Annotated in this window: 80 protein-coding genes, 1 pseudogene and 2 riboswitches; of the genes and pseudogenes, 25 read left to right on the top strand and 56 right to left on the bottom strand. The window is 68.9% G+C overall.

The genetic code is table 11. The features are described 5' to 3' along the window. From ACIBHX_RS49480 to ACIBHX_RS49460, 5 genes are all read right to left on the bottom strand, one after another. Positions 1-591 (bottom strand): Clp protease N-terminal domain-containing protein (locus ACIBHX_RS49480; protein ID WP_397075640.1); only part of this gene is annotated, 591 nt, incomplete at its 3' end. A gap of 676 nt (positions 592-1,267) precedes the next feature. Beyond that, positions 1,268-1,600: an Lsr2 family protein gene (locus tag ACIBHX_RS49475; protein WP_397075632.1), complete on the bottom strand. Its 333-nt coding sequence runs from the start codon at positions 1,598-1,600 to the stop codon at positions 1,268-1,270. A gap of 507 nt (positions 1,601-2,107) precedes the next feature. Continuing rightward, the gene (locus tag ACIBHX_RS49470; protein ID WP_397075630.1) at positions 2,108-2,602 is read right to left on the bottom strand and encodes an RDD family protein; all 495 of its coding nucleotides are present in this window, start codon (positions 2,600-2,602) and stop codon (positions 2,108-2,110) included. Positions 2,603-2,702: 100 nt separating this feature from the next. Next, positions 2,703-3,899: an RDD family protein gene (locus ACIBHX_RS49465; protein WP_397075628.1), complete on the bottom strand. Its 1,197-nt coding sequence runs from the start codon at positions 3,897-3,899 to the stop codon at positions 2,703-2,705. 85 nt (positions 3,900-3,984) lie between these two features. Next, entirely contained in the window at positions 3,985-4,551 is a 567-nt protein-coding gene (locus ACIBHX_RS49460) for an amino-acid N-acetyltransferase (protein ID WP_397075626.1), read from the bottom strand. Between the two features lie 277 nt (positions 4,552-4,828). After that, positions 4,829-4,978, top strand: a riboswitch (cyclic di-AMP (ydaO/yuaA leader). 5 nt (positions 4,979-4,983) lie between these two features. Between ACIBHX_RS49460 and ACIBHX_RS49455 the strand changes: the two genes are divergently transcribed. Then, complete coding sequence (locus tag ACIBHX_RS49455) at positions 4,984-6,021, top strand: NlpC/P60 family protein (protein ID WP_397075624.1); 1,038 nt, start codon at positions 4,984-4,986, stop codon at positions 6,019-6,021. Between the two features lie 355 nt (positions 6,022-6,376). Here the strand turns inward: ACIBHX_RS49455 and ACIBHX_RS49450 are convergent, their stop codons facing one another. Beyond that, entirely contained in the window at positions 6,377-6,589 is a 213-nt protein-coding gene (locus ACIBHX_RS49450) for a LuxR C-terminal-related transcriptional regulator (RefSeq protein ID WP_397075622.1), read from the bottom strand. Between the two features lie 305 nt (positions 6,590-6,894). Between ACIBHX_RS49450 and ACIBHX_RS49445 the strand changes: the two genes are divergently transcribed. Then, positions 6,895-7,947: a cytochrome P450 gene (locus ACIBHX_RS49445; RefSeq protein ID WP_397075621.1), complete on the top strand. Its 1,053-nt coding sequence runs from the start codon at positions 6,895-6,897 to the stop codon at positions 7,945-7,947. Here the strand turns inward: ACIBHX_RS49445 and ACIBHX_RS49440 are convergent. Next, on the bottom strand, positions 7,929-8,318 hold the full coding sequence (locus ACIBHX_RS49440; protein ID WP_397075638.1) for a winged helix-turn-helix transcriptional regulator: 390 nt from the start codon (positions 8,316-8,318) through the stop codon (positions 7,929-7,931). The genes ACIBHX_RS49445 and ACIBHX_RS49440 overlap by 19 nt on opposite strands. A gap of 79 nt (positions 8,319-8,397) precedes the next feature. Here ACIBHX_RS49440 and ACIBHX_RS49435 point away from each other — a divergent pair, with 79 nt between their 5' ends. Beyond that, complete coding sequence (locus ACIBHX_RS49435) at positions 8,398-9,327, top strand: NADP-dependent oxidoreductase (RefSeq protein ID WP_397075619.1); 930 nt, start codon at positions 8,398-8,400, stop codon at positions 9,325-9,327. A 49-nt stretch (positions 9,328-9,376) separates the two neighbouring features. Here the strand turns inward: ACIBHX_RS49435 and lysX are convergent, their stop codons facing one another. Beyond that, positions 9,377-10,858: a bifunctional lysylphosphatidylglycerol synthetase/lysine--tRNA ligase LysX gene (gene lysX / locus ACIBHX_RS49430; protein ID WP_397075617.1), complete on the bottom strand. Its 1,482-nt coding sequence runs from the start codon at positions 10,856-10,858 to the stop codon at positions 9,377-9,379. Positions 10,859-11,005: 147 nt separating this feature from the next. On the opposite strand from lysX, the gene ACIBHX_RS49425 reads away from it, so the two are divergent. Beyond that, a complete protein-coding gene (locus ACIBHX_RS49425) occupies positions 11,006-11,485 on the top strand; it encodes a hypothetical protein (RefSeq protein ID WP_397075615.1) in 480 nt (159 codons plus the stop codon). 53 nt (positions 11,486-11,538) lie between these two features. Here ACIBHX_RS49425 and ACIBHX_RS49420 read toward each other — a convergent pair whose 3' ends face one another. The 6 genes from ACIBHX_RS49420 to ACIBHX_RS49395 form a co-directional block, all read right to left on the bottom strand. Then, positions 11,539-12,321, bottom strand: a complete 783-nt coding sequence (locus tag ACIBHX_RS49420; RefSeq protein WP_397075613.1) for a type III pantothenate kinase — start codon at positions 12,319-12,321, stop codon at positions 11,539-11,541. A 4-nt stretch (positions 12,322-12,325) separates the two neighbouring features. Then, a complete protein-coding gene (locus ACIBHX_RS49415; RefSeq protein WP_397075612.1) occupies positions 12,326-14,830 on the bottom strand; it encodes an L-aspartate oxidase in 2,505 nt (834 codons plus the stop codon). 72 nt (positions 14,831-14,902) lie between these two features. Beyond that, on the bottom strand, positions 14,903-15,412 hold the full coding sequence (locus ACIBHX_RS49410; protein ID WP_397075610.1) for a DUF6624 domain-containing protein: 510 nt from the start codon (positions 15,410-15,412) through the stop codon (positions 14,903-14,905). Then, positions 15,409-16,239, bottom strand: coding sequence for a pantoate--beta-alanine ligase (panC, locus tag ACIBHX_RS49405; protein WP_397075608.1), 831 nt, complete (start codon positions 16,237-16,239; stop codon positions 15,409-15,411). The genes ACIBHX_RS49410 and panC overlap by 4 nt, the downstream gene beginning before the upstream one ends. A gap of 119 nt (positions 16,240-16,358) precedes the next feature. After that, positions 16,359-17,249 (bottom strand): Rossmann-like and DUF2520 domain-containing protein, encoded by an 891-nt coding sequence (locus tag ACIBHX_RS49400; RefSeq protein ID WP_397075606.1) that lies wholly within the window; start codon positions 17,247-17,249, stop codon positions 16,359-16,361. Between the two features lie 495 nt (positions 17,250-17,744). Further along, positions 17,745-17,966, bottom strand: coding sequence for a chaplin family protein (locus ACIBHX_RS49395; protein ID WP_397075604.1), 222 nt, complete (start codon positions 17,964-17,966; stop codon positions 17,745-17,747). 142 nt (positions 17,967-18,108) lie between these two features. On the opposite strand from ACIBHX_RS49395, the gene ACIBHX_RS49390 reads away from it, so the two are divergent. Genes ACIBHX_RS49390 through ACIBHX_RS49380 form a run of 3 tightly spaced genes read left to right on the top strand, consistent with a single transcriptional unit; the run spans position 18,109 to position 20,867 of the window. Next, positions 18,109-19,071, top strand: a complete 963-nt coding sequence (locus ACIBHX_RS49390; RefSeq protein ID WP_397075602.1) for an SAM-dependent methyltransferase — start codon at positions 18,109-18,111, stop codon at positions 19,069-19,071. Between the two features lie 54 nt (positions 19,072-19,125). Further along, positions 19,126-19,506 (top strand): hypothetical protein, encoded by a 381-nt coding sequence (locus ACIBHX_RS49385; RefSeq protein ID WP_397075600.1) that lies wholly within the window; start codon positions 19,126-19,128, stop codon positions 19,504-19,506. Positions 19,507-19,538: 32 nt separating this feature from the next. Further along, the gene (locus ACIBHX_RS49380; protein ID WP_397075599.1) at positions 19,539-20,867 is read left to right on the top strand and encodes an FAD-binding oxidoreductase; all 1,329 of its coding nucleotides are present in this window, start codon (positions 19,539-19,541) and stop codon (positions 20,865-20,867) included. Here the strand turns inward: ACIBHX_RS49380 and ACIBHX_RS49375 are convergent. Both ACIBHX_RS49375 and ACIBHX_RS49370 read right to left on the bottom strand, forming a co-directional pair. Then, positions 20,857-22,035 (bottom strand): cytochrome P450, encoded by a 1,179-nt coding sequence (locus ACIBHX_RS49375; protein ID WP_397075597.1) that lies wholly within the window; start codon positions 22,033-22,035, stop codon positions 20,857-20,859. The genes ACIBHX_RS49380 and ACIBHX_RS49375 overlap by 11 nt on opposite strands. Continuing rightward, positions 22,032-22,766 (bottom strand): TerC family protein, encoded by a 735-nt coding sequence (locus ACIBHX_RS49370; protein WP_397075596.1) that lies wholly within the window; start codon positions 22,764-22,766, stop codon positions 22,032-22,034. Before ACIBHX_RS49370 ends, ACIBHX_RS49375 begins: the two co-directional genes overlap by 4 nt. Before the next feature lie 113 nt (positions 22,767-22,879). Further along, positions 22,880-22,995, top strand: a riboswitch (SAM riboswitch). Between the two features lie 51 nt (positions 22,996-23,046). Between ACIBHX_RS49370 and ACIBHX_RS49365 the strand changes: the two genes are divergently transcribed. Next, positions 23,047-24,324, top strand: coding sequence for an aminotransferase class V-fold PLP-dependent enzyme (locus tag ACIBHX_RS49365; protein WP_397075636.1), 1,278 nt, complete (start codon positions 23,047-23,049; stop codon positions 24,322-24,324). 1 nt (position 24,325) lies between these two features. Here the strand turns inward: ACIBHX_RS49365 and ACIBHX_RS49360 are convergent, their stop codons facing one another. Continuing rightward, entirely contained in the window at positions 24,326-25,051 is a 726-nt protein-coding gene (locus tag ACIBHX_RS49360; protein WP_397075594.1) for a DoxX family membrane protein, read from the bottom strand. A 123-nt stretch (positions 25,052-25,174) separates the two neighbouring features. On the opposite strand from ACIBHX_RS49360, the gene ACIBHX_RS49355 reads away from it, so the two are divergent. Together ACIBHX_RS49355 and ACIBHX_RS49350 are read left to right on the top strand one after the other, a co-directional pair. Next, on the top strand, positions 25,175-26,320 hold the full coding sequence (locus ACIBHX_RS49355) for an NADH-quinone oxidoreductase subunit D (protein ID WP_397075593.1): 1,146 nt from the start codon (positions 25,175-25,177) through the stop codon (positions 26,318-26,320). Further along, positions 26,317-27,429: an acyltransferase gene (locus ACIBHX_RS49350; RefSeq protein ID WP_397075591.1), complete on the top strand. Its 1,113-nt coding sequence runs from the start codon at positions 26,317-26,319 to the stop codon at positions 27,427-27,429. Before ACIBHX_RS49355 ends, ACIBHX_RS49350 begins: the two co-directional genes overlap by 4 nt. A gap of 17 nt (positions 27,430-27,446) precedes the next feature. On the opposite strand, the gene ACIBHX_RS49345 is transcribed toward ACIBHX_RS49350, so the two are convergent. The 11 genes from ACIBHX_RS49345 to dacB form a co-directional block, all read right to left on the bottom strand. Then, the gene (locus ACIBHX_RS49345) at positions 27,447-27,911 is read right to left on the bottom strand and encodes a DUF3180 domain-containing protein (RefSeq protein WP_397075589.1); all 465 of its coding nucleotides are present in this window, start codon (positions 27,909-27,911) and stop codon (positions 27,447-27,449) included. Further along, the gene (folK, locus tag ACIBHX_RS49340; protein WP_397075587.1) at positions 27,908-28,411 is read right to left on the bottom strand and encodes a 2-amino-4-hydroxy-6-hydroxymethyldihydropteridine diphosphokinase; all 504 of its coding nucleotides are present in this window, start codon (positions 28,409-28,411) and stop codon (positions 27,908-27,910) included. Before folK ends, ACIBHX_RS49345 begins: the two co-directional genes overlap by 4 nt. Next, on the bottom strand, positions 28,408-28,773 hold the full coding sequence (gene folB, locus ACIBHX_RS49335; RefSeq protein WP_397075586.1) for a dihydroneopterin aldolase: 366 nt from the start codon (positions 28,771-28,773) through the stop codon (positions 28,408-28,410). Before folB ends, folK begins: the two co-directional genes overlap by 4 nt. Next, positions 28,763-29,209, bottom strand: a complete 447-nt coding sequence (locus ACIBHX_RS49330) for a nuclear transport factor 2 family protein (RefSeq protein WP_397075584.1) — start codon at positions 29,207-29,209, stop codon at positions 28,763-28,765. Before ACIBHX_RS49330 ends, folB begins: the two co-directional genes overlap by 11 nt. Continuing rightward, a complete protein-coding gene (folP, locus tag ACIBHX_RS49325) occupies positions 29,206-30,012 on the bottom strand; it encodes a dihydropteroate synthase (protein ID WP_397075634.1) in 807 nt (268 codons plus the stop codon). Before folP ends, ACIBHX_RS49330 begins: the two co-directional genes overlap by 4 nt. A 523-nt stretch (positions 30,013-30,535) precedes the next feature. Continuing rightward, positions 30,536-31,114, bottom strand: a complete 579-nt coding sequence (gene folE, locus ACIBHX_RS49320) for a GTP cyclohydrolase I FolE (protein WP_397075583.1) — start codon at positions 31,112-31,114, stop codon at positions 30,536-30,538. After that, on the bottom strand, positions 31,111-33,105 hold the full coding sequence (gene ftsH, locus ACIBHX_RS49315; protein ID WP_397075581.1) for an ATP-dependent zinc metalloprotease FtsH: 1,995 nt from the start codon (positions 33,103-33,105) through the stop codon (positions 31,111-31,113). The genes folE and ftsH overlap by 4 nt, the downstream gene beginning before the upstream one ends. 213 nt (positions 33,106-33,318) lie before the next feature. Continuing rightward, on the bottom strand, positions 33,319-33,870 hold the full coding sequence (gene hpt / locus ACIBHX_RS49310) for a hypoxanthine phosphoribosyltransferase (protein WP_397075579.1): 552 nt from the start codon (positions 33,868-33,870) through the stop codon (positions 33,319-33,321). A gap of 10 nt (positions 33,871-33,880) precedes the next feature. Then, complete coding sequence (gene tilS, locus ACIBHX_RS49305; RefSeq protein ID WP_397075578.1) at positions 33,881-34,903, bottom strand: tRNA lysidine(34) synthetase TilS; 1,023 nt, start codon at positions 34,901-34,903, stop codon at positions 33,881-33,883. A gap of 20 nt (positions 34,904-34,923) precedes the next feature. Beyond that, positions 34,924-35,997 carry a zinc-dependent metalloprotease gene (locus ACIBHX_RS49300; protein WP_397075576.1) on the bottom strand — a complete coding sequence of 358 codons (1,074 nt, stop codon included), beginning with the start codon at positions 35,995-35,997 and terminating at the stop codon, positions 34,924-34,926. A 24-nt stretch (positions 35,998-36,021) separates the two neighbouring features. Beyond that, positions 36,022-37,431 carry a D-alanyl-D-alanine carboxypeptidase/D-alanyl-D-alanine-endopeptidase gene (dacB, locus tag ACIBHX_RS49295; RefSeq protein WP_397075574.1) on the bottom strand — a complete coding sequence of 470 codons (1,410 nt, stop codon included), beginning with the start codon at positions 37,429-37,431 and terminating at the stop codon, positions 36,022-36,024. 84 nt (positions 37,432-37,515) lie between these two features. Here dacB and ACIBHX_RS49290 point away from each other — a divergent pair, with 84 nt between their 5' ends. Further along, the gene (locus ACIBHX_RS49290) at positions 37,516-38,004 is read left to right on the top strand and encodes an inorganic diphosphatase (protein ID WP_397075573.1); all 489 of its coding nucleotides are present in this window, start codon (positions 37,516-37,518) and stop codon (positions 38,002-38,004) included. 9 nt (positions 38,005-38,013) lie between these two features. Here ACIBHX_RS49290 and ACIBHX_RS49285 read toward each other — a convergent pair whose 3' ends face one another. The 8 genes from ACIBHX_RS49285 to ACIBHX_RS49250 all read right to left on the bottom strand — a co-directional run bounded on the left by ACIBHX_RS49285 (position 38,014) and on the right by ACIBHX_RS49250 (position 45,173). Further along, positions 38,014-39,132, bottom strand: a complete 1,119-nt coding sequence (locus tag ACIBHX_RS49285; protein WP_397075571.1) for an NlpC/P60 family protein — start codon at positions 39,130-39,132, stop codon at positions 38,014-38,016. Positions 39,133-39,214: 82 nt separating this feature from the next. Next, entirely contained in the window at positions 39,215-39,871 is a 657-nt protein-coding gene (locus tag ACIBHX_RS49280; protein WP_397075570.1) for a hypothetical protein, read from the bottom strand. 6 nt (positions 39,872-39,877) lie between these two features. Next, complete coding sequence (locus tag ACIBHX_RS49275) at positions 39,878-41,362, bottom strand: RNA polymerase sigma factor (RefSeq protein ID WP_397075568.1); 1,485 nt, start codon at positions 41,360-41,362, stop codon at positions 39,878-39,880. A 200-nt stretch (positions 41,363-41,562) separates the two neighbouring features. After that, entirely contained in the window at positions 41,563-42,360 is a 798-nt protein-coding gene (locus ACIBHX_RS49270) for a hypothetical protein (RefSeq protein WP_397075567.1), read from the bottom strand. Between the two features lie 64 nt (positions 42,361-42,424). Then, entirely contained in the window at positions 42,425-44,035 is a 1,611-nt protein-coding gene (locus ACIBHX_RS49265) for an ABC-F family ATP-binding cassette domain-containing protein (protein WP_397075565.1), read from the bottom strand. 65 nt (positions 44,036-44,100) lie between these two features. Then, on the bottom strand, positions 44,101-44,547 hold the full coding sequence (locus ACIBHX_RS49260; protein ID WP_397075563.1) for a type II toxin-antitoxin system VapC family toxin: 447 nt from the start codon (positions 44,545-44,547) through the stop codon (positions 44,101-44,103). Continuing rightward, positions 44,540-44,752, bottom strand: a complete 213-nt coding sequence (locus tag ACIBHX_RS49255; protein ID WP_397075561.1) for a hypothetical protein — start codon at positions 44,750-44,752, stop codon at positions 44,540-44,542. Before ACIBHX_RS49255 ends, ACIBHX_RS49260 begins: the two co-directional genes overlap by 8 nt. Positions 44,753-44,891: 139 nt before the next feature. Beyond that, the gene (locus ACIBHX_RS49250) at positions 44,892-45,173 is read right to left on the bottom strand and encodes a hypothetical protein (protein WP_397075560.1); all 282 of its coding nucleotides are present in this window, start codon (positions 45,171-45,173) and stop codon (positions 44,892-44,894) included. Between the two features lie 23 nt (positions 45,174-45,196). On the opposite strand from ACIBHX_RS49250, the gene ACIBHX_RS49245 reads away from it, so the two are divergent. After that, positions 45,197-46,096 carry a hypothetical protein gene (locus ACIBHX_RS49245; protein ID WP_397075559.1) on the top strand — a complete coding sequence of 300 codons (900 nt, stop codon included), beginning with the start codon at positions 45,197-45,199 and terminating at the stop codon, positions 46,094-46,096. On the opposite strand, the gene ACIBHX_RS49240 is transcribed toward ACIBHX_RS49245, so the two are convergent. Beyond that, positions 46,029-46,808: a hypothetical protein gene (locus ACIBHX_RS49240; protein ID WP_397075557.1), complete on the bottom strand. Its 780-nt coding sequence runs from the start codon at positions 46,806-46,808 to the stop codon at positions 46,029-46,031. The two genes, ACIBHX_RS49245 and ACIBHX_RS49240, sit on opposite strands and share 68 nt — an antisense overlap. Before the next feature lie 88 nt (positions 46,809-46,896). On the opposite strand from ACIBHX_RS49240, the gene ACIBHX_RS49235 reads away from it, so the two are divergent. The 3 genes from ACIBHX_RS49235 to ACIBHX_RS49225 are packed head-to-tail and all read left to right on the top strand — an operon-like array spanning position 46,897 to position 49,840. Beyond that, positions 46,897-48,066 carry a DUF4185 domain-containing protein gene (locus tag ACIBHX_RS49235; protein WP_397075556.1) on the top strand — a complete coding sequence of 390 codons (1,170 nt, stop codon included), beginning with the start codon at positions 46,897-46,899 and terminating at the stop codon, positions 48,064-48,066. Positions 48,067-48,110: 44 nt separating this feature from the next. After that, entirely contained in the window at positions 48,111-49,073 is a 963-nt protein-coding gene (locus tag ACIBHX_RS49230) for a DUF4432 family protein (protein WP_397075554.1), read from the top strand. Next, on the top strand, positions 49,070-49,840 hold the full coding sequence (locus ACIBHX_RS49225; protein ID WP_397075552.1) for an SDR family NAD(P)-dependent oxidoreductase: 771 nt from the start codon (positions 49,070-49,072) through the stop codon (positions 49,838-49,840). Before ACIBHX_RS49230 ends, ACIBHX_RS49225 begins: the two co-directional genes overlap by 4 nt. Here ACIBHX_RS49225 and ACIBHX_RS49220 read toward each other — a convergent pair. From ACIBHX_RS49220 to ACIBHX_RS49180, 9 genes are read right to left on the bottom strand one after another with little or no spacing between them, the layout of a single operon-like run. Further along, entirely contained in the window at positions 49,837-50,442 is a 606-nt protein-coding gene (locus tag ACIBHX_RS49220; RefSeq protein ID WP_397075550.1) for a DJ-1/PfpI family protein, read from the bottom strand. The genes ACIBHX_RS49225 and ACIBHX_RS49220 overlap by 4 nt on opposite strands. A 2-nt stretch (positions 50,443-50,444) precedes the next feature. After that, positions 50,445-51,401 (bottom strand): GlxA family transcriptional regulator, encoded by a 957-nt coding sequence (locus ACIBHX_RS49215; RefSeq protein ID WP_397075548.1) that lies wholly within the window; start codon positions 51,399-51,401, stop codon positions 50,445-50,447. Between the two features lie 54 nt (positions 51,402-51,455). After that, entirely contained in the window at positions 51,456-52,895 is a 1,440-nt protein-coding gene (locus ACIBHX_RS49210) for a S10 family peptidase (protein WP_397075546.1), read from the bottom strand. A gap of 9 nt (positions 52,896-52,904) precedes the next feature. Then, a complete protein-coding gene (locus ACIBHX_RS49205; protein ID WP_397075544.1) occupies positions 52,905-54,137 on the bottom strand; it encodes an enolase C-terminal domain-like protein in 1,233 nt (410 codons plus the stop codon). After that, positions 54,124-57,114, bottom strand: coding sequence for a glycoside hydrolase family 38 C-terminal domain-containing protein (locus tag ACIBHX_RS49200; RefSeq protein ID WP_397075542.1), 2,991 nt, complete (start codon positions 57,112-57,114; stop codon positions 54,124-54,126). Before ACIBHX_RS49200 ends, ACIBHX_RS49205 begins: the two co-directional genes overlap by 14 nt. A gap of 1 nt (position 57,115) precedes the next feature. Further along, entirely contained in the window at positions 57,116-57,925 is an 810-nt protein-coding gene (locus tag ACIBHX_RS49195; RefSeq protein ID WP_397075540.1) for a carbohydrate ABC transporter permease, read from the bottom strand. Continuing rightward, positions 57,922-58,761: a carbohydrate ABC transporter permease gene (locus tag ACIBHX_RS49190; RefSeq protein WP_397075538.1), complete on the bottom strand. Its 840-nt coding sequence runs from the start codon at positions 58,759-58,761 to the stop codon at positions 57,922-57,924. Before ACIBHX_RS49190 ends, ACIBHX_RS49195 begins: the two co-directional genes overlap by 4 nt. Next, complete coding sequence (locus ACIBHX_RS49185; RefSeq protein ID WP_397075537.1) at positions 58,761-60,008, bottom strand: ABC transporter substrate-binding protein; 1,248 nt, start codon at positions 60,006-60,008, stop codon at positions 58,761-58,763. The genes ACIBHX_RS49190 and ACIBHX_RS49185 overlap by 1 nt, the downstream gene beginning before the upstream one ends. A gap of 30 nt (positions 60,009-60,038) precedes the next feature. Continuing rightward, on the bottom strand, positions 60,039-60,725 hold the full coding sequence (locus ACIBHX_RS49180) for a FadR/GntR family transcriptional regulator (RefSeq protein WP_397075535.1): 687 nt from the start codon (positions 60,723-60,725) through the stop codon (positions 60,039-60,041). A 47-nt stretch (positions 60,726-60,772) separates the two neighbouring features. On the opposite strand from ACIBHX_RS49180, the gene ACIBHX_RS49175 reads away from it, so the two are divergent. Further along, positions 60,773-61,858, top strand: a complete 1,086-nt coding sequence (locus ACIBHX_RS49175) for an alpha/beta hydrolase (RefSeq protein ID WP_397075533.1) — start codon at positions 60,773-60,775, stop codon at positions 61,856-61,858. On the opposite strand, the gene ACIBHX_RS49170 is transcribed toward ACIBHX_RS49175, so the two are convergent. From ACIBHX_RS49170 to ACIBHX_RS49155, 4 genes are all read right to left on the bottom strand, one after another. Continuing rightward, the gene (locus ACIBHX_RS49170; protein WP_397075531.1) at positions 61,855-62,904 is read right to left on the bottom strand and encodes a T3SS effector HopA1 family protein; all 1,050 of its coding nucleotides are present in this window, start codon (positions 62,902-62,904) and stop codon (positions 61,855-61,857) included. The genes ACIBHX_RS49175 and ACIBHX_RS49170 overlap by 4 nt on opposite strands. 13 nt (positions 62,905-62,917) lie before the next feature. Further along, positions 62,918-74,572, bottom strand: coding sequence for a hemopexin repeat-containing protein (locus ACIBHX_RS49165; protein ID WP_397075529.1), 11,655 nt, complete (start codon positions 74,570-74,572; stop codon positions 62,918-62,920). 116 nt (positions 74,573-74,688) lie between these two features. Then, complete coding sequence (locus tag ACIBHX_RS49160) at positions 74,689-75,213, bottom strand: DUF305 domain-containing protein (protein WP_397075527.1); 525 nt, start codon at positions 75,211-75,213, stop codon at positions 74,689-74,691. Between the two features lie 39 nt (positions 75,214-75,252). Beyond that, on the bottom strand, positions 75,253-76,152 hold the full coding sequence (locus ACIBHX_RS49155) for a phosphotransferase (RefSeq protein WP_397075525.1): 900 nt from the start codon (positions 76,150-76,152) through the stop codon (positions 75,253-75,255). A 99-nt stretch (positions 76,153-76,251) separates the two neighbouring features. Between ACIBHX_RS49155 and ACIBHX_RS49150 the strand changes: the two genes are divergently transcribed. Together ACIBHX_RS49150 and ACIBHX_RS49145 are read left to right on the top strand one after the other, a co-directional pair. Beyond that, a complete protein-coding gene (locus tag ACIBHX_RS49150) occupies positions 76,252-76,935 on the top strand; it encodes a class I SAM-dependent methyltransferase (RefSeq protein ID WP_397075523.1) in 684 nt (227 codons plus the stop codon). A 135-nt stretch (positions 76,936-77,070) separates the two neighbouring features. After that, entirely contained in the window at positions 77,071-78,036 is a 966-nt protein-coding gene (locus tag ACIBHX_RS49145) for an alpha/beta hydrolase (protein WP_397075521.1), read from the top strand. Between the two features lie 126 nt (positions 78,037-78,162). Here the strand turns inward: ACIBHX_RS49145 and ACIBHX_RS49140 are convergent, their stop codons facing one another. From ACIBHX_RS49140 to ACIBHX_RS49130, 3 genes are read right to left on the bottom strand one after another with little or no spacing between them, the layout of a single operon-like run. Then, a complete protein-coding gene (locus ACIBHX_RS49140; protein WP_397075519.1) occupies positions 78,163-78,315 on the bottom strand; it encodes a hypothetical protein in 153 nt (50 codons plus the stop codon). After that, positions 78,312-78,524 (bottom strand): hypothetical protein, encoded by a 213-nt coding sequence (locus ACIBHX_RS49135; RefSeq protein WP_397075517.1) that lies wholly within the window; start codon positions 78,522-78,524, stop codon positions 78,312-78,314. Before ACIBHX_RS49135 ends, ACIBHX_RS49140 begins: the two co-directional genes overlap by 4 nt. Beyond that, positions 78,521-79,294, bottom strand: coding sequence for a COG4280 domain-containing protein (locus ACIBHX_RS49130; protein WP_397075516.1), 774 nt, complete (start codon positions 79,292-79,294; stop codon positions 78,521-78,523). The genes ACIBHX_RS49135 and ACIBHX_RS49130 overlap by 4 nt, the downstream gene beginning before the upstream one ends. 87 nt (positions 79,295-79,381) lie before the next feature. Between ACIBHX_RS49130 and ACIBHX_RS49125 the strand changes: the two genes are divergently transcribed. Further along, complete coding sequence (locus ACIBHX_RS49125; protein ID WP_397075514.1) at positions 79,382-79,951, top strand: Chromate resistance protein ChrB; 570 nt, start codon at positions 79,382-79,384, stop codon at positions 79,949-79,951. Here the strand turns inward: ACIBHX_RS49125 and ACIBHX_RS49120 are convergent. Next, positions 79,948-80,193, bottom strand: coding sequence for a hypothetical protein (locus tag ACIBHX_RS49120; protein WP_397075513.1), 246 nt, complete (start codon positions 80,191-80,193; stop codon positions 79,948-79,950). The genes ACIBHX_RS49125 and ACIBHX_RS49120 overlap by 4 nt on opposite strands. A 117-nt stretch (positions 80,194-80,310) precedes the next feature. On the opposite strand from ACIBHX_RS49120, the gene ACIBHX_RS49115 reads away from it, so the two are divergent. From ACIBHX_RS49115 to ACIBHX_RS49095, 5 genes and pseudogenes are all read left to right on the top strand, one after another. Beyond that, positions 80,311-80,661, top strand: a complete 351-nt coding sequence (locus ACIBHX_RS49115; RefSeq protein ID WP_397075512.1) for a RidA family protein — start codon at positions 80,311-80,313, stop codon at positions 80,659-80,661. 83 nt (positions 80,662-80,744) lie between these two features. Further along, positions 80,745-80,894, top strand: a pseudogene (locus ACIBHX_RS49110) (pyridoxal-phosphate dependent enzyme); the annotation flags it as partial. 38 nt (positions 80,895-80,932) lie between these two features. Continuing rightward, positions 80,933-81,145 (top strand): amidohydrolase family protein, encoded by a 213-nt coding sequence (locus ACIBHX_RS49105; RefSeq protein WP_397075511.1) that lies wholly within the window; start codon positions 80,933-80,935, stop codon positions 81,143-81,145. A 129-nt stretch (positions 81,146-81,274) separates the two neighbouring features. Next, positions 81,275-82,675 (top strand): tetratricopeptide repeat protein, encoded by a 1,401-nt coding sequence (locus ACIBHX_RS49100; RefSeq protein ID WP_397075510.1) that lies wholly within the window; start codon positions 81,275-81,277, stop codon positions 82,673-82,675. Between the two features lie 35 nt (positions 82,676-82,710). Beyond that, positions 82,711-83,166 (top strand): hypothetical protein, encoded by a 456-nt coding sequence (locus tag ACIBHX_RS49095; protein ID WP_397075509.1) that lies wholly within the window; start codon positions 82,711-82,713, stop codon positions 83,164-83,166. 4 nt (positions 83,167-83,170) lie between these two features. Here the strand turns inward: ACIBHX_RS49095 and ACIBHX_RS49090 are convergent, their stop codons facing one another. Both ACIBHX_RS49090 and ACIBHX_RS49085 read right to left on the bottom strand, forming a co-directional pair. Continuing rightward, entirely contained in the window at positions 83,171-84,385 is a 1,215-nt protein-coding gene (locus tag ACIBHX_RS49090) for an MFS transporter (RefSeq protein WP_397075508.1), read from the bottom strand. Continuing rightward, positions 84,382-85,299, bottom strand: a complete 918-nt coding sequence (locus tag ACIBHX_RS49085; RefSeq protein WP_397075507.1) for an EamA family transporter — start codon at positions 85,297-85,299, stop codon at positions 84,382-84,384. Before ACIBHX_RS49085 ends, ACIBHX_RS49090 begins: the two co-directional genes overlap by 4 nt. Before the next feature lie 385 nt (positions 85,300-85,684). Here ACIBHX_RS49085 and ACIBHX_RS49080 point away from each other — a divergent pair, with 385 nt between their 5' ends. Further along, positions 85,685-86,191, top strand: a complete 507-nt coding sequence (locus ACIBHX_RS49080) for a MarR family winged helix-turn-helix transcriptional regulator (protein WP_397075506.1) — start codon at positions 85,685-85,687, stop codon at positions 86,189-86,191. Positions 86,192-86,282 lie beyond the last annotated feature (91 nt).

Genomic DNA, 86,282 nt, shown 5'->3' with positions numbered 1-86,282 from the left:
CATGACCCGCTCGATCTCCTTCTCGCGGCCGATGACCGGATCCAGCTTGCCCTCGCGGGCGGCCTGGGTCAGGTTGCGGCCGAACTGGTCGAGCACCAGGGAGGTAGACGGGGCCGTCTCCTGGGGACCGCCGGCCGCGGCCGGCTCCTTGCCCTGGTAGCCGTGGAGCAACTGGATGACCTGCTGCCGGACACGGTTGAGATCAGCTCCAAGCTTGACCAGCACCTGGGCCGCCACACCCTCACCCTCGCGGATGAGACCGAGCAGGATGTGCTCGGTGCCGATGTAGTTGTGACCCAGCTGCAAAGCCTCACGGAGCGACAGCTCAAGAACCTTCTTGGCCCGCGGGGTGAACGGAATGTGCCCCGACGGAGCCGACTGTCCCTGGCCGATGATCTCCTCGACCTGCTGACGCACACCCTCAAGGCTGATACCGAGGCTCTCCAGAGCCTTGGCCGCCACGCCTTCACCCTCATGGATCAAACCAAGAAGAATGTGCTCAGTGCCGATGTAGTTGTGGTTGAGCATCCTGGCCTCTTCTTGGGCCAAGACGACAACCCGCCTCGCTCGGTCGGTGAACCTCTCGAACATCTCGTCGCTCCTCACAGAGCGGTCAGTCAGGCCGGTAAATCCGGTCCCGTCCTCCCGCATGCTAGCCCTGGCTCGGCGAACCGTGCCCTCTGCCGCTGACACGCTCTATAGCAGAAGCGTTCCCCGAGAGCAGGGCGTTCACCCTCCATCCAACTACCGTTCGGGGGTGACGTGTTCCCGATACGCCGCAAGCGAACGATGTTTAGGACGCTCTGCGGAAGGCGGCTGGAATTAGGCGCCCGCGGATCAAGACGGATCCACCATCGGAGCGCGCAGAGGAGCCAGCCTCTACCCACCCCTCCCGGATGCCGCTTCCACTAAACATCCTATGGGCCGAGTCAAAGACAGCCAACTGACAGCACGACCCGCCACCGGGAAGCCCGTGCCCGCCGGGGATCGCGCGATGTTGCCGACAGACTGTCGCCAAATCCGGCCATCCGGTCAGGACGGTTACCAGAGCTGGGAGCGGGCCCACAGGAAATCCTTCGCCGTGGACCCCGTCACACAAAAACCGCGCGCCCCTGGACGAGTATGGGACGCGCGGGAAAAATGTCCTCGTTTGAGGAGGTCGGTGCGTCCAGCATTTGAGAAGCGCACCAAATGATCATGCGCTTATGGCGGCCGCCGGGGTTCTAGGCGGTCGGCATAAGCGCATGGTCGCCACATGATGACTGCGTCAGTGGGCCGCCTCGTACTTCTCCACCACCGTGGAGGCGATACGACCGCGCTCGCTGACCGGCAGGCCGTGGGCCTTGGCCCACTGCCTGATCTCGGAGCTCTTCTCCCGGCTCATGGACCGCTGACCACCACGCCGGCTGCGACGGGCGGAGACGGCGCCCGACTTGCGGGCGTGCTGCACGAAAGGCGACAGCGCGTCCCTCAGCTTCTTGGCGTTAAGGTCGCTGAGGTCAATCTCATAGGAGGAGCCGTCAATAGCGAAGCTGACCGTCTCATTGGCCTCGCCCCCATCGAGGTCATCGATGAGAATCTCCTGGATCTGCTTGGCCATCTACGCATTCCCTTCGGAGTATTGCTTCATTCGCCTGCCCAAACATATACCCGGAAAGGCCTTGAGACAATTCAACGCAACGGAGATTCGCTGAGCGGCGGCTCAGTTGTGCTTGTCCGCCGGCCCCCGGTCGTTTGGCCCCCGCCCCTGGAGGCTCCCGGCCGACCGGCTTCACTACGCCAATGGCTACGCCGCGACGGCCATCACGGGCGCCACAAAACGTCCGTAAGGCCTTGCATTCGTTCCTCGACTCCACTGGCACGGGGGTTTCGGGGAGCTTTATGCGCATGTAACGCGACGCTGCGCCAGCCGAGCCGGACGGCCCGCTGTCCATGCGGTGTTACCACCCGCACCCGAACCATAGCGGTGCGGCGACGATGCCGACACGCCGGGGGCACCAACCTCCGGGGACTCCGGATGCCCCATAGCCTAATGCCAGTCTCTCCAGCACCCTTACCGGATCATCAGAAAACTTTGCGAAAATCCGTCTTCGCAGGTACGCGGGCCTCAGCGGGGATCTTTGATGACCCGTGTTCCCGCCACCCGGTCATCCAGCCCGCGCTGGAACGGCTTGTCGATCAAGATACGCAGGCCGTTGTAGAACACGAAGATTCCTACCAGCAGATTCACCACGGGAATGCCCATGGCCATGGCCGGCCCCGGATACACCAGCGCTCGTTTCAGCAGCGCTCCTGAGCGAAGCTCGCCTTCGACGGGCACCACCCGAATCCGCATGATCGCCTGGCCGAAGGTCCGGCCGCGAGCGGAATGCGCGATCCAGTCATAGCCGGTATATGCCATCCCGGCGAGCAGCCATGCGAAGACACCGGACAGCCGGCCGCTGAAGGCCTCCAACAACCCGACAGATCGGAAGAGAGCCCAGAGCGCGATGAACAGAATGTAATAGAGGACCCCGAACACGAGCGCTTCAATGACGCGTGCGGCGAGCCGTTCCCACCATTCAGCGGGCACCGTGCCGGTCCACCGCGGCATCCCGGCCATGGCCCACCTCGCTCGATCGGGTGCCTCCTATTTTGCCGCCCCCGGCCGCACACAAAACAGAGGCCGGCACGCTGCCGGCCCCTGATTTGCGCGGAAAACGCTACTTGACCTTCACAACCACGGTGTTGGCCACCTTGTCGGCGAAGGTCTGCTGCATCGGCTTGTCCCACAGCTGGGAGGCACCCTGGAGGCCCACCACCAGCCACGCGAGCAGCCACCCGAGGAACGGGATGAGGTTGAGGATGTAGCCACCCCACGTCAGCGCCGCCCGCTTGAGGGCCACGTCGTTGGGAATTCCGCCGAGCGGCACGGGACCGCCCACCTGGGCGATCTTGATGCCCATGACCATCTTGCCCAGCGTCTGAGCCTTCATCTTGGTGAGGAAGAACTCGTAGCCGATGTAGAGCGCGGTCATGAGGACCGATGTGATGATCCCGACCGCGAAGGCGCTCATGCCGCCGCTCATGGTGCCCGTGCGCCAGTCGTAGCTGGCGAGCAACACGGCGGTGAAGATGGCGCCGATGATCAGGCCGATCACGACGAAGATGACGATGTCGATGATCCTGGCCACCAGGCGCTGCCACCACTCGGCCAGCGGCGCGGGCGCGCCGGGCGGCTGGACGCCGACCGGCTGGCCGTAACCGGGCTGACCGTAGGCCGGCTGGCCGTAGCCCTGCTGGGGCTGGCCGTAGCCGGGCTGGCCGTACTGCTGCTGACCCGGCTGGGCGTAGCCGGGCTGGCCGTACTGCTGCTGGCCGTAACCCGGCTGGTCACCGTAGCCAGGCTGCGACTGCGGCTGCTGGCCGTAGTCCGGCTGGGACTGGGGCTGCTGCCCGTACTGCGGGCCCGAAGGCTGCTGGCCGTACTGCGGGTCCGAGGGCTGCTGGCCGTACTGCTGCCCGTAACCCGGCTGCGATTGGGGCTGCTGCCCGTACTGCGGCTGGGAAGGCGGCTGCTGACCATACTGCTGGGACTGCGGCTGCTGCCCGTAACCGGGCTGCTGGCCGTACTGAGGCTGCTGCCCGTAGCCGGGCTGCTGCTGGCCGTACTGCGGTTGCTGGCCGTACTGCTGCTGCCCCTGCTGGGGCTGCTGGCCGTACTGCTGCTGCTGGCCATATCCGGGCTGCTGCCCGTAATTGGGCTGCTGGTTGTAGTCATCGGCCCGGTAACCCACGACCGTCACGTCCGGGTCGGGCTCGCCTTGGGGCCGGCCCACGTTCTGCTGGCCGTATTCGGGAGTCCCGGCAGCATTCTCGCCGGAATCGTCCTGTGGATACGGCGGCTGTCCGGTGCTCACCGTGTCACCTCGCTTCGAGTGCGCATGTGGCACATGCCTGTGTGGCCCAACGTATCGGCATAGGTATCAACAATCATCTTTCCCATTAGTCAAGGACCGAGTCACCCGGTGTCAAGTGGAGCAGCATCCTGGTGTTGCCCAGGGTGTTCGGCTTGACGTGTTCCAGATCAAGGAACTCGGCCACACCCTCGTCATACGAGGCCAGCAGTTCGGCGTAGACCTCGGGTGAGACCGGGGTGCCCTGGATCGGGCGGAAACCATGTCGGGCGAAGAAGTCGACCTCGAATGTGAGGCAGAAAACCCGGCGCAGACCGAGCTCCTTCGCGGTGTGGATCAAGGCCGAGACGATTCTGTGACCGACCCCCAGCCCGCGGAATTCCGGATCGACCGCCAGCGTGCGGATCTCGGCGAGATCCTCCCAGAGAACGTGCAGCGCGCCGCAGCCGACGATCTGCCCACCCCGCTCGGCCACCCAGAACTCCTGCACGTCCTCGTACAGGGTCACGGTGGCCTTCTCCAGCAGGCGTGGACCTGCACCGGCATAGGCGTCGACGAGTCGCCTGATCATCCTGACGTCGGGCGTGCGGGCACGCCGCACCGCGACCTCGGGGACCTCGGTTTCACTGACTGCCAGCTCGGCGGCCTGCTCCATGGGCGCTCAGCCTACCGATCCCATTACGGCTCATCCCTAACTCTTCCGTATACGAGTAGTAGTCACATGATGTGGCCATACGACCACGATCAGCCTTTCAACCTGGAATCCCATCAGGCGCGGTCAAAGCTGGGGCAAACAGGACGTAAAGTCGATCCTGCACGGCTGTCCGCGTGATCCCCTCGTGACCCTCCGGTTGCGAAACCTCTACGGACTTGGCAGTTCTGGTTGAGCACGAACCGCAGGTGCACTAGTGTCCACCGTCGATGTCACCCTTCTGGGTGACGCGCCCAATCCCCGCAAGGGGAGCCGGGGACCCACCGGTGGCCACGCGCCATCACCGGGGTGAATCCGAGCACCGCCGCTCGGTAGGGCTGCTCCGGCCCGAACCCGTCAGCTAACCCGGTAGGCGCCGCAGAAAGGAGCTGGTTGGTGAAGCGCACGCGCGACCGCGGGGGGAAGCAGGCGGGCAAGAATGCCCGCCCTCCGGAACGTCTCGCCCGCAGGCTCGCCGTCGTCGCCACCACCCTGACGGCCTTAGTGCTTGCCCTGCCCGTGACCTCCGCCACCGCCGCGCCCAAGCCCTCGCTGAAGGAACTGTCGGCCCAGGTGCAGGCGATGCACACACAGATCGAGACGCTGACCGAGCAGTACAACGGTCAGCGCGAGCGGCTGAAGACCGCCAAGAAGTCGGTCGAGATCGCCAAGAAGACGCTCGCCGACAGCAACGCCCAGCTCGAGTCCAAGCGCGCGATCGCCTCCGAGCTGGCCACGAACGAGTACATCTCCGGCGGCCTCGGCAAGGCCCTGGCCTTCGCCGGATCCACCGACCCCAACACCTTCCTCGACCGGGCGGCCACCACCTACGTCATCGAGGAGCAGCAGGGCGCTGCGGTCAACCAGATCACCCAGGCGATGGAAACCGCCCAGCGCGCCCGCGACAGCGCCAACGCCCGCATCACCGAGGTGCAGAAGCTCGTCACCGACCTCTCCGACAAGCGCGACAAGATCAGCAAGCTGGTCGCCAAGGTCGAGAGCAACCTCTACAAGCGCGCCATCGGCGAGGCCGGCCGCCCCGGCACCCGCGCGGTCAAGGTCAACCTGCCCGTCGTCGGCTCCGGCAAGGCCGCCGCGGCGGCCCGCTGGGCGCTCACCCAGCAGCTCAAGCCGTACGTCTGGGGCGCCGCAGGGCCGAGCACCTACGACTGCTCGGGCCTGGTCATGGCCGCCTACCAGACCGTCGGCATCTCACTGCCGCACTACACGGGCGACCAGTGGACGGCCGGACGGCACATCTCCCGCGAGGAGCTCCAGCCGGGCGACCTGGTCTTCTTCTACAGCGACCTGCACCACGTGGGCATCTACATCGGCGGCGGCATGATGGTCCACGCCCCCCAGACCGGCGACGTCGTCCGCATCGCCCCCCTCGGCAACCGCCCCTTCGCAGGCGCCGTCCGCATCGCCGACTAATTCCTCTCCAGCGTCCCGCCTGCGGTTCCCGTAAGGCGGGACTGCTTTTGTCCGGCGACCCCCGCCGCACGGGGTTTGTACTGTCGGCAGCTTTGTACGCCGGTGCGGTGCCCGAGTGCCACGATCACGGGGCGCCGTGGCGGCGAGGTGGGGGCGCCGACTCGCCGGAAGCGCCGGTCGCGGGTCCTCAGCCGAAGTACGGAGGGCGGCGGGTGGGGGCGGCTCGCCGTACAGGAAACAAGCCGTACAGGAAACAAGGGGTGGGGCGGCTTGCCGTACACGGAACAAGCAGGTGGGACGGCTCGCCGTACATCAAAAGAGCAGGGGAGGTGCGGGTGGAACGTGACAATGGGCGTCAAATGAGTTGGCGGCGGCATGCCCAGGCGACGGCTTCGATAGCGGTGGCTACGCCGATGCGGTCGCAGATGCAGCGGAGGCGGCGGCGGACCGTGCGGCCGCTGATGTCCAGGCGGCGGCCCACCCGATCGACCGTGACTCCAGTGGCGAGCTCCGCGAGGAGCGCGAGATCCGCATGGCTCAGCTCAACGCCTTCGGCGAGCACATCCATGGAGAGTCCTCTCGACAGCAGAACTCGGTGACCGGGCGAACCCGTTCGTCTCGCAGACGGTAAACGGATTCAGGAAAGGCCGTCAAGCGCGGAATTCACCGCACTTGACGATCTCTATTGACATGATCAGTTCTATATGAAGTACTCCGCATATGCCGCGACACTCAATGATCGAAAACAACGATCCATACAGTGCGCCGCAGCCGGAGATGACCCCCGCCGACGTGCTGGGGTTCGATCCGTTCGCCCCGGACTTCCTCCGCGCCCCATATACGAAATATCGGGAAATGCGTGATCATGGGGCATTGTTCCGGACTCGGGCTGGGCTGCTCGCGGCCACCTCCTACGAGCACTGCTCGACCCTGCTGCGCGACCCCCGGTTCGGGCACGGGTCCGACCCGCTGGGCAAGGGGGATCCGAGCCGCCCGGTGGAGTCGTTCCTGCTGATGGATCCGCCTGACCACACCCGGCTGCGCTCGCTGGTCAGCAGGGCGTTCACGCCGCGCATGGTGGAGCGGCTGCGGCCCAGGATCGAGGCGATCACCACCGAGCTGATCGAGGCGCTGCCCCGCGAGGCCGAGCTGGTGTCGGAGTTCGCCTACCCGCTGCCCGTGCTGGTGATCACGGAGATGCTGGGCGTCCCCGCCGAGGACCACGACCTGTTCCGCGGCTGGAGCGAGACGCTGGCGCGCAGCCTGGACCCGATGCTGACCAGCGAGCTTGCGAGCGAGACCGAGCGGGCCAGGATCGAGTTCCGCGACTACTTCCGCGCGCTGATCGCCGAGCGGCGCGCGCGGCCGGGCGAGGACCTGCTGAGCGCGCTGGCCCAGGTCGAGGAGCTGACCGAGGCGGAGCTGGTCGCCACCTGCGTGCTGCTGCTCGTGGCCGGCCACGAGACGACCGTCAACCTGATCGCCAACGGCGTGCTCAACCTGGCCAGGCACGGCGTGCTGAAGGAGGCCGCGATCCGGCCCAAGCAGGTGGTCGAGGAGGTGCTGCGGTACGACCCGCCGGTCCAGCTGACGCTGCGCTTCGCGCTGGAGGACGCGGAGCTCGGCGACACGGCGACGCCCGCGGGCACACCGGTGCTGGCCATCATCGGCGCGGCCAACAGGGATCCGGTGGCCTTCCCCGATCCTGACCGCTTCGACCTGGATCGGGAGCCGAGCAGGCATCTGGCGTTCGGGCTGGGGATCCACTTCTGCCTGGGCGCGACGCTGGCGCGGCTCGAGGGTGAGATCGCGCTGCGGGCCCTGGCTCTGACGGCTCCCGGGCTGGAACTGGTCGAGGCGGCCCCGCCGTACAAGGAGAACGTGGTGCTGCGCGGGCTGGCCGCGCTTCACGCGCGGCTGTCGTAGCACTCCCTGGCGGCCTCGACGTCGGCGATGTGCTCCTCGGCCCAGGACTTGATGGCCGCGACCAGCGGCAGCAGGCTCCTGCCGAGGTCGGTGAGCTCGTAGTCGACCCTGACGGGCACACTGGCCGTGATCGTGCGCTCGACCAGGCCGTCGCGCTCCAGGCCGCGCAGGGTCTGGGTGAGCATCTTCTGGCTGACCCCGGCGATGGTCCTGGCCAGGTCGCTGTAGCGGAGCGCGCCGCCGGCCAGGGCGCTGAGGATGAGGGTGACCCACTTGTCGCTGAGCGTGGTGAGCAGCTTCCTGGAGGGGCACTCGGCGATGTAGGCGTCGTAGGCCTGCTTGGCCTCGATGCGACGATCGGCCGCGGTCATCGTGGGCACGGATGCCTCCCTTACGCACTTCCAGGTGCCTACTTTCCAATAGAGAGTAGCCGATCCTACGGTTACCCACATGACGAACATGCGTGCGCTCATCGGTGGTTCCGGCTCTCCCCGCCTGGTCGAGGTACCAGTGCCGGAGGCGGGACCGCGGCAGGTGCGGATCAAGGTGGGGGCGGCCGGGGTCAACCCGTTCGACCTGGCGGTGGCGGCGGGCAAGCTGGCCGAGTACGGCCTGGCCCGTCCCCGGGAGTCCTACGGGCTCGGCTTCGACGCGGCGGGCACCGTGAACCAGGTGGGCCAGGGTGCGCCCTTCGAGGTGGGTGAGGCGGTCATCGGGCTGGCGGCCCGGCTGGAGCCGGCGACCAAGGCACAGGCCGAATACGTGGTGCTGGACGCCGACGCCGTCGCCAGGGCGCCGCGGAACGTCTCGGTCGAGGCGGCTTCCACGCTGCCGCTCAACTCACTGACGGCCTGGCAGGCGCTGGACGCCACCGGGCTGCGTCCCGGCCAGACCCTGCTGGTGACCGGTGCCGCGGGAGCGGTAGGCGGATTCCTGGTGGAGCTGGGGGTGGCGCGTGGGCTGCGCGTGGTGGCGTCCGCGGGATCCGGGGACGAGGAGCTGGTGCGCGGGCTCGGGGCCGAGTGGTTCGTGCCGCGCGAGGAGGACCTGGCGACCGGGGTCAGGCAGCGCGTCCCCGGCGGGGCGGACGCGGTCGTGGACGCCGCGATCACCCCGCAGGCGGCGCTCGACGCGGTCAGGGACGGCGGGACGTTCATCGCCCTGTCGGTCGGGGTCGCGCCGGTGGCCCTGCGCGGCACCACGGTGAAGACCGTCTTCTTCAGGTCCGAGCCTGCCCAGTTCGCCGAGATCGTCCGCCTCGTCGAGGCGGGCAGGCTGACGCCCCGGGTGGCTGCCACCTACCCGCTGGAGAAGGCGGCCGACGCCCACGCCCGCCTCGCGGCAGGGGGCCTGCGCGGCCGTCTGGTGCTGGTCCCCTGAGCATGGGTACGGCTCCCGCCGCAAAGGAGGGCGGGAGCCGTACGAAGCCTCATTGAGTCGGCTTGACCAGCGGGAACAGGATCGTGTCGCGGATGTTCCTGCCGGTGAAGGCCATGATCATCCGGTCGATTCCGACGCCGACCCCGCCCGTGGGCGGCATGGCGTACTCCAGGGCCTGCAGGAAGTCCTCGTCCAGCTGCATGGCCTCGAGGTCGCCGCCGGCGGCCAGCAGCGACTGCTCGACCAGGCGGCGGCGCTGCTCGACCGGGTCGATGAGCTCGGAGTAGGCGGTGCCGAGCTCGGTGCCGAAGCCGATCAGGTCCCACTTCTCGGTCAGCAGCGGGTTTTCGCGGTGCTGGCGGGTCAGCGGCGAGGTCTCCAGCGGGTAGTCCATGACGAACGTGGGCTGGATGAGCGTGTGCTCGACCAGCTCCTCGAACAGCTCCTGGACGAGCTTGCCCTGGCCCCACTTGGCATCCCAGTGGATCGCCCGGTCGTCGGCGAACTTCCTGACCCGCTCCAGAGGCGTCTCCGTGGTCACCTCTTCGCCGAGCGCCTCGGAGACGGCGCCGTAGAGCGTGATCCGCGGCCACTTCTCCAGCCCCAGATCCACCTCGGTGCCCTCGTGGTGCACGATCGAGGTGTCCAGCGCGGCCACGACCGCCTTCTGGTACATCCGCTGGGTCAGGTCGGCCATGTCGTTGTAGTCGAGGTAGGTGCCGTAGGCCTCGAGCATGGTGAACTCGGGGTTGTGCGTGGAGTCGGCGCCCTCGTTGCGGAAGTTGCGGTTGATCTCGAAGACCTTCTCGATCCCGCCCACCACGAGCCGCTTGAGGTACAGCTCGATGGCGATCCGCAGGTACAGCTCCATGTCGTAGGCGTTGATGTGCGTCTTGAACGGACGCGCCGCCGCGCCGCCGTGGATGGGCTGCAGCATCGGCGTCTCGACCTCGAGGTAGCCCTCCTCGTGCCAGAAGTCGCGCACCGCGCGCACGGTGGAGCTGCGCAGCCGGGCCATCTTGCGGGCCTCGTCGTTGACGATCAGGTCGACGTAGCGCTGGCGGACCCGGGCCTCCGGGTCGGTGAGCCCCACGTGCTTCTCCGGCAGCGGCCGCAGGCACTTGGAGGTGATCTGCCACCGGTCGGCCAGGATGGACAGCTCGCCGCGGCGGGAGGTGATCACCTCGCCCTCGATGCCCACGTGGTCGCCCAGGTCGACGTCGCGCTTCCAGGCGGCCAGCGACTCCTCGCCCACCTTGTCCAGCGAGATCATGACCTGCAGGTCGCCGGTGCCGTCGCGGAGCGTGGCGAAGCAGAGTTTGCCGCCGACCCGGTTGAGCATGACGCGGCCGGCCACGCCGACCTTGTCGCCGGTGGCCGTGTCAGGCTCGAGCTCCTGGTATTTCTCCCTGACCTCGGCGTTGGTCGCCGTGCGGGGGAAAGTGACCGGGTAGGGGTCGACGCCTTCGCTGCGGAGGCGGTCGAGCTTCTCCCTCCGGACGCGCAGTTGCTCGGGAAGTTCTTCGCTCACGAGAACAAAGGGTATTGGATTTGGCCAACTGCAAGGGCTCGTCGGTCCTCTGCAGGAGCGTTGCAAGACCCCCGTTTTACAAATTTCTCACGAGCTCCGGGGGGGATCGGCAGGGAGCCGGCCCAAGGGGGAGCTCAAGGAGAGATCATGTTCAAGAAGATCGCGACAGGTTTCCTCGCCGTCGCCGCCACCAGCGCTCTGGCCCTGTCGCTTCCTTCCGCGGCCTCCGCCAGCACGGCCTCGCACCCCTCCTACGACGACTACTCCGACTACTGGGGCCCCGACTACGCCCAGTACCACCTGGCCAAGGCCCAGGGCTACGTCAGCGTCAGCTACGACGACGACGAGTCGAACTCCGCCTACGTGCGTGGACGCCTGTGGGACCTGGACAACCGTAGCTACGACGAGGGCGGCAAGTGCGCGTACGTGAAGTTCCAGGCCGAGGACTTCGACAACGACTGGTCCACGGTCTACACCAAGAAGTACTGCGGCTACCCCGGCTACAAGAAGTTCAGCTTCTCGACCGACGACGTCTACAGCCTGCGCGTCAAGGTCTGCCAGGTCTCGCCCAGCGGCTACTACGTCAACAAGTGCGGCCCGTGGGACGAGATCTACTCCGCCGAGTAGCAGCACCCCGACCGACGCAAGCGGCCCCCTTACCCGAGCGGGGGCCGCTTGTTCTATGTCGCGTTCCTGTCGTAGATGAGCCGCAGGCCGATCAGCGTCAGCCACGGCTCGTGCACGTCGATCGAGCGGGACTCGCCCACCACCAGGCCCGCGTGCCCGCCGGTGGCCACCACGGTCACGTCGTCCGGATCGTCGGCCAGCTCCGCCGTCATCCGCTCGACGATGCCGTCCACCTGGCCGGCGAAACCGTAGATGATGCCCGCCTGGAGCGCCTCCACGGTGTTCTTGGCGATGACCGAGCGCGGCCTGACCAGCTCCACCTTGTGCAGCTGGGCGCCGGCCGCGGCCAGGGCGTCGACGGAGATCTCGATGCCGGGCGCGGTGACCGCTCCCACGTACTCCCCCTTGGCCGACACGGCGTCGAAGGAGGTGGCCGTGCCGAAGTCGACGATCACGCACGGCCCGCCGTACTGGTCGATGGCGGCCAGCGCGTTGACGATGCGGTCGGCGCCGACCTCCTTGGGGTTGTCCATCCTGACCGGCACGCCGGTCCTGATGCCCGGCTCGACGATCACCGCGGTCACGTCGCCGTAGTAGCGGCGGCACATCTCGCGCATCTCGTTCAGCACGGACGGGACGGTCGAGCAGATCGAGATCCCGGAGACGTCCGCGTTCTTCAGCAGGGGCGACTGCCCCAGCAGACCCTGGAGCACGACCGCGATCTCGTCGGCGGTACGGCGGGCGTCTGTGGCCAGCCGCCAGTGCTCGATGACCTCATCACCCTCGAACAGGCCGAGCACCGTGTGCGTGTTGCCGACGTCGATCGTGAGCAGCATCTACTTACCCCCGGAGGTCCAACGCGATGTCCAGTGCCGGCGCGGAGTGCGTGAGCGCTCCCACAGCAAGGTAGTCCACGCCAGTTTCCGCCACATCATGGGCCAATTCCAAGGTCAATCCGCCGCTCGCTTCCAGACGAGCCCGATTTTTCGTGATCTGTACGGCCAGCCGCAGATCCTCGACGGCGAAGTTGTCCAGCAGGACCTCCTCCGCTCCCTCGGCGAGCACCGCCTCGAGCTGGTCGATCCGGTCCACCTCCACCTCGATCGGCAGCGCCGGGTACCGATTTCGCACCGCGCGGAAGGCCTCGGCCACACCTCCGGCCGCGACCACGTGGTTGTCCTTGATCAGGGCGGCGTCCGACAGCGACATCCGGTGGTTGACCCCGCCGCCGCAGCGCACCGCGTACTTCTCCAGCTGCCGCAGCCCCGGAAGCGTCTTGCGGCTGTCGCGGATCCTGGCGCGTGTCCCGCTGACCGCCTCGACCCACCTGCTGGTCAGCGTCGCGATCCCGGACAGGTGCGTGAGCAGGTTCAGCGCCGTCCGCTCGGCGGTCAGCAGCGCGCGCGTCGGTCCCTCCACGCTCAGCAGCACGTCGCCCCTGCTGACCCGCTCGCCGTCCTTGACGCGTCGTTCCGTACGGCTCGCGCCGAGCCGGACCAGCACGGCCTCGGCCACCGCGAGCCCCGCCACGACGCCGTCGGCCCTGGCCACCACGTCTCCCTGGGCGTGCTGGTCCTCCGGGATCGTGGCCAGGCTCGTCACGTCGCCCGCCTCCTGCAAGTCCTCTGCAAGCGCCCGGTCGATCAGGTCCTCGACCATCGCGGGATCCAGTCCCGCGCCGGCCAGCTCCTGGGCCAGGCGCGGCGGCATCGCGTCGCCGTGCGGGGTGAACGTCATCCGCGGTCCCTCCTCGGTCAGGGTCACGTCCAGGTGCCCCAGCCACTCGTCATCGTTCCTGTCGGGGAAGTCCTGGCGCCAGTGGGAGCCCCGGGTCTCCAGGCGGGCCCTGGCCGTGCCGACCAGGACGGTGGCGACCGTGAGCAGGTTGGTGGCCTCCCACGACTCGGTGCACGGAGCCACCTGGACGGGGGTCCAGCGGGCGTCGAGCAGCGCCTTGGCGGTGCCGGCCAGCGACTCGCGGCTGCGCAGGACGCCGGCTCCCCTGCTCATGTGTCCCTGTATACGGGTCCGGATCCTGGGGTCGGCCAGGCCCTCCTGCTCGGTGCCGGTAACCGGGTCCGCCGGGGCTCGCCGTACCGCGTGGATGTCCTCGGCGATGCGCTCGGCGAAGACCAGGCCCTCCAGCAGCGAGTTGGAGGCCAGGCGGTTGGCGCCGTGCACGCCGGTGCAGGCGACCTCGCCGCAGGCGTACAGGCCCGCGACCGTGGTCCGGCCGCGCAGGTCGGTCCTGACGCCGCCGGAGGCGTAGTGCGCGGCGGGGGCGACGGGGATCGGCTGGGTGACCGGGTCGATGCCGTGCTCGCGGCAGATCGCGTAGATCGTCGGGAAGCGGGTGCGCCATCTGTCCTCGCCGAAGTGGCGGCCGTCGAGGTAGACGGGGCCCTGCTCCAGGCGGCGCATGATCTCCTTGGCGACCACGTCGCGCGGCGCCAGGTCGCCCAGCTCGTGCACGCCCTGCATGAACCGGTTGCCCTCGTGGTCGATCAGGAAGGCGCCCTCGCCCCTGACCGCCTCGGAGATCAGCGGCTGCTGGCCGGTCGAGTCCTGCCCCAGCCAGAGCACCGTCGGGTGGAACTGGACGAACTCCAGGTCCCTGACCACCGCGCCCGCCCTGAGCGCGAGTGCCACGCCGTCGCCGGTCGAGACGACCGGGTTGGTGGTGGCGGAGTACACCTGGCCCATGCCGCCGGTGGCCAGCACGACCGCCCTGGCGTGCACCGCGCCGACGCCGTCGCTGGCACCCTCGCCCATCACGTGCAGCGTGACGCCCGCCGCCCGGCCCTCGGCGTCCTTGAGCAGGTCGAGCACCAGGGCGTGCTCGATCACCTCGATCCCCTTGGCCTTGACGCTGTGGGCAAGCGCCCGCTGCACCTCGGCGCCGGTCGCGTCGCCGCCCGCGTGCACGATGCGGTTGCGCCGGTGACCGCCCTCCCTGCCCAGCTGCAGCTCGCCGTCCGGCGTGCGGTCGAACTGCGCGCCGCGCGCCATCAGCCTCCGCAGCGCTCCCGGGCCCTCGGTCACCAGCGTCCGTACGGCGCGCGTGTCGCACAGCCCGACTCCGGCGATCAAGGTGTCGTTGAGGTGCTCCTCTGGAGTGTCCTCCGGGTCGAGCACGGCGGCGATCCCGCCCTGTGCCCAGCGGGTGGAGCCGGACGACAGCACGTCCTTGGTGACGACCAGCACCTTGGCTCCGGGGTCGAGCTCGGTGTAGCGCAGGGCCACGGTCAGGCCTGCCACGCCGGATCCCACGACGACCACGTCGGTCTGACGGATCCAGCCGGGTTCCGGCGCCGTCAACCGCAGGGGAATCGCCGGTGCGCTCATGGGGGTCTCCTCATCGAGGCGATTTCGTCACTATGACGATAACGCCTCCCGCGCACCGGGATTCCCCGGGGGTCACCGTTCGCGATCGATGGACCTGAGCATCTCCTCGTACTCGGTGAAGGGACCCAGGCCCGCCTCGGCGCGGCGTTCGTCGAGCCTGCCGGGGTCCTCGATGGGCCAGGGGCGGAAGCCGTCGCCCTGGCCCTCGAACTGCGTGCCGTACAGCTGCGGCCTGCCCGCGTTCACCCGGACCCGATCCTCCAGGTAGGCGAGGTTGCCGCGGGAGGCCTCAGCCTGCTCGACCGCTCGCCCGAGCGCGCTGTGGAAGTCGCGCTGGAGTTGCGGCGAGGCGTCGGCGTGCTGGGCCAGGAGCCAGGCGGCCTGCGCGCCGTCCTCGCCCACCTGCGTGATCAGCGGCCAGCCGCGGCGCTCGACGACCTCGGCCAGCCATTCGGTGTTGTCCCTGTCGATCTCCAGCCAGCGCTCGAACTCGGCGTCGGTCATCGGGCCCAGTTGCTTGCGGACCTCCTGATCGAGCTCCATCCGGCGCAGCAGCTCGTCCCGTAACTCCGCATCCGTCATGTCCCGACATTACCCATCGGGATGTTGTCAATAAGGCGAGTTGTCCCTACCCTCGCCGCCACCGCGAGGATCGCAGGACCTGTGTAGGAGTCGGGGACCTCCTCGAACGTGCCCGGCTCCACCAGCGCCAGGTAGTCCAGGTCGATCGGGGCTTCCTGCAGTACGGCGAGCGCGGCCGCCCGGATCCCGGCGGGGCCCGTCTGGGACGCGCCTGCCCGCAGCGCCCTGGACAGCGCCAGGGCCGCCTCGCGCTGGTCCGGGGACAGGTAGCGGTTGCGGCTGGACAGGGCCAGCCCGTCGGGCTCGCGCACCGTGGCGCCCCCGACGACCTCGACCGGGACGTCCAGGTCCGCCACCATCCGGCGGATCAGGGCGAGCTGCTGGGCGTCCTTCTGACCGAAGTAGGCCACGTCCGGCTGGACCAGGTTGAACAGCTTGAGTACGACCGTGAGCATGCCGTCGAAGTGACCCGGGCGGCTCTCGCCCTCGACGATCGCGCCCATCCGGCCGGCGGCGACGCTCACCTGGCGGGCCGGGTCGTACATCTCCTCGACGGAGGGGGCGAACACCACGTCCACGCCCTCGGCGCGGCACGTGTCCAGGTCGGCGTCGAACGTCCGCGGGTAGCGGGAGAAGTCCTCGTTCGGGCCGAACTGGAGCGGGTTGACGAAGATGCTGACGACCACCTGGGCCGCGGCGGCGCGGGCCGAGCGGATCAGGGAGCGGTGGCCTTCGTGCAGCGCGCCCATGGTCGGCACCAGGGCGAGCCGGCCCTCGCCGCGGGCCTTGACCAGATCAGCACGGTTGCGGGCGACGATCAGTTCCATGTGAGACCTCCAAGGGTCCGGACTAAGGGAGTTCCGGCCCGATCAGGTCCATATGTTTCCCGAGACCACCCCCGGCAACCAATCCCCCGCCCTGGAACGCCTCGGTAAGGTCCGGAGGCCTACGTCCAGATGTTGCCGCCGAGGGCGTCGAGGAGGCGCTCGGCTTCCTCTGGCTTGAGCAGGCCGGCGGCCAGGGCGCGGTCGGCGGTCAGGCGGGCGAGCGCCACGTAGGCGTCGGCGGCCTCCGGCGCGGCCAGGATGAGCGCGTCGACGTGCTTGCGTACCGTGCCCGCGTCGCCGCGCACCACCGGGCCCGTCAGGCCGCCGATGCCCAAGCGGAGCACGTTGTCCAGCGCGGCGCCCAGCAGCGGGCCCAGCATCCGGCCCGGGTGCTCCACGCCGATGCGCTGCAGCAGGTCCTCCGACTCGGCGATCAGCGTGACCATGTGGTTGGCCGCGTTGGCCAGCGCCGCGTGGTAGAGCGCGCGGTCCTCGTCGGCGATCCAGACCGGCTCGCCGCCCATCTCCACCACCAGCGCCTCGGCGATCGGGCGCAGCGGCTCGGGCGAGGTCACGCCGAACGAGATGCCGGTGATCCTGTTCAGGTCGTCGTCGCGCCCCGTGAACGTCATCACCGGATGCAGCGCCAGCGGCAACGCGCCCTCGAGAGCGGCCGGCTCCAGCACCGCCAGGCCGTACGCGCCGCTGCAGTGAGCAAGCAGCTTGCCCCGTAGATCGGCGCCCGTCGCGACCAGCCCGGCCACCAGGTCGGGCAACGTGTCGTCGGGCACGGTCAGCAGGATCAGCTCCGCCGCCGCCACCACCTCGTCCGGCCTGGACGGCTGGACGCCCAGCCGCTCGACGGCCCACCTCTGCGACCTGTCGGAAACGCCGCTCGCGGCGACCACGCGGTGTCCTGCCTGGGCGAGCGCCGCGCCCAGTACCGAGCCCACTTTCCCGGCTCCCAGCACGCCGACGGCCAGCCGTGCCGGGCGATCACCTGCGTCCATGACGTCCCACCCCTGTCGACCGTATGGCACTGCCGACCAGCGTAACGGCCTCCCACCCCCACACCCCTCCACCGCACCCGGCGTTTGTGGTGATCTTGTACGGCGGGCCGCCGCCACCGGCCGCACGAGCGCAGGACAACGGACCATGGAGGGCAAGGAAGGGGGCGCGCGCAGGGAGCGCGAGGGGGCGAGGAAGATAGAGGGAGGTGAGGGAGCTGTGGGGATCTCCCGAGGGTGGCTGAGGGTTTTGCCAGGGGTTGAGATAGGACCAAATCGGACGAGGGCATACAAATGGTGCACCCCCTGTCGGAAGAGATGAAGAGAGGGGATCATCGAATAGAGGCGGGCGCCGAGCAGCCCAACTGCTACCCGACGCCCGCACTGAACGATGTGCGACCCCTGACATGAGGTGCACTTGGCCGGCCATCCGCCGACTGACCGGCCAGGATTAGGAGCTCGGATCGGTCACGTCTGACCGATCCGAGCTTCTTCTTGCTAGCGGTGCACGATGGCGGTGGCGCCACCCTTGCAACCGGCGATGGCCACGCCCAGGATCGCCACGGCGTTGCCGCAGACGTTGACCGGGATGGTGATGGGGGCGAACACCTGGTTGCCGGAGAGCACACCGCCCTGGCCACTGGTCGTGTCGGCGTAGGCAGGCGCGGCCAGGGAGAGCATGGCTAGGGATCCGGCCACGACGACAGCCTTCTTGAACACGTAGGGGCTCCTCTCGACTTGCGGACGACCGAACCGGGAGAGATCGTCCGGCGACTCTGCGTAACGCTAGCGCAAACCTGCGACATTGCGTAGTCAAACAATCACCCAGCGTTCCACCTCCAGGTCATGAGATAGTCCAGACATGTGGCTGAGCTGGCGTGTCGCCGTGGAGCGCGCCCTGTACGGCGAGGGCGGCTTCTACCTGCGCGAACGCCCCTCGGGCCACTTCCGCACCTCCGTCAGCGCCTCGGCCGCCTTCGCCGAGGCCGTGCTCGCCCTGCTGCTCGAGGTCGACGCCGAGCTGGGCTCGCCGGAGCAGCTGGACCTGGTGGACATCGGCGCGGGCGAGGGGGTCCTGGTCGGCCACGTGCTCGCCGCGGCGCCGCCGTACCTGCGCGAGCGGCTGAGCATCACGGCGGTGGACCTGTCCCCCAGGCCCGGCGGGCTGCCGGAGGCGATCACCTGGAGCGCCACGATCCCGTCCGGCATCGTGGGGCTGGCCATCGCGAACGAGTGGCTCGACAACGTCCCCGTCGACATCGCCGAGCTGACCGCCGACGGCCCCAGGCTCGTGCTGGTCGACACCGAGACCGGCGAGGAGCGCCTGGGCGACCCGGTGAGCGAGGCCGCCAGGCGGTGGCTGGAGCGGTGGTGGCCGCTGCGGCGGATCGGCGCGCGGGCCGAGATCGGGTGCTCGCGCGACGCGGCCTGGGCGGCGGTCCTGGCACGGCTGGCGCGGGGCCGAGCCGTGGCCATCGATTATGCACACCCTGTGGATAACCGGCCGCCCTGCGGGACGCTCACGGGATACCGAGACGGCGCCGTCGTGGCGCCCATCCCCGACGGTACCTGCGATATCACCGCGCACGTGGCACTCGACGCGTGCGCCGAGGCGGGCGCGAGGGCCGGCGCGATATCCACAGCCTTGTCCACACAGCGCGCGATGCTCAGGGCGCTGGGCATCACCGGCACACGCCCGTCCATCGAGCTGGCGACCACCGACCCGCGCGGCTATCTGAGGGCGCTGGCGCGCGCCACGGAGGAGGCCGAGCTCATCGACCCCTCCGGCCTGGGCGGCTTCGGCTGGCTGACCCAGCGGCGCTAGGCGTGGGGGTTTACCGGATAGCGAGCGGGAGCTCCAGGAGCTGAAATCAGGAGCATGAGAACCCGCCTCCTCCCGGGCCCGTGCGATCAGCTCGCGGAATGGTCGACCCAGACCGGCGTGCGGCTGGAGATCTGGGCGCTGCCCGAAGCCGACCTCCCCCTCTCCCTCGGCGACGCGCTGCGCGATCTGCTCGACGAGATCCTCGACCGCGTCGCACGTGCCGCCCACGTGCGCACGCTCTCAGTCGCGATCACGGCGAGCGCCAGCTCGGTACGGGTGACAGTGAGCCACGACGGATCCGGCGTCGCGCCGGGCCGGGAGGAGGCCAGTGGACCGTGGGGCAGGATGCGCTGCAACACCGTGATCGGCGCGGGCACCACCTACAGCGCCGAGATCCCGGTTGCGCGGAACCTGCTCAGGGAACGTTCTGCCTGATAAACGACACCGGACGCGGACGAGGGCGGGGCATGCACGGAACAGATGACGTCCGCGGATTGCTGCGGCCTGGCGACGAGGGCTACGACGCGCTCTGCCCGGCCTGGAACCTGGCCGTCACGCACCGCCCCGCCTACGTGGTCGCCGCAGAGTCGTCCGAGCACATCGCGCGGGCCGTGGCCTGGGCGGCCAGGAACGGCGTGCGCGTGCGGGTCCAGGCGACCGGCCACGGCGCGCTCCGGCCGGCCGGAGACGAGCTGCTCATCCTCACGGACCGGCTGACCGGCGTCAGCGTCGATCCCGAGACCGCCACGGCGCTGATCCAGCCGGGCACGAGGTGGAAGCAGGTCGCCGAGGCGGCCGCGCCGTACGGGCTCGCGCCGCTGTGCGGGACCTCGAGCAGTGTCGGCGCGGTGGGGTTCAGCCTGGGTGGCGGCCTGAGCTGGCTGTCGCGCAAGCACGGCCTGGCCAGTGACGCGATCGTCAAGGCCCAGCTCGTGACCGCCGGCGGCGAGCTGCGCTGGATCGACGACCGCACCGCGCCGGACCTGATGTGGGCGCTGCGCGGCGGCGGGCCGAACTTCGGCGTCGTCACCGCGCTGCGCGTGCGCCTGGTCCCCGCGGCCGAGGTGTACGGCGGGGCGTTGTACTGGCCGGTCGAGCAGATCAGGAACGTGCTGACCGGCTACCGGGAGTGGCTGGAGGGCGTCCCGGTGGAGGTCACGTCCTTGGCCGGGGTGCTGCATGTTCCCGACAACCCGGCGATGCCCGAGCACCTGCGGGGCCGCTCGTTCGCCCGGGTCTGCCTGGTCCACTGCGGCCCCGGCGCTCCCGACCTCGACCGGCTGCGGGCGATCCCGGGCCTGGTCGACGACACGACGGGACCGATGCCGTTCACCCGGATCGACGAGATCACCCAGGATCCGCGGGATCCGCTGCCGATCTCGATCAACGCGGAAGTGCTCACGGAGCTGTCCGACGGTGTGATCGACCACCTGGCCTCGATCGCGCCCCGAGGGGCGGAGCCGTACCTCATGCTGATGGTCAGGCACGTCGGCGGCGGCGACCACGCGGACAGCAGGGCCAGCGGGTCGGCCTACTGGTCGGGCGAGTTCGTGGTCGCGACGATCAGCATCGGCGCCGGCCAGGAGATCAGGGACTTCGGCAAGCGCCTGGCCGCGGGGCTGGGGCCGGCGGCCAACGGGCGCGTGCCGTTCAACTTCGTCGGCGAGCCCGGCGAGATGTGCAGGGTCTTCACCGCCGAGCACGAGCGGCGCCTGGCCGAGCTGAAGAGGCGCCACGACCCGGCCGCGATGTTCGGCGGCGACCGCCCGATCACTACCCCGTTCGCTACACCGTGACCTCGAGCGCCTCCAGGCCGCGGATGATGTAGCCCGGCTTCCACTCGGGCTCGCGCACGAGCTCCAGCTTGGGCGCCTTGGCGAGCAGCGCGCCGTACGACTCCATCAGCTCGATCCTGGCCAGCGGCGCGCCCAGGCAGAAGTGGATGCCCGCGCCGAAGGAGATGTGCGGGTTGTCCACCCGGCCGATGTCGAGCCTGTCGGGGTCGGGGAAGGCGTCCGGGTCGTGGTTGGCCGATCCGAACAGCAGCGCCACCTCGGATCCGCGCGGGATCCGGACGCCGTCGACCTCGATGTCCTCCAGCACCCAGCGCTCGAACAACTGCAGCGGCGTGTCGAAGCGCATCAGCTCCTCGATGGCCGTGGGCAGCAGGGAGTGGTCGGCGCGCAGCCTGGCCAGCTCGCCCGGGTTCCTGAACAGCGACCACCAGCCGTTGCCCGTGACGTTCACGGTGGCCTCGTGGCCGGCGTTGAGCAGCAGGATGCAGGTCCCGGCCAGCTCGTCCTCGGTGAGCTCGTCGATCTGGGCGAGCGCGGTGACCAGGTTGTCGCCGGTGAGGGTCCTGGCCAGGTCCTTGAGGTAGTCCATGAACTCGGTCGCCGCGCGGGCGGCCGTGTGCTGGGCCTCCAGCGAGGGGTTGAGTTCGTACATGCCGCAGATGTCGGCCGACCAGGGCCGCAGCAGATGCCGGTCGGACTCGGGCACGCCCAGCATCTCGGCGATGACCGTGACCGGCAGCGGCTCGGCCACCTCGGCGATCAGGTCGCCGCCGCCCTTCTCGACGAAGGCGTCGACCAGGCCGGCCACGATCGTCTGGACGCGGGGCCGCATGGACTCGACCATGCGGGGGGTGAACGCCTTGGACACCAGGCGGCGCAGCCTGGTGTGCTCAGGCGGCTCGACCTCCAGCATCCCGGCCCTGCTCATGCGCCAGAACGGCTCGAGGAAGTCCGGCGCGGGCTTCCTGCCGAACTCCTCGTGGGTGGCCACGTGCAGGTAGTCGCGGCCCAGCCGCCTGTCCCTGAGCAGCGCGTTGACGTCCGCGTGCCGGGGGATCAGCCACTGGTTGCTGGGTTCGAAGTAGTGGACGGCCCCTTCGCGCCTCAGCTCGGCGAGGCCGTCATAGGGCCATGCCACGAAATCCGGATTCCATGGATCAAAGCTCACGAATGCATCTTAGGTTCGGCTTTGTTGTGCCTGCTCCGCATCCGGATGTTCAGCAGCTCCACGACGAGCGAGAACGCCATCGCGAAGTAGATGTAGCCCTTGGAGACGTGCTGCCCCAGCCCCTCGGCGATGAGCACCACCCCGATCAGCACCAGGAAGGCCAGCGCCAGCATCTTGATACTCGGATGCCGGTCCACGAAGCGGGCGATCGGCCCGGAGGCGAACAGCATCACCACCACCGCCACGATCACCGCCGCGACCATCACGCCGAGCTTGTCGACCATGCCGACGGCGGTGATGACCGAGTCGAGCGAGAAGACGACGTCGAGCACCATGATCTGCAGGATCACCGAGGTGAACGAGGTGACCGCGCGGGCCTTGCCGTCCTGCTCCTTCAGCTCCATGCTGTGGCCGATCTCGGTGACGCTCTTGGCCAGCAGGAACAGACCGCCGAGCAGCAGGATCAGGTCCCGCCCCGAGATCTCCTGACCGAAGACCTCGAACAGCGGCGCTGTGAGTTTCACCACCCACGACAGCGCGAGCAGCAGGAGCAGCCGGCTGATGAGCGCCGCGCCCAGGCCCATGATGCGTGCCTTATCCCGCTGCGATTCGGGCAGTTTCCCGGCCAGGATGGAGATGAAGATGATGTTGTCGATGCCCAGCACGATCTCCAGGGCGACCAGGGTGAAGAACCCGATCCAGATTTGTGGGTCGGCAACCCAGTCCAACATCTGCACACCTCCACGCAGGCCAGGGACGGTTTCCTGGTACCAACGACACAGGCGGCGGAGAAGTTCGCGGGGTTGCGATCGACGGCCGGGTGTCGGTTATAGTTCCCCTCGTAGGTCATGAGTGCCAGCGACAAGCCCCGGCTAGCTGGCCGGCAACCCTCGCGTCCGCGGCGGGGTGCCCCGGGTGAAGACCTGGTCCGCCACGAAGTGTGGCGGGCAAGCGCGGGCTCCGTGGCTGCTTCCTGGGGTCCGATGACCCGAGGGACGTGCTGTGTCCACGCTGACGATCTTCAACTCCGTGCCCGCTCAGGCCGTCGCCGACGAGCCCGCCGGACTGGCCCGCTCGATCCCCGCCGTGCTCGGCGCCGACCTGGAGGTCCCGGTCAAGGGCGGCAAGCTGGTCTCCTACGCCAACCTCGACTACGCCGCCAGCGCCCCCTGTCTGGTGCCGGTCAGCGAGGCCGTCACCGCCGCGCTCCCGGCCTACTCCAGCGTGCACCGCGGCGCGGGCTACGCCTCCCAGCTCACCACCGCCCGATACGAGCAGGCCCGCCACACCGTCAGGGCCTTCGTGGGCGCCCGCCCCGACGACGCGGTCATCTTCACCCGCAACACCACCGACGCCACGAACCTGCTGGCCGGCTGCCTCCCCGAGGACACCACCGTGGTCGTCTTCGACACCGAGCACCACGCCTCGCTGCTGCCCTGGGCCCAGTCCGTACGGCTGGCGCCGCCCGCCTTCCCCGGCGCGGCGGTCCGCGCGGCCGACGAGGCCCTGGCCGCGATCGACGGCCCCAAGCTGCTCGTGGTGACCGCCGCCTCCAACGTCACCGGCGAGCTGTGGCCCATCGCCGCCCTCGCCCACATCGCGCACCGGCACGGCGCCCGCATCCTCGTCGACGCCGCCCAGCTGGTGCCGCACCGCAGGCTCAACCTGACCGCGCTGGACCTGGACTACGTCGCCTTCTCCGGCCACAAGCTCTACGCGCCCTTCGGCGCCGGGGTCCTGGTGGGCCGCCGCGACTGGCTCTCGGACGGCGAGCCGTACCTCAAGGGCGGCGGCGCGGTGAAGGCGGTCGACGAGACGACCGAGTGGCACGACGACCCCGAGCCGCGGCACGAGGCCGGCACGCCGAACGTGCTGGGCGCGATCGCGCTGGCCGCCGCGTGCGACGCGCTGACGGCCACCGGCTGGACCGAGCTGGTCCTCGAGGAGGAGCGGCTGATCTCGCGCCTGCGCGCCGGCCTGGCCTCGACCCCGGGCGTGCGCGAGCTGTCGCTGTGGGGCCCCGACCACCCGCGCGTGGGCATCGTGTCGTTCACCGTCGAGGGCTACTCGGCGCGCGAGGTGGCCGAGGCGCTGTCCGGCGACTACGGCATCGGCGTGCGCGACGGCAAGTTCTGCGCCCACCCGTTCGTCCGCCACCTGCTGGGCACCTCAGATGGCGGCTGCGAGGACGGTACGGCTTCCGCCGTGCGCGCCTCCATCGGCATCGGCACGACGCAGGAGCACGTGGACCGCCTCGTCGAGGCCGTCCGTGACCTCACCCGTCGATGAGCTAGGTGTTCTCCGGCCGGTTCTTGTCCGCGGCCAGGGCCTCGGCCCGCCTGTCCTCCTCGCTCATGCTCGAGCGCGGCCCACTCGGCTGTTGGGGTACGTCGGCCTGCGGGGCCGTGTCCCCGGCCTGAGCAGGCGTGGGCGCCTCTGAGGCGGGCGCCTCCGAAGCGGGCGCCTCGGATGCGGGTGCCTCTGGCCGGGGCATCGCAGCCGTGGGCGCCTCGGCCGTGGGCTGGGACGTGGGTGCCTCGGCGGTGGGCGGCGTCGTGACGGGCGCGTGGGCGGCCATCTCGCGTTCGGCCTCCTTGGCGGCGCCACGCCGCTTGTAGGAGGTGTTGATGATGCCGTCGATGCCGAACCGGCCGCCTCCCAGCGCCATGAACAGCAGCATGCTCGCCCCGAACGACGCGACCAGCTCCCAGCCGTTGTTGGTGACGAAGATGCCGTGCGTGGCGTGGACGAAGACGATCGCGCCGATCCACACGACCAGGAGGGCCAGCGCGGCCAGCCGTACCAGCAGACCGACGATCAGCAAGAAGCCCCCGACGATCTCCGCAAGCATGGTGTACGTGGCGGCGAGCTGGGGCAAGGGCATTCCGGTCGTGGCGAACAGCCGACCGAGGGGCGTGAACCCGATCTGCCAGTGCACCAGGCCGTGAGCCAGAAAGATCACGCCGAGCGTCACCCTCGCGATCAGTGCTGCGATGTCAAATGGAATCCGCTTCATGGTGTTTTCTCCCCCCGTTCCTCCTATTTCTCCCCTGTCCGATTCATGGGATGCGCCTGCATACCGTTCCTTGACCATCACCCGAGCTGGATCAACGCCTAGCGCGGTGGCAGCATGGGCTGTATGACGGAACGCGTGGTCGGGATAGGCGCCGGCGCCAAGGAGCTGGCCACCGAGGACATGATCCTCAACATCGGCCCGCAGCACCCGTCGACCCACGGCGTGCTGAGGCTCAGGATCACCCTCGACGGCGAACGGATCGCGGCGGCCGAGCCGATCATCGGCTACATGCACAGGGGCGCGGAGAAGCTCTTCGAGGTCCGCGACTACCGCCAGGTCATCATGCTGGCCAACCGGCACGACTGGCTGGCGGGCTTCGCCAACGAGCTGGGCGTGGTGCTGGCGGCCGAGCGCCTGCTGGGCATGGAGGTGCCCGTCAGGGCCGTGTGGGCGCGCACGCTGCTCGCCGAGCTCAACCGGGTGCTCAGCCACCTGATGTTCCTCGGCAGCTACCCGCTGGAGCTGGGCGCGATCACCCCCGTCTTCTACGCCTTCAACGAGCGCGAGCGCATCCAGGCCGTGATGGAGGAGATCTCCGGCGGCCGCATGCACTTCATGTTCAACCGCGTCGGCGGGCTGAAGGAGGACCTGCCCTACGGCTGGCTCGACCGGGTCACCGAGGCGGTCGCCGTGACCCGCCGCAAGATCCCCGACATCGAGAACCTCATTCTGAACAACGAGATCTTCCTGGCCCGCACCAGGGGCGTCGGCGTCCTGGACCAGGAGCAGATCCTGCAGTACGGCGTGAGCGGCCCGGTCGCCCGCGCCTCGGGGATCGACTTCGACCTGCGCCGCGACCAGCCGTACCTGGCCTATCCCGAGCTGCCCGTGAAGGTCGTCACCCGCAGCGCGGGCGACTGCCATTCCCGCTTCGAGGTGCTGTTCGACCAGCTGAAGATCTCCCTCGACCTGGCCGACGCCTGCGTGGACAAGCTCCGCTCGCTGCCGCCTGGGCCGATCAACCAGCGCCTGCCGAAGGTGCTCAAGGTGCCGGAAGGCCACACCTACGCCTGGACGGAGAACCCGCTCGGCATCAACGGCTACTACCTGGTCTCCAAGGGTGACAAGACACCGTGGCGGCTCAAGCTGCGCTCGGCCTCCTACAGCAACATCCAGGTGCTGCGCGAGGTGCTGCCGGGACACCTGGTCGCCGACATGATCGCCATCCTCGGCTCCATGTTCTTCGTCGTGGGTGACATCGACAAGTGAGAGACAAGTACGTCGACTGGCTCCGGGCCCTCAGCCTGATCGTGGTCGTGGTGTGGCACTGGGCCTTCACGATCCTGCAGTGGACCCCGTCGGGGCCCGAGCCGACCAGCCCGCTGGGCTTCACCTCGGGCCTGTGGATCCTGACCTGGCTGCTGCAGGTGCTGCCGCTGTTCTTCTACGTGGGCGGGCACGTCCACCTGCTGTCCTGGGAACGCGCACAGGCTCGCGGCCAGGGGCTCGGCGCGTTCGTGTGGCGGCGGATCAGGGCGCTGTCCATCCCCGCGCTCGGCCTGTCGGCCGTGTGGGTGGCCATCGGGGCGGTCGTGACCGCCGTGTTCCACGTCGACTGGATGTGGCGGGTCGTGCTGCTGGTGCTCAGCCCGCTGTGGTTCCTCGGCGTCTACCTGGTGCTGATCGCGCTGCTGCCGCTGGCGCTGTGGATGCACCGGCGCTTCGACGTGCTCGCCCTGATCTGGTTGGGCGGCGCCGCGCTGGTGGTCGACGTGCTCCGCTTCCGTTACGGCGTGGAGTGGGCGGGCTGGCTGAACATGATCATCGTGTGGGGGCTGGCGCACCAGGCCGGGTTCTTCTACGACCGGATCGTGATCCTGCCCCGCCGCTACGACGTGGGGATCCTGTGGACGGGCCTGTTCGCGCTGTTCGGACTGGTCTACTCGGGCATCTACCCGGGCTCGATGGTCGGCGTGCCCGGCGACAAGTGGTCCAACATGGCGCCGCCCACGTTCGTCATCGTGGCCCTGCTGATCTTCCAGATCGGGCTGGTCGAGGTGCTGCGCCCGTCGATGGAACGGGTGCTGGAACGTCCCGGCTGGAAGCGGGTCAACGAGACCATCAACCGCTACGCCCTGCCGCTGTTCCTCTTCCACACCACCGGCATGGCCATCGCCCTGGGCCTGGGCTGGTGGCTGCTCGGCACGCTCGGCGGCCAGGTCCCGCCGAACCTCACGTGGTGGCTGGAACGCCCGATCGCCATCCTCGGCCCGCTGATCTGCACCCTCCCGGTCGTCTACCTGTACGGCAGACGCACCAAACGCGCAGCACAACCGCAGAACAACCGACCTCATCCACGCGGCGACGCGGCCGGGTGAACGCACGAGCGACGCTCTCAGTCGTTACCTCGGGCTTTGAGGTCTTCCGGGCTCTTCGGGATCTTGCAGGCGTGCTCCAGGTAGAGGGCGGCGCAGATGAGGATCACGAACGCGGCGAACGAGCCGGCCGCGATGAAGAACTCGGCGCGCGGCACCTCACGGGTGAACAGCTGGACGTCAAAGATCGCGAAGCCCGCGAAGACCCCCGCGAAGACCGCGCCCACGTAGGCCGAGGCCTTGGCCAGGGCCGCCAGGCGGGCGACCGCGAGCGGCTCGACGGGCTTGGTGCCGGGCTTGCGAGCGATGCGCGCCTTGGTCATCCACCCGCTGTAGAACTCACCCACGGCAAGCAGCATCACCGTCGGGATCGCGGTCCACGGCAGCACCGGGAGTTCGGAGTAGAACTGCTTGACCACGATCCAGGTCAGCAGCGCGACGATGACGACGAGACCGACGAGGATCCCGGGTTTGGTGGGCCTCAATCCGGCACCTGCAGGGTCAGGTCGGAGCGCAGCCGTACCCCGCTCTGGTCGAGGCCGGCAAGCAGCACCGTCACCTCGCCATGACCGGGCACCACGCCGGAGGGATCCACCTGAGACCACGGCACCAGCACGAAGGCGCGCTCGTGCACGCGCGGATGCGGCAGCGTCAGGACCGGGTCGTCGCACACGGTGTCGCCCACCACGATCAGGTCGACGTCGAGCGTGCGCGGGCCCCAGCGCTCCTCGCGGACCCGCCCGAAGGCGGTCTCCACGCTCTGCGCGCGCTCGAGCAGCATGCGCGGCTGCAGCTTGGTCTCGGCGATCACGACGGCGTTCAGGTACGGACGCTGCCCCTCAGGACCGCCGACCGGGTCGGTCTCGTAGACGGGCGAGGCCGCCACGAACTCCAGCCCAGGCGCGTCGAACAACGCGTCCATGGCCCCCTGCAGGGTGTCGAAACGGTGCCCCTGGTTGCTGCCCAGCGCGAGGACGGCCTTCATACGCGGCTCCGTTCGATGGTCACGATCACGTCGTCGAACGGCAGCGGGATGGGCGCGGCCGGTTTGTGCACGCTGATCTCCACTCTCGAGACGAGCTCGTAGGCCAGGCAGACGTCGGCCAGGCGCTGGGCGAGCGTCTCGATCAGATCGACCGGCTCCCCCTCCACCACCTTGACCAGCTCCTGGGCCAGCTCGCCGTAATGCACGGTCTTGGCGAGGTCGTCGCCCGCCGCGGCGGGCGCGGTGTCGACGAACAGCGTCGCGTCCACCACGAACTCCTGGCCGAGCTCGCGTTCCGCGGCGAGCACGCCGTGGCGCCCACGGGCGCGCAGGCCCTTCAGGGTGATGCGATCAAGCCTCAAGCTCGCCTTCCTCCTCCTCGCCCTCCTCATCCTGCAGGACAGGCGATCCATGATGCATCCACAGCCGCCAGCCGTTGGCGGTGCGGATGTAGACGTTACTGGCCACCACCTTGCCGGCGGCGAAGCTGGCATCGCCCTCCTCGCCGGCCGTCAGGATGTTCTCCACGCAGGTCAGCACCGCCACGTCGCCGAGGACGGTGGTGCTGACGTCGGTGAGCACGAACTGGATGTAGGTCGTGTTCGCCATGATCAGCGCCCACGACCGCAGCACCTCCGAGCGGCCCGTCAGCAGGGCCCAGCCGGGATGCACGCAACTGACCTGGTCTTCGACACCGTCCTCGGCCCAGATCTCGGTCATCCTGTCGAGGTCGGCCTCCTCGATCGCCGTATAGAAAGACTGGTTGACCGTCTCGATCGCGGCCGTGTCGACGCTCATGCGTTAGCCCTCTTCCATGCGGCGGCCACGCGAACCGCGTCGGCGTTCGGCCTGACCGCGTGCACCCGCACGCACCAGGCCCCCGCCTGCGCGGCCAGAGCGGTCACGGCCACGGTGGCGTCGTCACGCTCGGCCGCGGGGCGCGGCGAGCCGTCTTCTGCGGGCAGCAGCGTGCCCAGGAACCTCTTGCGCGAGGCCCCGATCATCAGGGGATAGCCCAGCGCCAGCAGCTTGTCCATGCCCGCGAGCAGCGCCCAGTCGTGGCGGTGCGCCGGCTGCTTGGCGAAGCCCAGGCCCGGGTCGAGCACGATCTGGCTCTCGGTCACACCCGCGGCCAGCAGCGACTCCACCCGCCTGGCCAGCTCCTCGCGCACCTCGCTCACCACATCGGCGTAGACCGCAAGGGCGTCCATCGAGTCACTGTGGCCCCGCCAGTGCATCACCACGTACGGCACGCCCGTCGCGGCCACCAGGTCGGCCATGCCGGGGTCGGCCAGGCCGCCGCTCACGTCGTTCACCAGCTGCGCGCCCGCCTCTACCGTGGCCCTGGCGACCTCGGCGCGCATCGTGTCGACGGAGACCGTCACGCCCTCGGCGCTCAGCCCCCTGATCACCGGGACGACGCGGCGCAGCTCCTCCTCCAGGGACACCCTGGTCGCGCCGGGACGCGTCGACTCGCCGCCTACGTCGACCAGGTCGGCGCCCTCGGCGACCAGATCGAGGCCATGCCGGATCGCCGCTGCCTCGTCGAACCAGAGCCCTCCATCGGAGAAGGAGTCCGGCGTCACATTGACCACACCCATGACGAGGCACCGGTCCACATTCGGCCCCGGCACACCCATGCGCTCAAGCCTAGGCGGTGTCATGTAGCCGCTCATCCGCTGGCCCCCCACTTGCGATAACAAACCCGTAGAAATCAGCATGATCTTGTACGGCAAGCCACCGCCAACGGCCGCCCGCCGTCGTGTGCTGAGGGCCCGCACACGGCGCTTCCGGCGAGTCGATGACACTTGCCCGCCGCCACGGCGCCCAGAATCCACGTCCCACGGCCCTCGGCACCCCCAGTGGTTTACCAGGCGGCCCGAATCCCGAGGGCTTCCAGGGGGCCGGATCCCGGGTTTTCCAGGCGCCGGGTCGGCGGGGTGTGGGGCGGTGGAAGGCGGCGCCCTGTGCGGCGAGAAACCGGGGCCGTGGGAACGGGGTTCCGCGCATCGTAACGGCGCGAAACCCCGTATCACCGCAGGAGCGTCTCCCTGGACAGGGGCCAGCCGAAGTACGGCGACTGGCGAGGCGGCGGCTCGCCGTAAAACAGGAACCTGAAAAGATCTATCGGCCCAGGATGAGCGCCATCGCCTCGGCGCGGGTCTTGTCGCTGTGGCGGAAGTCGCCGCGGACCGCCGAGGTGACGGTCTTGGCGCCCGGCTTGCGGACCCCGCGCATGGTCATGCACAGGTGCTCGCACTCGATCACCACGATGACCCCGCGCGGCTCAAGCACGCGCATCAGGGCGTCGGCGATCTGCGACGTCATGCGCTCCTGCACCTGCGGCCGGCGGGCGAAGACGTCCACCAGGCGGGCCAGCTTGGACAGACCCGTGACCTGGCCCTTGTCGTTGGGAATGTAGCCGACGTGGGCCATGCCGTGGAACGGGACGAGGTGGTGCTCGCAGGTCGAGTAGACCTCGATGTCGCGCACCAGCACCATCTCGTCATGGTCGACGTCGAAGACCTTGGTCAGGACGTCTTCGGGGGTCTGACCGAGGCCGGAGAACTGCTCGGCGTAGGCGCGCGCCACGCGAGCGGGGGTGTCGAGCAGGCCGTCGCGGTCGGGATCCTCGCCGATGGCGTAGAGGATCTCCCGGACGGCCTTCTCGATCCGGCCAAGGTCAACGTCGTGCTGCTTCACGCACCGTCTCCGGACGGGATGGCGTCCTGGTGCCCCGCGGTCAGCGCGCCGTTGGCGGACTGCTCCTTGGGGGTCAGGATGGGCGGGCGGTCGGAGGGAAGCCGCTTGCCGTAACCCGCGTAGGACGGGCGGTGCTCCTTGACGACAACCGGGGCGAAGATGTCGAGCACCTGGTCGCGGGAGAGGGTCTCCTTGTCCATGAGGTGGAGCACCAGGTTGTCGAGCACGTCGCGGTACTCGACCAGGATGTCCCACGCCTGGTCGTGCGCCGTCTCGATCATCCGGCGGACCTCCTCGTCGATCGTCGAGGCGATCTTCTCGGAGTAGTCACGCTCGTGACCCATCTCGCGGCCCAGGAAGACCTCTGCGGTGCCCGAGCCGAACTTGCGGGCGCCGAGCTGCTCGCTCATGCCGTATTCGACCACCATCCGGCGGGCGACTGCCGTGGCCTTCTCGATGTCGTTGGAGGCGCCGGTGGTGGGCTCGTGGAAGACGAGCTCCTCCGCCGCGCGGCCGCCGAGCAGCATCGCGAGCTGGTCCATCATCTCCGACCTGGTGGCCAGGAACTTGTCCTCCATCGGCAGGGTCATGGTGTAACCCAGCGCGCGGCCGCGGGAGAGGATCGTGATCTTGTGCACGGGGTCGCTGTTGGGCAACGCGTGCGCCACGAGCGCGTGACCGCCCTCGTGGTAGGCGATCATCTTCTTCTCCTTGTCGGACATGACCCGCGACTTGCGCTCGGGCCCTGCCATGACGCGGTCGATCGACTCCTCGAGGAGGTCCATCGAGATCAGCTTCTGGTCGTTGCGCGCAGTGAGCAGCGCCGCCTCGTTGATCACGTTGGCCAGGTCGGCGCCCGTGAACCCGGGGGTACGGCGGGCGATGACGTCCAGGTCGACCTCCGGCGCGAACGGCTTGCCGCGCCCGTGGACGCGCAGGATGCCCTTGCGGCCCTCGAGGTCGGGACGGTCGACGGTGACCTGCCGGTCGAAGCGGCCCGGACGCAGCAGCGCCGGGTCGAGGATGTCGGGCCGGTTCGTCGCGGCGATGAGGATCACGCCGCCCTTGACGTCGAAGCCGTCCATCTCGACGAGCAGCTGGTTCAGCGTCTGCTCGCGCTCGTCGTGACCGCCGCCCAGGCCGGCGCCGCGGTGGCGGCCGACGGCGTCGATCTCGTCGATGAAGATGATCGCCGGGGCGTTCGCCTTGGCCTGCTCGAACAGGTCGCGCACTCGCGAGGCGCCGACACCGACGAACATCTCGACGAAGTCGGAACCGGAGATCGAGTAGAAGGGCACGCCCGCCTCACCCGCGACCGCGCGGGCGAGCAGGGTCTTGCCGGTGCCGGGCGGGCCGTACAGCAGCACGCCCTTGGGGATCTTGGCGCCGATGGCCTGGAACTTGGCCGGGGCCTGCAGGAACTCCTTGATCTCCTGGAGCTCCTCGATGGCCTCGTCCGCGCCTGCGACATCGGCGAACGTGGTCTTGGGGGTGTCCTTGGTGATCAGCTTCGCCTTGGACTTGCCGAAGTTCATCACCCGGCTGCCGCCGCCCTGCATCTGGTTCATGATGAACAGGAAGATCAGCACGATGATGACGATCGGCAGGAAGCTCACCAGGATGCTGACCAGGAAGTTCTCCTGCGGCACCTCGGTGGTGAAGCTCTTGGTCTTGTCCGACTGGACCTGAGCCTGCAGCTCGTCGGTGAGCTTGGCGCCGTAACCAGCGACCCAGTCGGACTGGATCAGCTTGGTCGGGGTGTCGCCAGGCTTGACCGATATCGGGTTCTTCAGCGTCAGCTCGATGCGTTGATCCTTGTCAACGATCTTCGCGCTGGTGAAGTTACCCGTCTGAATCTGGGCGAGGACCGTGGACGTGTCGGCCTGCTTGAAGTTGCCCCCGCCGCTCCACAGCTGGGTGACGAGCAGGAGCAGCACGACGATGCCCAGGATCCACAGCAGTGGCCCACGTGTAAATCGCTTGAGATCCATCCGATGCGGAACCCCTTGCGGGCCCGTCCCTTCCTGACCAAGGCCTGGAACCCCGGGAAACCCCGGGGCCGCGGCATCCGTCGCCGCGAGTTACTGACTACTCGAAGGGGGACACGGGGTCACCCTTCCAGTTGTCAGAAGGTACACCGGCATAGGGCTACACCGGCTCTTGCCCTACCAACGTACGTCAGGTTGCGCGATGTTCCCGTCCCCTTATTTGTAAACGTGTGGAGCCAGCGTTCCGATGAAGGGGAGATTCCGGTAACGCTCGGCGTAGTCGAGCCCGTAACCGATGACGAACTCGTTCGGGATGTCGAATCCGACGTACTTCACATCGATCGGCACCTTCACCGCGTCGGGCTTGCGCAGCGCGGCGCAGATCTCCAGCGAGGCGGGGTCACGCGACTTGAGGTTCTCAATGAGCCAGTGCAGTGTCAGCCCCGAGTCGATGATGTCCTCGACGATCAGCACGTGGCGGCCCATGATGTCGGTGTCGAGGTCCTTGAGCACCCGCACCACGCCCGACGACTTGGTGCCCGCGCCGTAGGACGACACGGCCATCCAGTCCATCTGGACACTCAGGTGCAGTGACTTGGCCAGGTCTGCCATGACCATGACCGCGCCCTTCAACACGCCCACCAGCAGCAGGTCCTTGCCCGCGTAGTCCTGGTCGATCTGAGCGGCCAGTTCCTTGATCTTGGCCTGGAGCTCGTCCTCGGGGATGAGGACCTTCTCCAGGTCCTGGCCCATGTCGGCTGCGTCCACCTGTGGTTCCTTACGCGATGGGACGGATGGCGAGTATCAGGGTGCCATACTGCCGTGTGGCGGCCAGCCCCCCGGGCAGGTCAACGGCCTTCTGCCCGTGCCAGTGGGTGACGAGCCGCTCCACGGCGGTCACGTGCGTGGCCGAAAGGGCTCCCGAGGGCGCTCCCGCGGCGATGGCCGCCCGGCGCAGCACTCTCTTCCTGACGGCCGTCGGTAGCCTCTCCAGCTCCGGTACGGCCAGCGTCACGGACCCGGAGATATCGCTAAGAGCGCAATTCTGGTACGCCGTATTTGCCCATTCGGCGAGGGCGTCGGCGTCCTCCCTGGCGAGTTTCGCGGTCCGCGCCAGCGCCTCGGCGACTCCGGGGCCGAGTTCGGTCTCCAGGACGGGCAGGATCGCGCGGCGGACCCGGACCCGGGTGAAGCGCGGGTCCTCGTTGTGCGGGTCGTTCCAGGGTTTCAGGTCGAGCGCCTCACAGGCGGTCTCGGTGGTTTTACGGGAAATTTCCAGAAATGGCCGCCGATAGAGCTCCCCGGTACGGCCGGCCGCAGCCGCCGGACCGCCGTGGCTCGCCATCCCGGACAGCGAGCGGAGGCCGCTGCCCCGGGCCAGCCCCAGGAGCACGGTCTCGGCCTGGTCGTTCAGCGTGTGCGCGAGCAGGACCACCTGGGCTCCGAGGCGTGCCGCCGCCTCGCCCAGGGCCGCGTATCTGGCGTCCCTGGCCGCGGCCTCTGGGCCGCCCTCGGTGCCCACCTCCACGGTGAGCACCTCGACGGGGTCCAGCCCCAGGCGTTCTCCCAGGGCCGCGACCTCGGCGGCCCGCTCGGCGGATCCCTCCTGCAGCCGGTGGTCGACGGTCAGCAGACCGCCGCGCAACCCGGCCCGGGGCGCGACGAAGGCCAGCGCGGCGGCCAGGGCGAGCGAGTCGGCGCCGCCGCTGCACGCGGCCAGCACCAGCGAGCCGACCGGCAGGCCGGACAGTGCCTCCCGCACGGCTCTGCGGACGTCGGCGACGGCTGGACGTGGTCCCACGGGACCTATTGTCCCGGGGTTCAGTCCTCCAGGGCAGGCGCTCCGGCCACGCGCCTGATCCAGGCGTCGGGGTCGGTGATCTCGGGGGTGGTGGGCAGCGTGTCGGGCGAGGTCCAGACCTTGTTGAAGCCGTCCATGCCGACCTTGCCGACCACGTGGCGGACGAACGCCGACCCTTCGGCGTACTGCTTCATCTTGATCTCGATGCCGAGCAGGCGCCTGACGGTCTTGTCCAGGCGGGAGCCGCCCTCGCGGCGCTGGGCGAACTTGGCGCGGATGTCGGCCACGGTGGGCACCACGGACGGGCCGACGGCGTCCATCACGAAGTCGCCGTGGCCCTCGACCAGGGTCATCACCGCGGTGAGGCGGTCGAGGATCTCCTTCTGGCCGGGCGACTGGATGGCGTCGATGAGGTTGCCCTCGCCGCCGCGGACCACGTCGGCCACGGTGTCGGCGGCGCTGCGCAGGCGCTCGAGCAGCGTGGGCAGATCCAGGTCGGAGGCGAGCAGGAACTCGGTCATCTGCGCGCGCACGTACTCGCGCAGCCAGGGGACGCCGGTGAACTGGACCCGGTGGGTCTCCTCGTGCAGGCACACCCAGAGCCGGAAGTCGCGCGAGTTGACGTTGAGCTCGCGCTCGGCGTTGACGATGTTGGGCGCGACCAGCGTCAGGCGGCCGATCGGCTCGCGGCCGGACGGGTCGGGCGGCAGGAACAGCTCGTACTGGCCGAGCACCCGGGAGGCCAGGAACGCCAGCACCGCGCCCACCTCGACGCCGGTGATGCGGGAGCCGACGGCGCTGACGATCGCGGGCGGCGGGGCGTCTCGCCCGATGCGCTGGGTGAGCGGCTCGAGCACGACGCGGAAGCCCTCCACGTTGGCCTTGATCCAGCCAGGGCGGTCCACGATGGTCGCCGGCTGCGGCGGCGTCTCAGTGTGGATCTTGGTGAACTCCCGCACGTGGCCTTCGGCCTCGCGGGAGAGCGCGCGGAGCTCGGTGACGGCCTGTCTGGCCTCCTCCCGGCTCACCTGAGGGCCGGAGCGCACCAGGCGCGTTCCGGTCGTGACGGCCAGATCCCAGTCGATCACCTGCATGCCATCCACCGTACGTGGTTCCGCTCAAGACCGCGCGACGATGGCGGCGAGCCTGTCCAGGACGGGTTCGGCGTTGAGCGGGACCTTGTCTGCCATGAAGGCGAAGGTGACCAGCCTGCCGTCCTTCGTGGTCGCCATTCCGGCCAGTGTGTTGACGTTGTTGAGGGTGCCCGTTTTGGCGCGCACCAAGCCCACCTGTGGCTTGGCGTCCTTCTCGATGAAGCGGCGGCCGTTGCCCAGGGTGCCGGAGAATCCCGCGACCGGCATGCCCGAGGCGACCGCGTGGAGCTCCGGGTGGGCGGACGAGCTGGCCAGGGCGATCACCCTGGCCAGGGAGTCGGCGCTGATGCGGTTGCGGGGCGACAGGCCGCTGCCGTCGTTGACCAGGACGCCCTTGGCCAGGCCGAGCCGCTTCAGCACCTGGGTCACCGCCTGGGCGCCGCCCTGGAAGGAGGCGGGCAGCCCTTCCTTGATGGCCACGTGCCGGGCCAGAGCCTCGGACAGGTCGTTGTCGCTGAAGGTCAGCGCGTGCTCCACCAGGGCGTAGAGCGGCGCGGAGTCGACCACGCCCAACTGCTCGGCCCCGGCTCCCGCTTTACCCGCATTTATCGTCCTGCTTACGGCGATGCCGTACTTTGCGAGCAATTTCGCGAATGAGGCGGCGGCGTAGGCCGGCGGGTTGGACACGCGTGGGCGGGATTGCGCGGGATTGGCCCGCCCTTCGTCGATGGCCAGGGCATAGACGGGGGCGACATTGCCGTCGGGGATGTAGCCGGGTTTCCAACCGGGGCCGATCGGCGACCCCGAATACAGCGAGGCGTCGTAGGAGAGCGTCACCTTGGTGAGGCCGCGGGCCTTCAGGGAGGCGGCGGTGCGCTGGGCCAGGGTGGCCAGCGAGGCGTTGCGCGGGTAGTACGCCCCGTTCTTGGCCGCGGGGCCGGCGAGGGTGGGGTCGCCGCCGCCGACCAGGACGATCGAGTTGCGGACCTTGCCCCGGACCACCCGCGTGGAGAAGCGGGCGTCGGGCCCCAGCGAGGACAGCGCCGCGGTGGTGGTCACCAGCTTGGTGGTCGAGGCGGGCGTGACGCCCGAGTCGGCGTTGGCGGCGAAGATCCGCTCGCCGGTCGCCGCGTCCAGCACGACGGCGCCCACGTGCTCGCCCAGCGCATGGTCACCCAGGGCGCCGGTGAGCTGTTGGGTCAAAGTACCCTTGGTCGGGAGAGGTCCGTCTTCTGACGACAGCTGGGCCAGTACAGGTCCCGCGGTGAACAGGGAGGCGGAGGGAGACGCCGTCGGCTCGGCCGGGTGGGAGGGCTCTCTCGTCAGCGCAGCCAGGCTGAAGTCGTTGCTCACCGCGTAAACGCCGGTGGCGATCGTCACGGTCTGCAGCAGGGCGAGAGTGGCCAGCATCACCCACCGCTCGCGCCGCGCCACTTCCCGCCCTCTTTCCTGCTAGTTCGCCTACGAGACATTAACGCCCTGCCGGGGGTTCCCGAGGGCCTGAGTGGAGGAACCGCGGTGGAGTTCGACGTTGTCGTTGAGATTCCCAAGGGACAACGGAACAAGTACGAAGTGGACCATGCGACCGGGAAGATCCGTCTGGACCGGCTGCTGTTCACCTCCACGCAGTACCCCGCCGACTACGGCTTCATCGAGAACACCCTCGGTGAGGACGGCGACCCCCTGGACGCGCTGGTGTTGCTGCAGGAGCCGACGTTCCCCGGCTGCTACATCACCTGCCGGGCCGTCGGCATGTTCCGCATGACCGACGAGAAGGGCGGAGACGACAAGGTTCTGTGCGTCCCGTCCACCGACCCGCGCATGGAGCACATCCGCGACATCCACCACGTGGCGGAGTTCGACCGGCTGGAGATCCAGCACTTCTTCGAGGTCTACAAGGACCTCGAGCCGGGCAAGTCCGTCGAGGGCGCCGACTGGGTGGGCCGGGTCGAGGCCGAGGCCGAGATCGAGCGGTCGTTCCAGCGTGCCAAGGAGTCGGAACACTAGCGGCGTCCACTAACTGGGTCTGGTGGCGCCGACAAGGTCGCGCCGCCACATGGAGGCGGTTTGCACCACGTCGCCCGTCTGCGGCGCGTTGACCATCAGACCACGGCCGACGTAGATGCCGACGTGGTGGATCGTTCCAGGGTCGCTGGTGATCTGCCCGTAGAACAGCAGGTCGCCGCGGCGCAGCTGGTCGAGCGGCACGTGGGGTCCGGACGTCCACTGGGTTCCCGTCCAGTGGTCGAGCTGGACCCCCGCCTGCTCCCACGCGCGCATCGTCAGGCCCGAGCAGTCGTAGCCCGACGGCCCCGCCGCAGCCCACACGTACGGCTTGCCGAGCTGGCCGAGCGCCCAGTTCGCGGCCACGTCGCCCATCGTGGAGCCCGCTGACAGCGGCACTCCCGTGGGGATGCTCTGCAGGGCCGCCGCGCGCCGCATCGCCAGCCGCTGGGCCTGGCCCTTGGCGGCGTCGACCTTCTTCTGCAGCGTCTTCTTGCTGGCGACCAGCTGCGTGGTCTGCGTGGTCTGGGTCTCGACGGCCTGCTGGGCGGCGAGCTTGGCCTTCCTGGCGCGCTCCGAGGCCGCCTGCTGGGCGTTGTAGGCGTCCTGCGTCTGCCGGCGCATGATCGAGGAGACCACCTGGGCGTCGCGCATGCGCTCGAGCACCCTGGCCCGCTCCTCGCCGAGCTCCTCGAGCACGCTGGCCCGGTGCAGGAACCCGTCGCTACTGCCCTCGTCGGACACCAGGGTCATGATCGGCCGCGTCATGTCGATCCCGCCGTAGCTCTGCGCGGCGATGGCGGCCACGGCCTGCCTGGCCTGGTCCAGCGCGGCGTCGGCGTTGACCAGCCTGGCCTTGGCCTGTTCGTAGGTCTTTCCGGCGGCCGCGAGCTTGACCAGCTCGCCGTTGTAGGCCTCGACCTGCTGCTCGGCCGTGGCCGCGAGATCCTCGAGCCGCGCCTGCGCCACCGCCAGCTTGGCGCTGGCCTGACTCAGCTCCTTGGTCCTGTCCCGTACGGTGGCCCGCGCCTTGGCCACGTCGCGTGATGACGGCGCCGGATCGGCGGCCGCCGGGGGGCACACGGCGACGACCAGGCACGCGGCGACGAGAAGACCCGCCCTGATGTGCATGGAGATCCCCCTTGGTGTGGTCACTCTATGCACACAGTTCCCAGCAGTCACGCCCCGCACACCTGAACCATACGCAACGTAATCATCGCAGGCGAAACAGGCGTTCGATCCAGGGACGGACGCCCATGACGGACGGTGTCGCACCACGGGGATAGGTGAAGACGGGGGTCTGGCTTCCGTACGCAGCGTGAAGTTCGGCGGCCTTGCACCAGTCGGTGCTCACCCGGGCCACCGCCCAGGCGGCCGCGATGGCGGGGCGGGCCTCCGGGTGGCGCTCGTAGGTCTGGAAGAGCGTCATCGTGGCGTCGGCCGCCACGTGGCCGTCGGCCGGGTAGGCGGTGCCGGCCAGGTAGGGGGCCGTCACCCGGCCGCCGTGGCGGGTGTCCAGCACCCAGGTCCAGTTGGCCAGCACCAGGCCGAGCACCGTGTCGGGCAGCGCGGCGGCCGCGCCGTACATGCGTTCCTGGCGGGCGCCGGTCAGGCGCTGGGCGGCCCACAGCCAGCCGTACTCGCCGGGCGGGTCCTCACCGGCCAGCCAGGACAGCACGGCCAGGCCGCGGGCGGTGCGCAGGCGGCAGAGCTCGAGCACGTCGCGGAGCATGCGCGGCCCCTGGTCGAGCCAGGTCGGCCAGGACACGCGGTGGCTCCTGGGCACCAGCTCGGTCAGTTCCCTGCGCAGCGGCAGCGGGCAGACCCGGCAGCCGAGGTGCGGGTCCTGGCGGACCTGGTAGGCCTGCACCTCCCATCAGCTCCCCGTGGGAGGCGGCGGGACGTCGGACGACGAGGCCTGTCCTGATGCCGGATCCTTGGTGGGCTCGCTCGCCGTCGGCGTCGCGGACGTCGGCGTGGGCGTCGGTGCCGGAGTGGTCGGGGGCGGCGCGGGAGCGGTCGGCGTGGGAGTCGTCCTGGGGGGCCGGGTGGGCCTGCCCGACGGCGGGCAGGGGGCGCCGGAGCGCCAGCCGCGATCGTGGTGATGCCCGGGCGGCCCCTGCTCGGGAGCCGTGGTGGGGTCGAGGCTGGGCGGCGGCGTCGGCTCACCGGCCGGCGGCGTCGTGGCACCCCTGGTCGGGCGGCCGGCGGAGTGCGTGGGCTGCGGGGCGGGGCCGTGGGTGGGGCCGATGTCGGGCGTGGTGAGCGTCATGGGTCCCACCGAGTGCCGCGCGCCGATCGGGTACGTGGCGGTGCTGTCGAGGATGGGCTCGACCGTCATCTGGTCGTCCTGCGGCTCCGGCTGCCAGGGCAGGCGGATGCCGGGGGGCTCGCCGGTGGCGGGGAAGGCGTCGGAGGCGATGCCGGTCAGCCCGCCCCGCTCGCCGCCGAAGTGGTTGAAGATCACCGCTATCGCCACCACGGCCGCGACCGCCGCAAGCGCGCCAGCCAGGGCCTGAGGCCATTTGCGTGGCTTCCGTTCGCCCGTAACGGGAAACCCGGCCGAGTCGAGCGTCCCCGTCCGCCTGGCCACGTAGCGCCGGTAGGGCACGAGCTCCGGGTCGATGAAGCAGCTCATCACCCGGACCCTGAGCACGTCGGGTAGGCCTGCCTGCGGCAGTAATTCGAACACCTTGGCCGCCGAGACCTGCCTGCTGCGGTGCGGTGAGCACGTCTCGCACCGCTGCACGTGCCTGACCAGGTGGTCGCGCATGTCCGGGGTCAGTTCCCCGGAGAAGCCCGACAGGATCCTGGCCCGGCGCGGGCAGTCGTAGGGGCCCTTCCTGGCCAGGATCTCCGCCGTGATCGCGTCCCGCAGCCGCTCCCTGGCCTCCTCCTGAGCCGCCTCGACCTGGCGCGGCGGTACCCCGAGGACCGCCGCGATCTCCGAGGTGGACAGGTCGTGCCTGGCGCCGAGCTCCAGCACCTCGCGGTCGGCGGGCGTCAGGCTCTGCGTGGCGTTCCACGCCATGACCCGCAGGTCGGCGTCGCCGGGATCGGCCGGCTTCGGCATCTCGGCCAGCGCCTCGCCCGCGTCCGGCGGCGAGGCCATCCGCCTGCGCAGGCATTCACCGCGTGCCAGCGCATACAACCATGGGCGCAGTCTGCCCGGATCCGACAGCGATCCCGCGTGCGCTTCCGCGGCTATCAACGTGTCGCGCAACGCCACCTGGGCGCTGTCGGTGCTCATGAGAAGGGACCAGCAATATCTGTAGATGCGCTCGGCGTGCGCGTCGTACAGCGCAGCGAGTGCACCAGGGTCGCGGGCGCGGAGTGCCTCGACCAGGACGCGGTCATTCATGTGACCGAAGGTAATGGATTAGTAACTAGTAGTTCTACCGATTCAGCGTGAATGACATCGGTTGTCTTCGGCGGGTCAGAAATGAAGCAAGAAGGCGCAGCCTCTCGCCCGATTTATCGTCATTTTTGATAAAGAGTTATTGAATGCGAATAGGTTTCGCTTTATCAGGAAGGCGCCGCGCCCCGGACGGGCGCGGCGTCTCACGGCTTATGGTCGCCGTCGGCCGACCGGTCGACCGCGAACGGCGCCGTCGTGGGCTTGACCGTGTGGACCGGCACCGCGCCGCCCAACGCCAGATCCTCGTACGGCCGGCCGGTCGAACCCCAGGTGCGCGCCGTGACGTCGGTCCTGGCCACCTTGACGTCCTTGGGCATGCCGTCCACGGTCAGGATGAAGCGCGGCGGGCTGCCGGCCTTCACGTCGTCCACGAACGTGCTGCCGCCGCCCAGCAGCTTGCCTGAGCTGTCATGCAACAGCGCGTTGACCACCAGGCTGCTGGCGGGCAGCTGGTAGGGGTTGGACACGTACCCCATGATCAGGTAGGAGCCGTCCTTCTGCCGCAGCGTCTGCACCCGTGAGACCGGGAACTGCTGGAACGCCGACGGGATGCGGGCCGCCTCGCGCCACTGCGCGGCACGGTACTGGATGGTCACCTGGGCCGGCTTCGCGGCGGCGGTGGCCTGGCCGGTGAAGGCCAGCGAGCCACCCGGCGGCACCGCGTCGAGCGGCTGGTCCATCCGGACCACTTCCGCCCCCTTGGCGTCCTTGCCGACGATCGTGGCGACCACGTGCTCGCCGAAGTGCCAGGGATTGGCGTTGCTGAGCACGCCCGCCCAGTTCACGGCGTACCCGTCGGACGACTTGACGATGTTGGAGACCTGCTCCTTGACGGCGAGCGGCTTGAGCTGCGTCGACTGCTGCGGCTCCTGGCTCGAGCACCCGGCGAGGCAGATCGCCCCGAGTGCGAGGAGGCTGACGGTTCGGCTACGCGGGATCACTTTGCCGTCATAGCCGCTCCATGGGTACGGCTGGCGCGGGACACGCGCCAGCCGTACCAACTCTTTAACGGGGACGGACCACCCGAGCCTCGTCCCAGACCGGTTCTGGGGATTCGTAGACCATGCCGTCGGAGCCGAACACCAGGAAGCGGTCGAAGTCGGCGGCGAACCAGCGGTCGTGCGTGACCGCCATGACAGTGCCCTCGAAGGCGTCCAGTCCGGCCTGCAGTGCCTCGGCGCTGGCCAGGTCGAGGTTGTCGGTCGGCTCGTCGAGCAGCAGCAGCGTGGCGCCCGACAGCTCGAGCAGCAGGATCTGCAGCCTGGCCTGCTGACCGCCCGACAGCGTCTCGAAGCGCTGCTCGGCCACCCGCCCCGCCAGCTCGTAGCGGGCCAGGATCTTCATGGCCTCGTTCTTGAGCCTGGCGTGCTCGGTCATCACGATCTCGACCGGCGTGCGGCTCCTGAGGTCCGGCCTGGCATGGGTCTGCGCGAACAGCCCCGGCACCACGCGCGCGCCCAGCTTCGCGACGCCGGTGTGCGCCACGGTCTCGCCCGACAGCAGGCGCAGGAAGTGGGACTTGCCCGATCCGTTCGAACCCAGGACCGCGACCCGCTCGCCGTACCAGATCTCGTTGGAGAAGGGCCGCATCAGGCCGGTCAGCTCCAGCTCCTCGCAGACGACGGCGCGCTTGCCGGTGCGGCCGCCCTTGAGGCGCATGCGGATGTTCTGCTCGCTGGGCGTCTCCTCCGGCGGGCCCGCCTCCTCGAACTTGCGCAGCCGCGTCTGGGCGGCGCGGTAGGCGGGGGCCATGCCGTCGTTGTACTTGGCCTTCTCACGCAGCATCAGGACCAAGGTCTTGAGCTTGGCGTGCTCCTCGTCCCAGCGCCTGCGCAGCTCGTCGAGCCGCTCGTTGCGGGCCCTGCGGGCCTCGGCGTACGTACCAAACCCGCCACCATGGATCCAGATATTTCCGGACTCGACGGTGATGATGCGATTCGCCGCGTTGGCGAGCAGCTGGCGGTCGTGGCTGACCAGCAGGACGGTCTTGGGCGTCTCGTTGAGCTGCTGCTCCAGCCACTCCTTACCCGGCACGTCCAGGTAGTTGTCCGGCTCGTCCAGCAGCAGCGTCTGGTCGGGCCCGCGCAGCAGCGCCTCGAGCACCAGCCGCTTCTGCTCGCCGCCGGACAGCGTCGACACCTCGCGGTACTTGCACCCGTCGTACGGCACGCCGAGCCCCGCGACGGTGCACGTGTCCCACAGCACCTCGATCTCGTAGCCGCCGGCGTCGGTGTAGTCGGTGATGGCCTGCGCGTAACGCATCTGCGTCTTCTCGTCGTCGCGCTCCATCATCGCCAGCTCGGCCTTGTCCAGCCGCTCCGCCGCCTGCCGCACCGCCGGGGGCGCGACGCTCAGCAGCAGGTCGTGCACGGTGCTCCCGTCACGCAGGCTCCCGATGAACTGCCGCATCACCCCCAGCCCGCCGGAGCTGGCCACGCTGCCATCAACGGGCTGCAGGTCCCCCGCGATCAGCCGCATCAGGGTGGTCTTCCCCGCCCCGTTGGGCCCGACCAGCGCAGCCTTCACGCCTTCGCCGATCCGGAAGGACACGTCGTTCAGCAGCGGCCGCCCATCGGGCAACACATACGTCAGATGTCCTACCTCGACGTGCCCCATCGCGATTCCCCTCCAAGGTCCTCGCGCAGGCTACATGGCGATTTCACGTCCGGGCATCCGGATTTTCAGTCCGCGCGCTCGGCCACACCTCGGAGAAGTTCGGTCTTCACGACTCCATCGACCGCCTTGCAGAGCTTGGCATCGGTCGTGAGCAACGGGATCGCTCTGTCGAGCGCCAGTTGGGCGAAAATCGCGTCGTACATGCGGAGCGTGAGCCGCACCGCCAGAGCGGCGGCTCTCTCGAGCCTGTCTGCGTCAACCTGGTGGACGCGAACCCCGAACTCATCGATGACCCGAACGGCCGCGATGAACTCCTCAGCCGTCAGGCGACCCGCGAGAAGCCCTTTCTTCCTCAGGACTCCCGCCACCTCGATGCGTGCGAAATCGGCCGTCTCCAGCCCGATCCGGTCCTCCAGGAACGCCTCTTGAACTTCTCGAGCGTGCTCGAAACCGGGTTGATCGACAAACCATCGCAGGAACACACCGGTATCGACGACGTAGGCGTCAGCCACGCGACCCGTCCCGAAGGCGATCCAGCTCTTCGTCCACGCCCGTCACTCCACGCATCCGTTCACGGATCCGTTCCAGAGTCAGCGTGGCTCCCTCACGGCGGCGTGACGCCGCGATGTTCTCGCGCACGAGCGCGAGCACCGGCGGCACCTGGTCTTCGGGCAGCTGGTCGACCAGGGAATGGAGCTCGTCACGCATCGCGCTCATACGCGCAGTCTACGATCCGGACCTGGTCGACAGCACCGCCAACGGCAACCACCAAATGTCATGGTCATGCCTTCCCGGGGCCGGACTTGCTATTCCTGCATGCTGCTATGCATCCAGGGACGTGTGCCTCACCGTGGACTCAGCCGTAGCGGCCCGCGCCGCTGGACAGGTCGGCGGAGTGGTGGGTGGTGGAGTGGGTGGCGAGGCCGGTGGCCTGGGTGTGGAGGGCCTGGGTGTGGGTGGTGAGGGTTTGCTGGAGTTCGGCGAGGACTGATTCGGCGAAGGTGCCGACTGTGGAGAGGTCGCCCCAGGCGTGGGTCGGCGAGGGGACGACGGCGGGTTCCAGGGTGGTGGCGGCGGCTGTCAGGGCGTCCCGGGCGGACGTCAGGTGGGTGTGGGAGACTGCGATCTCTTCCCGCATGGACCGACAGCTTAGGTGGGGCGATGGGCCTGGAGGTGCCTGCCGGCCTGCGGCCTGTGATGGAGCTGGCCGGGTGTCCGTGGCCCGACGTCGACGAGACCGTGCTGTGCGCCGCCGGGTGGCGGCTGGTGGCGCACGGGGAGCGGCGGGCCTCGGCGTACGCGGGAGCCGTCGAAGCCGTCGACCGGGCGCTGGCGGCCAACCAGGGGCGGGACGTGGAGGCGTTGCGGGGCGCCTGGGAGGAGTTCGCGGGGGCCCGGCGCGATGGGGTGTCGGCGTGCCGGGTGCTGGGGTTGGCGCTGATCGGCGCCGCCGCCCTGGTGCTGGCGTGGAAGGTGCTCACCATCGCGCAGTTGGTGGCCGCGGCCGTGGCTCTGGCGCTGGGGCTGATGGCGCGGCTGCCGGTGACGCGGCAGGCCGTACGGGCGGGGTTGAAGGCGCTCGCCGAGGCTCTCGACAGGGGCCCGGTCTCGTTCATACGGCAGGCCAGGACGCTGCTCAGGCGGCTTGACGGCCAGGCCGGAAAGCACGTCGCCGCGCGGCCCGATTACCTGGCTGTGGCGGCCGATCGGGCGACGCCCGTCGACGACCTGGTGGCGTCCGAGCTGCGGCGGCCAGGGACGGTCTGGCGGACCGACCGAGCGCCGGTCTTCCACGGATCCCGCACGGCGCCCGAGGCGATCCACGACCAGGGATTGCTGCCGTACCTGCCGGGCGAGCACGTCTACACCCACCGCTACATGGACGAGGCCGAGTCGTACTCCCGTGGCGCCTACGTCTACGAGGTCCACGTACCAGGAGGCTTCGCCAGACCCGACGGCACGGTCGTCTTCCCGGGCGGGGTGGACCGTCGCTTCATCCGGGGAGCCCACCGCCTGAGCGACGGCGAATTCCTCCCCAACCCACACTTCGACCCCCGATGACCACCAGGACCGCGGCGACCAGGTACGGCCAGCCGACCAGGCCCGCGGCCCCGCAGGTGGCGGGGATGCCGGAGGTGGCCAGGAGGACGGGGGTGGCGAAGGCTCGGGCGGCGAGGACGAGGGCGACCAGCCATCCGCCGGGAGCCACGGCCGCGACGGCCACCAGCGCGGGCCAGGTGGCGGTGGGGTCGACGTTCATCATCAGGTGGGCGTACCAGGCGGGGATCTGTCCGTCGCCGAGGCAGGTGATGAGGTGGTCCTCGCCGGGGTGCCAGGCGCACAGCGCGGCCGCGAACGTCCACGCCAGGGCGGCCATCCGCGGCACCGATGGGGACGCCTGCCGCCGGGTCGCGACCAGGAGGGAAAGGGCCAGCGCGTGGGCGGCGACGTTGTCCCAGCGGATCTGCGTGGGCGTGCCGCACATCGTGGTCTGCGGGAAGAGCAGCGGGACGAGGACGTCGAGCGCCAGCACCACGGCTGTCGCGCCGCAACCGAGCGCCACCAGCCGCCGCGGAACCCACAGCGCCAGCCCGGCGAGGACCGGCGGGAGCAGGGTGACCGCCCATGACAGGACCGTCCAGGCCGCGAGCGAGAGGCCGCTCGGCGCGGGAGGGGGTGCGTAGGCGAACCAGCCGCATTCCTGTACCAGGAGATTGCCGGTGACGACCACGGGGACGGCGGCCGACGCGACCGCGGCTAAGCGAAGCAGCACTCGGCGAATCCTAGGGGCGGGGGCCCTAGACAGTAAGTGATCTAATGACTAGAACTGTAGCGTTCACCCCCTCCCCCTAGGACGTGTGATGACGCGACTGCGGTCCGCCCTCGCTTCCCTGTCCATCGCGGTGCTCGGGCTGTCCGCCGTCCCGCACCAAGCGCTGGCCGCGCCCCCCAAGCCGGTCCCGTCCGTATCGGCGGCAACCACCCAGCAGGCGACGAGCCCGTCGAGTTGCGCGCCCACCTTCAAGGGCGCCCAGATCGACACGCGGCTGACGCAGCTGTTCACGAACTACGGCAATGACAACTCCCGCACAGACGACTGGACCGGCGCCGACGGCACGTACTCGCTGCGGCTGGCCAACGGCAAGGAGGTGTGGGTCTTCTCCGACACCTTCCTCGGCCAGGTGAACCCCGACGGTTCCCGCCCGCCGGTGGTCGAGGAGGGCGGCACGACCGTCTTCCTGAACAACACCTTCGCCGTCGAGCGGAACGGCAGGCTGTCCACCATCCACGGCGGCACGGCCGACAAGCCGGTGGCCGTGATGCCGCCGCGCGACGACAAGCACTGGTACTGGGCCGGCGACGCCACCGTGGCGGGCGGCCTGGTCGAGGTGACCTACCAGGAGTACGAGCGCTACGGCACCGGCCCGTGGGACTGGCGCTGGCACCGCAACGTGGTGGCCCGCTTCGCCCCCGGACTGCTCAGCCAGCCGGTCGACGTGACCGACCTGCCGTCGGGGGGCGGCGTGGCCTGGGCCAGCGCCATCCTCAAGGACGGCGGCTACACCTACGTCTACGGCGTGGAGGACCTGGGCTCGCCCAAGTACATGCACCTGGCCAGGATCCGCGGCCAGAGCCTGACGGGCACATGGGAGTTCCTCAAGGCCGACGGCACCTGGTCGCGCACCGAGACCGACTCGGCCCGGCTGATGAGCGGCGTGGCCAACGAGTACAGCGTCACCAAGGTCGGATCCGGATATGTCCTGATCACGCAGGACACGAGCGAGATCCTGAGCCCGCACATCGTGGCGTACTCCTCGTGCTCTCCCACCGGTCCGTTCACCGGCAAGCAGCTGATCTACACGACCCCGGAGACGGGCGGCAACATCTTCACCTACAACGCCCACGCACATCCCGAGATTTCGGGTAATGGCCTGGTTGTGTCCTACAACGTGAACAGCTTCGTCAACACCGACCACTACCACGACGTCTCGATCTACCGCCCCCGCTTCATCGACGTGAGCTTCGATTGAGGCGTAACTGGGGAGCGCGACTGCACCATGCCGTCATCGACGGCATGCGTGCGGTCGTGCTGGAAAACGACAAACTCCGCGTCACCGTCCTTCCCGAGAAGGGCGGTGACGTCGTCGAGTTCCTCCACAAACCCACCGACACCGACTTCGTCTGGCTCTCGCCCCAGGGCCTTCGCAACCCGCGCGACCACTTCCTGGGCGCCGCCGACGACGTGGCCCAGTTCATCGACCATTACGAGGGCGGCTGGCAGGAGATCTTCCCCAGCGGCGGCGCCCCGAGCGTCTACCGCGGTGCCCGCCTGGCGCAGCACGGCGAGGTCGCCGGGCTCCCCTGGGACTGTCAGGTGGTGTCCGACACCGAGGACGAGGTCGCCGTCCGGCTGACCGTGCGCACGCGACGCCTGCCGTACCGGGTGGAGAGGACCCTCAGGCTGGTGTACGGCGCGGCCGCGCTGGAGGTCGAAAGCCGCGCCACGAACGAGGCCGGCATCCCGCTGCACGCCATGTGGGGCCAGCACCTGGTGTACGGCAGGCCGTTCCTGCGCCCCGGTGCGACGATCAGGCTGCCCGACGGGATCCAGGTGATTCCCCACGATGTCGCGATAAATCCGCCCCAACGCCGCGTCCAGCAAGGCGGCCCGTGGCAGTGGCCGAAGGTGCCGACGCCGGAGGGCGGGCAGACGGATCTCAGCGTGGTCCCCGAGCAAGGGGCCCCCAGCGACGTGCTGTATCTCACCGGCTTCACCGAGGGCTGGTACGAGATCGCCACGGATATCGGGATGCGCGTGGAATGGGATGCGCGGGCCCTGCCGTACCTGTGGATGTGGCAGGAGGTGGGCGCGTCGCAGGAGTATCCGTGGTGGGGCAGGGTCTACACGATCGGGCTGGAGCCGTTCTCCAGCATGCCCACCAACGGGCTGGCCGAGGCGGTGGAGAACGGCACGGCGCTGCTCCTGCAGCCCCACGAGACGAAGACGATGACACTCAGGGCGGAGGTCCTGGTATGAGTGATTTCGCGGGGAAGGTGGCGCTGGTCACCGGCGGATCCACGGGCATCGGGCGGGCGGTCGTGGACCGGCTCGCCGACGGCGGAGCCAGGGTGGTCTTCTGCGGAGTCGACAAGGACGCGGCGCTCGACAGCGAGTACGTGACCGGCGTGGTGGCCGACGTACGCAGGCCCGACGAGATGCGCGGCCTGGTGGACCTGGCCGTGACCAGGTACGGCGGGCTGGACGTCGTGGTCACCGCGGCGGGCGTGCAGCGCTACGGCACGGTCGAGGACACCCCCGAGGACCTGTGGGACGAGGTCATGGACGTCAACCTCAAGGGCGTCTACCTGACCTGCAAGGCCGCCATCCCCGCGCTGCGCAGGCGGGGCGGCGGCTCCATCGTGATCGTCTCGTCGGTGCAGGCGTTCGCCTCGCAGACCAGCGTGGCCGCCTACAGCACGAGCAAGGCCGCGCTGAACGGCCTGACCAGGGCGATGGCGCTGGACCACGCCGCCGACGGCATCCGGGTCAACTCGGTGTGCCCGGGCTCGGTCGACACCCCGATGCTGCGCTGGGCGGCCGACCTGTGGAAGGGCGACCGCAGCCAGCAGGAAATGATCGACGAGTGGGGCCGGTCGCACCCGCTGGGCCGGGTGGCCAAGGCGAGCGAGGTGGCCGAGGTGGTGGCGTTCCTGGCCAGTGCCCGCTCGTCGTTCGTCACAGGCGCCGAGCACAAGGTGGACGGCGGCCTGCTGGCCCAGGTCCCCGTGGTGCTGCCCGACTAGCCGAGCAGCTTGAGCGCCTGGTCGGTGTAGGCGGGGTCCATCGGGAACGGCGGCTGCGGGTCGTACTCGATCGCCAGTTGTACGGCTCGCGCCGTCTCCTCGCCCGCCGCCGTGGCCAGCAGCGTGAGCGCCATGTCGATCCCGGCCGAGACCCCGGCGGCGGTCACGACCTTGTCCTGGACGACGACGCGCTCGCGGACGGGCTGCGCGCCGTAGGCGGCGAGCTGGTCGACGACGGCCCAGTGGCTGGTGGCCTGCCTGCCCTCGAGCACCCCCGCGGCGCCGAGCAGGAACGAGCCGCTGCAGACGGAGGTGGTCCAGCGCGTGTGCTCGTGTGCCGCGCGGATCCAGCCGATCAGCGCCTCGTCCTGGAGCGCCTCCATGGTCCCTGGGCCGCCGGGCACCAGCACCACGTCCGGCCTTGGCAGGTCGGCGAAGGCGGCGGTGGCCGTGAGCGTGAGCGTGCCCCGGTCGTCGGTGACGGGACCGGGTTCCCCGGCCACGAACGTGACCGTGGTGTCCGGCGCGTAGGCCAGCACGGTGTAGGGGCCGACCGCGTCCAGCGCGGTGAACTTCGGATACAGGGCTATGGCGACGTGCATGGTCAGTTCTCCTTGAATCGGCGCCGGTAGTCGCCCGGCGAGACACGCCAGTTCCGGCGGAAGACGCGGTAGAGGGTCTCGGGCCTGCCGAACCCGCATTCCCTGGCCACCCGGTCCAGCGGGTGGTCGGTGATCTCCAGCAGTCTGCGCGCGGCGTCGGCGCGGCTGCGCTCGACGTAGCGTCCCGGCGACAGCCCGGTCTGCTCGGTGAAGACGCGCGAGAAGTGCCGCTCGCTCATGCCGGCCCGCCGAGCCAGCGCGGGCACGCTCAGGTCGCCGTCGGGGTTGGCGTCGATGTAGGCCTGCAGCTCGCGCAGCGGCTCGTCGCGCGGCACGGCGGTGCTCATCGGCATGCTGAACTGGCTCTGCCCGCCCGGCCTGTGCAGGTAGACGACCAGCCCGCAGGCGGTGTCCCTGGCGATCTCGTGGCCGTGGTCCTCGGCGACCAGCGCGAGCGCCAGGTCGATGCCGGAGGTGACGCCAGCCGAGGTCCACACGTCGCCGTCCCTGACGTAGATCGAGTCCTCGTCGACCTGGACGTCCGGGTACCGCTCGCGCATGAGGCCCGAGGCCACCCAGTGCGTGGTCGCCCGCCGCCCGTCCAGCAGCCCGGCCTCGGCCAGGAACATCGACCCGCTGCACACCGAGGTGGTGCGCCTGGCCAGGCCGGCCAGCCGGCGGATCCCGCCGATCAGCGCGGGATCTTCCAGCAGGTCCATCGTGGTGATGCCGCCGGCGACGAGCAGCGTGTCGACGGGCCCGTCGATCTCGGCCAGCGGCGTGCCGACGGTGACGCTCACGCCGTTCTGCGCCCGTACGGCTCCCGCCGCCACGGCCGTCACCTCGACGTCGTACGGCTCGCGGGCCAGCATCCCCGCCAGCGCGAACACGTCGGCGGGCCCGGCCATGTCCAGCATCTGGAACCCGTCGTACACGACGATGACGACCCGTCTCCCCATGCTTTTCATGCTGGTCAGCCGGGGAAACGGCGTCAATGACACATGTATTGCAGATTACGCCACGTGTCGTACGAAGGCGGCCAGGTCGGCGGCCTGCCGCAGGCGGCTGGGCTCGTGCACGTACATCATGTGGCCGGCCTCGTAGTACTTGAACTCGATGTTGCCCGCCAGCGCCGCCGGGATCGGCAGGTGGGCGAAGGCGTGCTCGGCGGCGTAGTACGGGGTGGCGCCGTCGTGGTAGCCGGAGGCGACGTGGACCCGCAGGTGTGGGTTGTCGCGCATGGCCGCGGCCAGCTTGCCGGTGACGCTGATGTGGGAGCCCTCGAACTCCTTGAACGACCACGGGCTCACCCGCGAGGTGAGGATCTCGTAGGGCAGGTCGGAGTGGAAGTCCAGCTCGTCGTTCAGGTAGTGGTGCAGCGCCGCGCTGTAGGGCCCCATGATGGCGCTGATGCTGGGGTCGCGCTCGAAGCGCTCGCGGACGGCGTCGATGTCCCAGCCGGTGAAGCGGCCGTCCAGGCGGCCGACGATCTGCTTGCGGGAGCGCAGCAGTTCGGTGAAGAAGCGGATGTGCTCGATGCGCAGGTCGGCCCGGTCGACGTAGTCCTGCGACAGACCGGTCAGCGCGGCCACCCGCTGCACGGCCGCCGCCCGCTCGTCGGCGGTGAGCCGGCTGCCGCGTGCCAGCGCCCACGGGTAGTCGCGGGAGGCGTACTCCTCGGCCTCACGCAGCACGTCGGCCAGCGGCCGGTCTCCGTGCAGCCCGTGGTGGTGCGCGATGGCGGCGTAGGTCGGCAGGTACAGCGCGTAGGCCAGGTCGTTGCCTTCGTTGAACTCGCTGGTGACGTAGTCGATGATCGAGGAGATCAGCATGATCCCGTTGAGGTACATGCCGAAGCGCGTCTGCAGATGGTCGGCCAGCGCCGCCGCTCTGATCGTCCCGTACGACTCGCCGGCCAGGAACTTGGGCGACATCCACCGCCCGTTCCGCGTCGTCCACAGCCGGATGATCTCCCCGACCGACTCCACGTCGCCGGTGAACCCGTGGTACGACTCCGGCTTCTCCCCCTCGGCGGCCCGCGAGTAGCCGGTCGAGACGGGATCGATGAACACCAGGTCGCTGTCGACCAGCAGCGTCTCGGCGTTGTCGGCGATGGCGTACGGCGGGGCCGCCAGCGAGCCCGCGTCCCCCATCACCACCCGGCGCGGCCCGAGCACGCCGAGGTGCAGCCAGACGCTCGACGAGCCGGGCCCGCCGTTGAAGGCGAAGGTGACGGGCCTGGTCTGCGGGTCGGCGCCGTCGAGCGTGTAGCTGGTCAGGAAGACCTGCGCCTTGGGCCGGTGCCCGTCGAACTTCCCGTCGGTGTGCACCTCCTCGCGCAGAACCAGGGTCCCGGTGGTGGCGGTGTAGGCCTGCCCGGAGGGCAGCACGTGCGAGGTGGTGACCAGGTTGTCCGCGAGCTCGGCGGACTTCTCAACAGGTGCATCCGACATGAAAGCTCATTATGTCGGGACTTCCTGAGAAATATCCGGATCTGCAAACCGCTCGTTGGGCACCTGCGCGAACCACCCCGGCCTGCCGGGATCCCGGTCGTAGGGGTAGCCACCCTGCTCCCGGTAGAGCTCGGCGTACTTGGCCAGCCGCGCGCGGTCCAGCGTGACCCCGAGCCCTGGCCCGGTGGGCACCGCGATCCGCCCGTTGGCGTAGGGCAGCTTGCCTCCCTCGATCACGTCGTCGCGCAGCTGGTGGTAGTGCGCGTCGGCGGCGTAGGTCAGGTTCGGCAGCACCGCGCCCAGGTGGAGCATGGTCGCCAGCTGGATGCCCAGCTCGCCCGAGGAGTGCACGGCCACGCCGAGCTGGAACGTCTCGCACACCCCCGCGGCCTTCACGCAGGGCCGGATCCCGCCCCAGAACGTGGTGTCGAGCAGCACCACGTCGGCGCTGCGGCGCAGCACGTTGGAGGCCAGCTGCTCGAAGTTGACCACCACGGTGTTGGTCGCCAGCGGCACCCTGACCTGCTCGCGCACCAGCCGCAGCCCCTCCAGGCCGAAGACCGGGTCCTCCAGGTAGTCGTTGTTCAGGTCCTCGATGGCCCGGCCGAAGCGCAGCCCCTCGCCCAGCGACAGCACCGCGTTCGGGTCGTAGCGCAGCCGGTCGTCGGGGAAGGCCGCGGCCAGCGCGCGGTAGCACTCCAGCTCGTAGTCGGGCGGGAACACGCCGCCCTTGAGCTTGTGCACGGTGAAGCCGTGCGCCCGCTTCAGCTCGCGCGCGTGCTCGACGAGCTGGTCGGGCGTCCTGATCTCCGGGTACCCCTCGGCGGCGTAGCGGAAGAACAGGTAGGAGGCGAAGTGCACCTCGTCGCGGATCCGCCCGCCCAGCAGGTCGTGGACCGGCACGCCGAGGTGCTTCCCGATCAGGTCGAGGCAGGCGAACTCGATGGCGGCCAGCAGCTGGGTCCTGTTGTTGTACAGCGACGCCGTCGGATTGGCGATCTTGAACCTTAATGCCTCGAGCTGGAAAGGATCATGTCCCTCCAGGTACGGCACGAGCGCGCGGAAGGCCGCCTCGGCACTCTCGCCGCCACCGCCCATCTCACCCAGGCCGACCAGCCCGTTGTCGGCCTCCACCTCGACGATCGTCCGGATGAAGCGGCCCCAGTGGGCGCCGTTGCTGTGCCGCAGCGGCGCCTCGAGCGGGACGGCGACCGTCGTGGCCCGGATGTCAACGATCTTCACAAGTCCCCCAAACGGCGACCACCCCGCACGCGGGCAGCGCCACCTTCACCGATTCGTCCACGACCTCCGCGTCCGCGATCCCATGGGCCAGTCCCGGGCTCACCCGGGCCGACCGCAGCCCCGGCATCGTGAGCGTCACCTCGACGGGCTCGGCGGCCAGCGACTGGAGCCTGACCACGCGCTCACCATCGGCGGCCTGCCTGATCGAATTGACCACCACGTCGGGATGGTCGACCGAGGCGTAGGTCGCCGTGGCGGGAGCCGTACCCGGCAGCAGCGCGCCGACGAACGGGTCGCACAGGCCTGCGGCGGCCTGCGCGCCGAGCCGGTGGCCCGGGACGCCGGCGGCCGAGGTGACCGCGTAGCGGAACGTGGTCTCACCCTGCTGCTGCGCAGGGAAATTGGTGTCCCAGATGTTGTTGAGCGCCCAGGAGTAGACCGTGCCCGGTTCCTCCTCCAGTGTGGGCGGGAACGGCGCGTAGGGCATGTGGATGGTGCCCACCTGCACCAGCGGCGCCTCCAGCGTGACCCAGGCCACGGTCAGCTCGGGGTCCTCGAAGGCCATCCAGTGCCGGATCGGCAGCATGTACTCGGCCGAGCCCGGCACCCTGGGCACGTCGGGACCGCCGACGCCGCCGGTGAGCTCCCAGGCCGTCGGCTTTCCCGTGGCGAACGGGAACGCCAGGAACACCGCCTCCTTGGCGGGCGTGCCCTGCTTGGCCAGCTGGTAGGTCAGGTCGAGCCGGGGCACGCCGTAGTGCAGCTCGATCGTGGTGCGGAGCCAGTCGACGCCCTTGCCCTGCAGCTCGACGACGAGCCGCTCCCCCACCGCGGTCCGCTGGACCTTGGTGATCGTGGCGTTGCGCGCGATGGCGCGATCGCCGAGCAGCGTCCTGTCGTGCGCTCCGACGTGGCCTGACAGGTGGTTGAAGTGCGGGGCGGTGGCGTAGCGGTCGTAGACGTACTGGCCGAAGCCGGCGGCGGCCTCGGTGTTGACCAGTTCCCGCCCGGCCGCCTTGTCGAAGATCGAGCCGATGTAGCCCTCGCGGACGTCGTAGGTCACCCGGTAGTACTCGTTCTCGATCACGCCGTCCAGTGGCAGCTCGACCGGCTCCGGCGCCTGTGTCTCGGCCGCCACGACGTCGATCCGCGCATACCCGAATCCAGAGATATCCGGTACGACGGCGTGCAGGTGGCGTCCGATCGGCCGGGTCGGCCAGTCGTCGGGATGCACCAGCTCCTCGTGGTGCGGGACCGTCTCGCCGGTCCGCGCGTCCACCAGCGCGATGGGCGCGTCGTAGGGGACCACGTCGCGCGGCAGGAACATGCGCGCCACGTCGGTCCGCGCCCCGGTGCCTGGGTTGAAGACCGCGAAGGAGGCCAGCCCCGAAGACTTCCCCTCGGAGAGCGCGGCGCCGAAGCGGCGGGTCGCGGCGTGCAGCAGGTCGGCGGCGTCGTCCTGGGCGTCGTAGGCGCCCGACGACTTACGCGTCCACTGCAGCCCGCCGGAGTCGCCGGCCTCCTCGGCGTCCTCCCACGGGTTGGCCGCGCCCCAGGTGTGCTCGTTGAACAGCGCGACCTTGTCGTAGGCGTGCTCGATCTCGCCGGTGGCGTCCGCTCCTGCCAGCGTGTGCAGCGTCTCGGCGGCCCGCAGCGCCGACTGGGCCCGCCGGACGTAGCCCAGCGGCCGGGCGCCCGAGCCGAGCCCGTCGGCCCACCAGTCGGTCCAGTCGCCCTCGTGCACGGCCAGTTGGTCGTGGTACTTCGACTCCACGTGCTGGAAGAAGTCGGAGTTGACCGCCGAGCGCAGCCGCGGGTAGGCCCACTGCTCGTTCCACCGCTTGACGATCGAGGCCGGCACGATCGACGGCCCCGCGTTGTCGGCGTGCGCCCCCTGCACCCGCAGGTGCAGCGCGTCCAGCTCGTACGGCTCGCGCGGCGCGTCAGGCCCCTGCCAGCCGAACGTGCCAGGCCCGTAGGGATAGCCGCGGGAGGCCAGCGCGGACAGGTAGCGCGGCAGCAGGTCGTCGGCCAGCTCGTAGGAGTCGGTCAGCCCGACCGTGTTGCCCTCCATGTAGGCCATGCCATGAGGGGTGTCGGTGAACCAGACCAGGAGCTCCCTGCCGCTGGGCGCCCGCCAGCGGAACGGCCTGGTCAGCTTGTCGCCGCCGTGCAGGTAGGGCACCGAACGGCCGGCCCAGTTGTGCGCGGCGGCCAGGTACCGCACCCCGGCGGCGTTCAGCGCGTCGATCAGCCCGACGACCGCCCCGGGCACGTCGGTGTGCATGGCCGAGCGGGTAGGGAAGCGCTCGGTGAAGCGGAGCTGGCGGTACAGCTCCTCGGTCGAGCAGGCCTCGGTGTGCAGCTGGAACGGCAGCGCCGTGACCTCGATGACGCCCTCGTGCACCCGGCGCATGAACGCCTCGACCTGCTCGGCGGGCCGCGCCTCCAGCCACTTCAGCGCGGGCATCGACGACTCGACCGACCAGCGGAACTTCGCGTCGTCCGGCCACGAGGCGGTCTCATCGGCCAGCCGTAGGGCCGCGTCGAGGTAGTCGAGGTGGTGGCGCAGGACGGTGCCCTGCGGGTCGGTGTAGCCGATGTCCAGATGGGAGTGGTGGACGACGAACACGCTCCACTTGCGCTGCGGCGTGACCGTGACCTGGGCCGTGCCGATCAGCCCGGCGTCGTCACGGGACTCGAGCGTGAACGTGCGCGGCGCGTCGACCTCGGGCACGAGCAGGGTGACGTCGGTGCCGGTGGCGCTGTCGACGCCGACCAGCACGTGGGTGAGCGGCTGGTTGCTCGACACCCGGACCGCCTGGCGGCCGTCGTGGGTGAACAGCGGCACCACGGCGACCCGAACCTCCAGGCCGCGCACGCTGATCACCGGGGTCGAGGTGTCGTTGCGCAGCGCCTGCCTGATCCCGTCGTAGTCCGGGGAGCCCAGGCTCCGCTGCAGCAACCGGCTGGTCAATTCAGACACTCCCTAGAGACAGGCCTCGGGCGAAGAGGCGCTGGGTGGCGAGGAAAAGCGCGACCGTCGGCAGCGAGACGACCAGCCCCGCGGCGAGCCCCACGGGTACAGGCGTACCCGCGTAGACGTCGGTCATGAGCCCGGCCAGGGCCGGCATCACCGGCCTGACGCTCTCGGTCTGCGACAGCGTCAGGCCGAAGATCAGGTCGTTCCACACGAAGGTGAACTCGAGGATGTAGACGGCGGCCAGCGCGCTCAGCGACAGCGGCAGGTAGATGCGCCAGAAGATGCGCCAGGTGGTGGCGCCGTCCATGCGGGCCGCCTCGAAGATCGAGAAGGCCACGCCGGTGTAGAAGTTGCGCAGCACGAAGGCGGCCAGCGGCACGTTGATGGCCGTGTAGATGAGGATCATGCCGAGGCGGCTGTCGTAGAGGCCGGCGTCGCTGTAGCCCACGAACAGGGGGATCAGCAGCATCTGCGACGGGAAGATGGTGCCGCCGAAGATCAGCATGAACCACCAGAAGCCGCCACGCAGCCGCAACACCACGATGGTGTACCCGGCCAGCGCCCCGATGATCACGCCTAACAGCGGCGAGACCAGGGCGTACAGCAGCGTGCTGGTCAGGCTCTGGCCCAGCGAGGCCTTCTCGATGGCGGCGGAGAAGTTGCTGAACAGCGCGAAGTCGCCGGAGGGCACCCACGCCTGCGACGGGTCGTAGGAGGCGGCGGGCCGCGAGGCGTTCACCAGCAACAGGTAGGTCGGCCCCAGCCAGATCAGCCCGAGCACAATCAGGACAGCGCGGCGAATCATCGCACCTGCCTCCGGAGGTAGAGGTAGGAGGCCAGCCCGGTGACGACGGTCAGCATCACCGCCACGGCCGAGCCGTAGCCGTATTCGCTGGCCACGAACGTGTCGCGGTACATGGTCACGGCCAGCGTCTCGGAGTTGCGCCCCGGGCCGCCCTGGGTCAGCACCCACACGATGTCGAAGGTCTTGAGTGAGGCGACCAGCGCCAGCCCCACCACCACGGCGGTCAGTGGCCGCATCAGCGGCCAGATGACCAGCCGGAACAGCCGCCATCCCGAGGCGCCGTCCAGCCGCGCGGCCTCGATGGGCTCCTTGGGGATCGACTGCAGGCCCACCACGAACAGCAGCGTGTTGACGCCGACCTGCTGCCAGGTCCACACCATCAGCATGGCCAGCGTGTTCGTCGGCGCCACCTGCAGGAAGGCGGTGTCGACGCCGAGCAGCAGGTTGGCGATCCCGCCGTGCGACAGGATCGGGCTCCACACCAGGGCCAGGCCGGCGCCGCTGAGCGCGTAGGGCAGCATGAACGGCACCCGGAACCAGGCGCCGCCCTTGATGTCGTAGGACAGCACCGCCACCAGCAGGCCGACGCCCACCGGCAGCACCATGGTGCCGACCACCCACAGCAGCGTGTTCCTGATCGAGGTGAGCAGCGCCGGGTCGTCGAGCAGCTTGGCGAAGTTGTGGAAACCGACCCACTCCGGATCGGCCAGCCCGTCGTACTGGGTGAAGCTGAGGTACGCGGTCCACAGGAACGGCGCGTACAGCAGCAGGGCCACCAGCAGTACGGCGGGCGCGACGTAACCGGAGCGGAATCGGCCCAGCATCGGTGCGCGCATCACTGATGCGTGCTCCAGTACTCGTCGGCCGCCTTCTGGATGGTCTGCAGCACCTCCTGGTAGGAGCCCGGCTCGGTGACGAACTTGCCGAACCCGTCCAGCGCGGCGGTCAGGATCGGCGGGGGCGTGGCCTCGAAGTAGCGGTTGACCAGGCGGTACTTGCCGCTGCCCGCGTCCTTGGTGACGTCGGCCAGTGCGGCGTCCTTGATCGCGACCTTGGGGTTGGCGCTGACGTCGCCGCGGCTGGTGGCCCAGGTCTCCTGCGCCTTGTCGGTGGTCCACCACTTCAGGTACTTCGTGCTGGCGTCGGGGTCGGGGGCCTTGGCCAGGGAGCAGAGCGGGCCGCTCTCGAAGATCATCGAAGTCTTGGGGAGCGAGGGGTTGGCGTTGGGGATGACGAAGAAGCCGTAGTCCTCGCCGGCCTTCATGTCCCGCTGGGTCATGCTGGTGTTGAAGAACGTGCCGAAGGAGACCATCGCGGTCTTGCCGGTCTTGAGCAGGTCGGCCGGGTCGGTCTTGTCGCCGGGGTTGACGAAGTAGCCGGCGTCGATGAGCTGCTTCCACTTCAGCATGACCGCGACCACGCCCGGGTCGGTGTACTTGGCCTTGCCGGTGGACAGCTTGTCGTACAGATCCGGATCGGTGCCGGCCATCAGCTGCTCGAACCAGACGAAGGAGAACAGCACGCTGGTGTGGTAGAAGGGCGTGACCTTGTTCTTCTTCAGCGTGTCGGCGATCTTGACCAGGTCGTCCCACGTGGTCGGGGGCTGCAGGTCGTACTTGTCGAAGACCTTCTTGTTGTAGAACATCCCCCAGTAGGCGACGTTCAGCGGCACGCAGTACTGCTTGCCGTCGACGGTGTAGTACGGCTGGAGATCCGGCGAGAGGTCGCCCGCCTTGATGGCCTCCTGCCAGACGGCGGAGGTGTCGGCCACCTGCTTCTGCTTGACGATCTCCTGCAGCATCCCCCCGGTCTGCCAGGTGAACAGGTCAGGCTTGACGTTCGTGCGGAACGAGGCCTTGATGAACGCCTGGTACTGCGCCGAGTCGGTGTAGCCGACCGGCTTCATGTTCAGGCTGATCTGCTGCTTGGACAGGGCGCCCATCGCCTCGAAGTACTTGCTCCACGCGCCCTTGTCGTTGTAGAGCGTCAGCTCGGTCTTCTTCTTCGGCGCCTCCGCGTTCGAACCGCAGGCGGCCACCATCAGGGCCACCACGGAGAGCGTGGCTACGCGTGACCGGATCATGCACCGGCCTCCTTGTTTCACTTGGGGGGATTACAACCTGTTCTCTATGACCGTCTTCACGTCCAGCAGGTGGGAGCGCATCCGCTCCTCCGCCTGGGCGGCGTCACGCGCCTCGATGGCCTCGAGGATCGCCAGGTGCTCGTCGTAGTCGCGACGCCGGTCGTCGAAGATCTGCAGGATCTGCTGCTGCTCGGGTCCGTGGACCGTGAGCAGCGAGTCGACGACCTCGTCCAGCACGCTGTTTCCCGCCAGCCGTGCCGTCGCCCGGTGAAAGGTCATGTTGGCCTCGTGCAGCTCCGCGTCCTGGCCGCGAAGATGTCTGCCCGCCTCCTCCAGCACGTGCCTGAGAGACCCCAGATCCTCTCGGGTCGCGTGGTCGGCAGCCATCGCCGCCAGCGGCGGCTCGATCACGATGCGGGCGCCGAGCAGCTCGAGCAGCTGGGCGCCGGCCATCTCACGCATGTTCGGATTCGGGAGCACGATCCGCTCGATGGCGGCTCCGACATAGATGCCGGAGCCGTGCCGCATCTCGATGGCCCCGGTGGCCTCGAGCCTGCGCAGCGCCTCGCGCAGCGTCGGGGTGGTGACGGCGAAGCGCTGGGACAGCTCCCTGGTCGACGGCAGCCGGTCTCCCGGCCGGTGCCCACCCTCGCGGATGAGCTCCAGCATGCGCTCGGTCAGAGCATCGGACAGTGTGGGCCGCGTCACCTCGGACATATCAAGTGATCTAATCACTTAATCCAACGCGCGTCTATGATTCGCCCATGAAGCGGTTACTGGCCTGGGGCGCGGCGATCGTCCTGTTACTGGCCGTCGCGGGCGTCGCCGGAGCGGGCTGGTACTACTCCGGCATGGTCATCGACCCCTCACACGGGGACTCCTATCCCCTGGAGGTGACCGCGGTGACCGCCGACCAGGTGACGTTCGAGGGCGAGGCCACCGAGCCCGGCACCTACGGCCTGACCTGGAAGGGCGGCAACGCCACCGTCGGCCACGTCATCTCCGCCGGCCAGGGCTCGGTCACCCGCGAACTGGTCAAGGTACGGCAGGGCGAACTGAAACCCGGGGTCCGCGCCTACCTGGACCGGTGGATGTACGGCAACCCCTCCGATCCCACGGCGGCGCTCGGCCTGCCGTACCGGAAGATCTCGATCAAGGGGTACCCGGCCTGGCAGACCGAGGGGACGTCGAAGACCTGGGTGATCGCGGTGCACGGGCGCAACGCCAACGCCTCGGAGGCGCTGCGGTTCGTGCCGGTCTTCCACAGCCTGGGGATGCCGGTGCTGGGGATCAGCTACCGCAACGACCTCGGCGCGCCGGCCGGCGACGGCAAGTACCACCTGGGCGCGACCGAGTGGCAGGACGTGGGCTCGGCGATCACCTACGCCAAATCGCAGGGCGCGACCGGGGTGATCCTCTACGGCATGTCGATGGGCGGCGGGATCGCCCCCATGACGGCCCGCAGGCTGCCGGACGAGCCGATCAAGGGCCTGATCCTGGACAGCCCGGTCATGGACTGGAACGCCCCGATCGAGCTGGGCGCCAAGCAGCAGGGCGTGCCGCTGTGGCTGGCGTCGGTCGGCAAGTGGGTGATCTCGCTGCGCACCGGGGTGTCCTTCGACGACATCGACCAGGTCCGGCACGCCAAGGAGTTCAAGGCGCCGATGCTGATCTTCCTCGACGATGACGACGCCTCGGTGCCGATCGGGCCCTCGCTGGAGTTCGCGAGGGCCCGGCCGGACCTGGTGACGCTGTTCCGCACCCGCGGCGGCGGCCACGTCGGCTCGTGGAACGTCGACCCGGCACGCTACGAGCAGGCGCTACGCGACTTCGCCGAGCGCGTCGGCTAGAGGTGTTGCGCGGGCTTGTCGGCGTCCACCTTCGCCGCCCTGAAGGCGTCCGCGACCAGCTTGGCGAAGGCGGCCTTGTCGGTGATGTTCGGGTTGTTCTCGATCACGCCCGCGATGATGTCGCGGCGTGTCTTGGTGAAGCTGCCCGTGAGCGTGCTGACGTAGTACTTGGGCTCCTCGGACCAGGCGATGCCGGGTGCGACCCGCGAGTAGAAGGGGGCGAAGGCCGTCTCGCGATCGCTCGGCTTGGCCGCCTTCTCGATGGTCGAGGCGATGGCGTCGCCGACCTTGTCCGAGCTGTCCGGCGAGTCGCCGGTCCGGTAGTAGACGACGAGCTTGTCGTACTTGACCTTGGCCGTGTTGCCCTGTTTGCCGGACAAGAACACCTTGAACTGGCGGACAAAGGGTCCGACGTCCTTGTTCCCGTAGAGCGTGGTGAGCGCTTCGGACACCCTGAGCGCGGCCTCCTGGGTCTTGACGTTGACGATGATGCGCCGGGCCTTGCCGGCCAGGTCCGCCTTGGTCCCGGCGTAGGCCTCGTTGTAGACGCGGAAGTAGTCGCCGTCGGCCAGCTTCGCCTCGACGGCCTTCGGGTCCGTCGACGCCGCGGATCCCAGGCTCTGGCTGGTCACCCGGTAGACCTGCTTTCCCTTGGAGACGAAGCTCTGGAAGTCCTTCAGCGCGATGGGCGCCTTGAGGTAGTCGGTGGTCCCCTTGCCCATGAAGGAGTACAGCCGCGTCCTCAGCTTGGCGATCTTCTTCTGCTTGCCGCTGCCGTCGTAGTACCGGTCGTAGATCTTGTCGAGCGCGCTCGCGTTGGCCTCGACGTCCGCGTCGTACCGGTCCTTCGGGGTGTCCAGGGGCCTGCCGACGTCGATGGAGATGTCCGGCCGCTTGGTCTTGGTCTTGGCCTTCTTGGTCACCGGTACCGGCGTGGTTGCGGTCGTCGGCTGGGACTGCGTCGTCGCCTGCTTCTTGACCTTGCCGCTGCGTTGCTTCTTCTTGCGCTTCTTCTGATTCTTCGTGGTCGTGCCGGTCGTTGCCATCTGTTGCCTCCCGTCACTGCGCTCGATAGGTCAGCACCAGGCCGACACCGGTCAGGGTGGCCGTATCGCCGTCCGGGACGAGGATCCAGGGCGCACCGCCCACGCTCAGCCCCGGCGTGGCGAGCAGCTTGCCGTCGGTCAGGGTGAGCCTGCGGTCGCCGTTGAGCAGGAAGCGCGGCTGCGCCCCCTGATAGGTGGCGAAGACGCCGGTGATCTGGCGGCCGCTGATGCCCGGCAGCTGCTGCTGTGTGATCGCCAGCTCCAGCGCGCCGGTATCGCCCGAGGTGAAGGCGTCCCACGCGTCGGGGAACTCGGTGGCCACGTCGAGATAGCGGGCCGCCTGGTACGGCCTGAGCATGCCCTTGACCGCCTGGGCGAAGATCGCGCCGCCCTGCTCGGCCGTGTACTTCAGCACCAGCGTGACGTCGGTCAGCGACGCGGTGGCCGGCATCTCCAGGCTCCACCTGGACACCGCGCCGGTGCCCTCGAAGGGCAGATAGCGGTCGTCGTCGAAGCGGAGCTCGAACAGGCCGTTGTTGTCGCGGCCCTCCTCCAGGTCCGACAGCGCGATCTGCTCGCTGGTGCGCCAGTCGGCCCTGAGCGTGTCCGGCTGGGAGCCCTTGGGGTCCAGCAGGTACTTCACGGCCTTGGCGTCGGGCGCCAGCACGAGCTTGTTGTCGAGCTGGGTGAGGGTGGCGTTGATGCCGAGCGGGCCGTCGGCTCCCTCGAACGTGACGGTGACCGTACGGACGCGGCGCTGGTAGTGGCCGGGGAAGTCGCGGTCGAAGAACGCCTCGGTGAGGGCGAACTCGCACCGTCCCGTCGTGCGCAGCGCGATGACGGCCAGCGGGTCGAGGGCCAGCAGCGACACCCGCTTGGTGATCTCCAGGCCGCGGTGGTCGCCGTCGACGTAGGCCCTGCCGAGCCGTTCCAGGTCCAGGCTGAGGCTCTCGCCGGCCAGCAGGCCGCCGCGCCGGCTGTCCCAGTAGACGGGCTGGATGAAGGTGTCGTCGACGCCGCGCTCGAACTGGTAGGCCCGCTCGGCCGACCGGGCCATCTCGTAGGCCAGGTGGTAGGCCTGGAAGTAGAGCGTGGACAGCCGGCCGGCCATCCACCGGTACAGGTCGGCGGTGCCGAACTTGTCGCGCAGGAAGCCGGCGACCGCCTCCACGTTGGCGATCTCCTGCCTGGTGACCTCCAGCTCGTGCTGGGCGGCGGCCAGCTGGTACTCGGCGCCGGCCACCTGGTGGCCGAGCTGGTTGAGGTCGGCCTTGGCCATGCCGAGCTGCAGGTTCCAGTCCTGCTGCATCCGGGCGAACTCGTTGGCCAGCCCCATCAGCTCGCCGGTCACGCTGAACGCCTCGCCGAAGGCGGTCGTGACGTCGGCCACCTTGTCCAGGGCTTGGCCCACCTCCTCACCGCCGTAGGAGGTGCCCAGGATGAACGGCCCGAGCAGCACCTCCGGCACGCCGAACGCCACCGCCGAGCCGATCTTCAGCCCGGCTACCACGAAGTGCGCGTTCGCGGCCTTGGTGAGATTCTCGACCTGCGCCTGCTGGTAGGGCGTCATACCGTTGGCGATCTGCTGCTCGAAGTGCGTGACCCGCCCGGACGCGCCCTCCTTGGCCGCCTCCAGCTCGTGCAGCGTCTCGACGGCGGCGCGGACCTGGGCCTCCTTGATCTCCCTGGTCAGGGTGAGAATGGCGGCCTCCTGCCGGTTCTGCAGCAGGGTCAGCTCCTCCTGGTCGCGCCGTTCCAGCACGCTGAGCAGGTCGTTGCCGAGCTGGCCGACGCGGTCGACGAGGTCCTGCGCCTTCCTGAACAGGAACGCGAAGCGGTAGTACGGCACCGCCGCCCTGAGCGATGAGGGCAGCTGGTCGACCGGGACGCCCGCGGCGGCACCGCGGACCAGGCTCATCACGTCGGCGGGCGGCTCGAACAGCGGCACCGGCTGGCTGACGCCGGTGATGTCGAGCGACTGCCTGATCTTCCACAGCCGGTCCTCGACCCGCGTCCAGTACTCGGCGAACGTGGCGTTGTCCGGGATGAAGAAGTAGCGGTTGGCGATGCTGCCGTGGATGGCGCCCGCCCCCTCCAGAAGGGCGCCACCCCCGGTGAGCTGCCAGAGCTTGTCGTCCTCGCTTTCTTCCTGCCCGTCCAGGCCGCCGTAACTGCGCCCGGGCGCCAGCGCCAGGGTGCCGAGGTTCTCCGGCCGGTCGCCGAGCAGGTCGTAGGCGAAGATGTAGAGCATCCTGGCCTCGTCGATGCTCTCCCCGGTGTACTGGCGGAAGAGCATGTCGCCCCAGTCGAGCAGGTTGTCGACGTAGGACATGACCACGGCCCTGCGGTAGGCGGTGGGCCGCAGCTCGGCGATCGCGTGCGGGTCGAACGGGTCCTCCAGGTAGGCCTTGAGCATGCTGCCCCGGTCGCCCATGAGCGCGTACTGGCGCCGCAGCCGCTTGACCATGGCCAGCCGTTCGAGCAGCGCCGCCGCGGTGACGGGATCCAGCGTCCGCTCGATGCCGTCGAGCCCGGTGCCGGCCAGGCCGCCGAGGAAGTCGACCTCCTTGGCGGTGAGGTCGCGCACCTGCTGGAAGGCCGGGGCCAGCGCCTCCAGCTTCATCAGGATCGGCTCCAGCCCGGGCGGTTCGAGCCCGAGCCGGTGGACCTCGCTACGACAGCTGGCGACCAGGGCCGCCACGTCGATCTCCAGGAACGGCAGGAACCGCCAGTACCTGGTGGGCTCCGTCGGGTCGAAGACGTAGTCGTACCAGCGGCGCGCGTCCTCGAAGCGCTGCGCCTCGTTGAGCGCCCCGGCGATCAGCAGCGGAGCGTGGAAGAAGATCTCCCAGTAGTAGATGCCGTTGGCGCTCTGGAAGTCCAGGTGCGTGCTGGCCGGCGTGCCCGCCTTGTGCACCTTGGGCAGCACCTGGATCGTGGTCGGGTTGGACGTGGTCGGGCTGAAGGCGGGCAGCTCGTCGGTCTCCTGCGTGGCCGGGTCGAGCAGGGCGTCCACGCCTCCGGTCAGGAGCTCCCTGTTGAGCTTGTAGGCGGTGCTGGAGGTGAGCCGGATGATCTCGTGCGGCAGCGCCGCGAACTCGTACGGCACCGGGACCTCGGCCGTCTTGGAGTAGCGGGCGTAGCCACCGCTGCCGGTGAACAGGAACAGTTTGTCGCTGTCCAGCGCCCCGGCGAAGCCGTCGGGCAGCCCGCCCCAGTTCTCGCTGACCGGGATGAACGTCTTCACCGCGTCGAGTTCGACGCCCTCGGACAAGATGGCGTAGTCGCCGCCGGAGAAGGCGTAGTTCCTGAAGACGGCCTTGATCGGGCGCGCCAGGGTCTTGGGGTAGCCGTCGTCGATCGCGTCGGGCACCGTGCCGCCGTCCAGCGTGTAGCGGACGTATTCGGTGCCGCTGGTCAGGTAGAGCTTGCCACCGTCGACGTAGGCGGCGTCGACGGTGCCGGTGCGGGTGATGTTGGTGTCGACCTTGCCCAGGTCCCGGGTCGGCTGGGGCTTGTCGCCCGTGAAGGCGTAGGTGCCCGCCGCGTTGTCGAAGAAGTAGGCGCCGTTGCGGTAGCCGAACCCGACCACCGGCCCGGACTGCGGCAGGCCCTCCTCGTTCTTGGCCAGCGGCTTGGGGTAGCCCTTCTCGGGCATCCCCTCGGGCGTCAGCCGTACGTACTGGTCGCCCGCGATCAGGTAGAGGTGGTTACGCAGCACGATCGCCGAGTCGGCCTTCACCGGCCATCGGTCCACCGGCGGGAAGACGCCCCGTTCGCGGGAGAAGAAGTACTCGATCCCGTTCCAGGTCACGGCCGCGTCGATCCTGCTCCACTGCGGCAGGTTGTCGGGGTTCGCCTCGATCCGCTGGGGATAGCCGGCGTCCAGCGGGCCGAACGGCTTGCCGTTGGTGTAGCGGTAGTACTCCGGCCCGGAGAACAGGAACGTCTGGTTCCCGCGCACCAGCACCGCGTCCACCACGCCGGTCCTGGTCAGGTTGTTGGCCTTGATCCCCCACCGCTCGGCGATCGGCTGCCTGGTCTGCCGCGTCGCGGTCTTGCCCTGCGGCACCAGGACGAAGACGTGGGCCTGGTTGTCGAAGAACGCCCTGGTACCGTCCGGCAGTTCGACGGCCGCGTCCACCCGGTCCCAGGTCGTTGGCAACCCGTCCTCGTTGCCCTTGAGGGGCAGTACGGTGACCTGTCCCGAGGGCGCCGTGATCGGCCGGCACAGGAAGCTGCCGCCCTTGTGGTCGACGCTCAGCCACGCCTCGTCCGGACTGTTGAAGCGCACCACGCCGGCCTGGTCGACGGGCTCGGCGAAGATGCTGTCCAGCCGCGCCACCTGGACCGGCGGGTCGGCGTCGGCCACCTTGACCGCGTAGAGCTCGGGCGTGAGCACGTAGGACGACTTGCTCCGCCCCTTCGGCCCGGTGTAGGTGCAGGTGACCGTGATCGCGTCGTGGTCGCCGACCCGCGAGGCCTCCACGAACAGGGTGGCGCCGGTGATCGGCCCGTTCTGGATCTCCTCGGCGGGCAGCACCTGGGGGGCCACCCACTCCTGGTTCAGGTTGTAGAAGGAGTAGTAGATCTTGACCCGGTGCTTGGGCGGCGGCGCCGAGACGTTCTGGTTGTTGGCGTCCGCCTTCGCGACGGTGATCGTGGTGCTCTGCGCCTCGGGAGCCACGGCCTCGACGACCGTCCAGAACACGAAGACGCGGCCGAAGGCGTGCACGGGGTGCACCTTCTCGGCGTCGATCTGCAGGTCCACCTTGAGCCACGGCTCCCAGGTGGCCGACAGCTTCTCGCCGTCCCTGAACTCGGCGCCGCGGTAGTAGAAGCGCCTGGGTTCGGTCCTGGTCCTGCCGAACAGCACCAGCCGCCGGGTGCCCGGCTCCTGCTCCTGGTAGACGTAGCCGCCGGCGATCTCGAGCCTGGACACCTCGGTGTACTCGTCCAGGTAGCGCTTGTAGGCCTTCTGCACGCTGTCGGGCGTGATCTCGCCCTGCAGCAGGTCGCTCTCCAGTGCACTGAACGCCGGCGTCTTGCCGGCCCGCAGCTCGGGCCGCAGGTAGTTCTCCGGGTAGAGGAAGACCTTCCTGTTGGCCTCCCAGACGCGGTAGTTCTTCATCCACCGCCACCACGTCTTGATCTGCTCGCGTCCAGGCTCGTCGGCCTGCTCCAGGTCGAGCAGGCAGCGGTGCAGGTAGAGCTGGGTGGCGGCGATGGCCTCCCTGACCCGGGAGGTCTTGCCGGCGGGACCCATGTCCACGTCGATCAGGTAGCGCTCGAACAGCTCGCGCGAGGTGTGCAGGTCCAGCTTCGCGATCACGGTGGGGACAAGTACGTCCCGCTTGATCACGTTGAGCTCGTCGTGCACCACCGATGGGTCCACGCCTCCCGAGAAGCCGTCGCCGTAGATCTTCGACGGCGGCTTGCCCAGCTTCTCCGCCATGGCGAACAGCTCGGCGAGCCGGAGCAGGAACTCGATCTCCCCGTCGTGCCGCGGCAGCAGTGTGCTGTTGCGCCTGGCCCATCTGATCTCGTCGAGGTCCCAGCCGAACCGCTCGGACAGGAACCCGTAGGGGTCCTCCAGCCGCACGAACGCGCCCGCGTCCAGGCGGACGAAGTCGCTGATCGTGCGCACGTCGCTCAGCCGGTGGTCGGCCGCGTCCGCCCAGCCGCTCCTGAACGTCCGCGCGTGCGTACGATCCCTGACGTACCGCTCGCCCTTGACCAGGTAGCCGTGCCCGTCGATGGAGAACGCCCCGTCGATGCCCGCCTCGAAGTCCGCGGGCAGGTCACCCCAGTCGTCCTTGATCGTCCGTGGATACCCGGCGTCCACGACGTCCAGGTCGTGCGCGTAGCGGACATACTGCTCGCCGCGGAAGGCGTACAGCGCCCCGTCGATCCCGGTGAAGGCCGCGTCCAGCCCCGGCGAGTCCGCGAACGCGTTGCGGATCTTCCCCCAGGTCCCGCCCGGCTTCCCGGTGAAGAAGTACGGCCGGCCGTCCGTGCCGAAGAACGCCGCGTCGAAGCCGTCCCCGGTGGCGCCCAGCTCGGCGGACCCGTCGACGGCCCGCGGATACCCCTCGTCGGCGAACTGGTAGTCGGTGCCGGTGTAGCGCACGTACTGGTCGCCGGCCAGCACGAACGTGTGCTCGTCCCTGACCAGCGCCGCGTCGGCCCTGCCCTGCTCGACCAGCACGTTGCGCACCCGGCCGAACCTGGTCACCTCGTAGGTGGCGGACGCGACCCTGGACACCGCGTGGCAGGCGCCGTTGACGAAGACGTACACGTTGCGGTCGTTGGCCACCACGGCGTCGATCGGGTGGCCGGTCACGTCGTCCTCGAACGACTCGGGCAGGTTGGCGAACGTCTCCTCCTTGCGCAGGTTCCCGGCGATCTTCTTCGGGTAGCCGGGGTCGACGTTCTGGTAGTCGTCGGTGGAGTAGCGGACGTAGCGGTCGCCGGAGAACAGGTAGGTGGTGCCGCGGTGGACGACGGCGGCGTCGATCGTGGTGATCGGGTTCGGCGGCAGGCCCCAGTGATCCCTGATGGGCGCGCGGGGCGACAGGACGCCGTCGGCGTAGCGGGTGTACTCGTCCTCGTAGAAGAAGCAGACCGAGCCGTCGGTGGCGGTGAAGGCGGCCTTGATCCCCGGGCGCAGGCCGTGCCAGACCTGCTCGATGGGACGCGGGAAGGACCACCTGGCGGCCTTCTCGTCGTAGGGCAGGCACCGCTTGCCGTACACCATCAGCATGGTGTCGCCCTCGCACAGGACGGCGTCGGGGATGCCGTCCTGGCCCCAGTAGGTGGCGTCGGTGGTGCCGGGCAGGCCGTCGACGAGGTAGCGGATGGTTCCCGACTCGTCCGGGTGCTCGAAGAGGTGGGTCCTGCCGCCGCGGACGTAGGCGAGGCGGACGCTGGTCAGGCCCCAGGTGGGCTCGATGGGCTGCGGGTCGCCGCCGTCGACGAAGAACTGGTCGCCGGAGAACAGGTAGGTCTTGCCGTCCTTGCCGACGAAGGCGGCGTCGACCGCGTTGTTCTGATAGATCGTGTTCCGCGGGCGGGCCCACTCCTCGGCGAGCGGGTACTCGCGGGCCTGGTCCACGTCGTAGCAGGCGGTGTCCTTGAACAGGTAGGTGTTGCCGTCGGCGCCGTTGAGCACGGTGCTCAGGGAGGTGCGGAACTGCGCGGGGACCTTCCTGAGCGTCCTGGGGCGATACGGGGCGGCGGAGATGGTGTCGCCCTCGATGGAGGAGCTGCGGATCCAGCCGGCCGGGCGCTCGATCATGAGCGTGCCGTCCTCCAGGAACGCGCAGCCCACGGGCTCGACGTCGTATCGGCGGTGGAGGCTGTCGGAGACCACGTGGCAGGTCGTGCCGGAGAACAGGTAGACGTTGCGGCGGTCGGCCAGCGCGGCGTCCACGCCGGTGAGCGTCACCGGCAGGTTGACCAGCCGGGGCTCCTGGTTGAGGTCCGCCAGGGCGCGCGGGTAGCCGTCGGCCACGTAGCGGTAGTCGGTGCCGTGGTAGCGGACGTACTGGTCGCCGGAGAACAGGTACGTCTCCTCGCCCGCCACCAGGGCCGCGTCCACCCGCTTGGCCACGTTGTTGACGACCCTGCCCCACAGGCCGGTGATCGGGGCCGGGTAGCCGTCGTCGACCTCGGTGTAGTCGTCTGCGGAGTACCGGACATAGCTGGATCCTGAGAAGACGTAGGTGCGGCCGTCCTGGCCCATGAAGGCGGCGTCGACCTTGCTGAACGGGATGCTGTCCCAGTGCTCGGCCAGCCGCCTGGGCTCCGACCACCAGCGTTCCCTGCTGTCGTAGACGACGAAACGGTCGCCGTTGAACAGGTACGTCAGGCCGTCCCTGCCGGTGAGGACGGCGTCCACGGTGGTGAAGCCGGGGACGTTCCACCAGTTGTCGGCCAGCGGGCGCGGATAGCCCGCATCGGGCGTGCGGTAGTCCTTGGTGGAGTAGCGGACGTACTGGTCGCCGCTGAACAGGTAGGTCGTGCCGTCCATGACGAAGGCGGCGTCCACGCGGGTGAGCCCGCCCCAGTCGCCGGCGATCGCCCGCGGGTAGCCCAGGTCGACCGTGGTGTACTCGTCGCCGGTGTAGCGCAGGTAGCGCTCGCCGCTGAACAGGTAGGTCCGGCCGTCGAGCCCGACGAAGGCGGCGTCGATCGTGCCGCTCATCGGGGCCGTCGCGCCCCAGGTGTCGCCTTCCTTGATCAGGTGCAGGACCCCGGCGGCGTCCTTGAACGTGGCCCGCACGCCGGTCTCCCGCCAGCGCTGCGGGTAGCCGTCGTCCACGCACACGCCGTCGTTCTCCAGGTCGTCGGAGTAGCGCACGACCTGGTCGCCGGAGACCAGGTAGTGCGCCGAGCCGTCGGTGTAGGCGGCGTCGACGGGCTTGGCCTGCTCGAAGACGTTCCTGATGCGGCCCCACGGCTCGGTCGGGTAATGGAAGCGCCCTTCTCGGTCCTGGAAGAGCGGGATCGGGCCCTCCCAAGTGCGCGGGAAACCCTCGTCCACGACCGTGTAGTCGCTGGTGGAGTAGCGGACGAACTGGTCGCCGCTGATCACGTGGGTGCGGCCGTCCCTGTCGACGAACGCGGCGTCGATCTTCCGTACGTCGTCGAAGGCGTTCCTGACCTTGCCCCACACCTGGTCGCGGGCCGCCCAGCGGATGCTGCCCGGCGCCCTGACCAGGGCCTGCGGCCCGCCGACGATCCACTCCTCACCGTCCGGACGGACGAAGGCCGCATCCACCCTGGCCATCCCGCCGAGGTGCGGCTTGGGGGTAGGGTCGGTCAGCCGGAGGGTGGCCTTGGAGTAGGTCCAGTAGCCGTCGGGGCCGAACAGGTAGACGTTGCCGTCGGCGCTGTCCAGCAGCGCGTCGAAGCGGTCCACGCCCGGAGGCAGCGCCAGCGACTCGGGGTACTTCTCGACCAGATCCTGCTCCTTGAAGGCGACCTCGACCTGATCCGGGCTCAGCCCCAGCTTGGCCGCCAGCAGCGCAAAGCGCCGCATCCGCCGATATTTCGGCTTTTGTGGATGGGCCAGTTCCTCGAGCGCCTCGTCCTGACCACCGGTCACGGCCACGCAGATCGCCTGCGCGGTGGCCGTGGGCACGCCGAACGCATCGGCGAGCACGCCGAACAGGGCCTGGCGCTGCTTGTCCGCCTGCCGTTCCAGTGCCTCGACGATCTCGGCCGTCCCGGCCGTCAGCTCGACGGCGACGGTGTGCAGGAGGAAGAAGACGTCCTTGCTGTAGTCCTCCATGCCGGGCAGCGTGAAGTCCAGGGCGTTGCCGACGTTGTGGAAGTAGCCGAGCCGCTCCTCCGGCACTGCCAGGTCCTCGTCCAGGTTCCCCGCCGCGGTCAGCATGGCCACCAGCGCGGCGCGCTCGGTGTCGTCGAAGCCGAGCTCGGTGATCGCCGCCAGGTTCAGTCGGTACGGCTCGGGGTCCTTCGCGATCTCGGCGATGCGCTGCTCGATCACCGCCCGCTCGGCGTCCAGGAACGGCCCCTCACCCAGCTCGGTGCCGTCGATCGCGTCGATGATCCGGCCCGAGAAGGCCTCGTCGGCCACGTCCGTGAAATCCGCGGCCACGAATGTGTAGAGCTGTTTCCTGAAGTCGGCGACCTGCTCCTTGAGCGCTTCCAGGATCCTGCGCCGCTGCGGGTAGAACTCGATGGCCAGGTTGAAATCCTGGAGCCGGGTATTGAGCAATCCCGCCTTATCCAGATATTTCCCCTCTTGGTCGATATAGCCGTTGAAATGCAGGCTCTCCAGCAGCCTCGGCTCCGTGACGGCGGCCACCAGCGGGTCTGTCTGGAACCTGGCCCTCCGCTCCTGTAGCAGTTGGAATACGGCAGGCGCCACGTCGGCCAGGTCCGCGTTGACGGCGAACGCCTCGGCGTTCTCTCCCTGGAAGAACTCGGGATCCAGGATCTCGCCCTCGCTGTCGAGGTAGCCGTTGAAGATCAGGTTGTCGTAGAGCTCGGCCTGCCGTTCCAGCCCCATGAGCTCGCCCAGGTCCGACGGGTAGAGCACCGCCGTGCCGTTCGTCAGCGTGCCGATCAGCTTGAACAGCGCCTCCCTGAACCCCTCGAAGTCGCTCGCGATCGGCGCCTGGCTGTCGTTGAGCGTGCCGTCGGCGTCGAGGTGCCCGGCGAAGACCAGGTTGGCGAAGATCTTGCCGGTCAGCCGCTCGTCCAGCCCCAGCTCCTGGAAGTCCTGCTGGGCGATGTGCCCCAGCTGGGTGATCGCGTCGTAGGCGGCGCCCGCGGCCTTGTCCCTGTCCAGTCGGATCAGCGCTGGATTGGTCGGCGAGACGACTCCATCGTCGTAGGCGGACACGATGTCGTGGATGGCCTCCGACGCCCGCTCGCCGAACCTGGACGAGGCGAACAGCTCCGGCGCCAGCGCCACCTCCTCGAAGCCGCTGCCCAGGTTCTCCAGGACCGCGTCCTCCTCGCCGTCGGCCTGCGCCGCGCTGCCGCCGAGGATGTCGTTGAGCTCCTGCGCGCCGAACCCGCCGTCCTGCATCCAGCGCATGATCGACGACAGCTCCTCGGCGAGCGCGAGCATCCCGTCGCCGGTCCTGAGCGCCCGGTAGGGGTCCTCGCCCTGGCCCACCAGCGCGTCCAGCACGCCGAACAGCTCCGCCACCGGCACCCCGAAGATCGCCACCAGCCGCGCCACCCGCTGCAGCGGCGGCACCCCCTGCGGGCTGACCTTCCCCCCGTCGAACAGCCCCGGCTCCAACCGCTGAACCACGAACGCGATGTCGGCCTCCGACATCCCGACCTGCTCCCCCTGCGGTACGGCCAAGCCGCAGACGTCGGCCATGGACAGGCCGTGCCCGCGTATCAGCCTGGTCGCCGTCGCGATCGTGCGCAGGGCGGGCTGGTCCAGGCGGCCCGCGCAGCACGTGGTCAGCACCAGGTAGAGGTCGGTCAGGCTCAGGCCGGTCCGCTTGGCCAGCCGTACCGTCCTGTTGACGCGCTCGAACCAGTCGAACGGGACAGGACCGCCGTCGTGCAGCAGCTGCTGCTCGTCCGGCGAGATCGTCACCTCGATGAGCTCGCGCAGCTCGGCCGCGCTCAGCCCGGTGGCGTGCCGGAAGCGCTCGACCAGTTGCAGGTCGTCGATCGACGCGCCGCCGTAGTACTCCCGCAGCGCGGTCTCGGCGGTGACCGGGATCGTCACGACCGCCGCGTCCTCCTGCGACAGGCCCAGGCACAGCCGCGCGATCTCGTCTTCGTCCGCGCCGAAGAGCCGGTAGAGGGTCTCCGGGTCTACCTGCAGGTGCTGCAGGTAGCGCTTGAGCTGCTCGTTCTCCAGCGAGAACGGCAGGCAGAACGGGTGCTTGCGCGTCCGCAGCGTGCCGTACGGGTCGTCGTCGTCGACGAGGCGTTCCAGCACCTCGTTGACGATGTCGAGGTAGGGGGACTCGGTGAAGGTGTTCTTGGCGTCCAGCACCACGTCCTTCAGATCGGCCCTGCGTTCGAGCAGCCGGCTGTGCTCGAAGGCGCCCTCCAGCAGGCGCAGCAGGTCGACCAGGTAGGCCGCGGGCGAGTAAACAGAACGGGCCTCGTCTCCCTCACGGAAGTCGAGGTCGCCGAAGAGCTGTTCATAGCTGGGCAGCACGATGGAATCCCCCCTCGGGACCGTCGGAACGCTCCATGTTCTGCCAGCGCCCGGAGGGGCGGATACTGACCATCTGGGTAGGCCCTAGCAACTCGTCCACATGTGGACAAATCTGGTTATTGCTTGAGCATGGCCAGCAATTGCTGTATTTCCGCCTTCCGGGATTGCTGGACGCGCCTGGCGTAGTCCTTGACGGTCGGATTGGCGCCGCCGTGAACCTCGGCATCGGCCATCCGGATAGCGTCATCCTGGTGGGCGACGAGCAGGTTGACGAGGTCCCGTTCGAAGTGCTTGGAGGTCGTCAACGCGGCGATCTGCCTCCGGTCGGTCTCGGGCATTCCGCCGTGATGCGCGTGGGCTCCCTGCGGAGCCTGCAGCGGCTGGTCCCATGCGTGCAGCCAGCGCAGCATCGCCTCCACCTCGTCCTGCTGGGTGGTCTCGATGGCCTTGGCCATGGTCTTGAGCTGCTGGTTCGTGGCGCGCTCCGACCCGATCCTGACGATCTCGATGCCCTGATGGTTGTGCGGCACCATCATCTGGACGAACATCACGTCCTCGGCGTTGACCGGATCGTCGGCCTTGGCCGTCCCGCAGGCGGCGACCAAGGCCAGGGCGAGTGCGGCCACTAAGCGCTCTATCACCCTAACGCTCCCTTTAAGCTTTTTAAATAGGAAACCTTCCTAAGGGTTATCGATTTCCCGGTCCCAGGCAAGTACCTTTTCCGCGTTGTACCGCGCGATCTCGAGCATGAACTCACGGTCGGGGAAGTCCCCGTCCAGCAACCGCAACGGCCCGGCCACCAGCGACAGGTGCATGGCCAGGCCGTAGAGGTTCATCCGCCGCTCGTCCAGCCCGTCGACCTCCAGGTGGCGATAGTCGTCACCGAACCTCAGCCGCAGGAAGACGTGCTCCCACTCCAGGTCGAAGAACATCAGCCCCTCGATGTCGATCACCACCGGATCGCCCCGCCGGTCGATCAGCACATGATCGGGCCCGAGCTCCCCATGGATCAGCCGGTAATCCTCCTTGGGCTGGATGTCACCCGCCAGCCGCTCCACCATCTCGGCCAGCCGCTCCCGCGCGTCCCCGATCTCTGCCACTCTTTTGGCCGCTTCATCGAGATGCCTGAGCGCCCGCTGCTTCACCACCCCGACCGCCGACTGGGTACGGACCGGATCCCCGATCTTGCCGAACCACGGCGCCTGCTGCTCCCACATCCGCCGCAGGCTGTCCCCCAGCTTCCCGAGCACCTCGGGATCCATCGACTCCTCGAGCTTCCCGCCCGGCACGTCCTCGATCAGGGCGAGTTCGTTGCTCTGGTCGACGAAGTACACCTCCGGGACCCGCACCCCCACCCGCGTCAACCGCTCGTGCGCCGCCAGGAACAACCCGAGCCCCGTGGCGTCACCGAACGGCTCCACCTCGCCCTCCGCCTCGGGCCAGTAGTTCTCCCCATCGCGCCACGAGTACAGCACCGCCGTGGCGCCGTCATCGAAGGTGACCCGATAGGCCCCCTTCTTGCTCCCACCCCGGAGCCGCTCGAACGCCACCGACCGCCGTCCGTCCCACTCGATCTTCATCGCGCCCTCCCCTACGACCGTCCAACACTGCCCCTAGCGTGCCAACCGCTCGTCTGCCCGGCGACCCGATTTGTCAGTGCCACCTGCGAGAGTCGACCCATGCCGACCTCACACCTCGCGCCCATCGCGGCCTTCTGGGATGCCTCGGCGGACACCTTCGACGACGAAGCCGACCACGGTCTTCGAGATCCGCAGGTGCGTGCCGCATGGATGCGACGGCTGGACGAGTGGCTGCCCGACGCCCCGGCCGACGTCCTCGATCTGGGCTGCGGGACCGGTTCGCTGACCCTGTTGCTCTGCGAGCTCGGACACCGTCCCACCGGGGTCGATCTGTCACCCCGGATGATCGACCAGGCCAGGCGCAAGCTGTCCACGGCGGGCTTCACCGTGCCGTTGACGGTCGGCGATGCCGCCGACCCGCCAGTCTCCGACGCCTTCGATGTGATCCTCGTCCGGCATCTCGTCTGGACGCTGCCCGACCCGGATGCCGCCCTTGGCCGGTGGCTCCGCCTGCTCAGGCCCGGCGGGCGTCTGGTCCTCGTGGAAGGCCAATGGCACACCGCGGGCGATGACGGTTCCTACGCGTCCGGCGCTCCGCAGCTGCCCTGGTTCGGCGGAGTCCCCGCGTCACAGTTGATCGAGGCGCTGGAGTCGCGGGCCGACATCGTGCATGTCGAACAGCTCAGCGATCCGCTGTTGTGGGGTCATCCCGTCGACGACGAAAGATACGTCGTGATCGGCCGCCCGAGGGCTGGCAGCGGGAGCCGTACAGTCGCGGCGTGATGGGGGCTGGGCGATGGTTCGGTAGATCCGCGTTTCCGCAGGTCGGAGTAGGGCATTCTGCGTACTGCGCCTTTTTCTGACCCAGTCGTACTTGCCGGTCCGCAGCATCCGCTGAAGTATCTCGGGGAATCACTCATGGCTGAAAACAAGGTCGTTCTCGAGCCCGCCGCGCAGGCGTTCGCCGACGCCACCAGCAAGGAGCCGTACATCTACCAGCTCCCGCCGGAGAAGGGCCGGGAGATTCTGGAGGACCTCCAGTCCGGCGCCGGTGTCGAGAAGCCCGCCGTCGCCGAGGAATGGATCACCGTCGAGGGCGGTCCCACCGGCAGCGTTTCCGTCAAGATCATCAGGCCTGAGGGGCTGACGGGCACCCTGCCCGTCATCTTCTACATCCACGGCGCGGGCTGGGTCTTCGGCAGCGCCAACACCCACGACAGGCTGATACGCGAGCTGGCCACCCGGTCCGGGGCCGCCGTGGTCTTCCCCGAGTACAGCCGCTCGCCGGAGGCCAGGTATCCGACCGCGATCGAGCAGAACTACGCCGCCGCCCAGTGGGTGATGCGGCACGGCGCCGAGAAGGACCTGGACGCCTCCCGGATGGTCGTCGCCGGTGACTCGGTGGGCGGCAACATGGCCGCCGTCCTGGCGATCATGGCCAAGGAGCGCGGCGACGTCCGGCTCAAGGCCCAGGTGCTGTTCTACCCGGTCACCGACGCCGACTTCGACACGGGCTCCTACCACCAGTTCGCGCTTGGATACTTCCTCAACCGCGACGGCATGAAGTGGTTCTGGGACCAGTACACGACCGACCCCGCCCAGCGCGCCGAGATCCACGCCTCGCCGCTGCGCGCAACCACTGACCAGCTCAGGGACCTACCCCCGGCGATGGTCCTGAACGGCGAAGCCGATGTGTTGCGCGACGAGGGCGAGGCCTACGCCAACAAGCTCCGCGAAGCCGGCGTAGCGGTCACCGCGGTCCGCTTCCAGGGCATGGTCCACGACTTCGTCATGGTCGACCTGCTCCGCGACACCCACGCGAACAAGGCCGCCCTCGAACTCGCCACCACCTTCATCCGCGAACACCTCGGCACCGGCAAGTAGCCACCGCCCTGAGGCCCAGGCGAACCACCTGGGCCTCAGGGTGAGTGTTCATCGCGACCTCGCCGCGATTTCCGCGGCGACCTGGGCCGGGGTGAGCTCGGTGGTGTCCAGCAGGTCGCCCTGCTTCTACAGCCACGGCAACGCCTCGAAGTAGCGCGGCACATGCGCGAGCCGCCAGGGGCGGATCTCGGGGGTGTCGTGCTCGATCCGGTCTTTCAGCGTCTGCTCGTCCGTGTGGAGGACGAAGTGGCGCAGCGGGATGCCGGCCTCCTCGATCATCTTCTGGTGTCCACCAGGATGCTCACGACGAAGCAGGTCAGGAGGAGTGCACCGCCGACCACGGCCGTGGCGGTCAGGGGGAGCAGGCCGGACAGTGCGACGCCGAGCGTGATCGCGAGAGCGAGCACCACGGCGGCGGCGATCTTCCAGTCGTCACCGATGATGAAGTCGTACCAGAACTTGGCGAAGCCCTTGAGCAGTCTCATCACGCCGCGACCTCCCTTGCCTTCCTGACGCCGGCGAGCCGGCGCACCAGCAGTTGCGTCACCACGATCCAGCTCGCCAGCAGCGCGAGGATGGCCCAGTCGGCGCCGGGCCACTCCAGGTGCCGTCCGCCGAGGAAGACTCCCAGCCCCTCCACCGCCCAGTAGGCGCCGAAGGAGGCCAGCAGCAGGCCCACGCCGTACTTGAGGGTGTTCTCCGGAACCATCGACAGCGGCCTGTGCAGGATCGAGCCGACGATCACGACGAGCAGTCCAGCGACGCCGGCGCCGGCGATGGCGGCGGGCATGTCGCCCGCGCTGAGGCCGAAGGTGATCACGATGAAGACGACCTCGACGCCTTCCAGGAACACGCCCTTGAACGACACCACGAACCCGAAGCTGTCGAGGCCGAAGTGGCGGCTGGAGGCAGCCTCGCGGGCGGCGGCGCGCTGCGTGGCGTACTCCTCCTCCTCGTCGTGCAGCGCCTTCATCCCCGAGGAGCGCAGCACGGCCTTGCGCAGCCACTGCAGGCCGAAGATCAGCAACAGTGTGCCGATCACGAGCTGCAGCAGGGACTCCGGCATCCAGGTCCGCAGCGCGTACCCGGCCGCGAAGGTGAAGGCCGCCAGCGCGACCAGCGCCGCGACGACCCCGGCCATGGCCGAACGCCAGCCGCGGGTGACGCCCATCGCCAGGACGATGGTCAGCGCCTCGACGAACTCCACGACCGAAGCCACGAACACCGAGGTCACCAGACCCCACGTCGCACCGCTCATCACACCTCCTTTAGATGTAACGATAGTTTCATGAAACAGATGCTTCAACCCTAGCGGCGAGATTGTCAATGGATAAGATGTGGGCCCATGACGTCCGGCGAGGTCCCTGATGAGCGGTTCCTCCTGCTCGTCTACCGCGTGCCCTCCTCCACCTCGCGGGCTCGGGTCGCCGTCTGGCGCGAGCTGAAGCGCATGGGAGCCCTCTACATCCAGCAGGCCGTGTGCGTGCTGCCCGACCGGCCGGGCGTGCGCGAGCGGCTGGACAAGATCCGGGCGCGCATCGCCGAGCTCGAGGGCGAGAGCATGCACTTCGTCCTCAACGATGTCGCCGACCAGGAGCGGAGCATGCTGGTCACCTCCTTCAAGGACAACTCCGCCAAGGAGTACGCCGAGATCGTCGAGGAGTGCGAGACCAAGTTCTTCAAGGAGATCGAGTTCGAGCGCTTCCGCGGCAACTACACCTTCGAAGAGGCCGAGGAGATCCGGCAGGACCTGGAGAAGCTCAAGCGCTGGCTGCGCAAGGTCGAGCAGCGCGACTGGATGGGCGCGCCCGGCAGGGACACGGCCACGGCCAAGGTCGCCGAGTGCGAGCAGCTGCTGGAGGCGTTCGAGGCCGACGTGTACGACCGCGTGGGCGGCGGCCCCGGGCAGGGCTAACGCTCCCGGGGCAGCAGCCGCAGCTCGAGCTCGGCCATCAGAAGGCTGAACACCTCGCTGATCCGTTTCGACCGGTAGCGGAACGTGTTGGGATGCACATTGACGCCGGCCGCTGCGGCGAGCACGATACGGCGGTCGTCCACAGCCTGTGGATCGCCGAGGATGACCGGCGTGCCGACGGGCAGGTCCAGGTCTGCCGGGGTCAGGACCTCGATCCCGGTTCCCGGCGGGCCGCTCGACAAGAGCGCGGATGACGTCTCTCTTGCGGAGGATTCTTGTGCTCGCGCGAGAAAGCGGGGCCCGTACTGTGGACTCCGACACAAGGCGGTGGCGAGTCGGGCGGATCTAGCGTCGATGGCATGTCACGACCACCCGCTCCTTACTCACCGGCCCGGCGCGCAGGCGATCTGCTGTTCGTCTCCGGCCAGCTCGGCTATCTGCCCGACGGCAGCCTCCCCGAGGGCCTGGCGGCCCAGGCACGCCAGGCGCTGGCCAACCTCGACGCGGTGCTCGCCGAGCACGGTCTCGGCCGCGACGACATCGTCAAGTGCCAGGTCTTCCTGTCCTCGATCGCGGACTGGGCCGCCTTCAACGCGGTCTACGAGGAACACTTCAGCCGCCCCTATCCCGCCCGCTCGGCTCTCGGCGTCCATTTGCACCCCGGGGCCCTGGTCGAGATCGAGGCCGTCGCCGCCTACAGGACGCCATGAGCCCAACGATCGAGGACGTCCGCCGCGCCCGCGACGCGCTGCGCGGCCAGGTGATCAGGACTCCCGTGCTGTTCTCCTAGGCGCTGGACGCCCTCGTCGGGTGCCCGGTGTTCGCCAAGGCCGAGTGCCTGCAGCACTCGGGGTCGTTCAAGGTCAGGGGCGCGCTGTACCGGCTGCTCACGCTGCCTCCCGAGGCGCTGGCCGCCGGGCTGATCACCGTCAGCGCCGGGAACGCCGCGCTCGGCCAGACAACGCCGACGAGCCGATCTTCATGGTCCAGGACGGCATGCCACCCGCCGACGCCCTCCGCGCCCTCACCCTGCACGGCGCCACCGTCCTCGGAATCCAGGCCCACGCGGGCACCATCACCCCCGGCAAGCACGCCGACCTCGTAGCAGTCGCAGGAAACCCCCTGGACGACATCGCCTCCCTCCGCCAAGTCACCTTCGTCATGCAACAGGGCAAGGTGACAACCATGATCTGATCCGAGAGCTGGCCAAGCTGCACCGGTTATCCCCAGCCTCTTGGGCCGATCTGGCCTGATCCAGCGGTGTAGGTTCTCACCGACATTTCGCGGCCAGCCGATCAACAATTCGACAACAGGTGTCCGTTCATGCCTACATCACTCGATATCGCGTACGGCCTTCTGGAAGAGGGCCGAGTGTTCGACGCCGAACAGCTCATGCTCAAGGAGCTCGAGGCCGCCAGGCGGAAGTACGGCCGCAAGAGCCCCGAGTTGGCGGCCGCCCATTGCGATCTCGGCAACCTCCTGGTCAGCGCCCGCCAGTTCGACCGAGCGGTGGAGTACTTCCGCAGCGCGTGCGTCAAGCCCCGGGGGCGCGACCGTGAGGCGTACAAGGACCACCTGACGTACCGGCTGAATCTGGGCACCGCGCTGGCCATGGCCGGCCGGCTCGACGAGGCCGAGACCGAGCTTCGCCGCAATCTCCGCGAAAGGCAGGACTTCTACGGCCGTGAGCATCCCGGCTACGCCTTCGCCCTGGAACCGCTGGCCGACGTGCTGCTCCGGCGCGGCGACATCGGTCAGGGCCGCCAGGTCATCGAAGAGACGGTAGGTACCTTCTGGCGCTCCGGCCACGAGAGAGTCGCCACCGCGCTGGCACTGCGGGCGGAGATCATCGTGGCCGCGGGCGGCGATGAACCCGCTTTCCAGAGACTCGACCAACTGCCGGACGAGATCATCGATCAGATCGCCTTCACGGTGATGACCCGGGACGGTCATGACCCGGCGACTACCAAGGCGGTCCTCACCAGCCTGCTCGCGATCCTCGAGGCGCGGTTCGGCCCCGACCACCAGACGACGCTCAACGCGCTCATCTACCTGGCGAACGCCGGCGACGAGACGATCGAGCGGGTGATCGCCTCCTACGACCGGCAGGGCAGGAGAGAGGACGCGCTCATGGCGACGCTCGGCCTGGCCCTGGCGGCCGGCGACATGCATGCGTACGCCCAGGCGCTGACCCGGGCGGACGAGATCGGCCGCCCCGAGCTTCGCGCCCAGGTTCTGCGGAACTGGGGCCTGGCGCTGTCGGAAGCCGGCCGTACAGCCGAAGCCGAGCAGCGCCTGCGCGAAGCCGTGTCCGAAGCTGATCGCGGCAACGACCACGAACTGCTCGGCCGCTCACTTGTCGCGCTCGGCCTCTTCTTACAGCACGAGGAACGGCCGGCCGAAGCGCGACAAGTGGTGGAGGCGGGCCTGTCGATCCTGGATGTCGCCCACCCCGACGCGATCACCGGCCGCAGCCACCTGGGCGCCATCACCGCCGGTCACTCTTGCGGGTGCGGGGACATCCAGAACGCGATCCTCACGGCATGCCGCGAGTTCGTCATCGGCAGGCTTCCACCCGACCTCCTGGAAGACCTCGTCGTGAACGACGACTTCACCTTCCACATCAAACTCCGCAGAAAGCCAACCAAGGCCGAGATCGAGCACATGAACCAACTGATCCACAGCGCCACCGCCGAATTCCGCACCCGCCTGGCCTCCGGGTGAGCAGTTGTCGTACCCGGTGGCTAATCTCCCGTCGCATGGCAGTCCCTGAGATCATTCCCATCGGATACGAACCCGACTACCACACCGACACGATCGGCCATTGGGACGGCGGCCAGTTTCTCGGCTCCGTCGTCCCCGCCTTTCCCGAGGGCCACACCCACGGCGACGACTGGCAAGCGCACAAACGCTGGTACGCCGTCCTCCACACCTTCGATGCTGGTGGGCACCACCTCGACTCCCGCGTAGAACGCACCGGGACCGACGATGCCCACCTCGCCTCCGTCGACGCCGCCCAAGCCCGACTGACGGAGTGGCTCGACGCGCTCTCTGGCCGACGCTTCGGCGATATCGCCGTCCGGCCCTTCCGGTACGAGTTCGATGACGTTCTGTTCGGCCTCGTCATCGAGACCTTCGAAGGCGAAGAGCACGCTGAGCTTTACCCGGACGATCTCGGCTTCTACGAACCCTGGGACGGCTCCTACGACACCTGATGGCTTATCCGCTGGCGGCCAACGCGTCGTCGGGGATGGGGCGGGTGGTCTTCTGGCGGGTGCTGAGGGTGATGAGCAGGGAAGCCGCTGTCAGCGCCACGCCGAACCAGAAGGCGCTTCTGACACCGAGATTGTCGGCGAACAGGCCGCCGAAAAGCGCTCCGAGCGCGATAGAGGTGTTGTATCCCAAGGTGTTGAGTGACATGGCGGCTTCAAAGGTGTCGGGCGCGGCGGCGAGCGTCATGTTGATCTGGCTCAGGTTCACGGCGCCGAAGGAAACTCCCCAGAGGGCCACCGCGATGATCAGACCGGCCTGCCCGTGACCGATGGTGAGTAGCAACAGCAAGGACGCCACGAGTCCCGCGCAGGCGACAATGAAGGTGGCCCTCAAGTTCTTGGTCACGGTGTATCCGGCGATGAAGTTTCCGACCGCGCCTCCGGCACCGTAGATTATCAGCAATCCAGTGATATAGGCGGGCGTGGCGGATGAGTTGTTCTCCACGAAGGGTCGCACAAACGTGTACGCCCCGAAGTGGCCGAGCACGTACAGGATGACGGTAAGCATCACCAAACGTAGCCGCACGTTTTTGAGCGGGAGCGCGAAGACCTCCCGGACCGAAACCGCGTTCTCCGATGGCAGTGACGGAATTACGGCAGCGACCGCGAGGAACACCAGCGCGCTGAGGCCGCTCCAGATGAGAAACGTGGTCCGCCAGCTGGTGAGGCTTTCAAGGAACGTTCCCAGCGGCATGCCCACCACCGTGGCGATCGAGATGCCGGACAACGCGACCGCGGCCGCCCTGCTCGCGTGGCGTCCCGGAACCAGGCGCATCGCCATGCTGACGCCTATGGCCCAGAACACCCCGTTGGCGAATCCCATGACGAGCCGCGTCGTCAGGACCAGCGGAAAGTTCGGCGCGATGGCGGTGATCAGGTTTCCCAGGGCCAATATCGCCAGTAGCGCGGACAGCAGCACGCGCCGGTTGACGCGCCTGGTCCAGGCCACGATGAACGGTACGCCCAGTCCGGCTGAGATGCCGTACAGGGTAACCATCAGCCCGGCGACTCCCACGGATATATGCAGGCTTGTGCTCACCGGAGTAAGGAGGCCGACGGGCATCAGCTCGGTGGTGACGAAAATGAACAGACTGGCTGTGATGACAGAAACACCCAGCCATGATCTCAAGGTCGAGTATGGGTGTTCATCGCGTGTGGTCATTTCTTCTCTCTGATTGATATGTGCGTCAGTTCGGATACCGCGGAGTTGTCGTTGTCAGGCAGAACATGGGCCGGAGCCTTTTGCGCGAGCAGCACGGCACTGACGATCACCAGGGTTCCGACCAGCTGCAGAATCGACAGCGTCTGATGCAGAAACAGATATCCGAGGATGGTTGCGACGATCGGACTGCCCAAGGCAAGGAAGGAGACCGCCAGTGCCGGCAACCTCTCTATCCCGCGGAACCAGATCGCATAACTGATGACTGCGCCCAGGGACATGAGATAGCCGAACCCGACGAGGTTGGCCCCGCTGATGGTGGTCGGCAGCCCTTCGAGGGAAAGCGTGAAGGGCAACAACACGAGTCCGCCTGCCGTGAGTTGCCAGCCGGTGAAGGGAAGTAGCCCCACTCCGTCCGGGCGTCCCCACAGTTTGGTCAGCGTGATGCCGGTGGCCATGCTGGCCGCCCCAGCCAGGGCCGCCGCCACACCAACGAAATCCAGTGCCGCCGTCCCCTTGAACACGAGAAAACCGACACCGCCTGCGCCGAGGACGCAGGCCGCCACGTGCGCGTACCGGATTCTGTCCCCGATGAGCAGCGCCGCCAGGACCAGTACGAGCATCGGCTGCACCGCCGTGATCATTGCTGCGATACCACCCGGTAGGTGGTAGGCCGCGACGAACAGCAGGAAGTTGAACGCGCCGATGTTGAGCGTTCCGAGCACCAGGGCGCGCCACAGCCAGATCCCGGTCGGCAGCGTGCGGGCGAAGGTCAGCAGAATCAGACCCGCGGGAAGCGCCCGCACGGTGGCGGCCAGCAGTGGGCGGTCGGGCGGCAACCACTCGGTCGTCACCAGATAGGTGCTCCCCCAGATCGCCGGCGCCAGCGCCGTCACACCTGCGGTAAGGAGCCTCATGCCGCGCCGCCCTCCGTGCCGGAGTACCGGTCACCGGGCAACAGATATGCGTTCACGTTCAACCAGTCCTCGATAGCGGAGGTCACTATCCGCAGCTCCGGATAGCGGTTACAGACAGCGGCGATTCAGCGCGCGCCAGAGCCAGACGCCGGCCGGCCGACCATCAGCAAGATCAAACCGGCTGGCAGCGGACTCAGGCAGCGCCGCGCGGCGTGCGCGCAGCGCCTCGGAGGCGTCGGCAGTCACCAGATGCTTGCCTCACACGACGGGGCCAGCGCGGTCAGGCAGGAGTCCGGCAACCGGACCGAACGTGCCGGCCGTGGTCGCGACGGAAGTTATCTTCCACGGAAGATAACTTACTTTCCAGGGAAGATACAGTCAAGGCATGACAACGCCCACCGGCCCTGACGGGGTGGATCGGATCGTCGCGCAGTGGCAGCGTGAGCGGCCGGACCTCGACCCCAGCCCGATGCACGTGATCGGGCGGATCAGCCGGCTGCACTGGACGCTCGACGAGCGGCTCCTGCGCGTCTTCGATCAATATGACCTGGGCCGAGGCGAGTTCGACGTGCTGGCCACGCTGCGCCGCGCGGGCGAGCCGTACGAGCTGACCGCCGGCGAGTTGTGCGAGGCGACCATGGTCACCTCCGGGGCGGTCACCAAGCGGGTGGACCGACTGGAGCGGGCCGGGCTGGTCGCCCGCCGAGCCGCCGAGGACGACGCGCGCGGCCGGCTGATCAAGCTGACCGACCGAGGCCGGCAGGTCATCGACGACGTCCTCGTCGCGCACGTGCACAACGAGACCCGCCTGCTCTCCGGCCTGACCGCTTCGGAGCGAACCACCCTCGCCGACCTACTACGCAAACTGGGCCAGACCCTGCCCGAGGACTAGTACTACAGCCAGGTTTTGTGATCTGTGGTGTGGGCGCATGCCTGATGAGTTAACGCCCGATGATCTCCAGGAGTGGGTCTCGGGGTTGGAT

This window comes from Nonomuraea sp. NPDC050536 (assembly GCF_044457685.1).
In the GTDB taxonomy this organism is placed as follows: Bacteria; Actinomycetota; Actinomycetes; order Streptosporangiales; family Streptosporangiaceae; genus Nonomuraea.
Note: the sequence above shows the minus strand (reverse complement) of the source record. Positions and strands in the feature narration are given on the sequence as shown.

Coding starts and splice junctions, on each gene's coding strand:
- ACIBHX_RS49475 (WP_397075632.1), bottom strand. CDS start 1,600: ATGGCCAAGCAGATCCAGGAGATTCTCATCGATGACCTCGATGGGGGC.
- ACIBHX_RS49470 (WP_397075630.1), bottom strand. CDS start 2,602: ATGGCCGGGATGCCGCGGTGGACCGGCACGGTGCCCGCTGAATGGTGG.
- ACIBHX_RS49460 (WP_397075626.1), bottom strand. CDS start 4,551: ATGGAGCAGGCCGCCGAGCTGGCAGTCAGTGAAACCGAGGTCCCCGAG.
- ACIBHX_RS49450 (WP_397075622.1), bottom strand. CDS start 6,589: ATGGATGTGCTCGCCGAAGGCGTTGAGCTGAGCCATGCGGATCTCGCG.
- ACIBHX_RS49440 (WP_397075638.1), bottom strand. CDS start 8,318: ATGACCGCGGCCGATCGTCGCATCGAGGCCAAGCAGGCCTACGACGCC.
- ACIBHX_RS49435 (WP_397075619.1), top strand. CDS start 8,398: ATGACGAACATGCGTGCGCTCATCGGTGGTTCCGGCTCTCCCCGCCTG.
- ACIBHX_RS49425 (WP_397075615.1), top strand. CDS start 11,006: ATGTTCAAGAAGATCGCGACAGGTTTCCTCGCCGTCGCCGCCACCAGC.
- ACIBHX_RS49420 (WP_397075613.1), bottom strand. CDS start 12,321: ATGCTGCTCACGATCGACGTCGGCAACACGCACACGGTGCTCGGCCTG.
- ACIBHX_RS49415 (WP_397075612.1), bottom strand. CDS start 14,830: ATGAGCGCACCGGCGATTCCCCTGCGGTTGACGGCGCCGGAACCCGGC.
- ACIBHX_RS49410 (WP_397075610.1), bottom strand. CDS start 15,412: ATGACGGATGCGGAGTTACGGGACGAGCTGCTGCGCCGGATGGAGCTC.
- panC (WP_397075608.1), bottom strand. CDS start 16,239: ATGGAACTGATCGTCGCCCGCAACCGTGCTGATCTGGTCAAGGCCCGC.
- ACIBHX_RS49400 (WP_397075606.1), bottom strand. CDS start 17,249: ATGGACGCAGGTGATCGCCCGGCACGGCTGGCCGTCGGCGTGCTGGGA.
- ACIBHX_RS49390 (WP_397075602.1), top strand. CDS start 18,109: ATGTGGCTGAGCTGGCGTGTCGCCGTGGAGCGCGCCCTGTACGGCGAG.
- ACIBHX_RS49385 (WP_397075600.1), top strand. CDS start 19,126: ATGAGAACCCGCCTCCTCCCGGGCCCGTGCGATCAGCTCGCGGAATGG.
- ACIBHX_RS49380 (WP_397075599.1), top strand. CDS start 19,539: ATGCACGGAACAGATGACGTCCGCGGATTGCTGCGGCCTGGCGACGAG.
- ACIBHX_RS49370 (WP_397075596.1), bottom strand. CDS start 22,766: ATGTTGGACTGGGTTGCCGACCCACAAATCTGGATCGGGTTCTTCACC.
- ACIBHX_RS49360 (WP_397075594.1), bottom strand. CDS start 25,051: ATGAAGCGGATTCCATTTGACATCGCAGCACTGATCGCGAGGGTGACG.
- ACIBHX_RS49355 (WP_397075593.1), top strand. CDS start 25,175: ATGACGGAACGCGTGGTCGGGATAGGCGCCGGCGCCAAGGAGCTGGCC.
- folK (WP_397075587.1), bottom strand. CDS start 28,411: ATGAAGGCCGTCCTCGCGCTGGGCAGCAACCAGGGGCACCGTTTCGAC.
- ACIBHX_RS49330 (WP_397075584.1), bottom strand. CDS start 29,209: ATGAGCGTCGACACGGCCGCGATCGAGACGGTCAACCAGTCTTTCTAT.
- folP (WP_397075634.1), bottom strand. CDS start 30,012: ATGGGTGTGGTCAATGTGACGCCGGACTCCTTCTCCGATGGAGGGCTC.
- ftsH (WP_397075581.1), bottom strand. CDS start 33,105: ATGGATCTCAAGCGATTTACACGTGGGCCACTGCTGTGGATCCTGGGC.
- ACIBHX_RS49300 (WP_397075576.1), bottom strand. CDS start 35,997: ATGCAGGTGATCGACTGGGATCTGGCCGTCACGACCGGAACGCGCCTG.
- ACIBHX_RS49285 (WP_397075571.1), bottom strand. CDS start 39,132: ATGCACATCAGGGCGGGTCTTCTCGTCGCCGCGTGCCTGGTCGTCGCC.
- ACIBHX_RS49275 (WP_397075568.1), bottom strand. CDS start 41,362: ATGAATGACCGCGTCCTGGTCGAGGCACTCCGCGCCCGCGACCCTGGT.
- ACIBHX_RS49265 (WP_397075565.1), bottom strand. CDS start 44,035: ATGGGGCACGTCGAGGTAGGACATCTGACGTATGTGTTGCCCGATGGG.
- ACIBHX_RS49255 (WP_397075561.1), bottom strand. CDS start 44,752: ATGAGCGCGATGCGTGACGAGCTCCATTCCCTGGTCGACCAGCTGCCC.
- ACIBHX_RS49250 (WP_397075560.1), bottom strand. CDS start 45,173: ATGCGGGAAGAGATCGCAGTCTCCCACACCCACCTGACGTCCGCCCGG.
- ACIBHX_RS49245 (WP_397075559.1), top strand. CDS start 45,197: ATGGGCCTGGAGGTGCCTGCCGGCCTGCGGCCTGTGATGGAGCTGGCC.
- ACIBHX_RS49235 (WP_397075556.1), top strand. CDS start 46,897: ATGACGCGACTGCGGTCCGCCCTCGCTTCCCTGTCCATCGCGGTGCTC.
- ACIBHX_RS49230 (WP_397075554.1), top strand. CDS start 48,111: ATGCGTGCGGTCGTGCTGGAAAACGACAAACTCCGCGTCACCGTCCTT.
- ACIBHX_RS49225 (WP_397075552.1), top strand. CDS start 49,070: ATGAGTGATTTCGCGGGGAAGGTGGCGCTGGTCACCGGCGGATCCACG.
- ACIBHX_RS49220 (WP_397075550.1), bottom strand. CDS start 50,442: ATGCACGTCGCCATAGCCCTGTATCCGAAGTTCACCGCGCTGGACGCG.
- ACIBHX_RS49215 (WP_397075548.1), bottom strand. CDS start 51,401: ATGGGGAGACGGGTCGTCATCGTCGTGTACGACGGGTTCCAGATGCTG.
- ACIBHX_RS49210 (WP_397075546.1), bottom strand. CDS start 52,895: ATGTCGGATGCACCTGTTGAGAAGTCCGCCGAGCTCGCGGACAACCTG.
- ACIBHX_RS49195 (WP_397075540.1), bottom strand. CDS start 57,925: ATGATTCGCCGCGCTGTCCTGATTGTGCTCGGGCTGATCTGGCTGGGG.
- ACIBHX_RS49190 (WP_397075538.1), bottom strand. CDS start 58,761: ATGCGCGCACCGATGCTGGGCCGATTCCGCTCCGGTTACGTCGCGCCC.
- ACIBHX_RS49185 (WP_397075537.1), bottom strand. CDS start 60,008: ATGATCCGGTCACGCGTAGCCACGCTCTCCGTGGTGGCCCTGATGGTG.
- ACIBHX_RS49180 (WP_397075535.1), bottom strand. CDS start 60,725: ATGTCCGAGGTGACGCGGCCCACACTGTCCGATGCTCTGACCGAGCGC.
- ACIBHX_RS49175 (WP_397075533.1), top strand. CDS start 60,773: ATGAAGCGGTTACTGGCCTGGGGCGCGGCGATCGTCCTGTTACTGGCC.
- ACIBHX_RS49170 (WP_397075531.1), bottom strand. CDS start 62,904: ATGGCAACGACCGGCACGACCACGAAGAATCAGAAGAAGCGCAAGAAG.
- ACIBHX_RS49155 (WP_397075525.1), bottom strand. CDS start 76,152: ATGAAGATCGAGTGGGACGGACGGCGGTCGGTGGCGTTCGAGCGGCTC.
- ACIBHX_RS49150 (WP_397075523.1), top strand. CDS start 76,252: ATGCCGACCTCACACCTCGCGCCCATCGCGGCCTTCTGGGATGCCTCG.
- ACIBHX_RS49145 (WP_397075521.1), top strand. CDS start 77,071: ATGGCTGAAAACAAGGTCGTTCTCGAGCCCGCCGCGCAGGCGTTCGCC.
- ACIBHX_RS49140 (WP_397075519.1), bottom strand. CDS start 78,315: ATGATCGAGGAGGCCGGCATCCCGCTGCGCCACTTCGTCCTCCACACG.
- ACIBHX_RS49130 (WP_397075516.1), bottom strand. CDS start 79,294: ATGAGCGGTGCGACGTGGGGTCTGGTGACCTCGGTGTTCGTGGCTTCG.
- ACIBHX_RS49125 (WP_397075514.1), top strand. CDS start 79,382: ATGACGTCCGGCGAGGTCCCTGATGAGCGGTTCCTCCTGCTCGTCTAC.
- ACIBHX_RS49115 (WP_397075512.1), top strand. CDS start 80,311: ATGTCACGACCACCCGCTCCTTACTCACCGGCCCGGCGCGCAGGCGAT.
- ACIBHX_RS49105 (WP_397075511.1), top strand. CDS start 80,933: ATGGTCCAGGACGGCATGCCACCCGCCGACGCCCTCCGCGCCCTCACC.
- ACIBHX_RS49100 (WP_397075510.1), top strand. CDS start 81,275: ATGCCTACATCACTCGATATCGCGTACGGCCTTCTGGAAGAGGGCCGA.
- ACIBHX_RS49095 (WP_397075509.1), top strand. CDS start 82,711: ATGGCAGTCCCTGAGATCATTCCCATCGGATACGAACCCGACTACCAC.
- ACIBHX_RS49090 (WP_397075508.1), bottom strand. CDS start 84,385: ATGACCACACGCGATGAACACCCATACTCGACCTTGAGATCATGGCTG.
- ACIBHX_RS49085 (WP_397075507.1), bottom strand. CDS start 85,299: ATGAGGCTCCTTACCGCAGGTGTGACGGCGCTGGCGCCGGCGATCTGG.
- ACIBHX_RS49080 (WP_397075506.1), top strand. CDS start 85,685: ATGACAACGCCCACCGGCCCTGACGGGGTGGATCGGATCGTCGCGCAG.